Source organism: Marivirga sp., from assembly GCF_051117495.1.
Lineage (GTDB): Bacteria > Bacteroidota > Bacteroidia > Cytophagales > Cyclobacteriaceae > Marivirga.
The window spans coordinates 1-82,594 of record NZ_JBNPEF010000020.1 but is presented as its reverse complement, the minus strand read 5'-3'; the positions used below and the strand labels follow the sequence as shown (position 1 = coordinate 82,594).

The 82,594-nt window shown below is 34.9% G+C and carries 86 protein-coding genes and 2 tRNA genes; 53 read left to right on the top strand and 35 right to left on the bottom strand.

Translation table 11 applies throughout. From position 1 onward, the window contains the following. Positions 1-252: 252 nt before the first annotated feature. The 5 genes from ACFE0M_RS11395 to ACFE0M_RS11375 all read right to left on the bottom strand — a co-directional run bounded on the left by ACFE0M_RS11395 (position 253) and on the right by ACFE0M_RS11375 (position 5,600). Positions 253-1,383 carry an ATP-binding protein gene (locus ACFE0M_RS11395; protein WP_434545887.1) on the bottom strand — a complete coding sequence of 377 codons (1,131 nt, stop codon included), beginning with the start codon at positions 1,381-1,383 and terminating at the stop codon, positions 253-255. Position 1,384: 1 nt separating this feature from the next. Then, positions 1,385-2,236, bottom strand: coding sequence for a twin-arginine translocase subunit TatC (tatC, locus tag ACFE0M_RS11390; RefSeq protein WP_434545886.1), 852 nt, complete (start codon positions 2,234-2,236; stop codon positions 1,385-1,387). A gap of 3 nt (positions 2,237-2,239) precedes the next feature. Beyond that, a complete protein-coding gene (gene glyA, locus ACFE0M_RS11385; protein WP_434545885.1) occupies positions 2,240-3,511 on the bottom strand; it encodes a serine hydroxymethyltransferase in 1,272 nt (423 codons plus the stop codon). A 183-nt stretch (positions 3,512-3,694) separates the two neighbouring features. Then, positions 3,695-4,231 (bottom strand): NUMOD4 domain-containing protein, encoded by a 537-nt coding sequence (locus ACFE0M_RS11380; protein WP_434545884.1) that lies wholly within the window; start codon positions 4,229-4,231, stop codon positions 3,695-3,697. Between the two features lie 91 nt (positions 4,232-4,322). Further along, positions 4,323-5,600 (bottom strand): replication-associated recombination protein A, encoded by a 1,278-nt coding sequence (locus ACFE0M_RS11375; protein ID WP_434545883.1) that lies wholly within the window; start codon positions 5,598-5,600, stop codon positions 4,323-4,325. A 249-nt stretch (positions 5,601-5,849) separates the two neighbouring features. Here ACFE0M_RS11375 and ACFE0M_RS11370 point away from each other — a divergent pair, with 249 nt between their 5' ends. The 8 genes from ACFE0M_RS11370 to rsgA all read left to right on the top strand — a co-directional run bounded on the left by ACFE0M_RS11370 (position 5,850) and on the right by rsgA (position 10,738). Next, on the top strand, positions 5,850-6,755 hold the full coding sequence (locus tag ACFE0M_RS11370; RefSeq protein WP_434545882.1) for a DMT family transporter: 906 nt from the start codon (positions 5,850-5,852) through the stop codon (positions 6,753-6,755). Next, positions 6,736-7,215, top strand: a complete 480-nt coding sequence (locus tag ACFE0M_RS11365) for a DUF4199 domain-containing protein (protein ID WP_434545881.1) — start codon at positions 6,736-6,738, stop codon at positions 7,213-7,215. The genes ACFE0M_RS11370 and ACFE0M_RS11365 overlap by 20 nt, the downstream gene beginning before the upstream one ends. A gap of 23 nt (positions 7,216-7,238) precedes the next feature. Continuing rightward, entirely contained in the window at positions 7,239-7,646 is a 408-nt protein-coding gene (locus tag ACFE0M_RS11360) for a HEPN domain-containing protein (RefSeq protein WP_434545880.1), read from the top strand. Further along, entirely contained in the window at positions 7,619-7,948 is a 330-nt protein-coding gene (locus tag ACFE0M_RS11355) for a nucleotidyltransferase domain-containing protein (RefSeq protein ID WP_434545879.1), read from the top strand. Before ACFE0M_RS11360 ends, ACFE0M_RS11355 begins: the two co-directional genes overlap by 28 nt. Positions 7,949-7,982: 34 nt before the next feature. Further along, positions 7,983-8,192: a hypothetical protein gene (locus ACFE0M_RS11350; RefSeq protein WP_434545878.1), complete on the top strand. Its 210-nt coding sequence runs from the start codon at positions 7,983-7,985 to the stop codon at positions 8,190-8,192. Further along, positions 8,179-8,487 carry a type II toxin-antitoxin system PemK/MazF family toxin gene (locus ACFE0M_RS11345; protein WP_434545877.1) on the top strand — a complete coding sequence of 103 codons (309 nt, stop codon included), beginning with the start codon at positions 8,179-8,181 and terminating at the stop codon, positions 8,485-8,487. The genes ACFE0M_RS11350 and ACFE0M_RS11345 overlap by 14 nt, the downstream gene beginning before the upstream one ends. A gap of 86 nt (positions 8,488-8,573) precedes the next feature. Further along, positions 8,574-9,824 (top strand): 3-deoxy-D-manno-octulosonic acid transferase, encoded by a 1,251-nt coding sequence (locus ACFE0M_RS11340; RefSeq protein ID WP_434545876.1) that lies wholly within the window; start codon positions 8,574-8,576, stop codon positions 9,822-9,824. Then, positions 9,821-10,738 carry a ribosome small subunit-dependent GTPase A gene (gene rsgA, locus ACFE0M_RS11335; RefSeq protein WP_434545875.1) on the top strand — a complete coding sequence of 306 codons (918 nt, stop codon included), beginning with the start codon at positions 9,821-9,823 and terminating at the stop codon, positions 10,736-10,738. Before ACFE0M_RS11340 ends, rsgA begins: the two co-directional genes overlap by 4 nt. Before the next feature lie 269 nt (positions 10,739-11,007). Here rsgA and ACFE0M_RS11330 read toward each other — a convergent pair whose 3' ends face one another. After that, the gene (locus ACFE0M_RS11330) at positions 11,008-11,970 is read right to left on the bottom strand and encodes an L-histidine N(alpha)-methyltransferase (RefSeq protein ID WP_434545874.1); all 963 of its coding nucleotides are present in this window, start codon (positions 11,968-11,970) and stop codon (positions 11,008-11,010) included. After that, positions 11,967-13,124, bottom strand: a complete 1,158-nt coding sequence (egtB, locus tag ACFE0M_RS11325) for an ergothioneine biosynthesis protein EgtB (RefSeq protein WP_434545873.1) — start codon at positions 13,122-13,124, stop codon at positions 11,967-11,969. The genes ACFE0M_RS11330 and egtB overlap by 4 nt, the downstream gene beginning before the upstream one ends. A gap of 248 nt (positions 13,125-13,372) precedes the next feature. Between egtB and ACFE0M_RS11320 the strand changes: the two genes are divergently transcribed. After that, positions 13,373-14,170, top strand: coding sequence for a hypothetical protein (locus ACFE0M_RS11320; protein ID WP_434545872.1), 798 nt, complete (start codon positions 13,373-13,375; stop codon positions 14,168-14,170). Between the two features lie 136 nt (positions 14,171-14,306). On the opposite strand, the gene ggt is transcribed toward ACFE0M_RS11320, so the two are convergent. Further along, the gene (gene ggt / locus ACFE0M_RS11315; protein ID WP_434545871.1) at positions 14,307-15,983 is read right to left on the bottom strand and encodes a gamma-glutamyltransferase; all 1,677 of its coding nucleotides are present in this window, start codon (positions 15,981-15,983) and stop codon (positions 14,307-14,309) included. A gap of 285 nt (positions 15,984-16,268) precedes the next feature. Here ggt and ACFE0M_RS11310 point away from each other — a divergent pair, with 285 nt between their 5' ends. After that, complete coding sequence (locus ACFE0M_RS11310; protein ID WP_434545870.1) at positions 16,269-17,660, top strand: glycoside hydrolase family 16 protein; 1,392 nt, start codon at positions 16,269-16,271, stop codon at positions 17,658-17,660. 419 nt (positions 17,661-18,079) lie between these two features. On the opposite strand, the gene ACFE0M_RS11305 is transcribed toward ACFE0M_RS11310, so the two are convergent. Further along, complete coding sequence (locus ACFE0M_RS11305) at positions 18,080-18,742, bottom strand: metallophosphoesterase family protein (protein WP_434545869.1); 663 nt, start codon at positions 18,740-18,742, stop codon at positions 18,080-18,082. 178 nt (positions 18,743-18,920) lie between these two features. Here ACFE0M_RS11305 and ACFE0M_RS11300 point away from each other — a divergent pair, with 178 nt between their 5' ends. Genes ACFE0M_RS11300 through ACFE0M_RS11290 form a run of 3 tightly spaced genes read left to right on the top strand, consistent with a single transcriptional unit; the run spans position 18,921 to position 21,245 of the window. Next, entirely contained in the window at positions 18,921-19,382 is a 462-nt protein-coding gene (locus ACFE0M_RS11300; protein ID WP_434545868.1) for a YybH family protein, read from the top strand. Beyond that, positions 19,375-20,691 (top strand): hypothetical protein, encoded by a 1,317-nt coding sequence (locus ACFE0M_RS11295; protein ID WP_434545867.1) that lies wholly within the window; start codon positions 19,375-19,377, stop codon positions 20,689-20,691. The genes ACFE0M_RS11300 and ACFE0M_RS11295 overlap by 8 nt, the downstream gene beginning before the upstream one ends. Next, a complete protein-coding gene (locus ACFE0M_RS11290) occupies positions 20,688-21,245 on the top strand; it encodes a hypothetical protein (protein WP_434545866.1) in 558 nt (185 codons plus the stop codon). Before ACFE0M_RS11295 ends, ACFE0M_RS11290 begins: the two co-directional genes overlap by 4 nt. A gap of 14 nt (positions 21,246-21,259) precedes the next feature. On the opposite strand, the gene ACFE0M_RS11285 is transcribed toward ACFE0M_RS11290, so the two are convergent. Further along, a complete protein-coding gene (locus ACFE0M_RS11285) occupies positions 21,260-21,895 on the bottom strand; it encodes a hypothetical protein (protein ID WP_434545865.1) in 636 nt (211 codons plus the stop codon). A 223-nt stretch (positions 21,896-22,118) separates the two neighbouring features. Here ACFE0M_RS11285 and ACFE0M_RS11280 point away from each other — a divergent pair, with 223 nt between their 5' ends. The 3 genes from ACFE0M_RS11280 to ACFE0M_RS11270 all read left to right on the top strand — a co-directional run bounded on the left by ACFE0M_RS11280 (position 22,119) and on the right by ACFE0M_RS11270 (position 24,136). After that, complete coding sequence (locus ACFE0M_RS11280; protein WP_434545864.1) at positions 22,119-22,601, top strand: DUF2306 domain-containing protein; 483 nt, start codon at positions 22,119-22,121, stop codon at positions 22,599-22,601. Between the two features lie 147 nt (positions 22,602-22,748). Continuing rightward, positions 22,749-23,750, top strand: a complete 1,002-nt coding sequence (locus ACFE0M_RS11275) for an NAD(P)/FAD-dependent oxidoreductase (protein WP_434545863.1) — start codon at positions 22,749-22,751, stop codon at positions 23,748-23,750. Positions 23,751-23,809: 59 nt separating this feature from the next. After that, entirely contained in the window at positions 23,810-24,136 is a 327-nt protein-coding gene (locus ACFE0M_RS11270) for a 2Fe-2S iron-sulfur cluster-binding protein (RefSeq protein ID WP_434545862.1), read from the top strand. Positions 24,137-24,355: 219 nt separating this feature from the next. Here the strand turns inward: ACFE0M_RS11270 and ACFE0M_RS11265 are convergent, their stop codons facing one another. Further along, positions 24,356-26,443: an alpha-ketoacid dehydrogenase subunit alpha/beta gene (locus ACFE0M_RS11265; protein WP_434545861.1), complete on the bottom strand. Its 2,088-nt coding sequence runs from the start codon at positions 26,441-26,443 to the stop codon at positions 24,356-24,358. A gap of 378 nt (positions 26,444-26,821) precedes the next feature. On the opposite strand from ACFE0M_RS11265, the gene ACFE0M_RS11260 reads away from it, so the two are divergent. From ACFE0M_RS11260 to ACFE0M_RS11250, 3 genes are all read left to right on the top strand, one after another. Continuing rightward, on the top strand, positions 26,822-27,961 hold the full coding sequence (locus ACFE0M_RS11260) for a hypothetical protein (protein WP_434545860.1): 1,140 nt from the start codon (positions 26,822-26,824) through the stop codon (positions 27,959-27,961). 233 nt (positions 27,962-28,194) lie between these two features. Next, positions 28,195-29,532 (top strand): PhoH family protein, encoded by a 1,338-nt coding sequence (locus ACFE0M_RS11255; protein WP_434545859.1) that lies wholly within the window; start codon positions 28,195-28,197, stop codon positions 29,530-29,532. Positions 29,533-29,581: 49 nt separating this feature from the next. Further along, entirely contained in the window at positions 29,582-30,202 is a 621-nt protein-coding gene (locus ACFE0M_RS11250; RefSeq protein ID WP_434545858.1) for a transposase, read from the top strand. A gap of 43 nt (positions 30,203-30,245) precedes the next feature. On the opposite strand, the gene ACFE0M_RS11245 is transcribed toward ACFE0M_RS11250, so the two are convergent. From ACFE0M_RS11245 to ACFE0M_RS11220, 6 genes are all read right to left on the bottom strand, one after another. Continuing rightward, entirely contained in the window at positions 30,246-31,133 is an 888-nt protein-coding gene (locus ACFE0M_RS11245; RefSeq protein ID WP_434545857.1) for a transglutaminase-like domain-containing protein, read from the bottom strand. A 75-nt stretch (positions 31,134-31,208) separates the two neighbouring features. Then, positions 31,209-32,015: a metallophosphoesterase family protein gene (locus ACFE0M_RS11240; RefSeq protein WP_434545856.1), complete on the bottom strand. Its 807-nt coding sequence runs from the start codon at positions 32,013-32,015 to the stop codon at positions 31,209-31,211. Beyond that, the gene (locus ACFE0M_RS11235) at positions 32,012-33,364 is read right to left on the bottom strand and encodes a sodium:solute symporter family transporter (RefSeq protein WP_434545855.1); all 1,353 of its coding nucleotides are present in this window, start codon (positions 33,362-33,364) and stop codon (positions 32,012-32,014) included. Before ACFE0M_RS11235 ends, ACFE0M_RS11240 begins: the two co-directional genes overlap by 4 nt. Positions 33,365-33,411: 47 nt before the next feature. Then, positions 33,412-34,851, bottom strand: a complete 1,440-nt coding sequence (locus ACFE0M_RS11230) for a SusD/RagB family nutrient-binding outer membrane lipoprotein (protein ID WP_434545854.1) — start codon at positions 34,849-34,851, stop codon at positions 33,412-33,414. A gap of 11 nt (positions 34,852-34,862) precedes the next feature. Then, positions 34,863-38,069: a SusC/RagA family TonB-linked outer membrane protein gene (locus ACFE0M_RS11225; RefSeq protein ID WP_434545853.1), complete on the bottom strand. Its 3,207-nt coding sequence runs from the start codon at positions 38,067-38,069 to the stop codon at positions 34,863-34,865. An 80-nt stretch (positions 38,070-38,149) separates the two neighbouring features. Further along, positions 38,150-38,839: a TIGR04282 family arsenosugar biosynthesis glycosyltransferase gene (locus ACFE0M_RS11220; protein ID WP_434545852.1), complete on the bottom strand. Its 690-nt coding sequence runs from the start codon at positions 38,837-38,839 to the stop codon at positions 38,150-38,152. Between the two features lie 304 nt (positions 38,840-39,143). On the opposite strand from ACFE0M_RS11220, the gene ACFE0M_RS11215 reads away from it, so the two are divergent. The 5 genes from ACFE0M_RS11215 to ACFE0M_RS11195 all read left to right on the top strand — a co-directional run bounded on the left by ACFE0M_RS11215 (position 39,144) and on the right by ACFE0M_RS11195 (position 43,659). Then, positions 39,144-39,482, top strand: coding sequence for an arsenosugar biosynthesis-associated peroxidase-like protein (locus ACFE0M_RS11215; RefSeq protein WP_296621101.1), 339 nt, complete (start codon positions 39,144-39,146; stop codon positions 39,480-39,482). A gap of 4 nt (positions 39,483-39,486) precedes the next feature. Continuing rightward, positions 39,487-40,542, top strand: a complete 1,056-nt coding sequence (gene arsS, locus ACFE0M_RS11210) for an arsenosugar biosynthesis radical SAM (seleno)protein ArsS (RefSeq protein ID WP_434545851.1) — start codon at positions 39,487-39,489, stop codon at positions 40,540-40,542. Positions 40,543-40,967: 425 nt separating this feature from the next. Further along, the gene (locus ACFE0M_RS11205) at positions 40,968-42,044 is read left to right on the top strand and encodes a fatty acid desaturase family protein (protein ID WP_434545850.1); all 1,077 of its coding nucleotides are present in this window, start codon (positions 40,968-40,970) and stop codon (positions 42,042-42,044) included. A gap of 118 nt (positions 42,045-42,162) precedes the next feature. After that, positions 42,163-42,537: a carboxypeptidase regulatory-like domain-containing protein gene (locus ACFE0M_RS11200; protein ID WP_434545849.1), complete on the top strand. Its 375-nt coding sequence runs from the start codon at positions 42,163-42,165 to the stop codon at positions 42,535-42,537. 240 nt (positions 42,538-42,777) lie between these two features. Next, positions 42,778-43,659 carry an alpha/beta hydrolase family protein gene (locus ACFE0M_RS11195; RefSeq protein ID WP_434545848.1) on the top strand — a complete coding sequence of 294 codons (882 nt, stop codon included), beginning with the start codon at positions 42,778-42,780 and terminating at the stop codon, positions 43,657-43,659. Between the two features lie 440 nt (positions 43,660-44,099). Here the strand turns inward: ACFE0M_RS11195 and ACFE0M_RS11190 are convergent, their stop codons facing one another. From ACFE0M_RS11190 to ACFE0M_RS11175, 4 genes are all read right to left on the bottom strand, one after another. Beyond that, positions 44,100-45,083, bottom strand: a complete 984-nt coding sequence (locus ACFE0M_RS11190; protein WP_434545847.1) for a type II toxin-antitoxin system HipA family toxin — start codon at positions 45,081-45,083, stop codon at positions 44,100-44,102. Next, positions 45,080-45,409 (bottom strand): HipA N-terminal domain-containing protein, encoded by a 330-nt coding sequence (locus ACFE0M_RS11185; RefSeq protein WP_434545846.1) that lies wholly within the window; start codon positions 45,407-45,409, stop codon positions 45,080-45,082. The genes ACFE0M_RS11190 and ACFE0M_RS11185 overlap by 4 nt, the downstream gene beginning before the upstream one ends. Continuing rightward, a complete protein-coding gene (locus ACFE0M_RS11180) occupies positions 45,406-45,627 on the bottom strand; it encodes a helix-turn-helix domain-containing protein (RefSeq protein WP_434545845.1) in 222 nt (73 codons plus the stop codon). Before ACFE0M_RS11180 ends, ACFE0M_RS11185 begins: the two co-directional genes overlap by 4 nt. A gap of 471 nt (positions 45,628-46,098) precedes the next feature. Beyond that, on the bottom strand, positions 46,099-46,482 hold the full coding sequence (locus ACFE0M_RS11175) for a VOC family protein (protein ID WP_434545844.1): 384 nt from the start codon (positions 46,480-46,482) through the stop codon (positions 46,099-46,101). A gap of 343 nt (positions 46,483-46,825) precedes the next feature. Here ACFE0M_RS11175 and ACFE0M_RS11170 point away from each other — a divergent pair, with 343 nt between their 5' ends. The 3 genes from ACFE0M_RS11170 to ACFE0M_RS11160 all read left to right on the top strand — a co-directional run bounded on the left by ACFE0M_RS11170 (position 46,826) and on the right by ACFE0M_RS11160 (position 48,843). Beyond that, complete coding sequence (locus ACFE0M_RS11170) at positions 46,826-47,026, top strand: hypothetical protein (RefSeq protein ID WP_434545843.1); 201 nt, start codon at positions 46,826-46,828, stop codon at positions 47,024-47,026. A 125-nt stretch (positions 47,027-47,151) separates the two neighbouring features. Beyond that, the gene (locus ACFE0M_RS11165) at positions 47,152-47,505 is read left to right on the top strand and encodes a SnoaL-like domain-containing protein (protein WP_434545842.1); all 354 of its coding nucleotides are present in this window, start codon (positions 47,152-47,154) and stop codon (positions 47,503-47,505) included. Positions 47,506-47,592: 87 nt separating this feature from the next. Continuing rightward, positions 47,593-48,843, top strand: a complete 1,251-nt coding sequence (locus ACFE0M_RS11160; RefSeq protein WP_434545841.1) for a class I SAM-dependent methyltransferase — start codon at positions 47,593-47,595, stop codon at positions 48,841-48,843. A gap of 169 nt (positions 48,844-49,012) precedes the next feature. Here the strand turns inward: ACFE0M_RS11160 and ACFE0M_RS11155 are convergent, their stop codons facing one another. Next, positions 49,013-49,390 carry a hypothetical protein gene (locus ACFE0M_RS11155; RefSeq protein WP_434545840.1) on the bottom strand — a complete coding sequence of 126 codons (378 nt, stop codon included), beginning with the start codon at positions 49,388-49,390 and terminating at the stop codon, positions 49,013-49,015. Beyond that, positions 49,387-49,959 (bottom strand): RNA polymerase sigma factor, encoded by a 573-nt coding sequence (locus tag ACFE0M_RS11150; protein WP_434545839.1) that lies wholly within the window; start codon positions 49,957-49,959, stop codon positions 49,387-49,389. Before ACFE0M_RS11150 ends, ACFE0M_RS11155 begins: the two co-directional genes overlap by 4 nt. A 280-nt stretch (positions 49,960-50,239) precedes the next feature. On the opposite strand from ACFE0M_RS11150, the gene ACFE0M_RS11145 reads away from it, so the two are divergent. From ACFE0M_RS11145 to ACFE0M_RS11135, 3 genes are all read left to right on the top strand, one after another. Beyond that, on the top strand, positions 50,240-50,617 hold the full coding sequence (locus ACFE0M_RS11145; RefSeq protein ID WP_434545838.1) for a DUF6249 domain-containing protein: 378 nt from the start codon (positions 50,240-50,242) through the stop codon (positions 50,615-50,617). A gap of 221 nt (positions 50,618-50,838) precedes the next feature. Beyond that, positions 50,839-53,262, top strand: coding sequence for a penicillin acylase family protein (locus ACFE0M_RS11140; RefSeq protein ID WP_434545837.1), 2,424 nt, complete (start codon positions 50,839-50,841; stop codon positions 53,260-53,262). Beyond that, a complete protein-coding gene (locus tag ACFE0M_RS11135; protein WP_434545836.1) occupies positions 53,259-53,630 on the top strand; it encodes a hypothetical protein in 372 nt (123 codons plus the stop codon). Before ACFE0M_RS11140 ends, ACFE0M_RS11135 begins: the two co-directional genes overlap by 4 nt. A gap of 103 nt (positions 53,631-53,733) precedes the next feature. Here the strand turns inward: ACFE0M_RS11135 and ACFE0M_RS11130 are convergent, their stop codons facing one another. Continuing rightward, positions 53,734-54,240, bottom strand: a complete 507-nt coding sequence (locus tag ACFE0M_RS11130) for a DUF4920 domain-containing protein (RefSeq protein ID WP_434545835.1) — start codon at positions 54,238-54,240, stop codon at positions 53,734-53,736. 120 nt (positions 54,241-54,360) lie between these two features. Here ACFE0M_RS11130 and ACFE0M_RS11125 point away from each other — a divergent pair, with 120 nt between their 5' ends. The 4 genes from ACFE0M_RS11125 to ACFE0M_RS11110 all read left to right on the top strand — a co-directional run bounded on the left by ACFE0M_RS11125 (position 54,361) and on the right by ACFE0M_RS11110 (position 58,214). Beyond that, a complete protein-coding gene (locus ACFE0M_RS11125; RefSeq protein WP_434545834.1) occupies positions 54,361-54,540 on the top strand; it encodes a hypothetical protein in 180 nt (59 codons plus the stop codon). Between the two features lie 169 nt (positions 54,541-54,709). Beyond that, positions 54,710-57,442 (top strand): leucine--tRNA ligase, encoded by a 2,733-nt coding sequence (gene leuS / locus ACFE0M_RS11120; protein WP_434545833.1) that lies wholly within the window; start codon positions 54,710-54,712, stop codon positions 57,440-57,442. 236 nt (positions 57,443-57,678) lie between these two features. Then, complete coding sequence (locus ACFE0M_RS11115; protein ID WP_434545832.1) at positions 57,679-57,915, top strand: hypothetical protein; 237 nt, start codon at positions 57,679-57,681, stop codon at positions 57,913-57,915. Between the two features lie 110 nt (positions 57,916-58,025). Then, positions 58,026-58,214, top strand: coding sequence for a DUF433 domain-containing protein (locus ACFE0M_RS11110; RefSeq protein ID WP_434545831.1), 189 nt, complete (start codon positions 58,026-58,028; stop codon positions 58,212-58,214). Between the two features lie 262 nt (positions 58,215-58,476). On the opposite strand, the gene ACFE0M_RS11105 is transcribed toward ACFE0M_RS11110, so the two are convergent. Then, the gene (locus tag ACFE0M_RS11105; RefSeq protein ID WP_434545830.1) at positions 58,477-59,070 is read right to left on the bottom strand and encodes a DUF6992 family protein; all 594 of its coding nucleotides are present in this window, start codon (positions 59,068-59,070) and stop codon (positions 58,477-58,479) included. A 75-nt stretch (positions 59,071-59,145) separates the two neighbouring features. Then, the gene (locus ACFE0M_RS11100; protein WP_434545829.1) at positions 59,146-59,730 is read right to left on the bottom strand and encodes an ACP phosphodiesterase; all 585 of its coding nucleotides are present in this window, start codon (positions 59,728-59,730) and stop codon (positions 59,146-59,148) included. A gap of 79 nt (positions 59,731-59,809) precedes the next feature. Between ACFE0M_RS11100 and ACFE0M_RS11095 the strand changes: the two genes are divergently transcribed. The 7 genes from ACFE0M_RS11095 (at position 59,810) to ACFE0M_RS11065 (ending at position 65,425) form a co-directional block, all read left to right on the top strand. Beyond that, on the top strand, positions 59,810-60,250 hold the full coding sequence (locus ACFE0M_RS11095) for a hypothetical protein (RefSeq protein ID WP_434545828.1): 441 nt from the start codon (positions 59,810-59,812) through the stop codon (positions 60,248-60,250). 35 nt (positions 60,251-60,285) lie between these two features. Then, entirely contained in the window at positions 60,286-61,566 is a 1,281-nt protein-coding gene (locus tag ACFE0M_RS11090; RefSeq protein WP_434545827.1) for an amidohydrolase family protein, read from the top strand. Between the two features lie 273 nt (positions 61,567-61,839). Further along, positions 61,840-62,031 carry a hypothetical protein gene (locus ACFE0M_RS11085; RefSeq protein ID WP_434545826.1) on the top strand — a complete coding sequence of 64 codons (192 nt, stop codon included), beginning with the start codon at positions 61,840-61,842 and terminating at the stop codon, positions 62,029-62,031. Between the two features lie 90 nt (positions 62,032-62,121). Further along, positions 62,122-63,198, top strand: coding sequence for a M42 family metallopeptidase (locus tag ACFE0M_RS11080; RefSeq protein ID WP_434545825.1), 1,077 nt, complete (start codon positions 62,122-62,124; stop codon positions 63,196-63,198). Positions 63,199-63,298: 100 nt separating this feature from the next. Then, positions 63,299-63,817, top strand: coding sequence for a YfiR family protein (locus ACFE0M_RS11075; protein WP_434545824.1), 519 nt, complete (start codon positions 63,299-63,301; stop codon positions 63,815-63,817). A 213-nt stretch (positions 63,818-64,030) separates the two neighbouring features. Beyond that, a complete protein-coding gene (locus ACFE0M_RS11070; RefSeq protein ID WP_434545823.1) occupies positions 64,031-64,555 on the top strand; it encodes a YfiR family protein in 525 nt (174 codons plus the stop codon). Between the two features lie 81 nt (positions 64,556-64,636). Next, the gene (locus ACFE0M_RS11065; protein WP_434545822.1) at positions 64,637-65,425 is read left to right on the top strand and encodes an ABC transporter substrate-binding protein; all 789 of its coding nucleotides are present in this window, start codon (positions 64,637-64,639) and stop codon (positions 65,423-65,425) included. Here ACFE0M_RS11065 and ACFE0M_RS11060 read toward each other — a convergent pair. Next, positions 65,396-66,586, bottom strand: coding sequence for a 3-phosphoshikimate 1-carboxyvinyltransferase (locus ACFE0M_RS11060; protein ID WP_434545888.1), 1,191 nt, complete (start codon positions 66,584-66,586; stop codon positions 65,396-65,398). The two genes, ACFE0M_RS11065 and ACFE0M_RS11060, sit on opposite strands and share 30 nt — an antisense overlap. A 134-nt stretch (positions 66,587-66,720) precedes the next feature. Between ACFE0M_RS11060 and ACFE0M_RS11055 the strand changes: the two genes are divergently transcribed. Further along, positions 66,721-66,954, top strand: a complete 234-nt coding sequence (locus ACFE0M_RS11055; protein ID WP_434545821.1) for a hypothetical protein — start codon at positions 66,721-66,723, stop codon at positions 66,952-66,954. Here ACFE0M_RS11055 and aroB read toward each other — a convergent pair. Beyond that, positions 66,949-67,965 carry a 3-dehydroquinate synthase gene (gene aroB, locus ACFE0M_RS11050; RefSeq protein ID WP_434545820.1) on the bottom strand — a complete coding sequence of 339 codons (1,017 nt, stop codon included), beginning with the start codon at positions 67,963-67,965 and terminating at the stop codon, positions 66,949-66,951. The genes ACFE0M_RS11055 and aroB overlap by 6 nt on opposite strands. Next, positions 67,962-69,065, bottom strand: a complete 1,104-nt coding sequence (locus ACFE0M_RS11045) for a chorismate mutase (protein WP_434545819.1) — start codon at positions 69,063-69,065, stop codon at positions 67,962-67,964. Before ACFE0M_RS11045 ends, aroB begins: the two co-directional genes overlap by 4 nt. A gap of 447 nt (positions 69,066-69,512) precedes the next feature. On the opposite strand from ACFE0M_RS11045, the gene ACFE0M_RS11040 reads away from it, so the two are divergent. The 5 genes from ACFE0M_RS11040 to ACFE0M_RS11020 all read left to right on the top strand — a co-directional run bounded on the left by ACFE0M_RS11040 (position 69,513) and on the right by ACFE0M_RS11020 (position 72,024). After that, positions 69,513-70,049, top strand: coding sequence for an SRPBCC family protein (locus ACFE0M_RS11040; RefSeq protein ID WP_434545818.1), 537 nt, complete (start codon positions 69,513-69,515; stop codon positions 70,047-70,049). A gap of 46 nt (positions 70,050-70,095) precedes the next feature. After that, positions 70,096-70,962, top strand: coding sequence for a helix-turn-helix transcriptional regulator (locus tag ACFE0M_RS11035; RefSeq protein WP_434545817.1), 867 nt, complete (start codon positions 70,096-70,098; stop codon positions 70,960-70,962). A gap of 119 nt (positions 70,963-71,081) precedes the next feature. Then, positions 71,082-71,441, top strand: a complete 360-nt coding sequence (locus tag ACFE0M_RS11030; RefSeq protein WP_434545816.1) for a hypothetical protein — start codon at positions 71,082-71,084, stop codon at positions 71,439-71,441. A gap of 190 nt (positions 71,442-71,631) precedes the next feature. Beyond that, positions 71,632-71,790, top strand: coding sequence for a hypothetical protein (locus ACFE0M_RS11025; protein WP_434545815.1), 159 nt, complete (start codon positions 71,632-71,634; stop codon positions 71,788-71,790). Beyond that, complete coding sequence (locus ACFE0M_RS11020; protein WP_434545814.1) at positions 71,791-72,024, top strand: VOC family protein; 234 nt, start codon at positions 71,791-71,793, stop codon at positions 72,022-72,024. An 830-nt stretch (positions 72,025-72,854) separates the two neighbouring features. Here the strand turns inward: ACFE0M_RS11020 and ACFE0M_RS11015 are convergent. Both ACFE0M_RS11015 and ACFE0M_RS11010 read right to left on the bottom strand, forming a co-directional pair. Next, positions 72,855-73,397 (bottom strand): prephenate dehydratase, encoded by a 543-nt coding sequence (locus ACFE0M_RS11015; protein ID WP_434545813.1) that lies wholly within the window; start codon positions 73,395-73,397, stop codon positions 72,855-72,857. After that, positions 73,387-74,460, bottom strand: coding sequence for a chorismate mutase (locus ACFE0M_RS11010; RefSeq protein WP_434545812.1), 1,074 nt, complete (start codon positions 74,458-74,460; stop codon positions 73,387-73,389). Before ACFE0M_RS11010 ends, ACFE0M_RS11015 begins: the two co-directional genes overlap by 11 nt. A 90-nt stretch (positions 74,461-74,550) precedes the next feature. Here ACFE0M_RS11010 and ACFE0M_RS11005 point away from each other — a divergent pair, with 90 nt between their 5' ends. The 4 genes from ACFE0M_RS11005 (at position 74,551) to ACFE0M_RS10990 (ending at position 76,894) form a co-directional block, all read left to right on the top strand. Then, the gene (locus ACFE0M_RS11005) at positions 74,551-75,744 is read left to right on the top strand and encodes a proline dehydrogenase family protein (RefSeq protein ID WP_434545811.1); all 1,194 of its coding nucleotides are present in this window, start codon (positions 74,551-74,553) and stop codon (positions 75,742-75,744) included. Between the two features lie 61 nt (positions 75,745-75,805). Then, positions 75,806-76,186: a DUF423 domain-containing protein gene (locus ACFE0M_RS11000; RefSeq protein ID WP_434545810.1), complete on the top strand. Its 381-nt coding sequence runs from the start codon at positions 75,806-75,808 to the stop codon at positions 76,184-76,186. 19 nt (positions 76,187-76,205) lie between these two features. Then, a complete protein-coding gene (locus ACFE0M_RS10995; RefSeq protein WP_434545809.1) occupies positions 76,206-76,493 on the top strand; it encodes a hypothetical protein in 288 nt (95 codons plus the stop codon). A 2-nt stretch (positions 76,494-76,495) separates the two neighbouring features. Next, the gene (locus tag ACFE0M_RS10990) at positions 76,496-76,894 is read left to right on the top strand and encodes a magnesium citrate secondary transporter (protein ID WP_434545808.1); all 399 of its coding nucleotides are present in this window, start codon (positions 76,496-76,498) and stop codon (positions 76,892-76,894) included. Between the two features lie 17 nt (positions 76,895-76,911). Here the strand turns inward: ACFE0M_RS10990 and ACFE0M_RS10985 are convergent, their stop codons facing one another. The 4 genes from ACFE0M_RS10985 to ACFE0M_RS10970 form a co-directional block, all read right to left on the bottom strand. Next, entirely contained in the window at positions 76,912-78,243 is a 1,332-nt protein-coding gene (locus ACFE0M_RS10985) for a toxin-antitoxin system YwqK family antitoxin (RefSeq protein WP_434545807.1), read from the bottom strand. Between the two features lie 136 nt (positions 78,244-78,379). Next, the gene (locus tag ACFE0M_RS10980; RefSeq protein WP_434545806.1) at positions 78,380-79,558 is read right to left on the bottom strand and encodes an acetyl-CoA C-acyltransferase; all 1,179 of its coding nucleotides are present in this window, start codon (positions 79,556-79,558) and stop codon (positions 78,380-78,382) included. Between the two features lie 70 nt (positions 79,559-79,628). Beyond that, positions 79,629-80,537 (bottom strand): tetratricopeptide repeat protein, encoded by a 909-nt coding sequence (locus tag ACFE0M_RS10975; protein ID WP_434545805.1) that lies wholly within the window; start codon positions 80,535-80,537, stop codon positions 79,629-79,631. Beyond that, positions 80,534-81,502 carry a vWA domain-containing protein gene (locus ACFE0M_RS10970; RefSeq protein WP_434545804.1) on the bottom strand — a complete coding sequence of 323 codons (969 nt, stop codon included), beginning with the start codon at positions 81,500-81,502 and terminating at the stop codon, positions 80,534-80,536. Before ACFE0M_RS10970 ends, ACFE0M_RS10975 begins: the two co-directional genes overlap by 4 nt. A 516-nt stretch (positions 81,503-82,018) precedes the next feature. Here ACFE0M_RS10970 and ACFE0M_RS10965 point away from each other — a divergent pair. After that, positions 82,019-82,107 (top strand) — tRNA-Ser (locus tag ACFE0M_RS10965). Between the two features lie 189 nt (positions 82,108-82,296). Beyond that, positions 82,297-82,370: transfer RNA gene (locus tag ACFE0M_RS10960), tRNA-Pro, on the top strand. Positions 82,371-82,594 lie beyond the last annotated feature (224 nt).

Sequence of the window (82,594 nt, the reverse complement as noted above, 5' to 3'; positions counted from 1 at the left end):
CCCGCTCTAGATAGACTCCGGTGCAAAGAATCGACTGAAGCCTTCTTTTGGTCAGTTCAAAGTTAATAAATGGATTAAAAGTATAAAACTAATTAGGAATTTAACATAGTATCTTTTGTGGTTAAAAAGTAATGTTTGTTGATTTGTACTATCGGTTGCCCATTCCCACCACAAAGAATCAAAAGAACACAAAAGAAAATAACCAAGGTTATTTTTCAGGATTGCAGTAATGGCATTTTATAGAATTAAATTTTACTTCCGTCTTAAAATAGCCGATAATTGAAGCGAAACATTTAGCAAAGTCATTTTAGCACTAGCGTTTCTTTCCAAGTAGTAAATGGCTTTATTGAGGATTTCATTCATCTGGGCAATTTTTTCCAAGCTTAAGGTTTTGCTGAATTTCATTACAAATTGCTCATGTTCATCAGGAACTCTCATCAATTCAGTGCTTTGCATCAGAGCGATCAATGATTCTCTCAAAATATTCTCAGCATGAACTAGCCATTGTTGTTGGTTCATTTTGCCCCATTTATGGAAATCTTCGGAACGCTTAATCAATTTGGTGTAATCATTTGCCCAGCATTCTCTCATCCATTGTTCAAATTCTTGTTGTGCGTCATCAGAGACATCATCAATCAGTTCTACTGCTTTATGTAAATCGCCTTGCGCAATATGGGCTAATTGCTTGGCTTGGATATCAGCTACTTCATATTTGGAAACTAAAATATCCTTTATTTCCTCATCAGAATAATTGGGAATATGAACAGCTTGAGTTCTGGAAGTGATTGTACCTATCAGTTTTTCTCTGTTATTGGAAACTAAAAGAAAAACGGTTTTATCCGAAGGCTCCTCTATAATTTTTAAAAGTGCATTAGCTGCAGAGGGATGTAAATATTCTGGAAGCCAAATCAGCATGATTTTATACTTGCCTTCAAAAGCTTTTAAAGAAAGATTACGAATAATATTTTTACTTTCATCTTTTGCTAAATTCAATTGCCTGTTTCCTGTTCCTATATGGTCAATCCAATTCGACACAGAAGCAAATGGGTCTTTCAAAAGAAATGATCTCCAGTACTTCATGAAATTATTACTTAGTTTGGAGTCATCCCCTTTTATGCTGTCGTTTGCTGCAGTAGGAAAGGAAAATTGAAAATCCGGATGGATAAACTTAGCATTTTTGTGGCATGAATTACAAGCTCCACAAGCATCATCTTCTCCAGGATTTTCACAATTTAAATAAGTAGCATAAGCCAAAGCCATAGGAAGATTAGCCGCACCTAAATTTCCCCAAAATAATTGGGCATGAGCAATTTTGCCGGTTTTCACCCCTTTTATCAATTGTTCTTTTAAATCAGTAAGTCCAGGTATATTGGCAAATAGCATACTAATTGTTTTTGCTTTCTTCTAATTTCTTTAATTCAGCTTCTTTTTTGTCTTTCCTTTTGTGGATTATGGATGAAATATAAATGCTTATCTCATATAAAATCAATAATGGAAAGGAAATCAATAATTGGCTAATGGGATCAGGAGGTGTAATGAAAGCACTAATCACTAAAATTACCACTATCGCAATCTTTCTATATTGTCTCAAAATTTGCGGATTGATAATGCCCGCTTTACTCATGAACAGAATTACCATCGGCAACTGAAACATCAAGCCACATGCTAAAACTAGCATGGTTAAAGTCGAAACATAAGATGTAATATCAAACTCATTCAATACGGAAGCATCTACTTGGTAATTAGCCAAAAAATTTATGGAAATTGGCGATACAATATAATAACCAAAAAGAACTCCTGACATAAATAGTAGGCTCACAAAGAAAGTAGCGCCTCTGCTGGTTTTCTTTTCGTTATCATAAAGTGCAGGACTTACAAATCGCCACATTTCCCAAAAGAAATAAGGGAAAGCCACTATGATTCCCAAAACAATTGATGAAGTAATGTGCATACTAAACTGTCCTGTCATTTTTCTACTTTGAATAATGAAAGGCAGTTCATCTATACAAAATGCAGTTGAATTGGCTAAAGTTTGCCCCAGATTACAAGCCATTTGGTAAAACCAAAAATCAGGTCTAGATGGCCCCAATATCAAAGTGCCAAATACAAATTCTTTTGAAGCAAAAGCTATAATTGAAAATATTACAACTGCGGATAAAGCCCTTACGATATGCCATCGAAAGGCTTCCAGATGATCTAAAAAGCTCATCTCCGCTTGTGGTTGATCTGCTGGCATAGGTTATTTAAACAAAGGAAATTCTACCATCCACTCATTAATCTCATTTTTCACTGAAGCAATTTTTTGCTTATCCTCATTTTGAGTAATTACCGTATCAATGAAATCCACAATTTTTTCCATGTCAGATTCAACTAAACCTCTTGATGTTACCGCTGCAGTGCCAATACGCATTCCAGAGGTTACAAATGGTGATTTGTCATCAAATGGCACCATGTTTTTGTTGATGGTAATATCTGCTTCACCTAATACAGCTTCAGCTATTTTTCCTGTTATTCCTTTAGAGCGTAAATCAATCAGCATTAAGTGATTATCCGTTCCTCCTGATATGATTTTGTAGTCCCTTTCCATAAATGCCTTAGCCATAACTTCAGCATTTTTCTTTACTTGAAGGATATAATTAAAATAATCATCTGTTAAACACTGTCCAAATGCAACTGCTTTAGCTGCAATCACATGCTCGAGTGGCCCACCTTGTGTCCCTGGAAATACACCAGAATCTAACAATTGTGTCATTTTGCGCAATTCTCCTTTCGGATTTTTATATCCAAATGGATTCTCAAAATCATCACGCATCATAATTAATCCACCTCTAGGGCCACGTAAAGTTTTATGAGTAGTGGTGGTCACAATATGACAATAATCTAATGGATCATCTAATAACCCTCTAGCAATTAGTCCACTAGGGTGAGAAATATCAGCTAATAAAATAGCACCTACCTCATCGGCAACCTCTCTTAATTTTTTATAATTCCATTCACGGCTATAGGCAGAAGCACCACATATAATCATTTTTGGTTTTTCTTTTTTGGCAGTTACTTCCACTTTGTCCCAATCTATCAAACCAGTTTCTTCTTCTACCCCATAAAATGAAGGTTGATATAGTTTTCCTGAAAAATTAACGGGAGAACCATGCGTTAAATGACCACCATGCGATAAGTCAAAACCCAATATTTTATCTCCAGGATTTAAGCAAGCCAACATAACGGCTGCATTGGCTTGGGCACCAGAATGTGGCTGAACGTTGGCCCAAGTGGCACCAAATAATTCTTTTACTCTATCTATTGCTAAGTTTTCAACTTCGTCAACTACTTCACATCCACCGTAATATCTTTTTCCCGGCAAGCCTTCCGCATATTTATTAGTTAATACGCTTCCCATAGCTTCCATCACTTCTGGTGAGGTGAAATTTTCAGATGCGATTAACTCAATTCCAATTTCCTGTCTTTTTTGTTCCTTCTTGATAAGGTCGAATAAAATATTATCTCTTTGCATTTTGTAAACCAATTTGAGCCTAAAATTAGCGCAGAATTACGGGATAAACAATTGAATGGCTTGAAGCTTTTGCATTTGTGATGATAATTTTTGTATTGATTTGAAAAAGTAAATTTTTTTATAAAAAAAGCATGCTATTTTTGAATGATAGCATGCTTGAAAATTAAAATGATGTTTTATAGATTAATCATCTATAGTAACATGTCCCCAATTGTGTCCTTTTCTTATTCTGTTTAATTGTGTATGTGTGATTCCAAACTGTCTTGCAATTTGGCTGTATCTTGTCTTTTCGTTTTTCAACATCTTTTTGATCACTTTTACATCGGATTCAGTTAGTTTATAACCTGTAACCCTTTTCTTTAAAACTTTAGGGTTTTTATTGTTGTGATCTGCCAATTCTCTTTCAGAGACCCATTTCAAATTGCTAACATGATTATTTGACTTGTCGTAATCCAAGTGGGTTACATACACCTGATTATCATTATCCTTCGGAATAAATGATTCGGCAACCAGACGGTGCACATAATAACTTTGTGTTATTCTTTTGTCAAATCGGACCATGATGGCTTGGTAGCCATTCACATTGGAGCCTTTGATGATTTTTCCGGTTTCACGTGTCGAATAGCTTTTAATCCGACCGTAATTTGAGACTTCATATTTTGCATGCGGTAGATCCACATTGAACTCAATCTCTTTCCACTTTTCCAGTTTTGGATCCATGTTCTTTCTTAGTTATAGTTTATGCTTAGTTTTTTTATTAAAATTAAAGGTAGGTAATTAAATTAATAAAAAAAATACCATAATTCTTAGATTAGTCATAATTATACTTTTTTCGCCATAGATTTTGCAATGTTTGTCGAAAATCTTTTTCCCTAATATTGTCCTGAGGCTCATAGAGGGTGTTTTTGCTAATTTCTTCAGGCATAAACTCTTGAAAGGCAAAATTTCCCGGAAAATCGTGAGAATACTTATATCCACTACCGTAATTCATATCTTTCATCAATTTTGTTGGGGCGTTTCGCAAATGTAGCGGAACAGATAAGTCCCCAGTATCACGCACTAATTGTCTTGCTTTTTTAATAGCTAAATAGGAAGCATTACTTTTTGGAGAGCAGGCTAGGTAGGTAACACACTGAGCTAATACGATCTCTGCCTCTGGATAACCAATCATTGATACCGCTTGAAAAGTATTGGTGGCAATTAATAAGGCATTTGGATTTGCTAATCCGATATCTTCAGAAGCAGAAATTAACAATCTGCGAGCAATGAATTTCACATCCTCTCCACCTTCAATCATTCTTGCTAGCCAATAAATTGCAGCATTCGGGTCACTTCCTCTTATGCTTTTGATAAATGCTGAAATAATATCATAATGCTGTTCGCCAGACTTATCATAAATCGCCATTCTATTTTGAGCGATTTCTTTGACTTGCTCATTGGTGATTTTGATTTTTTCATCTTTTCCATAAGCATCAATTACTAATTCGAATAAATTCAAAAGCTTTCTGGCATCTCCACCTGAAAGCTGAATCAAAGCTTCGTATTCTTTAATTTCAATATTGAGCTCTTTTAATTTTTCATCATTTGCTAAAGCGGTATTCAGCAATCCTTTTAAATCTTCTAATTCCAATGCTTTGAGTGTGTAAACCTGACAGCGAGAAAGCAAAGCAGAATTAACTTCAAAAGATGGGTTTTCTGTAGTGGCGCCAATCAGGGTAATGACTCCTTTTTCTACAGCTCCCAATAAAGCATCTTGCTGCGATTTATTAAAACGGTGAATTTCATCTATAAATAAAATAATTTTTCCAGAGCGTGAGGCTCTTTGGATAACTTCCCTCACATCTTTCACCCCTGCACTGATGGCACTTAAGGTCTGAAAAGGAGCTTTCACCTGATTGGCTATGATATTGGCAATGGTGGTTTTGCCAACACCGGGAGGTCCCCAGAAAATCATAGAAGGCACTTTCCCTTGGGCAATTGTCAATCTTAAAACTCCTTTTTCACCTACCAAATGCTGTTGTCCGACTAATTCTTCCAGTTTGGTTGGACGCATTCTTTCTGCCAGGGGTTTATCTTCTCCGAATATCATAATTTTTAATTTTAAAAAGCTTTATTCTGTGCTACCAAAAACCTGTCAGGTTTACTTAAATCATTAATCATGGTTTCCAGTCGGTGTGCCACCGACCGGGGTAGTATCCATGGTTGGTGGCACACCAACCATTTTAACCTCAATTGAAAACCTGACAGGTTTTTTTAGCCAATTTCATCTTGTGCGCGAGTTTAATATTAGCTTTGGTATTTAACCTGCAATATCCACATAATCCCTTACTTTTGCCAAATGAATAAGACATGGCAAATTCATGGAGCACTGGCACTAGTCGGTTTAATTTATGGCGCAAATTATGTCATCGCCAAAGGTGTGATGCCTAATTATATGAGCCCCAATGCTTTTATATTATTAAGAGCAACGGTGGCGACTATTCTTTTTTGGATTTATCATGCGCTTACTTCCTCAGAAAAAGTAATTAGAAAAAAAGACTATTGGCTTTTTGCCAAATGTGCCGTCTTTGGAGTAATGGGAAATCAGCTGATTTTCTTTAATGGATTAAGCTTGACTAGCCCGGTAAATGCCAGCATCATCATGACGGCTAATCCAATTATAGTGTTGGCAATTTCCTTTTGGTTGCTGAACGAGAAGATCACTTGGCGTAAAGTTATCGGAATCCTCATAGGAGCATTTGGAGTGATTTTATTAGTGCTGAATAAAGAAGTCAGCTTTGAAAATGATGCCTTTTTAGGGGATATTTTTATTTTCCTCAACGCTACTTTCTATGCGATCTATTTGGTGATGGTAAAACCCTTAATGCAAAGATATGAACCTATCACGGTAGTGAAATGGGTATTTCTTTTCGGGACTTTGATGATTGTTCCTTTTGGAATAGTCCCGATTTTTGATGTGGAATTTCAAGCTTTTCCAGCAGGAATATGGTGGAGTATTGTTTATGTGATTATAGGAACCACATTTTTGGCTTATTTATTAAATGCGATGGCATTAAAGCATGTGAATTCTACTATAGTGGGCTACTATATTTATTTGCAACCCGTATTTGCCACTTTCATCACTATTTTAATCGGACAAGAAGTTTTCAAATGGGAGAAAGCGCTATTTGCATTGATGATATTTTTTGGAGTATATTTAGTAAGTCAACAACGGAGAACTAAAAATGAAGAAGCGACTAATTGAAATTAAATGGGGATTAATCTTTGTGATTATGATGCTCCTTTGGATGTATTTTGAGAAAATGATGGGCTGGCATGATGAAAAGATTGCAGAGCATGCGACTTATACCAATTTTGTTGCCATCCCAGCTATATTGGTTTATGTATTAGCCTTATTGGAAAAGCGAAAGAAGCATTATAAAAATGTAATGAGCTGGAAGCAAGGATTCGTTTCAGGCTTGATCATTACAGCAGTAGTCGTGATTTTAACACCTTTCAGCCAAATGGTAATCCATGATTTGATTTCTCCTGAATATTTTGAGAATGCATCAACATACGCTGTAAATCAAGGACTAAGAACACAAGAGGAGGCAGATGCTTATTTTAATTTGAAAAGTTACCTATGGCAAAGTGCTGTTTTTGCTCTTGTAATAGGGGCTGTTACTTCGGCTTTGGTGGCTGTTTTTGTGAGGAGGAAAGAATAAATCATTGTTAAAAATCATCTAAATTGAATAAACCGAGTTTTAATAAAGAAAAGATAATCAATTACTGGATTGAAAGTGCTGATGAAGATTATGAGACTATGTTAGCGATGTACGATTCAAAAAGACTAAGTTGGACATTGTTTGTAGGGCATTTGGTAATTGAAAAATTGCTGAAAGCGTATTATATTAAAGTAAATAATGATTATCCGCCTTTTATTCATAACCTATTGAGGTTGGCAGAGAAATGCAAAATTGAACTAAATGAAGAGGATAAATTGTTTTTCACTACAGTTACTGCATTTAACATTAATGCAAGGTATGATGATTATAAGATGAGTTTTCATAAGAAATGTACTCCTGAATATACAAAGTATTGGATGGAAAGAATAAAGGACAAAAAGAAATGGATAAAGCGACAAATAAAAAGTTAATAGATTTTATAGCCGAAGTAGCTAAAAAATATTCTAATTTTTCTACTGCCTATTTGTTTGGTTCTTACGCTAAAGGAACTGAAAATAAAGATAGTGATATTGATGTTGCATTGTTATTTGATCATTTGAAGTCAGAAGATAAATTTGATTTACAAGTTCAATTGATGTTAACAGGAGCTAATTATGATTCACGTATTGAACCACATCCAATTTCAAAAGAAGATTATGAATTAGGCTCTCCCTATATTTCAGAAATAGCTAAAGATGGAATAGAGATTTTACCTTCTTCTCTTGAAGTGTAAAACCAGTTAGAAATTCAGATAAAAAATCTAAATCATGAACAAGGAAGAAATTTTAAATGAGATATCACTTATGTCTTTAGATGACAGAAAAGAGATTATTCAATTTGCAATGAAATCTTTAGAAAGAGATAGTAAAGCTGAAATGAAAGATGCAGTTGAAGAGATGTTGGTGGAGTACAAAACTAATAAGGAGTTAACAGCATTTACTTCAATTGATTTTGATAGATTTTATGAAGCAAAATGAAATTTGGTTAATAAACCTTGATCCTACGATAGGAGCAGAAATTAAAAAGACAAGACCTGCATTGATTGTAAATGATGATGCTTTAGGGAAATTGCCGTTAAAGGTTGTAGTTCCTTTAAATGATTGGAAATCCAAATATGATGTAGCCCCTTGGATGGTTAAAGTAACTCCAAATAATAGAAACAATTTGTCAAAACCTTCTTCAGCTGATTGCTTTCAGGTTCGTTCTGTTTCTGAAGAAAGATTTGTAATAAAAAAATTGGTGAAATTGATTTTGAAATTTCAGAGTCAATAAAAGTAGCACTATCCAAAGTATTCTCAATTCACATTTAAATCACTAAATATTTCTTATTCGTAAATATTTCCCATTAATTTTACCGCATGGGTGAATTCTTTTATCGATTGGGTATTTCATTATTAGGTGTAGGGGTGAAAATCCATGCGCTGATAAATGCCAAATCCAAAAAGTTTGTAGAAGGTCGAAAAGATTTGTTTCCTCAGTTAGAGGAAAGGTTTAAATCTGTTGACCAGCCAGTAGTTTGGTTTCATTGTGCTTCTTTGGGTGAATTTGAACAAGGGAGACCTTTAATTGAAGCTTTCAAGCAAGAACATCCTAACTTCTTTATCCTTTTGACTTTCTTTTCGCCTTCGGGTTATGAAGTCCGCAAAAACTATGAACTCGCAGATTACATTTGCTATATGCCTTTGGATACTTCTCACAATGCGGAGCAATTTGTAAAAATTATCCAACCCAAACTGGCATTTTTTGTTAAATATGAGTTCTGGCATTATCATTTGAAAGCATTATCAGAGGCAGATTGCTGGGTATATTCTGTTTCGGCTATTTTCCGTTCCAATCAGCGATTCTTTAAATTTCATGGTGGATTCTATCGAAAAATTTTAAAGCAGTTCGATCATATTTTTGTACAAAATAAAACGGTTGCGGCTTTGCTAAAAGGCATTCATATTCATAATGTGAGCGTAAGTGGAGATACGCGATTTGATAGGGTGAAATCCATTACGGATAGTGTAAAGCCTCATGAAATGTTTGCTGAATTTTCCAAAGACCAGCCCGTTTTAATAGGAGGAAGTACGTGGGAGAAAGACATAAAAGTAATAGCTCCTTTTTTACAGCAAAATCCTGAATGGAAAGCCATTATTGCCCCGCACGATATTAGTGAAACTAATTTGAAACTGCATGAAGAGGTTTTGAAAATTCCAACGAGCAGATTTAGTGAAATTAAGTCTGTTGCCCAAGCAGAGACTAGAGTAATTTTAATTGATAATATTGGAATGCTTTCTTCTTTATATCAATATGGAAAAATAGCTTTTATAGGCGGGGCTTTTGGAGATGGCTTGCATAATACTTTGGAAGCCGCTTGTTTTGGCTTGCCCGTATTTTTCGGAAATAAAAATTACCGTAAATTTCAGGAGGCAATCGATTTATTGGAAGCCAAAGCTGCTTTTAAAGTGACAAATGCTCAGGAATTTTTATCTATTATGAATTCAGATGAATTTAAAATTGAGAAATCCTCCCAAAGGGCTTTGGAATATGTAAATCAAAATATTGGCGCAACAGATAAGATTATGAAACATATTGCACCCATCATCCAAAAAATGGAGCTGTCATGATAAAAGGACGAGTTTTCAAATCGACCGGAAGTTGGTACACTGTTTTGGCAGAAGGAAAATTCTATGAATGCCGATTGAGAGGTAAGCTCCGTTTGGATGATGAAAAAGTCACCAATCCTGTAGCGGTGGGCGATTGGGTAAATATTGCACCTGAAAATGACAAGGAAGCCATTATTAAAGATGTATTGCCCAGGGAAAATTATATCATTAGAAAATCAACTCGGAAAAAGAAACACAGTCATCGTCTGGCAGCTAATATTGATCAAGCTATTTTAATAGTGACTTTGGCATTCCCAAGAACGAGTTTGGGTTTTATTGACCGATTTTTAGTGAGTTGTGAGTCCTTCAGAATTCCTGCTGTTTTGGTATTTAACAAAGCAGATTTATTGGATGAGGAGGGATTAGAATATTATGAAGCGCTCAAATTTGATTATCAGGAATTAGGCTATAAAGTGTTGCTAGTTTCTGCTGAGGAAAATATTGGGATGGAAGAATTGAAAGCCGTTTTGGAAGGAAAGACCTCTCTTTTTGCCGGACATTCAGGAGTAGGAAAATCTACTTTACTGAATTTGATTTCGCCTCATATTGAGCAAAGAATAGGAGAGGTGTCTGAATCAGTGGGAAAGGGAGTGCATACGACTACTTTTGCTGAAATGTTTGAAGCCTGGGAAGGGTCTTTCGTGATTGATACGCCCGGTATAAAAGAATTAGGTCTTTGGGATATAGGTAATGAAGAGCTAAGCCATTATTTCCCTGAAATGCGGGAATATATAGGAGAATGCAAGTTTCATAATTGCACTCATACCCATGAGCCAGGATGTGCTTTTCGCGAAGCCATGGAAGAGGGGAAGATTGCGCCTAGCCGATATGAAAGTTATTTGAGTATTTTGGAAGATGAAGATAGTCATCGATAATTAAACGCTCCCACCCTTAAAGGTGTTTTCACCTTTAAGTTTCTGTGAGGGGAGATGAGCCTTCATCACTGAAGAGTTTCGGTGAAAACACCGAAACGGGGGAGTGTGTAGTAAAATTTAAACTTTTCATTTTCTCATCACCACATCAGCAAAGTACTCCTTTTCATCATAAAAATACCTACCTAGTCTTAGCGTCTCGCTAAGACTTAAAGGGACTGGGGCAAGATCTTAGCGAGACGCTAAGACCAGTGAAGCTTTGAGGGGTTTAACTATTTTCTCATCACCACATCAGCAAAGTATTCCTTTTCATCATAAAAATACTTTTCAACTTTCAAGCCAGCCTCTGTTGCGATGTTTTCAATCATATCCTCGTCAAATTTTTGGGATACTTCTACATGGATGTGCTCCCAAGCTTTGAAATGGATGGTGGTATCTATGGCTTTTAAATGAACTGTTTGCTTTTTTTGAGAAATTAGAAAGCTCTTAGTGGTGCCTGTTTGCGGATCATATGATGGGTAATGTTTGAATTGCTCCAAATCAAAATTGGCATCTAATTCATTATTTAATCTTGTAAGCAAATTCATGTTGAATTGGCGAGTGATACCTTGAGCATCATTGTACGCACTTCTAATCATCTCAGGGTCTTTTTTCATATCGAACCCCATGATAATTCGGTCTCCTGTTCTAAGTTTTTCAGCTATTTGGTTTACAAAGGAATGTGCATTTTTCAGCTCAAAATTCCCAATATTACCCCCCATAAAAAGCACTACCATAGGGTTTTTTCGTGCCTCATTTAATGCATCTAAAGCAGAGAAATATTCTTTATTGATGGGTTCTATATCCAAATCAGGTATGGATTTTTGCATTCTTTGCTGCAATAAATTCAATACATTTTTAGAAATATCTACCGGTTTATAATTGAAAGTAGCTTTTTGATCCACAAAATGTTTTAGAAGAATTTCTGTTTTTAACCCATCTCCTGCTCCAAATTCGATTAAATTAAATCCTTCAACATCTGCAGAAATCAGAGATAATATTTCATTTTTATATTTTTGAAAAATATCATATTCACAATTGGTCAAATAATATTCCGGCATCTTCATGATTTCCTGAAAGAGCCGGTCTCCTTCTTTATTATAAAATAACCAGCTGGGTAATGATTTTTCTTTTTGTGTAAGTCCTTCTTTTACAGCATCCGCTACTGAGAAGTTGATTTTTTCGGTTGTTGTCATAAATCTTTGGCTAATCTTATCCCGCTGAAATGCCACTGCAAATGCGGATGAAAGAAGTTTCTATATGTTTTTCTTGAATGATTTAATGAAGTGGCACGTGACGAACCTCGCATCACCATTTGATTCACCATGAACTTGCCATTATATTCTCCTATAGCTCCTGCTGGTTTTTTATAACCCGGATAGGGGAGATAGGCACTTCCGGTATGTTCCCATCTTTTACCCCAATCAAATAAATTGGAAGCAGTTTCCCATTCAAATTCTGTGGGAAGTCTCAATCCTTTCCATTCTGCAAAAGCATAGGCTTCATAAAAACTGATATGCATCAAGGGGGCATTTTCATTGATGGGTTTTAATCCTGACAAGGTATAATAATGCCATTTTTCATCCATTTTATGCCAGTATAATGGAGCGGAAATTCCAGTTTCTTCCAACCAAGCTCTGGCATCTGAATGCCAAAATTCATGATTTTCGTAGCCTTTGGCTTCTATAAATTCTGCATATTCACCATTGGTGACCAAGCGGTTACTAATTTTGGCTCCTTCCAAATGCACTTCATGGTAGTTGTGTTCATTGTCAAAGGAAAATCCTTTTCCTTCAAAGCCAATTTTATAATTTCCCTTATTGATTTGTACCCAATTTTGCTCCCAATCTTCGGTGAAATATTCCTCAAATCCTTTGTCATAAGCAGGGAAAAGTGGATTATGTCCTAAAATATATTTTATGTCATAGAACAATAATTCTTGATGCTGTTGTTCATGATTGAAGCCAATCTCAAGAATGTTTTTCATCTCATCGGTAATAATATGCGAAAGCAATTCACCTACGGCTATATCCACATATCTCCTATATTTATAAATTTCTTCAACAGTTGGACGGGTCATGTTTCCTCTGTTGGGGCGCAACATCCTTTCACCGGCACTCACATAATAACTATTAAAAAGAAATGGGAATTGAGGATGGAATTCTTTGTAGTCTTTTGAAAATTTCTTCAATAAAAAAGTCTCGAAAAACCAGGTTGTATGTGCTAAATGCCATTTGGGTGGGCTTACATCAGCAATAGGTTGGGCTACATAATCTTCTATCTCCAAAGGTTCACAAATCCCTTCAGTTGTTTTCCTGATTTCTTGGTAGCGATTAAGGTAGTTTTCCATAGAAACATTAAACTAATAAATTATGCTCCAAAAAGGGAGAATTTTTTTATTTTCCTTGATTGAATTTGATGAATTGACATTTTGATGACATATAATACTAACTCTTAGAAGGAATGAAAGTTTTAATCTTTCATAATTTTATCATAAGTATAAAATTTAAAAACTTTTGTAACGTTTAGGATACGAGATTCCAACTTTTATAATTAAGAGTGTATCTTTATAGTGTACAGAATAAAATTTATGTAATTATGAAAAAGTTTTTGAGTTTATTTTTGATCCTAACTGTAATATTATGGTCTTGTGATTCTGATAATGAAAATGATCAAGATCCTCAACCAGTTATGCCACCAGAATATAGTATGGCACCTAACTTTGATGATTTTCAAACAGAAGTAAATCAAAGGAATCAAACTATTGAAAATTGGTTCTATTCAGCGGTTAATGTCAGTGTTTATTCAGCATTATTAACGGGTGGTTTGGCAATCCCGGTAACGGCTTTCAAAGCTACTATTAGTCAAGAACCATTTTACGATACGGATGCAGGCGTTTGGACTTGGGAAAGTAATTTTTCAGCTAATTCTAATGATTTTTCTATTCGTTTAACAGCCGATGTGGTAGATGGCAATGTAGATTGGAAAGGTTATATCTCTTCAAGTTCCAACAATGTAGATGATTTTATATGGTTTGAGGGACAATCCAATGTAGATGGAAATAGTGGAAGTTGGACGCTATATGAAAGTCCACAAAATCCTTCTGCTTGGATCAGCACAGAATGGTCTAGAAATGAAGACAGAACAGTAGCAAATGCTGATTTCACCATAGAAAAAGAAGGTGAATTACTAGGAAGTTATATTTATTACAGTCGAGATGAAAATAGCGATCTCGATCGCTCAGTGGAAATTTCCAATACTCAATCTGGGGATTTAATTGAAATATATTGGAACAGTGAGTTGAAGTTTGGCAGGGTGAAAAGTGAAAATTATTTTAATGATACAGATTTTCATTGCTGGGATGAAGATTTACAGGATGTAGCCTGTGAAGGTTAATATTACTGATAAAAGACTATTTATATGACTTCAATATTCTAATTCATTTAAAATTTATAAGAAGCAGATACACTTTATTATCTGCTTCTTTTGTTTTCTTATTTGCTAAACTTATATTCTTAAATTTTTATTGATATCAATAAAAAGCCACACCTCCATCAGGACTTCCGCTATCCGCTGCGCCTTCCATATATCCTGTTTCAGCAATAAATTTTATACCCATTAGCCTACCTAAAAAACTGCGCATTTGAAGTTCATGCCCCATGTACTCTAAAGATTCTAAAATTTCCGGAGCCATTTTATATTCTTCGTAAACGATTCTGTCCGGCAGCCATTGATGATGAATTTTGGGTGCTTCTATTGCTTGATTCATTGGGTAATCGTAAACCGTGGTCGCAAGAATAGTTTGAAAAACTGTATTGATAATCGTTCTTCCTCCAGGACTTCCGATTACCAAAAAGGGTTGATTGTTTTTCATTACTATGAATGGACTCATACTGGAGAGCATTCTTTTGCCGGGTTCAATGGTATTGGCAGGCGTTCCAATTTGTCCTGAGTTATTGGTTTCGCCAGGGACAGCATTAAAATCTCCCATTTCATTATTCAAGAGAAAGCCCAATTCCGAAGATTGCATCTTAACACCATAACCTTGTTCAAGAGTAGTTGTCATCGATACGGCCATTCCTGTCTCGTCCATCACAGATAAGTGGGTTGTTTCTCGACCTTCCGAAAATAATTGAATATCCGTGCTATCGCTTTTGCCAGCTTGCTCAAAATCAATTTCTTTTAACAGATCACTAGCATAATTCTTAGAAAGCAATCTTTCTAAATCTGGAATTTCAACAAAATCAGTATCGCCCAAATATTGTGCTCTATCCCTAAAAGCTTTTCGCATTATTTCAGCCAATGTATGGTAGTATTGAACAGAGCCCATTTTAGGAGTAGCATCCAGCTGTCCCCACATATTCATCATTTGGGTAACTGCTATACCACCAGAACTAGGTAGAGGCATACCGTATAAATCATAATTATTAAAAGTTGAATGAATGGGTTTTCTTTCTATGGCTTCATATTTTTCAAGATCTTCAAGCGTTGTAATCCCACCTTGCGATTGAATATAGTCCACTAAAACCTTGGCCATTTCCCCTTCATAAAAGGCAGATTTACCCTCTTTCTGAATTTTCTTCAAAGTTTCAGCTAGGGCCGGCTGTTTCCAAAATTCTCCGAATCTCACAAGTTTTCCGTCTCTTTTAATGAAGCTTTGTATTTCGGGAAATTGATCTGGATTTTCAGCAAAATAAAAGAAGTCATTTGCTAAAGATTTGGGTAATGGAAAGCCGTATTCTGCTAATTGAACGGCACGTTCCAATAGCTTTTCCCAAGATATTTTACCATATTTTTGATGAGCATCATACAAACCAGCTACAGTTCCAGGTACGCCTATTGCTAATGCAGAATTATGATTGCTTCCTGGTTTTAGGTTTCCTTCTTCATCTAAAAACATATTTTGAGTAGAAGCTAAAGGAGCTTTTTCCCTAAAATCGAAAGTCGTGATGTTACCCTCCCCTGTATGAATGACCATAAATCCACCACCTCCAATATTTCCTGCAAATGGCCATGTAACAGCCAATGTGAAAGCTGTAGCTATGGAAGCATCTACTGCATTTCCTCCATCTTTCATTATTTCCAAGCCAGCTTGAGAAGCATAGGTAGAAGCGCTGGCTACCATCCCTTTTTTTCCATAGTGGTTTTGGGAAAATGCTATGGGAATATTAATTAATAAAATAAGGATAAAGCATGAAATACTTTTCATTTTCGCATTAGTTTAATTTTGACTGGAAGTTAATCAAATATTTTTGAAGGCGATTATTGATTTAGCGAAGAAAAGGAAGCTTTGTCCTGTCATTTGGATGAATAAATAGATTAAACTAACTGATGTTATTATTAAGTGCTATTGATGAAATAACCGTGATTACCCGATTTATTGTAGTAGTAATGATGTAGTATTTTATATGGGGTGTAGTAGTAGTGATGCATCTTTAAAATTGTTAAGCTAATGAAATGGAGTTTAATTTAAATAATTTAAATTTTTACAGGAATGAATATAAAATCACTTAAAGGGATAATCGCAGTAATGATCTTTATTGCTTTTTCATGCAATGACAATGATATAGTAACAGAAGAAATGGAAGTTCCTGTTCCAGAAGGGTACTCCCTCATTTGGAATGATGAATTTAATGATGGGATGATAAATCCTGAAAATTGGACTTATGAAACGGGTGATGGCACTGACTTCGGTTTACCCAAAGGCTGGGGAAATAGTGAGTTACAAATCTATACAAATAGTGAAGAAAATTCATCAATAGTAGAAGATGAAGATGTTTCGGCATTAGCCATAACCGCTATAAAAAATGGAACAGATGATTACACTTCCGCAAAACTCACTACACAAAATTTATTCAGCATGCGTTTTGGTAGGATTGAAGTGAAAGCTAAAATGCCTGAAGGGCAAGGGATATGGCCGGCTATTTGGATGTTGGGAGATAATCGCGATCAGGTAAATTGGCCTGGATGTGGAGAGATTGATATTATGGAGATGTTGGGAAATGAGCCTGGTAAAATGTACTCAACTTTGCATTATACGAATAGTGAAAATCGAAAGGGCGAGAATCAGGGAATGAAGCAGGCTGCGGCCGCAGATTTTAGCGAATCTTACCATGTGTTTTCCTTGGAATGGACGCCTGATGCGTTATCATTTGAAGTAGATGGAGAGCAATTTCATGAGGTTGCAATAGATGAAGGCATGAAGGAATTCCAAAGATCTTTTTATTTGATCCTGAATGTTGCAGTAGGTGGATTTTGGCCCGGTTATCCGGATGAAACCACTACTTTCCCTCAAACTATGCTGGTTGATTATGTGAGGGTTTATTCAAAAAATGGGCTTGATTTGCCTGCTGAACCGACACTGGATGTAGAAGAAGAAACAATTGGACAAATTTTAGAGCCTAATATTGCGGAAAATGCGATTAAAGATGGTTTTGATAATCTAGGCAATATTGAAATTATTGCATACGGTGGTGGCGGTGAGCCTTTAATTGATACATCAGAATCTGCAGTGGACGGTGATTTAAGTTTAAAATTAGATTATCAAGGAGGAAATTGGGGTGGTGCATACATAGAAATGGAACAACCCGCAGACATAAGTGAATTTACTCATTTAACATTTAGTTTGAATAAGCCAGAATCCTTAGTCGATGCTGAAATTAAGCTGGAAAGCACTGATAGTGATGCAACAGTTTACTTGAAAGATTATTCAAGCACAACTTTAGAAAGCGGATTTGAAGAATATGTTATTCCACTCAGCGATTTTGAAGGATTAAATTTGAATAATTTGAATATTCCATTTGCATTATGGAATCCGGTAAATGATAATGCTGAATTTGTTGAGGCAACAGTATTGGTAGATAATGTTCACTTTTCAAATAATTAGAATAGTTTAATTTGTTTTAAAGATCAATTATATGTTTTAGGTTAGAAACAAATAATTTCAGGGCTGTCTCATTCTTAATATTGGTTTATGTTTAGTTTTGAGATAGCCCTTTTTGTTTTTTTTATATTGCTACAGCAAAATCTCACATCTTTTTTAAAACAAGGTGTTTTTTCTATCTGATTTGAATAATGAAATATTATGCTTTTGCTGGCTTTCTGCTTCTAGTTTATCTGCAAACCAGTCGTTTTGAATATAAAGATTCCAAATCATATAGCGTATTTTTTGAAAGGAAAACAGATCAACTTTAAGGAGTTTTGGAAGTAGAGAAAAATAATCTAAAATCAGGACTAAATTCTTTTTAAGAAGTTTCATTATTTGATTAAGTCAAATTTAAGGAGAAGAATTTCAAGGACAATACCTCAATCTTTATTTACTTCAAAATAGAGCTCTTTAGTATCCAAATTAAAGCAGCAAAGCCTTCCTAAACCAGCTTGGTCAGTTTTATAGCAGCCATTATCGATCCCTAGCACCTGACTTTCTTCAAGGTCATCTCGCATTTTGATTATGTCATTTTTGGTGATGGACTGATGTCCATGTATGATTTTTTTATTCCCCAGGCGATTATAGTCGATGTCTTTATACCAATCTCTTATCCAATACATGTTCCTGTTCTCCTGCAAATGGGATTCTTTGCTGAAATCTAAGCCTGCATGCACTAGAATATAATTACTTGAGATGTGGTAAGGCTTGACTTTAAGAAACCAATTAATATACTTTTTCGGCATTTCTTTTAAGTTTGTTATTCCAAAACTTTTTAAAGTAACATCCTCACTATTGACTTTGTCATTATAAATAATGGAATCAAATATCATCTCCTCATGATTTCCCTTTAAACAGTGAATATTATATTTTTCACTTTCCAATTGCATAATGAAATCAACAACCTCTTTACTATAACTCCCCCGATTTATGTAATCACCCAGAAGAATTAATTCATCACTTTTGTTCAGCCCGATGGTGTTTAATAGCTCTTTGAAGGTATGATAACATCCATGTATATCACTGATTGCATATCTTGCCATAATCGTAGTCGTTTTTCCTTGTATTATAGTCACAACTGATAATCTTTTAGAGTGTTGTTGAGCGTGTATTCTACCTTAAGTGTTTGATTTAAAGATTTTTTTCAACAGTCTAAAAAAACACTGGCTAGCTTGTGATTCCTTATCATTCAATTTATTTTTAGATTTAGATTCTTTCGATATGGAAAAGCTATCAAATTTTAAGGGCTTATTGCTCATTGGATTATTAAATCTATTCTTGGTGTTGAGCAATTCAGCTGCACAAGAAAACCCTAAAGCAATCGATTTACCGGAAGAATTAGACCGAGTACTTCGCGATTATGAGACACATTGGGAAAATTCAAATGCAGCTCAGCTAGCTAGCCTTTTTACTGAGGATGCTTACATTTTAAGGCCCAATAAACCCATCACCAAAGGCAGATCCAATATTGAAGAAGCCTACCAATATGCAGGAGGCAGATTGGTATTAGAAGCGTATGACTATGCGATAAATGGTGATACTGGCTATATCATTGGTGGTTATAAAGGGTATGAGAGCTGGCCTGCTATCGGTAAATTTATTTTGACTTTAAGAAAAGAAGCTGGCAAATGGATGATCACAGCTGATATGGATAATAGAAACGAACCTGGGAAAAATGAGTAAGAAAGATAGTGATAAAGACAAAGGTGCATATAGAACACCTGCTTGGCTAAAGAGAATACAGGAAGGAAGTTGGGAGCCCGAGATTTTGATTTCTGGTATTGTCTTGTTTGGACTATTTAAAATTTACCCGCTAATAGGCGAATTCAATTACTTTTTAGATAATAATTCATATTCTATCTTCTCTGGTACATCCGTGAATGAAAGTATAAGTAGTATTTTAAAATACGCTAATATTGTTTTAATCTTTGGATTCGTTACACACTTATTATTTAGAAGTGTTTGGGCAGCATTCGTAGGATTAAGTTATGTTTATCCCAAAGGAATAAATTTTGAGAATTTAAAATACCCCTATTTATACAAGCAGCATATTAAAAAAGGTAGTGATTATCAGCTTCATATTATTAAGCTTGAAAAAGTATGCAGCACCTTATTCGCTATTAGTTTTCTAATATTCATGTGGCTCTTAGGGCTTGTTTTCTTTTTAGGATTGGTGACTCTTTTCATTGAAGTAGCAAGCCAAATTATAGGAAGCAGCAACTTTGAAATAGGCTTTGTTGATGACATTATATATGTATTAACTGTAGTTATGATTTTAGACCTGGTAAGTATGGGAGGGTTTAAAAGAATACCTTATGTGAACAAAGTCTTTTACCCGTTATATAGGTTTAGTGGTTGGATAACCCTCTCCTTTTTATATCGGAATATTTATTATGGGCTAATCAGTAATCATAAGAAATGGAAAATAAGCTTAGTCCTAATTTTTTTCTTTATCCTGTCTTTTTTTATGGTTATTTTTCTCCAATTCCGTGATTTTGCTTCTGTTAGGTCGATTGCTCTGGCACCATACGAAAGTCCCGAGTATGGACTGAAGGAAGATATGTACAGAAGTAAAGTCCAAAATGGTTTTTATTCTAAATACATGCATATCGAAGATTATATTATAGATAAAGCTTATTTGGAATTATTTATTGTTCATTCTACCCGTTTTGAAAAAGATTGGATAATGCCCGCTTGTAATTACGAAATTCAAAAAGAACAAGAAGGTATTGCTTATGATTCCTTGAAGATGAGCTGCCTTGAAAAATTTTATGGTGTTGTACTTGATGGGAATTTATTGGAAGACGATTTTATCTATCAACGTAATTCGCAAACTGGTCAGGATGGATTATTATCGATAATAGACATTTCTCATTTGAAAAAGGGGAAACATCATATTGATTTGTACTATGACTTTTATAATCAGGAAGAGGATTCTACCTATCATCAAAATTCCAGTCGGCTAACCTTTTATAAAGTAAATTCAAAATGAAAAAAAGATTAAACGCAGATAGGATTGTAAGTGTGAGTGCCATAATCGTCAGTCTCGCTACATTGCTGATGATATTGTATCAGACAATGTTAACGAGGAAAGAGCAGCATGTATCTGTTATGCCTAGCCTCATGATTGGCTATGGAAAAAGTATTGATTCTCTAGGAATTGTTGATGAAAGAATATGGTTAGAAAATAAAGGCTTAGGGCCAGCTTTTATTGAAAATATGTTTGTTATTGACAGTACTGGACGATACAATGTTGACTTATTTGACTATTTTGAGAGGATTAATGGCAATAGTGGAACCGATGGTGTAGTTCACATTTTTCCAGGAATTATTGTACCAGAAAATTCAGGAAGACCACTCCATGTCAAAAAAAGTAGTGAAAGTTCCTCTGTTATCCTAGCAAATTATTTTGAGTTTCCATACGAAGTAGATTGGTCAAAAAGGCATAATCCAAAAAAGGCAGTCATCGAAATATATTATAAAAGTATTTATGATGATCACTGGAAAATTCGCTCAGATTCTCCAATTCCAGTTGAATTAGATTAACGCTTGGTGACAATTTAATCGATTATGATTCCTTTATCTGGATTTATGATAAAACCATATTTTTTCATGATCTCTGATACTTTTTCTACTTTATTCATGACGATATCATTATACCAAACATAATTTTTTGACAACAAGGATTTTCGATTGCCCTTTATATAATATTCAATTTTCCTCTCCATAATTGCATTGGCTTCTTTAGCATCAAATAGCTCTAGCATAGCATCATATTCTACCCATACAACCATAATATGATGGTATAGATTTTTTTGTTTAGGGGCTGGTGGATTGGGAAATAATTCTTTCAGTTCTGCTATAGCTGCATTTTCTGCGGTATCTTTTGCATCATCGCCCACAAACCAATGTGCATTTTCGTGTAGAAAGACGGAAAGTTGCACTTCATCATCATCTAAATGATTGGTATTCATGGTTAAAACAGGATGGCTATGCGCATCTTCTCCATGCGCCATTTGAATGGTATTGGTAAACATCCAGTCGTCAATTTCATATTCTGATACAATTCTTTTCAGCTGTTTCCTGCCTTCTTGTTTGAGTTCCTCTACGAAAACGATCTCATTCTGTGATTGCGCTAATCCGTTTAAGGAGCTAATAATAAATACTATTATTAAGTAGTTCTTAAAATAGGTCATATTTTGAAATTTAGTAATTGTAAATATTATATAAAATCTAACCGTTAATTTATCTATGTTTTGGAAAATAATCAAATCAGATTTCTCCATGGATGAGGGGATAGAGAATTTGTCGATCAGTTTATTAGAAGTGTTGAGTTCTTATTTCTGCTATTCATTAAAATAGATGCTGTTGAATTTTCTTCAAATCTTTTCTATTTTAATAATTCTAAATATTATTGATATGCCAGACATGATTCAAAGTACTGAAGGTCTTATTCATTTCATTGCAGGAGTACTTGCGCTTATTACTGGTACATTAGTGCTGTCCATGAAGAAAGGCACTAAGTTACATATTAGGATAGGCTATATCTACGTAATCAGTATGCTAGTTTTATTAATCAGCAGTTTTATGATATACCGGCTTTTTAACGGCTGGGGAATCTTCCATTATGCATCTATTATCAGCGCTTTTTCACTTCTTGTAGGTATAATTCCAGCTATTTTTCTCAGACACAAATCTTTTTGGTTGAGGCTTCATTTCACAGGAATGTTCTGGTCAGTCATTGGCTTATGGGCTGCTTTTGTAGCCGAGATGAGCGTACGAGTACCGGAAAGTAGTTTTATGTGGATGGTGGGAGTTGCCTTTGGTGTTGTGATGTTAATTGGTGTCATCATTTTTAGTTTTTATAAACCGAAGTGGATTTCTTGGACTAAGTATTATTGAAAAGGAAGGATTGTGATTTTTATTTACAATTTTTCAATGAGTATTCTCTTATTAAAGATATTTTCCAATTTAGTTAGTAAAACAACTATTTTTATACGAACTTTGTCAGCGAAATGAAGTTATACCTATAATAACTTACGAAAAACAATGATACAAACTGACATTTGCATTATCGGAGCAGGCCCAGTAGGTCTATTTGCAGTATTTGAAGCAGGATTATTGAAGTTGCGTTGCCATTTGGTGGATGCCCTTCCTCAAGTGGGCGGACAGCTTTCTGAGATTTATCCGCAAAAACCTATCTATGATATTCCCGGTTTTCCAGAAGTGAAAGCACAGGAATTAGTAGATAATTTGATGGATCAAATCAAGCCTTTTAATCCTACTTTTACTTTAGGGGAGAGATTGGATAAGGTAGAAAAAACTGCTACAGGATTCGAGTTAAGAACCTCAGACGGTACTGAAATAGATTGTAAGGCGGTAGTGATCGCAGGTGGATTAGGTTGTTTCGAACCTCGTAAACCGCCTTTGAAAGAAATTGCTGATTTTGAAGGAAAGGGTGTTTCTTATATGGTGAAAGATCCGGAGCAATTCAGGGATAAAAATGTGATCTTAGCAGGTGGGGGAGACTCCGCTTTGGATTGGACTATTGAACTTTCTAAAATTGCTAAGAAAATTACTTTAGTTCACAGAAATGAAACTTTCCGTGGAGCACCTGATTCAGCAGATAAAGTTTTTGAATTAGCGAAAGAAGGAAAGATCAATCTTTTATTGAAAAGTAATTTGGCTTCACTTTCCGGAAACGGTAAATTGAATTCTGTTAAAGTTACAGGCGCGGACAAAACCGAAATGGAATTAGAGGCTGATTATTTAGTGCCTCTATTCGGCTTAAGCCCTAAGTTAGGCCCTATTGCTGATTGGGGGTTAAGTATCCATAAAAATCAGATTGAGGTAAATACTGAGGATTATTCTACTAATGTTCCAGGTATTTATGCTATTGGAGATATTAATACTTACAAAGGTAAATTGAAATTAATTTTATGTGGTTTCCATGAGGCGGCTTTAATGGCACAATCTGCTTTTAAACATATATACCCAGATAAGCATTTAAGTTTCAAATACACCACCGTAAATGGTATTGAATCATTTTAAAATAAAGCCACGAGTCCTGTCAGGTTTTTAAAACCTGACAGGACTTGTTAATAGGAAGTATGAGTGATATAAAAATAAAAGTACAAGATTATTCAGGTGATGTTCAAGAGCTTGAAGCTCCGACCGATATGGGCTTAAGTCTAATGGAGTTTTTAAAGGCCAATGAATATCCAATCCTAGCTACCTGTGGAGGAATGGCACTATGCGCCACTTGCCATGTGAAAGTGGAGGAAGGCTTTGATAATTTAAATGAGCCGGGAGATCAAGAAATGGATCAATTGGATATATTACCCAATGCGGAACATAATAGTCGTTTAGCTTGCCAATTGAGACTACATCCAGATATGGATGGCATTATGGTTCGACTTGCGGCAGATGAAGAATAGATAAGTTTAGATTTCTTTTATAGAGAGCACCCACTGCCATGTGAGTGCTTTTTTTATGAGATCAAGAATTATCTTAACCAGTAAATCTCTGGGTATATCAACTATCAATTGTCAAATGAAGCACGGTCTATTTAATTGTAATAGCCAACATCAATCATTACACGTCCAAGACCCTTCTATAACAGACTTCGAACTTCCATATTCCTACTTCCAACTTTTTTAATACCCCAACAAATCCCTAATCTCTTGCTCCACCTTCTCTGCATTCGGCAACATCGCTTTTTCCCATTCTACATTCAAGCCGATAGCTGGTAAATTAAGTGCTCCATACGATTTAACAGGTGCATCTAAATATTCAAAACAGTGCTGGTTTAATCTTCCGGCCAAAGATTCAGCAAATGAATTCATCAGAGGCTCTTCCGTCAGCACCAATGCTCTACCATGCTTCTCTGTTCTTTCTTTTACCAGTTCCCAATCCAATGGGTTTAATGTTCTTAAATCAATAATCTCAACGTGACCTTTAAATTTTTTCGAAGCCGCTTTTGCCCAATAAATGCCCATTCCATAGGTTATAATGGTCATGCTTTCTCCATTTTCAATTTTTTCTGGATCCGCTTCTTGTTCTATTCTTCCTTTTCCTAGTGGGATGATGTAATCTTCATCCGGCTCATGGTTTTTTGCTCCATCTGTCCCAGGTACCTTTGACCAATACAAGCCTTTATGCTCCAGCATCACCACAGGATTTGGATCATAAAAAGCGGCCTTCATCAATCCTTTCATATCAGCCGCATTAGATGGATATACAACTTTTATTCCTCTAATGGTTAATAGAGTTGATTCAACCGAACCAGAATGATAAGGACCACCGCCTCCATAAGCTCCAATTGGAACTCTGATCAGGGATTGAATAGGGAATTTACCATAAGATAGGTAGCATGATTTTGACAGCTCTTCAACCAATTGGTTCATACCCGGCCAAATGTAATCTGCAAATTGGATTTCTACTATTGGTTTTGCACCAGCAACAGACATTCCAGCGGTACTTCCAATAATGTAAGCTTCTTGAATAGGCGTATTAAATACTCGCCCATCTCCGTATTTCTTGGCTAAGTTGGCGGCTTCACGGAATACACCTCCTAAAGTACCCCCAACATCTTGTCCGTAGAATAGTGCTTCCGGATTATTTTTTAAAATATCATCTACTGCATGTAAAGCAGCATCTACCATCACCGATTTTTCAGCCCCCTTTGGTTTGCGCTGTCCTTTTTCTTCGGTTATTGGCGTTTCTGCAAATTCGTGTAATAGAACTTCACTAGGATCAACATCATCTGCATCTAAAGCTTTTTCATAAGCTTCGTTTGCAGTTTTAATAGCGTCATTTTCTAATTTATTTAATTCCTCTTCTGAAAAATTATTCTTCAATAAATATTGATGGAATTTCAGGATAGGATCGCCTAAAGTATGTAATTCGAGGTCATCTGCACTTCTATACCACTCTTTTCTTACCCCTGAAGTATGGTGACCTAAAAGTGGGCAATTAGCATGCAATAAAACGGGTCCTTTTCGGTTTCTGACATGCTTTATGGCTTCTCCCATTTTGGTATAAGAATCCTCAAAATCAGTCCCATTGGCCTGCATTCTTTTCAAGCCTTTAAATCCAGCTGCATATTCATAAGCGTCCATGGCACGCATTTCTTTACCTGTTGCTGAAATACCCCAGTCGTTATCTTGAACCAAATAGATAATAGGTAAATTCTTTAATACTGCCATTTGAAAAGCTTCAGCAACTTCTCCTTCTGTTACAGATCCGTCACCAAGGGAACAAACTACCACCGGTTTTTCTCCCTCATTTCCTAAACCGTGCTCTTCTTTAAATTTTAAACCATGCGCCATTCCTGTGGCAGGAATTACTTGCATTCCAGTTGCAGAACTTTGATGAGGAATCGTTGGCATTCCTTTTCTTTTTAAAGAAGGGTGATTGTAATAGGAGCGGCCACCTGAAAAAGGATCATCTTTTTTTGCCATCAGTTGAAGCATTAATTCATATGGTTCCATTCCGATGCCCAACAAAATGCTTTCATCTCGATAATAAGGCGCTAGGTAATCGATAGGTTTTAATTGCATAGATGCGGCAAGCTGAATAGCTTCATGTCCGCGTGAAGTACTATGCACATATTTTGAGGCAATGGCTTTGTTTTCATCGTAAATTTCAGCCATTCTTTTGGCAGTATGCATTAAGCGATATGCCTTTTCTAAAATTTCGTTTGATATAGTGGTTTTATTTTTCTTAGCCGTCTTGACACTCATGCTTTAATCTCTTTTTCGTTTCCTGAATTCAAAAATAAGGAATTCTTTGTTTTTCCTACCGATTGTTAGGCAGTTATTTTGATATACGGTTATCATTTCATTTTAGGTACTGATTTTGGGCTCTATTTCATTTTCGATAAATATTTAGTTGGTTTTTTCTTTCAAACCGCCTATTTTCAAATCGTGTTTGTGTTTGTATGCATTTCAAAAGGTGAGTGCATTTTATGGGTGTATGGATATTGAGCTTTCCACAATTATTAATTAACGAGACCAATTCCATTATTAAATTTCGGACTAGAACCGAGCTGAAATTTCTTTGCCTTTACCAAAATAGGTAGAAGCACAGGCGCATTATGTTTAACTATCAACAAACAAATTATGCGTTATTATTTACTATTAAGTTTTCTGATTTTACCATTTTTCAAACTCCATTCCCAAGTCAAAAAATTAGTCCGCCACAAGGTACAGTTAGGTATCAGTTCTGGTGCGGATAATTCGCAGCATAGTCATTATATACTATCCAATTTGTCCTTGCATCTACTATCAGGTTACACTGGTGCTATTCAAGGGTTTCAAATAAGCGGGATCAGTAATCGCTCTTTTCTCTATACAAATGGATTACAACTATCGGCTTTTTCTAATGTTACAGGAAATTTGGCATTTAGACCTGAAAAGCATGTCGATTTTGAATTTCGTGGTGCACAAATAGGAACTTTGATCAATAAAGTAGAAGGTGATGGAAAAGGTTTACAACTTGGTGTTTTTAATAGAGTCAGCAAAACTTTTGAAGGCATTCAAATGGGGATGTTTAATGCCATTCAACGTGGGGCATTGGGATTGCAATTAGGAGGAATATTCAATTATGCACCCAAAAGAAATTCCATGGCACAAATTGGCTTGTTTAATTATTCATTTGACGCAGGCTTAATGTATGAAAAAGGCTTTTTCTTTATGCGCGATCATTTTCAACTGGGCTTCATGAACATTACCAATAAAAACCATGGCTGGCAAATTGGATTAATCAATTTAAGTAAAGATAATAAAGGGATTCCTGTGGGGTTGATCAATACCAGTACTAGTCATGGAGAAGGAAATTTGGCTGCAAATGAGATTATGAATACTTACCTTACCTTTTCAAATGGAAGTAAATATTTACTCAATCGTTTGATTGTGGGCTATAACTATAGTTGGAATAAAAACATCAATTGGACGGCTGGGTACGGTTTGGAATTAAAATATTATAAAATTAATAATCATAATGCTATTTCAATATCTCATGATATATTATATATGATGCAGAGAAATAAGAAATGGAACAATGGCCTACCTGTAAGTAGGATTTCTTTAAATTTCAGTAATGATATCTTTGATAAATATGTCCCACCAATATTGATAGGAATTTCCTACAATATCGGCTATTTCTCCAATGAAGAAGCCCAATTGGATTTGCCATTAATTATGAAGGCAACTGAAAATACAACGCACTGGATAGGCTTTGATTTTGGGTTTAAGTTGTAATTTTCATTTCAAAAAAAATACACAAGTATTTATTACTTAAAGTACGTTACGTAATTTACGGAATATTTGAAGGCTCTCTTATTTATACATTACCAAATCATTAATTTTATCTTTATAGCCAATTGATTATCTGTTATTTATATATTTTTTAAATATTTACCTCCTAACTTTTAGTTGACAATGCCGAATATTTTTTAAATTGATTTCAAAATCATATCAACTTACATATATATATGGCGAAGGCTAAGAAAGAAAAGAAAGTATTTGTACTCGACACTTCAGTTATAATTTATTCCCACGACTCCATTATGAACTTTGCAGAGCATGATGTAGCCATTCCTATCACGGTTTTGGAAGAATTGGACCAGTTCAAAAAAGGGAATGATACCAAAAATTTTGAGGCTCGTGAATTTATCAGAATGATAGATAAACTAGCGGATGGACGATCACTAAGTGAATGGATTCCACTGAATGGGAAATCAAAAGGTGTTTTTAAGGTCTTAATGCCAAGTACAAAATCAATTGATACGGATCATATATTTTTAGAGGATATTCCCGATCATAAAATTTTGGGAAGTGCAGTTCAGCTCCAAAAAGAACTAAAGGATAAAACCGTAATCTTAGTCACAAAGGATATTAATCTAAGATTAAAAGCTAAGAGCTGTGGCTTACGTTCAGAAGATTATCAAACCGGCAAGGTTAAGAATGTTAGTGATTTACATTCCGGTAAACTACAGTTGGAAACGGTTACCACGGAAACCATCAATAAACTTTATGATACTTATCATTGTGAAGTTTCGGATATTATGGGTAAGAAAAAGCCCATGAACAATACTTTCTATATCCTTAAAAGCAATAAAAATTCGGCTTTGGGCTTTTATAATGCCATTACTAATCAAATTGATAAAGTAGAGAAGAAATCTGCTTATGGTATTATGCCCAAAAATGCAGAACAAGCTTTTGCTATTCATGCCCTACTAAATCCTGAAATAAAATTGATGACTTTACAAGGAGTAGCTGGAACAGGGAAGACCTTGATCGCGCTGGCCTCTGCTTTGGAACAGCGTAAAGATTTTAAACAGATATTTTTAGCCAGACCGATTGTTCCTTTATCTAATAAAGATATTGGCTATCTTCCAGGAGATATAAAATCAAAATTGAATCCTTATATGGAACCATTGTGGGATAATTTGAAATACATTCAACATCAATTCCAAGAACATGAAAGGGAATTTTTGAACATTACTGATATGGTCAATAAGGAAAAATTAACCATTCAGCCCTTGGCCTATATTAGAGGAAGAAGTTTATCCAATATATATTTCATCGTGGATGAAGCGCAAAACCTAACGCCACATGAGGTGAAAACCATTATCACCAGGGCAGGGGAGAACACCAAAATTGTTTTCACCGGAGATGTCAATCAAATTGATACGCCATATTTAGATTCTCAATCCAATGGACTCAGTTATCTGATCGACAGGGTAAAAGGCCATGAATTATATGCACATGTTACGCTGGAAAAAGGAGAGAGGTCTGAATTGGCTAATTTGGCGAATGATGTGTTATAGAAGATTTTAGATTGCAGATTTTAGATTTAAAGAAGATGTCTCTTGTGACATGGATAATAAATTTAAAGGAAAATACAGGATAGAATCAGCTCGAAGGCAGAAATGGGATTACAGATGGGATGCAGGATATTTTATTACCATTTGTACCAAAAATAGACAACATTTTTTCGGTGAAATTAATGATGGTAAAATGCAATTGTCTCATTGTGGTATTTTGGCGGACGTATTTTGGTATGAAATAACAAATCACGCAAAATCCGTAATTTTAGATGAATTTGTGGTAATGCCCAACCATATTCATGGAATATTGGTTTTGCAAAATGGTTTTCCACCACCTGTTTATTTTGACGTTTTTGATTTTAATTCAATAGGAAAAAATGGGTTTGGTGCGGGTAGAGACAGGGCATGCCCTGTCTCTACCATGCCCGAAAATAATGAATTATTAGGCAAAAACAGATTCCAAAATCCCGGCAAAAATTCGGTTTCATCCATTATCGGTTCATACAAATCATCGGTGACCAAACACGCCAATCGGTTAAATTTAGAAAATGGTTGGCAGACCCGTTTTCATGACCATATCATCAGGACAAAAGAAGAATATTTTAGGATAAAATATTATATCCGCAATAATCCTAAAAATTGGGAAGAGGATAGGTTTAGAAAGGATTGAAATGTAAAATCATTTAATTCTTAAGAAGAAATAATCTGTACTACTATAATTCTGGATAAAAATCTTTTAATGAATGCGTATAATATGATGTGTTCAGCCTGAATATTTTTTGGAAGTAAGCAGGCTTTTCAGCATCTATAGGATAAAGCGTCAAACTTTTCTTATTGCCAATTATTCTGTCCCAGATACCAATTCCTCCTTGGTTTAGGCTGGTTGTGAAATAGTATAAGTAGGGGCCAATCCACTCTACGTAATCTTCTTTAGTAGTAGTTTCATTTGGGTTTATCAGTGTGAAATCAAGATTATTCTTAATTCTATATTGAAGTTCAACCGCATTTAATGGATTTCCTTCTAAGGTAGGTATTACTCCAAATTGAGGGTCAAAATACATCCACTTTTTAATATCTTCAATGTAAACCTCATTAACTACATGACCGCCCCCAGATTTCACCTCGCTGATATCTTTTGTCATTAGGCCAAGTGTTCGGACTGTGAAACCTAATGAAGATAGACATTGTTTTGCCACGGTGCTATACTCTACACATCGAAATCTTTCTCCCTTTTCAGCTTGCTCTAAAATATATAGTGCGTTATTGTGTTTAGGTGTATTGCAGCAGTCATGCTCCCATCTGCTTTGCACCCAGCTTTGGATGGTCAATATTTTGTCGAAATCAGTATCAATATCTTTTACTAAACTGTCAAGCTGATACTTTAGCCTTAATTTAGTGTAGAAAGAATCATTAGCATAATTAGAATAAGTGATTTCATAATTATCAGTATGAACAGAGTCAAAAGTTAAGTGATGAATGCTTTGATCTCTCGATTCCTTTCCCAATGGTATGAGACCACCTAGTCTTGGAGACATATAAAATGAAAAACCAACAAAGAAAATAAAAAGAATTAAAAATGTCCGAAGTATATATTTAAGCATTGCTTTGATTAGATGGTTTATTGAGATTTACACTTGTAAATTAGTTGATATGATTAAAAATAGCAATTAACCGAGTTAGAAAGCTATAGATTTCCCTTGCTGATTAGTCTCTGCTTCCGGCAATATCTCACAATTATCCCAAATTCCTGTTAGCAAGGTTTTAGCATAGGCTTCCGGTAATTTATTTTCATCCATTAATCTAATGGCTGTTTTATGATCATATTCTAATTGATGATGTTTAACATCTAGGTTTTCATTCATTTCCATAAACCAAACGGCCGTTTCGCCATCATTTGCCGGCATGCCAATTACACCTGCATTAAGCCATTGAAATCCCTCTTGCTCATCTTTGAAAGGCAGTCCGCAATGTCCAGCTAGTATGATATCAGCTCTTGTGGCTTCAAAGTGCTTCAGCTTTTCTTCCCAAGGAGTGGATTTGAAAATAAAATCCGAAGTTCCGGAATAAGAGCCATGCAACATCACCACCTTTTTGCCATAATAATTAAAGGTTAAATGCTCTGGCAAAGATTTCATCCATTGGATGGAATCTACAGATAATTTTGATTGTGCATAAGGATACCACTGTCTGGAAAAAACATCACATCTACTACCTTCATCAAAATCGCAACCACAGTCATCTTCTCCCGAGGCAAGTTGCAACTCAACATTTCCTGCAATACAGTTTATACCCCAAGATTTTACTAATTGAACACATTCTTCTGGTTGTGCGCAATAGCCTGCGACATCTCCGGTACAAAATATATTATGAGGAGGAATTCCAGTTTTATTTGCATAAGCTTTTAGGCTTTCCAATGCTTGGAAATTGCTATACACACCGCCAAAAACTAAAATCTTTCCCTTTATATCTCCAAGTAATTTCATTTTTTCTTAATTAATATAATCGGTATAAAATAAGCTGAAAAGCATAGTGCTGTTCCCCAAACATTGGCAGCTAATAAGCCAGCATATTTCCCTTCTGTGAAAACCAGACTGTCAGGAAACCATCCTACAGTATGAATAATTCCAATAAATATTCCGGCAAATATGGCTAAATGAAAAGACAATTTTGGGGCTTTTATATTCCAAAATATGAATATGGGAGCCAATCCCAACACCATAGTACCACTAATGGTAGTAGCTGATAAAATTTCTGGCTTTACGAAAATAGGGATTGTACCGACTATGGCTAACAAAATCATCATAATCCTGCCCATTTTAACCGTGGGGATTTTCTGAAAGCCTAAATCTATGATGCTCAATTTTGAAAATGAGGAGAATGCTGAATCCAGGGTGGAAGCTGCTGAGGTGACCATAATGAAATTGAGCATTAGCATGCTTCCTAAACCTAGTAATTTCCCAACTTCCACGGCCGCTTGTCCTTCTAAGCCATTGAGTTTGGCAAAAACTCCGATTAGAGAAAATAATGTGATACAAATAAAGCCAATAATTGCGGCTGCTATAAAGCTCTTTAAAGTCTTTTTTGCAGGACTGATAAATCCTCTGTCCGTCATTACTGAATCATGAAATGGATAGCTGAATATTTGAAGGAAAGCAACCAACAATAAGTCAAGACCACCAGCCAAACTCCATTCGCCTGTCTCAACAAAATTTCCAATCGGCTGTGTTTCATCTGATAAAATCAGCTTTAACAATACAAAAAGTAAGACACCAAAAAATACCATTTGAATGGCATCGGTAAGCATGGAACTTCTTAATCCACCTTTTAATGTATAGGCTAAAGTTAGTGCAGTAAACACCAAAATAGAAAAGTAATAGGAGCTACTACCCATCTCACCAAAATAGCTTCCAATCACCATGGTGTTTGACCAAACCTCATTAAATAGTCGAATAGCTACTACTATTGAGAAAATCAAGACTGCTTTCCTACCAAATTTGGAGCTGAGAAAATCATGTATGCTTTTAAATCCTCCTTTGATTCTTAGTCTGTAAATAATAATGCCTGCCACTACAAAAGATAAGTAATAGACCGCATAAGCAATACCACCTACAAAACCGAACTCCAAGCCTAAATTGGCGGCATTGGTAATGGATTTGGCAAAGATCCAGGAGATTACCAAGCTACTGGTTAGCAAGATTACATTAGGTTGCTTTCCTTTTAGCGACAAGGCATTAAAGAATTCTGCCGGTTTTTTGGAAAGCGGTGCTAAAAAGAAAAAAAGGAGGCTGCTTATGATAATCAGCCCCCATTGATACATTAAAATATCTTGCATATTCGCAAAACTATTGATTTTAAATGATTGAATGCAGTGAAATTAGTTTAATCAATATCCCACCAAACGCTCTGATTAATACTATTCTCGGGATTTCCACTGGTCGCAATTAATTGCTCTTGATTCAGTGTGACTTCACCGCTAGGATAAGGCATTCTCACTGGAATTAGCCCATTATTCAAGCTGGCAGTAACCGATTTCAATTCTGGGAAACCTGTTCTTTTCCACTCAATCCAACCTTCATAGCCATTGATGATATTAGCTATCCATTTCTGTTCAATAATTTGTTGAAGTGGATCGTTTCCATTTTCTCCGAAAGCCGCATTGCCCTCGCTTAAGAAATCAGCTGGGATTTCAGTATGCCAATAATCAAAAGCCTGCATAACGGCAGTTTCATATAAGGTTTTTGGATCAGCAGATATATAACCTTTATGCGCAGCTTCTGCTAATAGGAAATTTGTTTCCCATGCGGTCATGAAATTAGCATCCAGTAAGCCAGTATTGCTTCTAAAAATACTGCCACTCAATGAATAATCAGCAACAGAAATAGATATTTGAGAAGCATCGGGACCATTTCGCAATCCTACAAACTCTCCAGAATTAGCTGCAGGGCGAAATAAAACAGTGGCTTTTGGATCATCATATTTCTCCAGAATCTCCTGCATGGTTTCTGACATAATAAAAAGATTGTAATCTCCTTCTCTCAAAGTGGCCATTCTGAAATTATTGGGTCTTCCATCTGTGAAATCAAAAGTAGCATTCTCAGCATTTGTTTTGATGTAATTACTCTCGGCATAAATAGACTGCAATTCATCTTGAATATCCACTCTTTCTGAAATTCTCATCAGTGCTTTTATCCTAAGGGAATTGGCAAATTGAATCCAAAAATTGAGGTTTCCTTCAAATAGGATATCACCGGAAAGCGCAAGATTTCCCTCATAGTTTTCTATAGCAGCAATGCCATTTTCCAGATTATCTAAAATGCCATTTTCTCCTAAATAAATGGTTTCTTGCTCATCAAATTTGGGCGTTACATTGCCTTCTAAACCACTTAAAGCTTCCGAATAGGGCACATTCCCAAAAATATCCGTTAAGGCAGCAGTCATATAAGCTTTTAGAATCAAAGCAGGACCTTCATAAACGGCAAAGGTTTCAGAGTTTTGAGCGATTTTAAGCAATTGCTCATTATCCAAAAGATTTTTATAAACAATGGACCACGGATTTCCTCCCAACTGAGGATTTTTCAAAGCATGGCGGTCAAATAAGTTAAAATCTATGGCAGTCATATATTGCCCCAATAAATTCCCGGCAACAAATCCTTCATAGGACATTTGCTCTCCATAATCGTAAATCACCTGCCGCAAGACAAGTTCTGGCTGAATATCTACTGGAGCATTGGGATTGGTATTGATTTCCTGAAAATCATCCGTACATGCAATTACAGTTAAAAAAGTAATTATAATGAAGTATATATTTAATTTTTTCATATCATTTCAAATTAAAAGTTGAGTGAAATTTTGATACCATAACTTCTACTACTGGCATAGGACATATCTTCCACACCACTTACAAATTGATCTCCTTGTACGGCAAGTTGCTCAGGATCAAAATGCGGAATTTCACTCCATGCCCACAAATTTCTCCCTATTAAAGCAATACTTAGCTGAGCTTCGGAATTTATAAACTTTGGAAAATCATAGCCAATGGAAAACTGTCGTAATTTTAAATAGCTCGCATTATAAATATTGTTTTCCTCATGGTTTCGATCATAATATTGTCGGTAGTAGCTTTCCGGACTAATAGCGGTAGTGTTCGGTTCATAAATTGGATTTTCATCACTGCCTACATTTACCACTCCTTGTGCAATTATATCATCTTCACGATTGGCAGTCTCAATTAACTGTCCGCCTACTCCTCCTAAGGCTAATGTTCTGGAAACCAATATCCCTCCTTGTCTCCAATCCAGTAAAAAGCTTCCGTTAAAGTTTTTGTAGCGGAAATTATTGGAGATTCCTAGAATAAAATCAGGATTATAGTTGCCGAGTTTTTGCAATTCATTGTCGGCTATAAAATTTCCATTTTCATCTAAAATAAACTGTCCGTCATCGGTTTTTTGATATCCGGTTCCATACATATCGCCAATCCTTCCGCCTTTTTCTACCTGATACCAAACAGTTTGGTTATCACTATCGTAAATTCTAGAATAAGCTAAGGTCAATCGATCAACCTGCTCTGGTAATTCTTCCACGGTTGATACATTTCGACTGAAATTAAATAAAGTATTCCAGTTGAAATTAGTAGTTTTGATTGCTTGAATGCCTGCAATGACCTCTACGCCTTCTGTGCGAACCTTACTTCCATTTACAATCTGTTGATCAAATCCGGAGCTGAGCGGTACTGGTAAAGCAATAATTTGATTTTCAGTAAGGGTATTATAATAGGTGAAATCAAAATTCAATTTATCATCCCAGAAGCGAATATCTGCCCCCAATTCTATAGAAGTATTTCTTTCAGGCAATAAATTGGCATTTGGAATAGTGCTTTGATTAGTAAATGCTGGTTGTCCCATATAGGGAGTGCTTGCCCTGTAAATTCCAGCCGTTTGGTATGGATTGGTGTCATTCCCTACTTGCGCCCAGCTAGCCCTAACTTTCGCAAACGAAATTACTTGTGGCAATTCAAAAAGATAGGATGGAATAAAGCTGGTGGATACAGATGGATAAAAGAAAGAAGTATTTTCTACCAATTCGATTGTGGCTAAAGCACTTGACCAGTCATTTCTTCCTGTAACTTCAGCAAACAAATAATTCCTCCAACTGAATTTGGCTACACCAAAAACACTATTAATTCTCTTCTGCGCTTCAAAATCTTCAATTTCCACAGGAATAGCTGAATTTGATAATTTGAAAATACCAGCTTGCGCCAATGCTAGGGCTTGTGATTGTTGGGTATTGGCAAATTGATCTAGCCGATTGGCACCTACAGAAATATCCATTCCAAAAGATCCCATTTGATCTTTAAAATTGATGATCGCATCTGTATTGATTTCTCTGTAAAATACATCATGCTCAGCATAAGCACCATTTTTAAATCTGTTTGTGCTAAATGCTCTTTTAAATTGTCTCAATTCATCAGCATAATCCATTCCGCTTCTCACCATTAAGCTTAATTTGTCATTGAATTCATAATTCCCTGAAATATTTCCGAATAATCGATCCCTTCTAAAGGAATTAGTATTTTCATACATGGTGAAAAAGGGATTATCGAAATAGGTATAATTGAATGAATATTGTTGGATGTTTTCCAATCCAGGCTGCCAATAATCTCTCAAAGCATTTACATCCAAAGAACGTGGGCCCCAAGCCACAATTGAATAATTTACATTTTCAGAACCATAACCATTTGAAGGCCGGTTGTCGCTGCCAGTGTTTGTATATTGAATATTACTATTGATTTTTAAGTTTTCGATGGGCTGAAATCCTAAATTTGCTCGAACTGTTTTTCTGTCCAAATTAACACCTGGAATAATCGACTTACTTCTTAAATCCGTGAAAGATAGTCTGTAATGTCCATTGTCATTCGAATTACCAATTGCTATGTTTTGAATTGAAGTGTATCCTGTTTCATAAAAATCTTTCAGATTATCAGGATATGCCACCATTTCGGTAGGCGTAATGGGAGCCCCACCATGAACCTCAACATCTCCGCCTCTTACCTTTTGTCCATTTGGCAAAGTTACCGGGCTATCAAATTGAGGAGTCATATAACCATTATTTAATTTTGGTCCCCAGCTGTAGGAAATTACATCATTAACACCACCGCCTAAACCATCTACAAAAGCAAATTCACCAGAATTTCCTTGTCCATATTGATTTTGAAACTGCGGTAATTGAAATGCCTCTTCGATAAAAAAAGTATTATTGATGCTGATGCCTAAACCGCTAGCATTTTTACCGGATTTAGTAGTAATGATAATGACTCCGTTAGAAGCCCTTGTTCCGTAAAGTGCAGCAGCCGCAGGTCCTTTTAAAACATTAACACTTTCTATATCATCTGGATTGATATCCATAGCTCCATTTCCGAAATCAATTTCCTGAAATCCTTCTGCTAAATCGGTTGTGTTGTTGACAATGGTGTTATTATTAATCGGAGTTCCGTCCACTATAAAAAGCGGGTTATTATTGGTGAAAGAAGCTTCTCCTCTGATGTTGATTTTGGAAGTTGAACCAACTCCAGTCACACCATTACTAACGGTAACTCCCGCCAATCTACCGGCCAAATTATCCGTGAAATTGGTGGTGTTCACATTGGAGATTTCTCTGGAATTCAATTTCTGTACGGGATAGCCCAAATCTTTTGTTTGGCGTTCAAATCCAAGGGCAGTTACAACGACTTCTGATAATTCTACCGCATTTTCTTCCAAATATATAGTAACAGGACTCTTTACTTCATTCACTTTTATTTCTTGCTCTAAATAACCAATAAAGCTGAATATTAGAGTCTCGGCCTCACTAGAGATGGATAATGAAAATGTCCCATCTAGTTGAGAAGTAGTGCCTTCTTTACTATTCTTTTCATAAATATTAACTCCGGGAATTGGCTCCTTTGTGTTTTGATCGAGTACGCTGCCTTTTATGATTTTATTTTGAGCTATAACCACAAAAGTCATCACACTCATTATTAATGTGAGTAAAAATCTTTTCATTTTCGTTTTGGTAAGTTGAAATTTGAATTATTTGGGGAATGTATAGTTCCTGTTCCCTTCAGGATCTTCCTAAGAATTGATTAGAATAGGGAAGGAGGGGCTCTGAATCCAAATGATGGAGATAAAGTTTGCTTTCGAACTTTAATTTTAAGGGGTAAAAACTTCTTTTGATAAATTTGAAGCATTAACAATACCAGATGGTGAAACTGTTGAAGAGTATTGAAAATAGATTTAGCAAAAGCCCATAAATCTGCCGCTTCATCAAGGTCTTGAAGAGCATTAAGCCAAACAATTTCATTTTGAGTTAGCGACCAACTTTCCTGTAAATTTTCAGATTGCCAGGCTAATTCAATAAATTCCTGAGGATTGAAGTTGCTTTTATTGATACCAATTAAATAGACTCCGCCATCAAGAGAAGGACCTAAAACAGTAGATTGTGTACCCTCTAAAATTTGCCAAGCCCTTTTAATATGTCTATAATTTAGTCCGGGACTATCAATACCAATTACAATTAAATTTTCATATCCTTCTTGGAATGACGCTTGAATAGCATGGGTTATTTTTTTTCCAAAATTTGCCCCTTTTTGTAATTTGCTATTGAAATTGATAATAGGTAATCCACTTTGCTTGCAGATTTTGAGACTGTTATTTCTTAATTCTCGGCTTAGTTGAATAGCTTTTTTCTCCTTTACTTGGGAGAAATATTCCTTTGCTTCAGCTTCTTCATAAGCTGACCTGTTAAAGAGTAATATGGCAGTTTTGCTATTCATTATTTTAATCTCTGCAAGCAACGTAATAAGTAATAATATTGGATTTAAATTTTTCAGATAAATTCATTATTTTAGAATATAAAGTATCTGAAATTATCAGAGATTAAATGTCAGCATGCTGTCATTTTTCGCTTTTTGTTCTTTTCATTTCTTATCCTAAATTAATTATAGTGATATTAGTCACTAATTATTTGGAATGTTAATGCATTGCTCGTTGTTTTGATGGAATCTAAAAACTAGAGATTACCGTATCTCAACCTTTAGATTTAAACAATTAGCATTAAAATTTAATTAACTAATCACTATGAGCAATAAAAGCTATTACAATTCTGATGATTTAAGAAAATTTGGAGATATCAGTGAGTTTTCTCCTGAATTAGGTAAGAAATTCTTTGACTACTATAATGAAGTTTTTAAAGAAGGAGAACTTACCGAAAGAGAAAAAGCATTGATTGCATTGGCGGTTTCACACACTGTTCAATGTCCTTATTGTATAGATGCTTACACATCTGGTTCTTTAGAGAAAGGGGCAACAGAAGGGCAAATGATGGAAGCAGTTCATATTGCGGCTGCAATCCGAGGTGGAGCATCTCTCGTACATGGAGTACAAATGATGAATAAAACCAAAGAACTTTTAATGTAATTTTATGACTTTAGCTACCCTTAAGAGAAGACAACATTTATTATCTTATGCTAAAAAACAACTTGATTTCCTTAATCAACCAAAGGAAAATGGAGAGCAGTTTACTTCATTCGAAAGCAAGTTAAATGAAACAGGTTTAGATCCGCTAAAACCCACAAAAATTGATACTTTTCAGATTAATGTGGGCTATATGTGCAATCTCACTTGTGGGCATTGCCATGTAGATGCTGGTCCGGATAGAAAGGAAATCATGACTCGAGAGACTATGCAAGACTGCATTGATTCTATTAAAGATACTGATATTTCTACAGTAGATTTAACAGGTGGTGCGCCCGAAATGAATCCTGATTTCCGTTGGTTTGTGGAGGAATTAAGCAAAATAAATAAGAAAGTAATTGTTCGATCTAATCTGACCATTATTCTAGCCAATCCGAAATACAATGATTTGCCAGAATTCTTTGCTAAGCATAATGTAGAGGTAGTTTGTTCTATGCCACACTTTACTCGTTTGAGAACTGATTCTCAAAGAGGGGATGGAGTTTTTGATAAGTCCATAACGGCATTGCAGATGTTGAATGAAGTCGGCTATGGAAAAGAAGGTACAGGTTTAATGTTGCATTTGGTTCATAATCCAAGTGGTGCCTTTATGCCAGGTAGTCAGGAGTCATTACAGAAAGAATTTAAAAAGAAATTATTTGATGCTTTCGGTATAGTTTTCAATGATTTATTTGCAATCACAAATTTACCAATTAGCCGATACCTTGATTACCTCATCAATAGTGGTAATTATGAGAATTATATGCAGAAATTAATTGACAGCTATAATCCTGATGCTGCAAAAAATGTGATGTGTAGGAATACGATTTCAATAAGTTGGGATGGCTATTTATATGACTGTGATTTTAATCAAATGCTGGAGATGAAATTGAAAGATGAGAATCTTCAGCATATTAAAAATTTCGATTTAGAAGCCTTGGAAGCTAGAGAAATTTTGGTGGATCAGCACTGCTATGGCTGTACAGCCGGAAGTGGTTCAAGCTGTGGTGGAGCTACTTCCTAAATTATTAAAAAACTAATTGATAAATGCCTTGATTCACCTTTTCGAATCAGGGTTTTTTTATTTAATCCTACTTTATTCAAAACCTGACAGATTTAATCATCCGGTAGCACATTGACCAGAATTTGAATTGAGTAATCTGAAGTCTTTTATTTCTTCAATTAATTACACAAAAAAGTAGGGTTTATAAAAATAAGAATTTTATCAGCACTCCTTATATTATGTAATTTGAATTTATTATTAATTACAAATGTTTGGTATTTGTTTAATTATTGTGGAGGATTCAAAAGAAAATACTTAACAAACGCATTTATTTTTCCACATTCATCGATTTAAGTGTAAATTTTTATGAGTATAAATGAATTACTTTTAAATTTATGAACCATTAACAATATTTGCTCGTTGAGCAGGTCAATAGTAAAATACTTATGCAAGAATTATCAGGAACAAAAATCACTGACAACAACTTTTTCCCTACATTGAAGAAGAAAGTTGATGCCTATTTCAAACAAAACGATTTGAAAACATGGGGTAATAAAAAATTATACACCAAAGCCACTATTTTATTGGTTTCATTTGCTACCCTTTACAGTCTAATTGTATTTGTTAGTATGCCAGCTTGGCTTTCTTTGACCTTATGCGGAATTTTCGGATTGAATTTAGCCGCTATCGGTTTTAATGTCATGCACGATGGAGCTCACGGAAGCTTCTCTAATAACAAGCACGTAAATTATATGATGGGACTGACCTTAAATCTTATGGGTGGGGTAGTTTTCATCTGGAAGAATAAACACAATAAAAATCACCACTCTTTCACTAATATTGAAGGTATGGATGATGATATTAATATTGGGCCTTTTATCAGAGTTTCAACTCACCAAAAGAAAAGATGGTATCATAAATTCCAACATATTTATGCCTATCCATTGTATGCGACTTCTTATGCATTTTGGGTTTTCTTCCAAGACTTCAAAAAATATTTCACCAGAAAAGTAGCGAATACTGAATTAGCAAAAATGAGTGTGAAGGAGCATATCATTTTTTGGGCAACAAAATTTGCCTATATCGCAACGTTTTTCATACTACCTATATTAATGAAAGGTGTATTAGCTACTATTTTAGGATATTTAGTAGTTTCAGTTGTTACAGGCTGGACAATCGGAGTAGTGTTCCAATTAGCTCATGTAGTAGAATCTACAGACTTCCACGATGCGCCTGTAGAAGGTGAAAAAATCATTCCAACGGAATGGGCAATTCACCAAATCAGAACTACTGCTAACTTTGGGACTAAAAACAAAGTTTTAAACTGGTACACTGGAGGATTGAACTTCCAAGTTGAGCATCACCTATTCCCTAGAATTAGTCATGTTCATTATCCGGCTATCAACAAATTGGTAAAAGAAACATGTGAGCAGTTCAATATTGCTTATAATGAATTCCCATCAATGATATCTGCAATGGGATCACACACAAGACATTTAAAATTAATCGGGCAAACTGCTTAATCATTAAAATATATTTAAATTGAAAGCAACAAATCTAAGGGTTTGTTGCTTTTTTTGTTTTACAGATTGATAACAATTCTATTTAGATAAACGTAGAACCATCCAAACATTAATAACTATGAAAAAATTAACAATTGCTTTAAGCCTACTAGTTTTATCAGCTTTTATGTTCTTTCAGTTTACTCCTAAAACTGAAAGTAATCAATTTTTAAAAACTAATTTAAGAATTGTGATTCAAGATGATTTAGGCAACATTCAAGAAGGAGCAACAGTCACACTTTATGGTAGCAACGAGGATTACAGAAAAAGTGAAAATCCTGTAGCAGAGTCTCAGGTTACTGATAAAAAGGGGAGAGTCACTTTTAAAGATTTAGAGCCTAAAGTATATCATATCCATGCTGAAAAGGGTAAAATGAACAATAATAATTTAGGGGTTCAAACGGATACATTAGAAGGTGGGAAATTAAATAAAGTTGCTATTGTAATTCAGTAAGTTATTTACAATTAATAAGCCTTAGGTAATATTCTTTTTTAAACAAATCTGTATTGTTATCTGAAGAAACTTTGTAGCCTGTCAGTATTTAGACAGCTTGCAATAGTTTCCGGGCATGCTGACTTTTCTTTAGATTCTTTTCAGATTATCTATTTTTGAACCAGATCATTTTGGTGAAACATATGCTAAATTTCCTACTTTTTATTATGCATGCCTAATACTTTTTCTCTAATTTCAAGCATGCAATCAGAAAGTCTATTTATTGAAAAAGAAAACTACCAACTTCATCTCAAGCGATTTTATATCACTGAGAATACCCCATCCGTATTTTTAGTCCACGGAAGCATAGAAGACGGCAAAATATTCTATTCCAAATCGGGTAAAGGATTCGCCCCTTTCCTAGCTGAAAATGGATTTGATGTATTTGTGGCTGACCTAAGGGGTAGAGGCAAAAGCAAGCCCCATCCAAGCCGAGATAACAACTTTGGAATGGCCTCGGCCTTTGAGGAAGACATTCCTGATTTCATAGCAAAAATCAAATCTATTAAGGGCAAGGAACCCGATCATTGGGTTTCTCACAGTTGGGGCGGTGTCCATTTGATGGCTTATTTGGCTAAAAATGAAGCGCCCAATTTAAAATCAATGGTCTTTTTTGGTAGCAAAAGAGATATAAGAGTCCGGAACTTTAAAAAGTTTTTGATAGTAGATTTATTATGGTTTGGCTACTGCACTTTCCTAGCTAAAATTAAAGGCTATTTACCCGCCAGAAAATATAAAATAGGCAGTGCCGATGAAGCCAAAGACTATTTCTTAGAAGTAAATAAATGGGTGCGCTCCAGAGACTGGAAAGACCTTCGAGACGGCTTTGATTATGCTGCTGCCCTGCAACAAAAAACGTTACCGCCCATTCTCTCCATAACAGGTGCCAACGATAAGCAAATCGGTCACCCAGTAGACTGCAGACGATTACTAAAAGAAATAGGTGATCAAGATAACTTTACCTTTAAAGTAATCGGCAAAAAACAGGGTTATAAACATGATTATGATCATATCAATTTACTTACACATAGGGATGCAAAAGATGATCATTTTCGGGAGGTTTTGGAGTGGTTGAGGGATTGAAACTTAGCATGCTTTTAGCTTCGCAACTCGCGCAATTTATTCCCACCACAACCTGTCCCGCATTTATCGGGAAAAGAACAAGAGAACACATAAGAAAATAACCAAGGTTATTTTTTAGGTTGAAGTAGAGGATTCAGGCTCCGTAGGTGCCTACTTATGGTAACTGAAAACTGATGCCAATCCTTAGCTCCGTAGGAGCGACCTTACGGCTAAGGTGCCTGCTTCCAAATATAAGGTCGTTCCTACGGAACTGTGGAGATTGACTTTGATTGTTTTTACCATATGGTCGTTCCGCTGGAACTTAGGTAAGCAGGGATGGAAGGAAAACACTTTGGTCTGACGGTTGGAACCGTCTGACCGATAAATGAAACCGCCATTTTTGTAGATTAGCGATTAGACGGTTCCAACCGTCAAACTGCAACGCAATTACGCTTCTTTTATCACTCCCTTTCTAATTTCTTCAATCGGGTTAAATAAGCCTGTTCGTAATTTCGCTTCATTTTTTCAGACAAATAGGAGTTATGGATCAAACGAAGTACTTCTTCCTTTTTGGAGGTGAGTAAAGAGAAAATACCATTAATAACATTTGAACTAATACCCGCTAGTTCGCCTAATATGTAAAACTGCTCATGAATTTTTCCCTTTGTTAAAGCTGGAGGCAACAAACCCTCATCCAAGGCAAAATCTTTATCTTTAATATGCATACGACTATTCAGTAAATCATAAGCCGGACTCAATTTATGATCTCCTAATTCAGTTTGGATAAGCGAGAAGTTTTTAAAGTGTGCATCTCCATTGGAAAACAAATAGTTGAACAGAATGAGTTGAAAAAGCTTTGGCGCTTCCACACTATAAGCCGGAATATATTTTTTCAGCAATTCAAATAGCTCATAATAATTACCTAAATACTTATAATGTTCTCCATGGGTTTGTGGCGTTCGTTTCGCTAAGGCTGAAAAATCTTCTTGTGCGCGTTTAGAACCGTCTTCTTTCACATCAAATCGCTTGGTGATATATGCCGGATCTCCATTACTAAAGAAAATAAGGGCATTTTCAGCAGTTTCTATATTAAAAACCTGCCTTGCAATTTGCATGGTTAAATGTTCATTGGCTGGCATTTGTTCCCGGTTTTTGCCCGCATTCGGTATGGGTTTAAGAATGTATTGTCCCTGTTCCCCTTCCTTGATGAGGCGCAATTTGTTTTTATCCAACAAAACCGAAAACTTTTCTTGCACACCAGAAATAGACATTCTTTTTCGATTATCCTCAAAAAGTTCATCGCTATTTTCATTTGAAGCTGGTGATTGATAAGGAAGTACATGACTTACTTTTTTGCCCTTAAAAACACGCTTCAAAGCCGTTGAAGAATAGCTTTGATGACCTTCTTTTAATGTTCCAGGGCAATATTGGATATCGGGCATCATGCTTGATCAATTTTTATGATTTGAACGGCTCCAATAGTGTCATTTGCAGCAGTAGTGAGCAATAAGCCAAAATCATCTTTTTGATCAATTCGCATGGCATGACAGACCACCTGCTTATTACTGCCTTCTGGTAACATATTGTAGAAAAATGGGAATAAATGCTCTGAACTATATTCCTGCTGATTTTTAGGTAAGGTTAGACTAATAGCCGGTTTATCTGCTGCATTAAACCAAGCATCATGGTAACGAAACACATAGGCTCCATTATCTAACTGGCTAAGCAAGCCTGCTTCTTCATTTTTGTAAAGTACTTTAGCCTGTCTCATTTGTTAGCGTTTAATGTTTTGACTTTTAAAGTCAATTCTAAACCTAGTGCATCAGCTAATTTGCTAATGGTTTTTAAAGTGGGATTGCCTTTACCACTTTCAAATTGCTTTAAAGCCCTCAGGCTTACACCTGATAGCTCTGCCAGCATTTCTTGGTTGACTTGCAGCATTTCCCTCCGCGCTTTAATGGTTTCAATTAGTTCTGAAAAGTGCAACATAATGCTCTATTTGTATCAAAAGTAAAGAATGTTTGTGATAAAAACAATGTAAGTGTATTTTAATGCACTTAATAGCAATTTTTAGTTAAGACAGAGTTGTTTTTAGGTAAATAGTGCGTTAAAATGCACTAATTCTATTATCTAAGGAAGCTAACAAGCAACATAAATGCCTTTTTAAATAGCTAGATTTGTTAATGAAATGAGCTTTAGAATGTAGAACATGGCAGGAACGGGGAATATTTGGTCTGACGGTTGGAACCGTCTGACCGATGCATGAAGTCGCCAATTTTGCAGATTAACGATTAGACGGTTCCAACCGTCAAACCGTAGTGCCAATACTCTACTTTTATCACTCCCTTTCTAATTTCTTCAAGTGGGTTAAATAAGTTTATTCGTAATTTTGATTCATGCGATCGGACAAATTGCCACCATGCAGAGCATGGCGAGAACAGGGGATGGGCCTTTTGTCCTTCATTTCGCTTCTTGATCATATTGCATAGCACACAGTAAATTCCCTTCTGTATCGAGGAATTTAGCGATCCATCCCACATAAGGAATAGCGGTTTTATCCATTAAGATTTTACCACCACTGTCCTTAATTTTCTCAATGGTGAGGTCAATATTTTCAACACTAATGGAACATTCCAATCCGATAATCTTTTCAGGCAATGGAGAATATTTTCTAGACTGTAAAGCCCCTATAAGTTCTCCATCTTCTGATTTGTGATCCTGGATTTGAAGAAAATCCGACTGACCATAGGAATTAAAACCCCAATCAAAAACCTTATCGTAGAATTTCTTTGCTCTGTCTATATCATCTGTGTATATAGCAAAATGTGTCAATCGATTTTTCATATCCTTCAATTTACATGATTACGCAATGAATATAATCAAAAAAATCAGGATGGCGTTTGATTATATCTCAGGAAATTACAGTGATTTTGAATTGCGGTTCTTAGTTAATACCTCTTACTCCTACTATCTCACCTTCATCCTCAACTACAAAGTAATCTTCGGTTTCATTCTCAAGGTAATGAACTAATCCCGCTCTTTCCGTTTTATCAAAATATTTCACTGGTTTAGAAATCTTAAAACTACTACGAAGCTAGTTTGAATTGTACTTTTAATTGGATTTGCAGCTTTAATCTATTTCCAAATAGAAGGCGCCTTATGGCAAATCATTTGGTTCCTGGCAACCGTGATTTTGATTCCAGGAGGCACCTATTTCATCATGACTTCTTTAAGACAAGCCAATGCAAAAATGGTCGCTCCGCAGGAAATGAGTGAGTTTATCTGGTACAGCATCATTTTCAAAAATCGCTTGAACTTGATCGTGGCCAGTGCGCTTTGTTTACTTTATGGAATGTTTAATTTACAGTTTAGAGAGAAGTTTGTGTAAAAAACTAACTGTGATGATTTGTCATAATAATCTAGATTAACATTACGTTAAATTTCCATTTTTTTTAAACCTTTTTTAAATTTTAATGTATATACATATATTGTATCGACATTAAATAAAATATTATGACTTTAAGAGAAAAAACACAAGACATTTACAACCTAATAGGTGAAGGAAAATTATTAGATGCATTTGATAAATACTACGGTGAAAACGTAGTAATTACAGAACCAAGAGGAACTTGGAAAGGAAAAGCAGAATGCAGAAAGCACGAGGAAGAATTCTTAGGCATGATCAAAGAATTTCATGGAATGAAAGTAAGCGCTATTACTTCAGACGAAGAAGGTGGTGTAGTAATGCACGAAACTTCTATGGATGTTACTTTTCAAGATGGTAACAGAGTGAATATGGAGCAAGTAGGCGTTCAGAAATGGGAAGATGGTAAAATCGTTCATGAACGTTTTTACTACCAAGGATAATACATTCTTCCGAAAAAAATGAAAGCAGGCTATTCGGTCTGCTTTTTTTATTTTTACCATTTTGAGTAAATAAATAGGAATTACTTCTTGCCTAATAACACCCAACCTTACCTTAATATTAATTTCAATGCGGATAATTTAGCAAGCTTCCGTAGCTTTGCATTTAATATGAATGAAACGCAACAATTTTTTCAGGAACTCAAAAAATCTCTTCAAGAAGATTCTTTTGTAAAGCTTACCTTAAGTAAACCAATAAGTAAATCAGCAGACTTGCAAAATGTTTATTTGAGAGAAGTGGAGCTCAAAAATGAGAAATTGATCTCTTTTACCTATCGCTTTAAAACAAATGATCAGGTGAAAAATTATAGTTTTGAGGAGACCATAACGGAATTGGAGAATCTATTGCAAACTTCTTTTCGTATTGCCACCCTATTCACTTTGGAGAAAGATACTGCCATTCGATTCAATAAAAAGGGGAAAGCTACTATTACAAATAACCCTGCTACCTTCAGTGATAAGCTGCCTGCAGATCATGATAAGCAGAAAGTAAAGCGGGCATCAGACAGCGAGTTTTTAATTCATTTAGGAATAAAAAATCAGCAGGGAAAAGTGATTCCAAAAATGGCTGATAAGTATAAGCAAATTAATAAATACCTAGAAATCATTGACGGATTGCTCAAATCTACCACACTTCCAAAGAAAATCAATATTGTGGACATGGGATCTGGCAAAGGCTATTTAACCTTTGCACTTTATGATTTTTTGAAGAATACTCGAAAGCTGGATGTTAAGGTGACCGGTATAGAACTAAGGGAAGAGCTTGTAACTTACTGCAATGAGGTAGCCAAAAAATGTGGATACACCAATCTATCATTTATTTCAGAACGCATAGAAAATTATGACAAGGATAAAATTGATATATTAATAGCACTTCATGCCTGTGATACCGCTACGGACGATGCCATTTATAAAGGCTTAGTTTCTAAATCATCTCTCATTATATGTGCTCCATGCTGTCATAAGCAGGTTCGTCAAAGTGTTAAAGGTACTGCTCAGGAAAATCCTATGCTAAAATATGGCATTTTTCAAGAGCGTCAGTTTGAGATGGTAACCGATACGATCCGGGCACTTCTATTGGAGAGGAACCAGTACAAAACCAAAGTCTTCGAATTTATTTCAAATGAACATACGAGAAAGAATGTAATGTTGGTGGGGTCAAAGGCTAGTAAAGCGCCTAATATTGAAGCCATTGATGCCAAACTAGCGGGTTTAAAGAATGATTATGGAGTAACCGAACATTATTTGGAGACCCAATTAGACAAGCTTGGGAAATATTAATTCCAATATTGGACGCTAGAAACAATAGAAAGCTATAATCAAGACTGCCTCCATTCTCTATCTATTATGCATTAAAAAAAACTGTGGTTACATTGAATTAAATCAACAGAGAGGATATCCCTCAATTTGTTTGTGCTCAAATCATCTGTATGAGACGTAATTAGTATTTCTATCTAATTTTAAAATTCCATTTCTCCCACCAGATCCATGCCCAAAAGCCAAAAGCCAAAACAGCAGAAGCAATGAACCAACTAAAATGAATATGAATTGTATTTAGGCTAAATATATCCCAATTAAAATTTAATGATGGTAAAGCCATATCAAAAGAGGTGAACTGGGGATTAGCCTGAAAAAGTGAATACCCAACTAATGCCAGAAAAATGATGGGAATAATATAAACTATTACAGATTTATTCTCCTCCAATGATAAAGATTTTTTATCAAATTCCATTGCTTCGATTTTACGCATGGTTTTACTAGAAAAATCATAGGATGGATGTTCTGCATTTTGCTGCAATAAATTTCTAATTTCCTTTTCTTCCATCATCTTAAACTTTCAATTTCACTTTTCAATAACATCTTGAGATTTAATTCCAAACGTTTTCTGGCTCTATGCAGTTGCACCTTTGCAGTATTTCTATTAATACCCGTGATCTCTTCAATTTCCTTAAGGTCACATTCATTTTGATAGTATAAAGTAATTAAAGTACTTTCTTGACTACTCATTTTTGCCAATGCCTTTTTTATAAAGCCTTTTCTTTCTTCCAACAGCAAGTCCTTCATTCCATCATCTAATAGTGACCCACCAATTTTTTCATCTGCTAGCTCTTCAGAAAAGCCCAGCCGTTTATTTGAAGTAATTTTATTGAGGCTATTATTATAGGTAATTCTGTAAAGCCAGGTGCTAAATTTGGAATTACCCTTAAATGACTTAATTCTTTTATAAGCTTTTACAAAACTATCCTGAGCTACTTCCTCGGCATCCTCTCTATTCTTAATAATCCTCAATGCCAAATTGAAAACCTGCTTTTCATAAAGCACTATAATCTCATTAAAAGCATGGATTTCTCCTTGCTTAACTTTTAGAATGATATTGAGAATTCTTTTTTCTTCCACTTATTAGTTGTTCCATCCATTTGACAAGTTAAAAATGCCGCTGGTTACACGAAATTAAGTTTTATTATTAAAAAAAATTATAATGCTTACTATTCCTCAACTAAGATGGAAAAAAGACCTTCAATTTAAAACAGCTAAAACTATTGACACTACTACTAAAACTCAAATAATTCGAGTAAAAAAACAATTGTGAAAGAAATATGAAAGAAGTTGTAACCATCGCACCATTTCATTTGTCCAAAGAGCGATTTCAAAATTTAAACTTTAAAAACAATTTCTTATGGAAGCAGTCATAACATTTATTGCATTATTTGCCACTATTTTTGGTATTTCTTATTACTTCCTTTACACCAGGAACAAGGAAAGATTAGCGATGATAGAATCTGGAGCAGATGCTTCACTATTTCAAACCCAAAAAAAGAATAAAAGGATACATCCTGCCTACAGTATCACAATGGTCATCGGTATGTTAGGAATAGGGATCGGAATAGGATTAATTTTAGCATTAACTATTGTTCATTCAATTGACATGAAGTACAGTAATGAACCAATATTTTTATCATGTATATTTACATTTGGTGGGTTAGGATTAATAAGCTCATATTTTATCTTGAGGTCACTTGATAAGAAAGATGAAAAATCAGATAAACTAGCATAAAAAGTTTCAATATCTATAAAAAGCCAAAATTGATCGCCAATTAGCAAATATTCAATCTTGGCTTTTATTTATTGTCTTATTTCAGGAATTATTTAGCTAATTCCTGAATTTTTAATATCCCTACATAAGTTTAAATCTGTCATCATAAATTTTATAGAAATTGATTATATTAATAATCCAATTTTTTATACATTAGGCGATGATTTAATGCTTCTATCCCTATGAATTTTATAAAATTTATTTTCCCCTTTCTCATTTCATTAGCTCTAGTTGTGGGCTTAAATAATAAATGGGGTCAAATACCACCGTTAGGAAAGTTTTTGGATCCCTACAATGGCTTTTGGGCCAATTCAGAAAATCAAAATATCCCATTTGAGGAAAAACCAGTTATAGAAGGGCTTAATGAAACCGTCAGTATTTACTACGATTCCATTTTGGTACCTCATGTTTATGCTAATAACGACCATGATTTGTATATGGCTCAAGGATTTGTCACCGCACAAAATCGATTATGGCAAATGGAGTTCCAAACACATGCATCAGGGGGTAGGGTTTCTGAAATTATAGGTAAAGATGCTTTGGATTTTGACCGATATCAAAGAAGAAATGGATTACTGTATGGAGCTGAGAAAGCCGTGAAGTTGATGGCAGAAGATCCAATCATTGGACCAATGCTAAACGCATATACTGAAGGTATAAATGAATATATAGCTTCTTTAGAATACAAAGATCTTCCTATTGAATATAAATTATTGGACTATAAACCTGAGCCATGGACTAATTTAAAATCAGGTTTACTCTTAAAATACATGGCAAATGATTTAGCCGGTGGCGATAGTGATGCAGAAAATACACAGTTAGTTAAAATGCTTGGGAAAGAAAGATTTGATTTTTTGTTTCCAGATAGATATAAAGATTTCGATCCTGTAATTCCTAAGAAAAGGAACTGGGATTTCGAAGCAAAAAAAGTAGAAAGGCCTGATTCTATCAATTTCCCACTTGTTTTCCCGGATGATAAAGCTCCACAACCAAATCCGCAAAATGGCAGCAACAATTGGACTGTTCATGGTAGTAAAACCTCAACCGGAAAACCAATGCTTGCCAATGATCCGCATCTTGGACTCAACTTACCGTCAATATGGTATGTAATGCATTTGAACTCACCATCTGTAAATGTTTATGGTTCCACTTTACCCGGTGCTTTAGGAGTTATAATTGGTTTTAATGATAGTGTTACTTGGGGCGTAACCAATGCCACTAGGGATGTTCGTGATTGGTATCACATCACTTTCAAAGATGATGATAAGCAAGAATATTTTTACAACGGAAAATGGCTTAAGACTCAAAAAATCATACAGGAATTTAAAATCCGCGGTGAGGAAAGCTTTCATGATACCATTTACTATACTCACCATGGCCCCATCGTCTATGATGAAAACTTTAGATCGGAAAATAGTAAGACAAATTTTGCATTAAGATGGACAGCACATGATCCTTCCAACGAACAATTGACGTTCCATTTGCTCAATAGGGCTAAGAATTACGATGATTATGAAGAAGCACTGACTCATTATGATTGCCCAGCTCAAAACTTTGCTTATGCAGATGTTCATGGCGATATAGCTTTGTGGATTAATGGCAAATTTCCATTAAGGTGGGAAGAACAAGGGAAGTTCATCATGGATGGCTCCAGAGCAGATATGGATTGGGCAGGATTCATTCCTAGAGAGCACAATGCATATATGAAAAATCCTGAACAGGGATTTTTAAGTTCGGCCAACCAAATTCCAGTGGACAGCACTTATCCTTATTATCATTATGACAGAGGGTTTGAACATTATAGAAACAGAAGGTTAAACCAAAAATTAGAAACGCTGGAAAATATTACTGTTGAGGATATGATGCGCCTGCAAAACGACAATTTCTGGTTGATGGCTTCTGAAATTTTACCAATTATATTAGACAGCCTAAATCGAAATAATATGAATGAGGCTGAAAAAATCGCATTTGAGTCTTTATCCAATTGGAATTATATGGCGAATCAAGACTTGACGGCCCCAGCCTATTTTGAAGTTCTGTGGAATAAATTATATCGAAACTTATGGGATGAATTCTATGGCTTGGAAGTTCCAGTTAGAAGACCTGAATTGCCTGTTACCATTCAAGTTTTAAAGGAACATCCTGATGATCCTTACATAGATAATCGAAAAACCGACAAAATTGAAAGTATTACCGATTTATATCAAATGAGTTTTCAATCTGCAGTTGATTCAGTGGAAAATTGGAAATCTGTTAATGAAAAAGAGTTGACTTGGAGTAATTTCAAGAACACCACCGTTCAACATTTGGCAAGATTGGCACCATTCAGCTCAGATAATTTACAGATAGGAGGGAACAAGCATATTTTAAATGCAACCTCAGGAAGGCATGGTCCTTCATGGAGAATGATTGTTTCTATGGAAAATCCTATTAAAGCTTATGGTGTTTATCCGGGAGGACAATCCGGTAATCCGGGTAGTTATTATTACGACAATTTGATTGGAAGCTGGGCCAATGGAGAATATTATGAATTGGAGAATAAGGCTAATGCTTCCGATCTGAAAAATGTTATTTTCACTCAAACTTTAACCCCACAAGCAAAATGAAATTTATCATCAGAACTATAATCATTGTAGTAGCGGCTCATTTCTCATTGCTGTATTTTCCGTGGTGGTCAATGGCGATATGTGCATTTTTTGCAGGGGCAATTATAGCAGGAAAAAATCTTAGTACTTTTTTTAGTGGATTTGTCGGTTTAGGCTTTTTATGGTTGATCCAAGCATTTATTACCCACAATGATTCAAATGGAATACTATCCAATAAAATCGCAGAATTATTCGGTTTGAGTGACGGTATTTATATGGTTATAATTTCAGGAATAGTAGCTGGCTTAGTTGGTGGTTTCAGTTCTTTGAGTGGATTCCGATTCCGCAGATTATTCAGCAGGGATAAAAGCAGAGGATTATACCGGTAGTATTGACAATTTAGATTTGAAAGACAAAAAGCAGTCAAATTTTATAATCTGACTGCTTTTTTTTGACAACTCTGCATTTTAGGACTTGTACAATTACCTGCTTTTATTCTATCAGTTTAACTCCAGAAGCCACAAATTTATAATCCATTTTTGGTTGGGTGATTTGGGCAATTTCTTCCTTGGATTTTCCTCCATCCTCAGCAAAATGCTTTAAAGTTTCCACATCAGTCTCTTCAATTTTAGCTGTTCCATTCATCTTTACAGACTTCCCTGCCAAATCCTTCGGCATAAAGAAGCCATAATCTTTGAAAGTAACTCGCATAGATTCTCCATTTGGTAAGTCAACTTTCATCCAGCAACCTTTTGCTTGACAAACCTCGGTCACTTTAGCTTCCACTACTGCCATAACAGAATCACTTGAATTCATGTCACTTACTAAAATATCCAATGGGGTTACATTTTCAACATTAAAAGATTCACCTAAAAAAGTCTCCTCTTTTTCAATTACTACTTTTTCTTCTACTTCTGAAGTTTGTTCAGAACTTTCTTTTTGATTACATGCAGAGAATCCTACTGCCATTACTAGAACTGATAAAAATATTTTCTTCATGATTTTTTGATTTTGGATACGAAGGTAATTTTTATCTCGTTAAGAAAAAAGAAAAAAATCAATGCAACTTTTTAAGGTTTGGCATAATCATTGTAAATGAAGATCATAAATAGGATAAAGATGGAAAAGTCTAAAAATTTAAGCCGAAACGTTTTCCTAGCTATTGGAATAATAGTCGGTATTCTAATTTTCCTTTTAGGCTCACAGCTTAATGCTAATTTAGGACATGCTCAAAAGCAAGAGTTCAAAAACGAACAGCTTAAAGATCCAAATCCTATTGTTAAGAAATTTTTTAGTTAGTTTTAGTTTAGTGATTAGTTGGTTAATGATTAAAGGTGCTTATGGGCACCTTTTTTTATGTCTTTTTCAAAATCTTATATCAAATTAATTCCTTACCAAGTCAAAAGCCTTAATTTTGCACTTTCGATCATTTAATTAGAATCTAGAATAGATTAATATATAAAGCAATATGTCAGAATATCAGTTCAGAGAAACCGAAAAGAAATGGCAAGCCTACTGGGAGAAAAACCAAGTATTCAAAGCAGAAGACAATTTTAACAAACCAAAATATTACACCTTAGACATGTTTCCTTATCCTTCGGGTGCAGGCCTTCATGTTGGGCACCCTCTAGGGTATATAGCTTCGGATATTGTGGCTAGATACAAAAAGCAACAGGGTTTTAATGTTTTGCATCCTATGGGATTTGATTCATTCGGTCTTCCTGCCGAGCAATATGCAATTCAAACTGGACAACACCCTGCTATTACTACTGAGCAAAACATCAATCGGTATATTGAGCAATTAAAGAATATTGGTTTTGCTTATGATTGGCAAAGAGAAGTCCGCACCAGTGATCCATCATTCTATAAATGGACACAATGGATATTCATGCAGTTATTCAATAGCTGGTATGATTTGGTAGATGATAGAGCTCGACATATCTTAGTTTTAGAAGAGCACTTTGAGAAAACTGGGAATCAGTTAGTAAAGGCTGCTTGTGATGAAGATGTTGAGCCTTTTTCTGCTGAAGACTGGTTTAATTTCTCTGAAGAAGAAAAACAAAAGATTCTTTTAAAGTATAGAATCGCATATCTATCAGAAGCAGTAGTAAACTGGTGTCCGGCATTGGGCACGGTACTGTCCAATGATGAAGTAAAAGATGGCTACAGCGAAAGAGGGGGTCATCCTGTTGAGCGCAAAAAAATGATGCAGTGGAGCATGAGGATTTCTGCATTTGCCGATCGCCTATTGAGAGGATTGGAAGATTTGGATTGGCCCGAGCCAATTAAAGAAATGCAGCGTAACTGGATTGGAAAATCGGTTGGAGCTCAATTATCCTTCCCTTTAGCTGAAAAAGATGAGAATATTGAGGTTTTTACTACTCGAATAGACACCATTTATGGAGTTACTTTTATGGTATTAGCTCCTGAGCATGAGTTAGTAGAAAAAATTACAACTGATGCTCAAAGACAAGATGTTGAAGAATATGTAAGCATTGCAAAAAACCGTTCTGAACGTGAAAGAATGACGGAAGTGAAACGAGTGTCAGGAGTTTTTACCGGTGCTTATGCTATCCATCCTTTCACTGAAGAAAAAATACCTGTTTGGATTGGGGATTATGTATTAGCAGGATATGGAACCGGGGCAGTTATGGCCGTTCCTTCTGATGACGATAGAGACAAAGCCTTTGCTGAGCATTTTGATTTACCAATAGTAGAAGTGGTTGATAATGATAAAATCATTAATTCTGACTTTCTAACTGGCTTAAGTATTAAAGATGCTCAAATGAAAGCTATTGACTTTATGAAGGATAAGGGGATCGGCTATGCTAAAATCAACTACCGAATGCGAGATGCTATTTTTAGCCGTCAGCGCTATTGGGGTGAGCCCGTTCCAGTTTATTTCAAAAATGGAATTCCTTATCTATTAGAAGAAGATCAATTGCCATTGGAATTACCTGAAGTAGATAAATATTTACCAACTGAAGACGGTGAACCACCTTTAGCCAGAGCAAAAAACTGGAAAACGGAAGATGGTTTTGAGTTGGAGAAAAGCACTATGCCGGGCTGGGCAGGCTCAAGTTGGTATATGTTCCGCTATATGGATGCCCACAATAAAGATGCTTTTGTTGATGAAGAAAAGCAACAATATTGGCAAAATGTTGATCTATACATTGGCGGATCTGAACACGCAACCGGTCACCTACTTTACTCAAGATTCTGGACAAAATTCCTTTACGATTTAGGATACTTAAGCGTAGATGAACCATTCCAAAAGATGATCAATCAGGGGATGATTCAGGGAAGGAGTAATTTTGTTTACAGGGTAGAAGGCGAAAATAAATTTGTATCACATGGATTAAAGGATCAATATAAAACCCAAAGCCTGCATGTTGATGTCAATATTGTACATAATGATGTTTTAGATTTAGAAGCTTTCAAAAAATGGCGTCCAGAACATGCTGATGCTGAATTCATTTTAGAAGACGGAAAGTATTTATGCGGAGCTGAAGTAGAAAAAATGTCCAAATCAAAGTACAATGTGGTAAATCCTGATGACGTGATTGAAAAATACGGTGCGGATACATTGAGACTGTATGAAATGTTCCTGGGGCCATTGGAGCAATTCAAACCTTGGAATACTAATGGAATTGACGGAACTGCAAAATTCTTGAAGAAATTATGGAGATTATTCCATGATGCGGAGGGAAACTTCAAAGTGGAAGAAGGCGAACCAAATAAAAAAGCTTTAAAAGCTCTGCATCAGGCCATCCAAAAGGCGGAATATGATATTGAGCATTTTTCTTTCAATACTTCAGTTTCCACGTTCATGATTTGCGTGAATACCTTAACTGATTTGAAGTGCAATAACAAAGAAGTTTTAAGTGATTTAATAAGAATTATAGCACCTTACGCTCCTCATATTTGTGAGGAATTATGGTCATTATTGGGCAATGAAGGAAGTATTTCAGAAGCTGGTTGGCCAATATTCAATCCTGATTTTGTAAAAGAGGATGAGCATACATACCCTGTATCCGTAAATGGAAAGCATAGAGATAATATGACCTTTGCTTTGGATGCAACTAAAGAGGAAATAGAAAAGGCTGTACTAGCTAACCCTAAAGTGCAAAAGTGGGTTGAAGATAAGCCGATTAAGAAAATGATTATTGTACCTAAGAAAATTGTGAATATTGTAGTTTAAATTATCCAAGCGAGACGCTTGAACCAGTATAAGCTTTGTTCGGTCTGACGCATAGCGCGTCAGACCGATTACTTTTGTTGGTACATTTGAGTTGGCACACTTGAGCCGGCACACCCAACTATGGTAGCTGGCGCAAGCGTCCGCTTGGACTTTATAGCTTAAAATCACTTAGCTGGCGCAAGCGTCTCGCTTGTGTCTTTTCAACATAAATCAGTTCAATTTTTACTAAAGAAGTTATGAAAAGCAGCGCAGTAGTTCACGAATATTTCAAAAGAGTTTTTGATGACTATATTGTATTAGTACAACTCAATCCAATTGATTATAGTGGATTGGAACTTATCGTTCATCCTGATAAAAAATTGGAAAAGACTAAAATGCAATTTGATGAGGACATCAAAGAGGACTTGGAAGTAGATGAATTTAAACCCATCACCGCTTTAGAATTTAATTTGTATTTGAAGGGTTTGGTTTAGTTCCTAACATCTTTTCAATATCAATTATTTAAAGATGGTTTTATCAAATTGCAACTTAATTAAATTTCAATTAGTTTTATTAAAGTAATTTGAATGCTATTTTCATAATCATGAAAGAACTATTGAAAAGGATTACTATCAATCAAGAAATTTGTCACGGAAAGCCTTGTATTAGAGGAATGAGATGGCCACTAGAGGTTATTATAGATATGCTTGGTTCCGGAATGACAAATGAGGAGATATTGGAAGATCATCCTGAGCTAGAGAAAGCAGATATTTTGGCTTGTCTGAATTTTTAAAAGCAATTCCTTTCGTATCAAACTATTTTAGCCAAATTCCAACTAGCAATAGCCACCCCTGTAATCCCCTCAAGGGGATATTTCGCACAGATTTGCATCAACAGATAATATTAAGTTTTACCAATATTTTTTTACAATTATTAATCAAATAATGTATTTAAAACTATTGTAGGTATATGTGTCTTGTACCTTAGTTACAAACTTACTAAATAGTTATCACCCACTAGGCGCGTGTGCTCAGGTCTCTTTTAAAACCAAATACTTATAACCCAAAAACAACCCCAACCTGATTCGGACCTATTTGCACATGAGTTAAAAAATCAGAAATCTGACTGCTTTGTTTGCTATGGATGGTATGCAGAATGATATCAAAAACAAAGAGAAAGCTACCTTGTAAAATCACAGATTTGCCATATCCTTTTAATCTCTCAGGTCTTTTAGTAGTGTTTTTAGCTCTTTCCATTAAATAAAATCCACCAGCTATATAGGCCAAATCCAAACCCGCATTAAAAAGTAAGGTTTTTTGAAAGCTAACTTGATCATTCAACATGGTAGAAGCATTTTCTGGCATTTCACCAGTTGCGGTGAAATAATATCCAGCTCCGGCTATTCCTAAATTCACCACATTCCAAATCAGATTCATTTCATGGAAATAAGCTGTTTGTCCACTAGATTGACTTCTTCCTATAGCTCCTGTAATCATATTACCTACAGCCCAAGTACCCAAAATAGCCATCCCAGTTTTTCTGATTTTTACATCTTTTTCATATTCGTTTGTAATTGAGCTGTTTTGAGAAAAGCCATCAAATGTAAAAAATAGGAATGTAAAAGTGAGTATGAACAAATAGGTTTTCATAGCAATTTATTTTTTAAGAGAACGGCATAGGTTTTAATGAATATAAAGCATCTAAAGTTAGCGTTTGTTTAAATTTCAGTTCTTTTTCAAAAAATTATAGCAATAAGCCCTAAGCTCAGGGAAAAAAGACTCAAAATCTTCCTCAAACTCTTGATGATACTTCTTTAATTCCACAATAGACTCATCCATCTTGGAATTAAAATTCGATCTATTGGCCATTCCTCTCATTACTCTTTCAATTCCTTCAAAATATTGATAATTATACAACCAATCATGTTTTATCATGAAAGGAAGTATATGCACAACTTTTTTAGGCAATATACTGATATGGCTTTCCAACATTTTATATTGTTGATTCACATATACCCGTAAATCCTGATCATGATAATTTGCCCAATTTCTGGCTAAATAATGATCATAATAAATATCTACAATCACACCCGCATAATGACCATATTTAGGTCTCAACCTATCTTTACTTTTTTGCACAATAGAATGATGGTCTGTGAATTCATCTATTGCCCAGTGCATCCGTATTCCTTTATTAATGGTTTTATTATAATTTTCCATATCGGAAGCCTTTACAAAATCACCAATAAAATTGCCAATTTTCACTTCATCTACTTCACCTGACAGATATAAATGTGCTAAGAAATTCATGACTTTCAATATAAGGTAATTCAATCAAATATTCCCTAACATTTTGTATATTGCTCATTGATGTGAAGTTTTTTAAACCATGAAATTTGAGCTGGAATTGACTACAGATAAAATACACTCCCATTTAATCCATTTATATCAACTGGCAAAAATTGATAATCGCTTTGTAAAAGAAGAAAAAAGATACTTATATGCTTTAGGTAGAAAGAATAATGTAAGTGAAAAAGAAGTAGATGAAATTATTCAAGATGCCGTAAATATGGAATTTCATGAGCCGGAAACAATTAAAGAGAAAATCATCTTTCTCTATGAATATATTCAAATGATGTTGGTTGATAATAAGCTGGACGAGAGAGAAGCTCAAATGTGCGCAATTATAGCTGAACGAATGGGTTTGGACAGAGGATTGGTGGGAAGTATGACCAATTCAATTGTTACGGCTAAGGATGAAGATAAAAGGCCTGAGTTAAGTGATGAAGAGCTTTCACTCTATATCAGCAATCCTGATGAATTACTTTAAAAAGAGAATAGAACAATACGTAAATTAAACACTATATGAAAAAGCTAATACTAGTTGTAATAATGGGTTTTTTGAGTGCTAGTTTAATGGCTCAAACCATTTATCTGCATTGTGGAAAATTAATTGATGTGGAGAAATCCAAAATATTGAATGAAATGACCATAGTTGTAGAGGGTAATAAAATTCAATCAATTGAAAAGGGGTATGTAGATGTACCTGACGGTGCTCAAGCCATAGATTTGAAATCTAAAACTGTTATGCCAGGACTATTTGATATGCACGTGCACTTGGAAAGCGAAACATCAAAAGATGGTTATATCAAAAGATTTACATTAAATGATGCCGATATTGCTTTCCAATCAACTGTTTATGCTAAAAAGACCTTGATGGCAGGCTTTACTTCAGTTCGTGATTTGGGTGGAAGCGGAGTTAATAGTAGCTTAAGAGATGCTATTAATAAAGGATTTGTGGATGGGCCTACCATTTATTCAGCAGGAAAATCAATCGCCACAACGGGTGGCCATGCAGATCCCACAAATGGTTATAAAGATGATTTAATGGGAAATCCAGGTCCTGCAGAAGGTGTGGTAAACAGTCCTGAAGAAGCTAGAAAAGCGGTAAGGCAACGCTATAAAAACGGAGCAGATGTAATCAAAATTACTGCAACAGGTGGTGTGTTAAGCATGGCAAAAAGCGGTCAGAACCCACAATTTTTTGAAGATGAATTGAAAGCCATAGTTGAAACAGCCAATGATTATGGAATGCTTACTGCAGCGCACGCTCATGGTGATGAAGGAATGCAACGTGCTATTAAAGCCGGTATTAAAACTATTGAGCATGGGACTTTAATGTCAGAAGAAACCATGAAATTGATGAAGGAATATGATGCTTATTATGTACCAACTATTACGGCAGGCAAAAGTGTTGCGGAATTAGCTGAAATAGAAGGCTATTATCCTGAAGTAGTGGTTCCTAAAGCAAAAGCTATTGGTCCAAAAATTCAAGATACATTTGGGAAAGCCTATAAATATGGAGTAAACATTGCTTTCGGAACCGATGCGGGAGTATTTAAACATGGAGATAATGGCAAAGAATTTGGCTATATGGTAGAGGCCGGAATGAAGCCTATGGAATCTATCATTTCTGCAACGGTTATCCCAGCAAAATTGCTTAACGTATTTGATCAATATGGATCCATCTCAGAAGGAAAAATGGCAGATATAATTGCAGTGAGTGAAGAACCAACTGAAAATATCAATACAATGGAATCTGTTGATTTCGTAATGAAAAAAGGAAAGATTTATAAAAATCAATAAATGTAATTTTAATAAACATGTTTAAGCCCGGAAATATTTTAGATGTTTTTGGGCTTTTTTTATGATCTCAGGAATTAGAATTGCAGTTTATCAATCTTTAATAAATTGCGTTTCTAAAATATAGGATATTTAATTATGACTGTACATAAACGAACAGAGTAGTGTCCATTTTTAAGACTATTATGTGCTTTGAATTTACTTAAATAATATCAAACGGACTTTTTAGCTATTGGCACAGCAATTGAATCATGACTTTAAAAACAAAATACAGTCATGATAAAATTCTTACTTTGGTGTATCCTTTTAGTAATCTGTTGGCCTTTGGCCATTTTGGCAATATTTTTATATCCATTGATATGGTTGATATTGCTACCCTTTAGATTGCTGGGCTTTGCAGTTGGTCTTTCTTTTTCCGTAATAGCCGGTATTTTCCTGTTTCCGTTTTTGGTGGCTGGCAGAAGTTAATACAGGGGTTTTAAGATATTATGCTTTTTGGGTAACATTTTGCCACTTACAACGCTTATCTTAGCATTAGATAATTAATAAAAATCAATTATGGATAAGATAGCAGAAGACTTTCTTTTTAAATATTTAAATAACGCATCACCTACAGGATTTGAGACCAGTGGCCAAAAGCTTTGGTTAGATTACATAAAGCCCTATACTGATGACTTTATCCAGGATAATTACGGAACTGTTGCGGCAGTTATCAACAAAGATGCGCCATATAAGGTGGTGATAGAAGCACATGCTGACGAAATTTCTTGGTTTGTAAACTATATTTCAGATGACGGATACATATATGTTGTTAGAAATGGAGGTTCAGACCATCATATAGCACCTTCCAAAAGAGTAAATATCCATACAGATAAAGGAATTGTAAAAGGTATTTTTGGCTGGCCTGCTATTCATGTGCGAAATAAGGAAAATGATATTAAGCCTGAATTAAAAAATATTTTCATAGATGTTGGAGCTGATGATAAAGCTGATGTCGAGAAGATGGGAATACATGTTGGATGTGTCATTACTTTCGATGATGAGGTGATGTATCTAAAGGATAAAGATTATATAGTTGGCCGCGCATTGGATAATAGAATAGGCGGATTTATGATTGCTGAAGTCGCTCGTAAAATCCATGAAAATAAAGAAAAATTACCTTTTGCTTTATATATAGTAAATGCGGTACAAGAAGAAGTGGGTTTAAAAGGAGCCCAAATGATAGCACAACATATCAAACCAGATGTGGCAGTTATCACTGATGTTTGTCATGATACACATTCACCTTTATATAACAAAATTGAAAGCGGAGATCAAAAGTCGGGAAAAGGACCTGTTTTAACTTATGGGCCAGCTGTTCAAAATAACCTGTTGAAAATGTTAATAGAATTGGCTGAAAAAGGAAATATTCCATTCCAAAGATCGGCCGCAAGCAGAGCTACTGGTACTGATACTGATGCATTTGCATACAGCAACGAGGGCGTTCCTTCTGCTTTAGTATCACTTCCGCTAAAGTACATGCATACGACTGTAGAAATGGTACATAGCAAGGATGTACAATCGGTTATTGATTTATTACATTCATTCATTGTAAACCTTAAGGACAAGCATAATTTTAGATACGATTTGTCTTAATTTAATAAAATATTACTTCTGAAAGCTATTGATGCTTTTTCGATTTACTGATAAAAATCATCCGCTTACCTTTGTAGCGTAAATTATCAATAAACACAAAATGAAAAGAATCAGTAGAGTATTTATCTTAATCGCATTGATGGCTTTTGGTTTCTCCTTAAAATCAGGTGAAAGACCAATCCATGAAATCCATTCTATGTTAATGTTTAATTTTATTAAATATGTAGAATGGCCAGCAGATGCCAAATCCGGTAATTTTGTTATTGCAGTAGTGGGTGATGAAAATGTTGCTTCTACAATTCAAAATTTTTACACAAACAGAACCGTAAAAGGACAGACTGTTAAAGTGGTAAATGTAGATAACGTGAGTGAAGTGAACAATGCACACGTGCTATATTTATCAAGCAATAGAAGCAAGGAGTTTGAAACAGCGATAGAGAAATTCACCGGAAAATCTACCTTAATGATTACAGACAAAAATGGTTTAGGTAAGAAAGGAAGTTGTATCAATTTTCAAGAAATTAATGGAAAATTAAAATTTGAAATTAATCAAGAATCCATCAAAGGAAACAACTTGAAAGTTTCAAATCAATTGTCCAGTATGGGAATATTGATTTAATAAAATATAGTGATTTAGTTTAGTTTTTTACCCTAGCTGGAGATTTGTCTAAATCTATTCGCTAGGGTTTTTTCATTAAAATTAAAATATTAGAATTATTTATATAATAATTCTAATTCGTTTTTATTAATTGATGCTTTATTCCTGATAGAAATATAATTTTCTAAAGAATAGTATTAATTTTGTTAGTGTAGGAATTGAAATACCTAAGATATGAAAAGTACTTTTAAAATATTCATTATTGCATTTTTTGTTTCAATTGGCTTTAACTCATTTAATGTCAATGCGCAAAGACCAATGCATGAAATTCACACTATGTTAATATTTAATTTTATTAAATACATAGAGTGGCCTGCGGAAACCAAATCAGGAGATTTCGTAATTGCAGTTTATGGAGATGATGACGTTTATAATCAATTATCCAAGTTATACGGACAAAGAGAAATTAAAGGTCAAAACACCAATATTATAAACATATCGGATGTGTCTGAGATGGGAGCGGCTCATGTATTATATGTTGCATCCAATAAGAGTAGAGACTTTGATGCTATATTAGAAAAATATGACACCAAACCTACTTTAATCATTACCGACAAATCCGGATTAGGTAAAAAGGGTTCTTCCATTAATTTTAGAGAAGCAGGCGGAAAATTAAAGTTTGAAATTAATCAAGCAACATTTGATAATAGTAATCTAAAAGTATCAAGTCAATTGGTAAACATGGGAATAGCTATTTAAACAAATTTAAAACTATATTACTTTAGCTTCGTCCAAAAAGATGAAGCTTTTTTTGTGTCTAAACATTTATATCAAAAAACTATGGTCGAAATTATTGACCAAATCGGTAAGCATGTTAGGTTAAATGCAAAGCCAAAAAGAATCATAAGTCTTGTTCCATCAATAACAGAGTTTCTATGCGATTTAGGTTTAGGAGAGCAAGTCGTTGGCATCACAAAATTTTGTGTTCATCCTAAAGACTGGAGAAATGAAAAGGAAATAATTGGTGGAACCAAACAGCAACATCTCAAAAAAATAAAAGATTTAAATCCTGACTTGATAATTGCTAGCAAGGAAGAAAATGTAAAAACTTATGTTGAAAAGCTTTTAAAATTTTGTCCGGTATATGTTTCCGATGTATCGGATTTTGATTCGGCTATCCAAATGATGAATGATATCGGTTTTTTAATAAAGAAACAGGACAAAGCAATTGAAATCATTCAAAATATTAAACAAAGATTCGAATTATTGCATAAGCCAACACAAAATGTAAAAGTGGTGTATTGTATTTGGAAAAATCCTTGGATGTGGGCTGGATCAGATACTTTCATTTCAAAAATGCTTAATTATGCGGGTTTCGAAAATATTATTTCCGATGAGCGTTATCCTGAACTTGAAATGAAAGAAATCATAAAGGAAAATCCAGATTACATTTTTCTTTCCTCTGAACCATATCCCTTTAAGGAAAAGCATATTGAAGAATTAAATACTGAATTTCCCAATTCGAGATTTAAAATAGTAGATGGAGAAATGTTCAGTTGGTATGGTAGCAGAATGTTGCAGGCACCTGAATATTTTAATTCACTCTTCCAAGATATCAAATCCGAATGATTTTAAATCTTCCCAAAAAGTAGGATATGATTTATTAACAACATCGATATCATTAATTTTAATATCCTGATTAATTGCTAAAGGGGCAAATCCCATTGCCATTCTATGGTCTTCATAGGTTTCGATAATAATTTCGTTATGTGAAGAAAAATTAGCATTTTCCAGTTTCCAAACCCCTTTATTGGGTTCAATTAAATGACAATTGAATTTTGAGAGTTCATTTTGTAAGGCTAAAATCCTATCCGTTTCTTTTATTCGCAAGCTTTCTAATCCCTTCATTTCCAAATCAATACGTAAAGCAGCTGCACAAGGCAAAACTGTTTGAGCCAAATCAGGGCACTTTTTAAAGTCTAGCTTCAATTGTTTTTTTGTAGGGAACTCAGCTTTTCGAAGCAAGACACCATCTTTTCTGAATTGAAAAATGACTCCAAATTCTTTGGCTATATCTTTTATTACTTGGTCACCTTGAAAACTTTCGGACTTTAATCCTTTTAAAAATACTTCTTTACCAATTTCCGATTGAGCAATTATGGAAAACCAATAACTTGAGGCTGACCAGTCAGATTCTACTGTTTGTTTACTTTCTTGATATTTTTGATGGGGGATTTTAATCAAGTTGTCTTTTTGAGTATATCGGATTCCTGATATTTGCATCAAACCCAAGGTCATATCAATATAAGGTTTACTGAAAACCGGAGGTTCTATTTTGATTTCCAAACCCATAGGAAGGGAAGGGGCTACCATTAGTAAAGCAGAAATGTATTGGCTACTTATATTTCCTGGTATGGATATTTTTGAGCTAATCTGTTTTTTGAAAGCTTTTATTCTTAAGGGGGGGTAGCCTTCTACATTTTCATAACTTATTATTGCTCCAATGGAATTAAGAGCATCCACTAATGTGCCAATCGGACGATTTTGCATGCGGTCCGTACCCGTTAAAATGATATCTTTTTTGGTAGAGACTGCAAAATATGCTGTTAGGAATCGCATGGCTGTTCCTGCATCCAATACATTAAAAATATTCAGATCAGATTCTGTTTTCAACAACTTAATCAAGGTCTGGGTGTCTCTTGCACTTGAAAGGTTTTTGATAGTAATTTTATCTGATGAAAGGGCATTCATTATCAATAACCTATTAGACTCACTTTTAGAGCTGGGCAAATTGATAGAACATAATTGCCCATTGGTAGAATGTTTATATTGTTTTATAAAATAATTCAAAATTTTCTTTATTGGTTTAAACTGTTTTTATAAGTTGAACGTTATAAAAATGTCAACTTTAAAATTTAAATAAAATGAGTGCAACAAGTAAATCAATTTTTTCATTTCTAGCAGGTGCAGCCACTGTAGTTGCCGCTGGAGCTTTTTTGAGCAGTAAAAATGGTAAAAAAGTTACAAGAACCGTAACAGATCGATTGAGAAATATCAAAAGACATACTGAAGACGGTTTGAATTCAGATTGGATAAACGAGCTTAGTGATTCAGCAATTCATAGTGCTAAAACTTTCCGTGAAAAAATGAAATTATAATATTTCAGCTAATGCATGGTCAATCAGTTCCTCTTCGACAGAAATATCATAAACTGCTTGGCCAATATTTTTCAATAGGCTCATATTGATTTCACCATTCTGATTTTTTTTATCTTGTTTACAAAGCCTCTTTATTTCCATATAGGAGGTTTTTTCTATTTTAGGACTTTTGAAAAAGTTTCTCAATTCACCCACTATTAAAATATATTCATCTTTGGCCAAAAATCCTTTAGATTTACTGATATAAGCTTCCGCTATCATCCCCAAAGCAATTGCTTCTCCATGTAATAACTCATTTTCAGTATTCAATAAGTGAGATTCAATGGCATGTCCTATTGTATGTCCAAAATTCAAAACCTTTCTTAATCCTTTTTCCGTAGGGTCTGCATCAACAATTTTCTCCTTTATTTTCACCGATTGCTGAATCAATTCATTACTTATTTTCATAAAACCATTTTCGATACAATTTTCCCAATGTTTTTTATCGGCTATTAATCCGTGTTTCAACATTTCGGCAAAGCCTGATTTTAATTGCCTTTCGGGTAAAGTGGAATGGAAAACGGGATTAATCAAAACAGCCTCTGCTTCACAGAACAAGCCAATATGGTTTTTGTAGCCATTAAAATCAATTCCTGTTTTGGCTCCTACACTTGCATCAACCTGAGAAAGCAAAGTGGTAGGTATATTGATAAATCGAATACCTCTTTTATAAGTACCGGCACAAAAACCACCCATATCAGTAATCACACCACCTCCTAAATTTATCAATAGTGCCTTTCTATCCGCAGTTGCCATAGTCAAAGCATTCCATATTAGGTTGCAACTGTCTAGCGTTTTATGCTTTTCACCGGAAGCAATTTCAATTACTTGATGATATTCCAAATAATCTTTTATTAGCGGATAGCAGTGTTTCTTACTGTTTTCATCGGTTAAAACAAACAGTTGTGAATATTCAATGGAAGCCAAAAGCTCTTTTAACTCACTTAATTCCTGAAAATGTACTTTGCTCATATAATGGTTAAAGGTTCTACATCTTTGTTGGCAATCTGTCTTTCTTGTCTCTTGATAGATTCATCGTGAATGGCCACCAATAAACTTTTCATGAATTTTTCACTCATGTCTTTTTCAGTACCTAACTGAACTCTGCTTGCCAATACATCCTTCCATCTTCCTCCTTGGTAAACTGATAGATCATGTGCTTTTTTATACGCCCCTACTTTGTCTATCAAATGGAATCTATCAGAAAGTAAATCTATTAGTTTTTGGTCAATATGATCAATTGATTCACGCATTTCTTTCAAATTTTCAGGAATATGATTTTCAAAATCTATGCGTTCTCGGAAAGAAATTTCTTTTAGCAATGTCAATAATTGCTCAGGATTTAACTGCTGTCGTGCATCAGACCAGGCTTCAACAGGATTTGGATGAGTTTCTATCATGAGTCCGTCCATTCCGAAATTCAAGGCTCTTTGTGCGACTGATTGCACCATTTCCCATTTTCCTGCAATATGGCTGGGGTCATTAATGATTTCAATTTCAGGCAATTCTAATTTCAACTGCATAGCTAAATTCCAGTTAGGCTTATTTCTGTAAATTTTATCATAAGGATCTGCAAATCCTCTGTGAATGGCCGCTAATTTATTGATACCCACATCATACATTCTTTCCAAAGCTCCAACCCACAAAGCTAGGTCTGGATTGATAGGGTTTTTCACCATTACCGGGATATCAACCCCTCTTAAAGAATCTGCAATTTCCTGTACGGAGAAAGGATTAACAGTTGTTCTAGCTCCAATCCACAAAACATCAATACCGTGTTTTAAGGCAGATTCAACATGGTTGGCATTGGCAACTTCCACACAAACTGGAATATGTAAACGATTTTTCACTTTTTGAAGCCAAGGCAATGCTTCCTCTCCCAAACCTTCGAAATTTCCTGGTCGGGTTCTGGGTTTCCAAACACCCCCTCTGAACATCCCAATCTGGGGTTCACGCTCAAAGCTGTTACATAGCTCATCGATTTGCTTTTCTGTTTCTACCGAACATGGCCCTGCGATGACCACATGTTTTCCAAGGCCTAAGCCCCAATCTTTCATTTTTAAAGTATTCATAACTATACTGTTTTTAAATTTTGGACAAAAAAAAAGCCCGACTCTTGCGAATCGGGCTTGTAGTATGATTTAGTTTAGTAATTACATAGCATAACAAGGACCGATTCGCCTGAACGGGATAAAATAAAAGTAAAAATAAAATCGTCCTTGTGTGTATCTCATGCCTCAAATGTAGAGCACTGATTTTTTAAAACAAAATAAAATTCTAAAATAATTTCATTAAATCGTAAAAAAGACCTTATCTAACGTTCGTTAGCTTTTATTATTTGGTTTAAGTAAACTAAACAAAATAATATGAATAAACGCCCTTTATTTAAATATAAAGCGAATTTATTTCATGTTTTAGGTATTAAATTCTTGAATTTTTGACAAATTAAATTACTCAATACTTACAAGCCGTTCAATTAAAATATTTATTTTCGATAGGACTTTTTAAACTCAATCATTATGAAAATTCTCAAAATTATTGGATTAGCCATCCTAGGAATTATTGTTTTGGCTTTAATTGTAGCCTCGGTAGCCGATAAGGATTACGCATTGGAAAGGGAAATTACCATTGATGCGACCCATCAGGAAGTATTTGATTATGTCAAATATTTAAAGAACCAAGATAACTTTAGTAAGTGGAGTTCTATGGATCCTTATATGAAAAAAGAATATAAAGGAGAGGACGGTACGGTAGGATTTATCTCTTCTTGGGAAAGTGATAGCAGCGATGTTGGGGTAGGAGAACAGGAGATATTGGCGATTGATAAAAACCGAATTGAATATGCTTTAAGATTCAAAGAACCTTTTGAAGCTAATGACAAAGCTTTTATGCAATTTGAACCGATCGGGGATAATCAAACTAAAGTAACCTGGGGATTCGAAGGAACTATGGATTTCCCGATGAATTTGATGTTGGTGGTAATGGATTTTGATGAAATGCTGGGTGCTGACTTGGAATATGGATTAGAAAAATTAAAGGAGATTATAGAGAGTTGATAAGAATAATATTTATAACTTTATAGTATTTGAATAAGCTAAGAGCATGAATATTTATGAAATACATAAGGCAAATCCTGATGTTTTCACCCATTTAACCTTAAAAGATCAGCTTTTTCTATATTATAAATGTCCACAAACGGATAAGATTCTCCGGTTATATTCCAACTATAATCAATTAGCCTTTACAATAAGTGGTAAAAGAATTATACATCATGGTGATAAAAAGTGGACCACCAGTAGGGATAAAGGGTTGCTACTAAAGCGATGTGCTTTTTTACAAGAATTGCCTTCGGATTATTCAGGATGGGAAGTTTTAGTGCTTTACTTAAAAGACGATTATTTAAAAAATATTTTTGAAGAGTTCAGACAATATTTAAGATTGGACAACTTACCAAATGTGGAAGTAGATATGATCCAAGAATTTGAAATCAATAATCAAATTCGAAATTGTTATGAAAGTTTGCTTCCTTATTTTTCTAAACCTCAGTTATTGCCGGATACCATCTTTGAGGGGAAGTTCAGGGAATTACTTTTTAGTATATTGGTTCACCCATCTAATAAGCACATCCTTGCCTATGTAAATCAATTAATTAACGAATATACAATTCCTATTTGGGAAGTTATGGAAGCAAATTATTACTATGATTTAAAAATTTCAGAATTTGCTGAAATAGCCAATCGAAGTACAGCCACTTTCAGGCGGGAGTTTATTAATCATTATCAAACGACCCCAGGAAAATGGTTGACTAAAAGAAGGCTTGAAAAAGCTAAGCTACTTTTACAAACATCAGATAAAATGATAAGTGATATAACATTTGAGTGTGGCTTTAAAAATGTTTCTCATTTCAGTCGAATATTTAAGGAGGGCTTTAAAATGGCACCTAGCCAATTTCGAATCTTAAAAAGATAATCAAAGAAAAATATCTGAGCAGGAAAACAAAATTATTTGATTTTTAAGAAAAACTGTTAACTGTTGGCTGAGCTATATTTGTGATGTATTCAATTATTTATCACTTAAAAATTATAGCTATGAAGTATTACTTAATTTTACCAATGCTGTTTTTGTGTTCTGTACTAATAGCTCAAGATCAGCTTTCTAGCGAGTCCAGTGAAAAGCTTGTTATTGAAAATGAAAAATTAAAGGTTGTTGAACATTTTAGTATGTCGCAAGGCGATGTCTGTGGTGAAGGTTTACATCATCATGAGCCGCATTTAACTATAGTTATAAATGATGCAAAAGTTCAAATAACAACGGAAGAAGGAGAAGCTCAAGTAATTAAAGTTAATTCGGGGACTTCAATTTGGTCTGAATCTGAGAAACATTCTGTTATTAATATAGGAGAGAACCCAACTAAGATGTTACTAATTTATTTAAAGGAACAGGATTGAAAACTATTCACAGTACAGATATCACTATGATCCGTATTGCTTTTAAGGAAAAAGAAATATTAATTCTTTTTCCTATCTTTATTTAAGGTAAGCAAGAATATGCAATTGAATCAATGCATTTTAAGACCAAATTTAGTTTTCAACTTTTATTATAGAAGATATATAACTATCACCTTAAATAAATTGAAATATGACAACACAAGCAAAAAAACCATTTACTTGGGTAGAAATTTATGTAGAAGATATGAGCAGGGCTCAAAAGTTCTACGAAGAAGTATTGCAAATCGAAATGATACCGATGCAAACACCCGGAGGATTGGGTGATTTAGAGATGTTCAGTTTTCCCTAGATGGAAGGTGGAGCCAATATTAGCGGGGCACTTTGCAAAACCAAAGAGATAAAACCAGAGGCTGGAGGTACATTAGTGTATTTTACCAGTGAAGATTGTGGAACGGAAGCTTCAAGAGTTGTAGGTGCTGGAGGAAAAGTATTGCAAAAAAAGGAACCCATTGGCGAGCACGGATTTTGCAGCATTTGTATGGATACTGAGGGCAATACTATTGGGTTTCATTCGAATAAGTAGTATGGGGAAGTTATTTTATATACCACCTATGCTAGATATAAATCAGCTAAATATCTATTACTATTGAATTGAAGGAGGATGCTTAGATTATATTGCAAACAATCTATTTATCATTTAGTGGAGGTTTATAGTTGTTTAAAGCTATTTTATTGATAGGTAATAAACCATTATTAATATGTCAACAGCGGAATATTACTTAGCATTTGAATCAATTCTATATGGCTTGATTATTAGTAAGATTCTAATAAAATGGGCCGAAATGATTAAGTATAAAGGAGTGAAATCTTATCATTGGGCTTATATCTTGTTGACAATTAATGTATTCTGTTTGATAGTTTATATTTTCTGGGTAAACAGGAGTGCAGAGCATTATGAAGATATTGCAGGACCTTTAATGTTTCTTATACATGTTGTTGTCCCTCCCTCAATTTTCACCTTTATGACTTTTCAAATGTTTCCCAATGAATTTTCTGAGATGATCCAGAAAGATTATTTAATAAAATACAGGAGAAATATATTTATACCATGGGTAGTTTATCTGGTTTATAATTTATATGTCCTTACTGAAAATTTATTTATTATAAGACCTTATACCTTAGGGACATTCATATTGATTATTCTAACCGGTTTTATTATTAAATTTCCTAAGATTATTTTTATAAATATTTTTATCTTAATTCAAACTATTATATTGATTTTTGGGTATTTGCGTTATTATATGTTTTAACAGAATAGGTTATATTCTTATATTTATTATTAACTAAAGATTCTATAATAAATCAAAATATCTAAGCTACTGATTGGAAAGTTTTTAATTGAAAAGATTTGCACTAACTCGCAAACAACCCAAAACTAGTCTCATTTTTTCGTTTATTAGGAATATTAGCTAGAATATCCAAACCATAAAATTTAGCGGTTTCTGCATGGCAGATGGCTGCTGAGTTCTGCATTTTTTCTTTGGCTACTTTTTCAGCTGCGTGGGAAGTACTTGGGCAATTTATCAATTCGGCTTTTGATAATTTTTCATTAATAAATCTTTTGCTCTCACCAAAGGCTTTTTCGTGGGAATAAATTTTTTCTAAATCCTTTAATTTTGTTCCGTGAGCTGCAGATACACATAATTTTACTTCATAATCCATTTCATCCAGCAAGGTAAAGTTTTTGTTGATTTCATTTTCATGATTTTCCACTATCCCAGCTAAACTATTGTATAATGCAATCCAACCCAGATGTCCCGCTCTTACGGCTTCAAAAATTCCGCCAAAACTTTCACAGAATTCAATTTCCTGTTGTCCGCCCAAATATTCAACACAAGAAAGATGATGAAATGAACCCTTGGGGCCCAGCGTGTAAATTTTCTTTTTATTTTTCATTGTTGTAGATGTCGGTTTGTATTCTGATGGACTCATCATGGATGTTTTGATAGATTGATTTCACAAAATCAGCATCCAAATATAATTTTTTACCCCATAAAGGACGGTTTTCTAATATTTTATTCCAACGCTCCAGCTGAAATATAGCCACATTTTTATCTTTTTTATATTGTCCTACTTTTTTTACCAACTCCAATCTTCTTGATAATACCTCCAATAATTCTTTATCAGTTTCATCAATCTGATCTCTTATTCCTTCCAACTCATTTTTAAAATCTTTATTGGGGAAGGTCTTTTCTCTGATTTTAAGCTGACTTAGCATTTCCTTCAAGGCATCAGGCGTCAACTGTTGGGCGGCATCACTCCAAGCCTCATCAGGAGATCGGTGTGATTCGATGATCAAGCCATCATATTGTAAATCCATGGCTTTTTGTGCGATTTCAAAAAGTAAATCTCTTTTTCCTGCAATATGGCTTGGGTCATTGATCAATAGTAATTCTGGATAACGGGACTTCAGTTCTATCGGAATTTGCCATAGAGGAATATTTCTGTAAATGCTTTCTTGATAAGTAGAAAATCCTCTATGGATTGCCCCAAGCTTTTCAATACCAACTGCATCAAATCTTTCCAGTGCTCCTAGCCATAAAGCTAAATCCGGATTGATTGGATTTTTAACAAAAACCGGCTTGTCTTTTACGCCTCTAACTGCTTCAGCGATCTCTTGCACATTAAAGGGGTTTACGGTGGTTCTTGCGCCTACCCATAAAACATCAATATCATTTTTTAATGCTAATTCAACATGATCAGCTGAGGCCACTTCTATGGCAAATTGAATATGTGGATGAAGAGCTTTTGCTTTTTTAATCCAAGGAAATGCAATTTTCCCTACGCCCTCAAAGCTGTTGGGGCGGGTTCTTGGTTTCCATACGCCTGCTCGGATAGTGTCAAATCCATTTTTCACCAATCCGTCAACTGTTTCCAATAACTGTTCTTCTGTTTCCGCACTGCAAGGCCCCGCTATTATCAAAGGCTTTTCACCAGAATACCAATTTTTAATCTTCATAAAATTTTTAATAAAAAGATGCAATTTAATCAATTTAACAAAAAGGACGTGACTTCGTTTTCCTTATATTTACGGACTTAAATTAATTTTATGGAAGTAACAACAAACCCCATTTTTGACGATGTATCCATTGCATTTACCAGTAAGTCAAACAGACAATTAAGGAAAGCGTATTGGCTTTTCACCTTAATGGGTAAAGGATGGTTAGTGGCTATCGGTAAATTTTTTGTAAAATTAGGATTTGCATTGCATTTACCGATTAGTAAAATTATTTATTGGACGGTTTATGATCAGTTTTGCGGAGGTGTAACCATTAAAGACAGCCAAGGAACCATTGATGAATTAGCCTCACATGGTATAGGAAGTATTTTAGATTATTCCGTGGAAGGAGCCAAAAATGAAAAAGGGTTTGATAAAACGATGGCTGAAATCCTGAAAACTATCGATAGGGCAGCCGATGATGATAATATCCCATTTTGTGTATTTAAACCCTCTGGAGTAGCGCTTGGGAAAATATTTACGAAAATTCAGGCGGGCAAAGCGCTAACTGAGAAAGAGCAGGCTATCCATCAAAGAAATAAAGAACGGATAGAGAAAATCTGTAAAGTAGCTTATGAAAAGAATGTTAGGGTTTTAATTGATGCTGAGGAAAGCTGGCTTCAAGATCCCATAGATGAGCTGGTTTATCAAATGATGGAAAAATATAACAAAGAAACCGCAATCGTTTACAATACTTACCAAATGTATCGAGCAGATATGTTCGAAAACCTTAAAAAAGCTCACAAAAGGGCAAAGGAAAAGGGGTATTACATCGGAGCCAAATTAGTGAGGGGCGCTTACATGGAAAAAGAAGCGGAAAGAGCAGAAGAAATGGGATATCCTAATCCAATCCAAATATCAAAAGAGAGAACTGATATAGATTATAATTCTGCACTGGAGTATTGTGTTGAAAATCTTGATAATATTTTTGTTTTTAACGGAACCCATAATCAGTATAGTAATTATTTCTTGGCTTATATGATGGATAAGCATGGTATAAAACCAAATGATGAGCGAGTACATTTTGCTCAACTTTATGGAATGAGTGATAACATTTCTTTTAACCTAGCGCATAAAGGTTATAATGTGGCAAAATATGTTCCTTATGGACCCGTAAAAGCCGTTATGCCTTATTTATTTAGAAGAGCAGAGGAAAACACAGCCGTAGCTGGACAAAGTAGTAGAGAGTTTTCCTTGATTAAGGAGGAGTTACAGAGAAGGAGGGAAGAAAGAAAGAAAAGTTAGGGGAATGGAAGTCCTGATTTGGAAGTAGAAAGAGTTGAAGTTTGAATTAAATAATTGAAAAATGACTCATAAATTAATTATAATCATAGGGAGTATATCAGGAGCAATATCAGTGATGTTGGGAGCTTTTGGTGCCCATGCTTTGAAAGATAGTTTAACTGCTTCAGGGAGACTAGAGACCTATGAGACTGCTGTTAAATACCAGATGTACCACAGTCTAGCTATGATTTTGTTAGGGGTTTTAATGCTAAATTTTCAACACCGTTTTTTGAATTATGCTTCTTACTCCTTTTTACTGGGAATTATTATTTTCTCTGGGAGCCTTTATGCTCTGTGTGCAACTGGTATAACTAAATTGGGAGCCATTACCCCAATTGGAGGATTATTTCTGATTGCAGGCTGGGTTTTATTAGCAGTTGGGATTTATAAAACTGCCTCATAATCTTATCGTATAGCCTTATATGGCAAATTCAGTAAAGTGCAAAAATTGTGGGGAATGGAATACTATTGATGGTTCTGGGAAAAAGAAATGTTCCAATTGTGGAGCAATTGTGCAAAATCCAACAAAGGAAAGGCTTGAAAAAATAAAAAAATACAAGCAAGAACAACTCGATAAATGGATGTTTACCATCAAAAAAGATGATAGTAAATTTGTCAAGTTTGCTAAAAAGGCCGGGAATATTTCATACATCGTCATAATGTCTATAGTCGGTTTTTTTGCTTGGTTAGCAGCGGTTTTACCACTATGAAGATGGCCTTAAAGACTTTAAAACATCCATTAGTTTACATCAGTACGATATTGTTCGTGATCCATCAAATCATTGAAAAAGTAGGGGGTTTTTCCATTCCTATATTCCATGCATACTTAGATGATTTACTTTGTATGCCTATCATATTAGGTTTTTCCACCCAAATTATACAATGGATTCATCCTGTGAGGGGACTTTATTTTTTGGATAAAAATGCAATCCTCATAACCTTACTATTTTACAGTATATTGTTCGAAGTAATTTTACCATTTCTAAATCCTTCGATTTATACTGCTGATTGGGTTGACATTATCATGTATTCGACTGGGGCAATACTTTTTTATAATTTGGTAAGCAGAAAAGTGAAAGCTAAGTATTTGGCTATTTTGAAGGAGTTGTAAATTCTAATTTAATTTTCTTATTCTGGCAGTTTGGTTTCTTGTAGTTTGTCGTTGAAATAAACTTCTGTTTTTAGCAATTCACCTTCTTGGTTATAATATTTCCATTCATCTACTTTCTTATTGCCGGCATATTTTGCATTCAAGGCCACTTCCCCATTTTTATGGTACTTAAAATGTTCTCCATGGGCTTTCCCAAATTTATAAATGGTGGTTTCCTTTTCTTGTCCACTTTGGTAATAAAAAACCTCTAAGCCCGATTTTTTACCTGCTTGATAATTCACTTCATATTTAAGATCCCCTCCTTTATAATATTCAGTAAACATGCCATGTAATTGGCCATTACTATAATTCTCAACTCTTATTAATTCCTCATTCTCATTATAGAATTTCCATTCGCCAAAGGGTTCATCACTTTTGAAATATTGATTTGACTTAATATTCCCATTTTCCCAGTATAATTCAACCTCTCTATCTTTACTTTCATTCGAATATATTGTTTTTACTTTCAAATTCCCTTCTTTATCGTATTCCAATACTTCTCCGGAAAGAAAGCCATTATTGTAGTTACGTCTAGTTTTTACTGAGCCATCAGGGTAATATGAAATATTTTCACCTGCTAATTTCCCTTCTTTAAAATAGCCAATCAAAAGCAGATTACCTTCTCGGTCATAAGTTTTGAACTCCCCAGATCTTACTCCTTTTTGATTTTCAAAAATAGTCTCCAGCTGACCATTATTAAAGAACGTTTTAAATTCACCACTTAGTTTCCCATTTACGTAGTGTTCTTCGGTTTTCATTTCCCCATTAGGGTAATAGCGCTCGGTTATGCCATTTGGCTCCCCATTTTTGTAATTAATTCTTTGGGCAATAGTGCCATCCTGAAAATATTCCAGCACTTCACCATCAGGCTTACCATCTTTAAAATCGCTTTCGCTCTTGAGTTGTCCATCAGGATAAAAAAGTTTTAATTTACCATTCAAAGTATCATTTTTAAAATTGGCTTCTTGTAAAATATTACCCTCTTTACCATAAACCACAGTCTTACCTTTTCTTTTCCCTTCTGAATACTCAGTAGTTCTCATTAATGTCCCATCAGGATAGAACATTTCAAAAACACCATCCTCATTCCCCTCCTTAAACACGCCTTGCGCCATCAATTCGCCACTTTCATAATATTTTTTATAATCCCCTTCAATTTGACTGCTGTCTCCGTCAACAATAAAATAAACTTCCTTGGTCTTTTTTTGCTCAGCACTATCATAATAATTGGAAATTTTTTGTAATTCCTGAGCGCTCAAGACTTGAATTGAAAAGAAAAATAAAGAAATCGAAAGGAAATATACCTGCATGAATGTTTTAAAATATGGTTAATGAAAAACAGCTTGTAAAGATAACTTACAAGCTGTTAAAATATTATAGAATGACATAAAAGTCGATTAAGTTTCCAGTATTTTAGATAATTAAATCTTCAAAAAAGAAACTGTATTACATTTTCTCAATTACGATAGCAGAAGCACCGCCACCGCCATTGCAAATACCAGCTACTCCAATTTTGCCATTTTTCTGACTTAAGACAGAATGTAAAGTAGTCATGATTCTAGCACCGGAAGCGCCTAATGGGTGACCTAAAGCCACAGCTCCACCGTAAACATTCACTTTTTCAGGATCTAACCCCAATTCCATATTATTGGCAATGGCTACAGCAGAGAATGCTTCATTAATTTCATAGAAATCAACTTCTTCTTTGCTTACCCCTGCTCTTTTCATAGCAATAGGAATAGCTAAAGAAGGCGCAGTAGTAAACCAAAGTGGGTCTTGGGCTGCATCACCAAAGCCTCTGATTTTAGCAATTGGTTTTATGCCCAAAGCATCTGCTTTTTCTTTGCTCATCAATACCAATGCAGATGCACCATCATTGATAGTGGACGCATTGGCGGCCGTCACAGTACCATCTTTTGCAAATACAGGTCTTAAGGATGGTATTTTTTCAAATCTTACATTTTTGAATTCCTCATCTTCGGTAATCACTAATGGGTCACCTTTTCTTTGAGGAACCTCTACAGGAACAATTTCTTCTTTAAAGCTTCCATCCTCAGTTGCTTTTGCAACTCTTTTATAAGAATTGATGGCATATTCATCCTGTTGTTCACGGGTGATTTTCATCTCTTTAGCAGTATTGTCAGCACAATTTCCCATTGGGAATTTATTGTAAACCTCCCAGAGACCATCATTTAATAGCCCATCAACTAATTCACCATTGCCATATTTATAGCCATACCTCGCTTTTGGAATATAATAAGGGATATTGGACATGCTCTCCATTCCACCGGCAACAATGGTATCGGCATGACCTAACATGATACTTTGAGCACCGAACATTACTGATTTCATTCCTGATGAACAAACTTTATTCACGGTTGTACATGGAACATTAAAACCAATACCAGCTCCAATAGCTGCTTGTCTGGCTGGAGCCTGACCAAGATTAGCAGATACCACATTGCCCATGAAGACTTCGTTTACTTCCTTAGCATCTACATTGGCTTTGGATAAAGCACCCTTTATAGCGGCAGAACCAAGTTGAACTGCGCTTAAACTAGCTAAACTTCCTCCAAAACTTCCGATTGGTGTCCTTACAGCGGACACAATATATACTTCTTGCATTATTATTTTATTTTAGTCGTTTCAATGTAAAATTAATTAAAATAAGCTTGGGATGAAACCAGAATCCTTTTTACCAATCAGGTTTTCCTGAATCTTGTTTTTTGGTCGCTTTTTTCCTCAATTGCTGAAAATATTGAGACTCTTTGTTTTTCAGTGCTTCCAAAATCATCTGGGCTTTTTCTTCAGAAATATTCATCTCTTGAAGCTTTTGTTTAGTACTAGGTTTCATTTCTTGCTCTTCTCCCTCTTTTTTTTCTTCCCCCTCTTTTTGCTCTTGTTGCTTTTGCTCTTCTTGTTCTTTTCCTTTATCCTTTTCGCTTTGCTCACCATCCTGTTGCTCAGCATCATCTTTTTGTTGCTGTTCTTCAGATTCTTTATCTTCTTGGCTCTTCTCTTGATTTTCGTCCTTTTGTTGGTTTTCAGAATCTTTATTTTCCTTATTTTGCTGGTCTTTATTTTCTTGATCTTGTTCTTGTTGATCTTTATTGTCTTGATTTTGATCCTGGTTCTGATCCTGATTTTGTTTTTCCTGCTCCTTCATTTTCTTTTTGAGCAGTTCATAATTATAGCGAGCCTTATTATTGGTAGGATCTGCTTTTAAAGCTTCTTTAAAAAAGGAAAGTGCACTTTCATATTCCTTCTGCATTTCAGAAAGATTCCCCATCTGAAGCATCGCCTTGGATTTTAATTGGTTATTATTTACATCCGAAACCCTTCTGTAGGCATCAAATGCATTTACGGTATCTTTTAATTGAAAATAGGCATGAGCCCTGTTTAATTCTGCTTGAGGGCTTTCGTATCCCAACGAATCTAAAAGATAAGTGTAGTGCTCCACTACCTTTTCAAAATCGCCATTTCTCAATGCCTCTTCAGCCCTTTCTTTTGCCGCATTCGCTTTGGCTATTTTACCAACAGGATCAATAGCTAGTAGCTGAAATGAAGTGATAATCCCAAAGAATATGAATACAAAATATTTCATATTTTAATGATTTTAAGTGTAGTTATTAAATCCAAAAACAGCAAAATAATAGCTACCATCAGAAAATAAAAATATTTGTTAGCTGATACATCAACAGTTTTGGCATCTTTTAATTCCCCTTCAATATTATTAATTGTGGCGATTAATCTACCTACTTCATTTTGATTATCATTGATTTCAAAATAATCACCATCAGTATTATCAGCTAAATTCTTTAATGAACGTGAGTCCAATTTGGTAATGATGTCATTGCCACTTTTATCTTTACGAAATCCGCGCCTTGTCCTAATTTTGCTCCCTTCTTCTGTTCCGACACCCAAAGAGAAAAGCCGGATACCTGAATCATTAATTTTAGATATGGCACTGCCAGTATCATCTCCAAAATCTTCTCCGTCACTTATTAAAATGATAATCTTTGATTTCTGTTGGCTTGATGGGGCATCTTCCGAAGTAAGTTTTTCATGCGCCATAGACAAAGCACTTCCAAAATCTGTACTGCTTCCGGGTACTAAGCCTGTATTTAGCGTTTCAATGAATAAATTCAAAGCGTTTTGATCGTAAGTCAAGGGGCATTGAACAAATGACTCAGAAGAAAATATCAAAAGCCCAATACGATCAGAATTAAATGCATCTACTATGTTTTTCAATTCGAATTTTATTTTTTCAAGTCTTGTAGGAGCAATATCAAAGGCATCCATAGAAGCGGATAAATCCACAGCAATCATAATATCTTTTCCAACTGCCTTTATTTCCTTTTTATCATCACCAAATGAAGGACCTAATAGTGAAATGATTAACAATGCGAATATGGATGATCTTAATAAGAATTTTGGTAAGATATTGGAATAGGCTTGACCGACTCTTTTAGCTACCGAAAAAACCCTATAGGTATAAGCCAAATAGAGTACCAAAAAAATAATAATAAAAATAATCTCTTCCGCCCCGAGGGAGTGAATCCAAGTCATAGATTTTAATTTTTACAAAAATATAAAAGCAAATGTAAAGGGCAACATTGATTTACTGCTAAGATTTTTTAAACGGAATAAAGCTTGGCTTGTTATAATCTTTTGTGGATTTATATGCGTCAGACGGTTCCAACCGTCAGACGCTAAACAAATGGTCTGTAATTCACGGTCTGACGGGTGTCACATATCATTTTAGATGTATAAACTTACCTAATCCAAAACAATATCAGAATGCTCTAATCCCGTCTGACCGTTTTGTTGCCAAAGAATTTAAAAGGACTGGTTTGTATTATAGGCGTTAGACGGTGAAAACCTTCAGACATAGGGAGAGTGTTCCTAGATTTAAAATATATTAACGAATATCGAAATATTAATTTTCTGGTTGACAGTAAGTTGAAAACTAATCCAAAAAAAAGTTAGATTTATTTTGATTGGGATTTGGTAGAGACGGAAAACTTCCTTTATATTTGCATCACTTTTCGGAAACGAGGAGGGGATTTGAGTTAAACAAAGCCCGGAGAGGTGGGTGAGTGGCTGAAACCACATGTTTGCTAAACATGCGTACGTGTTAAAGCGTACCGGGGGTTCGAATCCCCCTCTCTCCGCAGAAAGTTCTTATAAAAACTGTTATTTCGGAGAAGCTAAAAAACCTTAAGCATTTAATGTTTTGGGGGATGAGAACCAACAGGGTTCGAAAGTAAAGCTTCACGAGGGGAATGGCGCATGAATTGCGCGTATGAGTAATCCCCTCACTCCGCAAAAGTTCTTAAAAAAAGAGATTAACAATAAAATCTCGGGGTGTAGCGTAGCCCGGTATCGCGCCTCGTTTGGGACGAGGAGGTCGTAGGTTCGAATCCTGCCACCCCGACAATAACTAAAGTAGCATTCGGTGAATGCTGCTTTTTTTTATGTATAGTGGGTTTTAGTGTTCAAATGAATACATCCAAAACTAAAGAAAATTAAAAGGGATCAATCTGAAAACCTGGGGAGAAGTATTTTTTAAGCATAGATTTTTGAGAGTCTGAAAAGGAAAAAGGATACATTTTTCACACCTCTGAATTGGGAGCGAAAAGCTTTGATCTTAGCATTGAA

Bases quoted from the DNA above. Each gene is read 5' to 3' on its own strand.
- ACFE0M_RS11395 (WP_434545887.1), bottom strand. From the start codon at position 1,383: ATGCTATTTGCCAATATACCTGGACTTACTGATTTAAAAGAACAATTG.
- tatC (WP_434545886.1), bottom strand. From the start codon at position 2,236: ATGCCAGCAGATCAACCACAAGCGGAGATGAGCTTTTTAGATCATCTG.
- glyA (WP_434545885.1), bottom strand. From the start codon at position 3,511: ATGCAAAGAGATAATATTTTATTCGACCTTATCAAGAAGGAACAAAAA.
- ACFE0M_RS11380 (WP_434545884.1), bottom strand. From the start codon at position 4,231: ATGGATCCAAAACTGGAAAAGTGGAAAGAGATTGAGTTCAATGTGGAT.
- ACFE0M_RS11375 (WP_434545883.1), bottom strand. From the start codon at position 5,600: ATGATATTCGGAGAAGATAAACCCCTGGCAGAAAGAATGCGTCCAACC.
- ACFE0M_RS11370 (WP_434545882.1), top strand. From the start codon at position 5,850: ATGAATAAGACATGGCAAATTCATGGAGCACTGGCACTAGTCGGTTTA.
- ACFE0M_RS11365 (WP_434545881.1), top strand. From the start codon at position 6,736: ATGAAGAAGCGACTAATTGAAATTAAATGGGGATTAATCTTTGTGATT.
- ACFE0M_RS11355 (WP_434545879.1), top strand. From the start codon at position 7,619: ATGGATAAAGCGACAAATAAAAAGTTAATAGATTTTATAGCCGAAGTA.
- ACFE0M_RS11350 (WP_434545878.1), top strand. From the start codon at position 7,983: ATGAACAAGGAAGAAATTTTAAATGAGATATCACTTATGTCTTTAGAT.
- ACFE0M_RS11345 (WP_434545877.1), top strand. From the start codon at position 8,179: ATGAAGCAAAATGAAATTTGGTTAATAAACCTTGATCCTACGATAGGA.
- ACFE0M_RS11340 (WP_434545876.1), top strand. From the start codon at position 8,574: ATGGGTGAATTCTTTTATCGATTGGGTATTTCATTATTAGGTGTAGGG.
- rsgA (WP_434545875.1), top strand. From the start codon at position 9,821: ATGATAAAAGGACGAGTTTTCAAATCGACCGGAAGTTGGTACACTGTT.
- ACFE0M_RS11330 (WP_434545874.1), bottom strand. From the start codon at position 11,970: ATGACAACAACCGAAAAAATCAACTTCTCAGTAGCGGATGCTGTAAAA.
- egtB (WP_434545873.1), bottom strand. From the start codon at position 13,124: ATGGAAAACTACCTTAATCGCTACCAAGAAATCAGGAAAACAACTGAA.
- ACFE0M_RS11320 (WP_434545872.1), top strand. From the start codon at position 13,373: ATGAAAAAGTTTTTGAGTTTATTTTTGATCCTAACTGTAATATTATGG.
- ggt (WP_434545871.1), bottom strand. From the start codon at position 15,983: ATGAAAAGTATTTCATGCTTTATCCTTATTTTATTAATTAATATTCCC.
- ACFE0M_RS11310 (WP_434545870.1), top strand. From the start codon at position 16,269: ATGAATATAAAATCACTTAAAGGGATAATCGCAGTAATGATCTTTATT.
- ACFE0M_RS11305 (WP_434545869.1), bottom strand. From the start codon at position 18,742: ATGGCAAGATATGCAATCAGTGATATACATGGATGTTATCATACCTTC.
- ACFE0M_RS11300 (WP_434545868.1), top strand. From the start codon at position 18,921: ATGGAAAAGCTATCAAATTTTAAGGGCTTATTGCTCATTGGATTATTA.
- ACFE0M_RS11295 (WP_434545867.1), top strand. From the start codon at position 19,375: ATGAGTAAGAAAGATAGTGATAAAGACAAAGGTGCATATAGAACACCT.
- ACFE0M_RS11290 (WP_434545866.1), top strand. From the start codon at position 20,688: ATGAAAAAAAGATTAAACGCAGATAGGATTGTAAGTGTGAGTGCCATA.
- ACFE0M_RS11285 (WP_434545865.1), bottom strand. From the start codon at position 21,895: ATGACCTATTTTAAGAACTACTTAATAATAGTATTTATTATTAGCTCC.
- ACFE0M_RS11280 (WP_434545864.1), top strand. From the start codon at position 22,119: ATGCCAGACATGATTCAAAGTACTGAAGGTCTTATTCATTTCATTGCA.
- ACFE0M_RS11275 (WP_434545863.1), top strand. From the start codon at position 22,749: ATGATACAAACTGACATTTGCATTATCGGAGCAGGCCCAGTAGGTCTA.
- ACFE0M_RS11270 (WP_434545862.1), top strand. From the start codon at position 23,810: ATGAGTGATATAAAAATAAAAGTACAAGATTATTCAGGTGATGTTCAA.
- ACFE0M_RS11265 (WP_434545861.1), bottom strand. From the start codon at position 26,443: ATGAGTGTCAAGACGGCTAAGAAAAATAAAACCACTATATCAAACGAA.
- ACFE0M_RS11260 (WP_434545860.1), top strand. From the start codon at position 26,822: ATGCGTTATTATTTACTATTAAGTTTTCTGATTTTACCATTTTTCAAA.
- ACFE0M_RS11255 (WP_434545859.1), top strand. From the start codon at position 28,195: ATGGCGAAGGCTAAGAAAGAAAAGAAAGTATTTGTACTCGACACTTCA.
- ACFE0M_RS11250 (WP_434545858.1), top strand. From the start codon at position 29,582: ATGGATAATAAATTTAAAGGAAAATACAGGATAGAATCAGCTCGAAGG.
- ACFE0M_RS11245 (WP_434545857.1), bottom strand. From the start codon at position 31,133: ATGCTTAAATATATACTTCGGACATTTTTAATTCTTTTTATTTTCTTT.
- ACFE0M_RS11240 (WP_434545856.1), bottom strand. From the start codon at position 32,015: ATGAAATTACTTGGAGATATAAAGGGAAAGATTTTAGTTTTTGGCGGT.
- ACFE0M_RS11235 (WP_434545855.1), bottom strand. From the start codon at position 33,364: ATGCAAGATATTTTAATGTATCAATGGGGGCTGATTATCATAAGCAGC.
- ACFE0M_RS11230 (WP_434545854.1), bottom strand. From the start codon at position 34,851: ATGAAAAAATTAAATATATACTTCATTATAATTACTTTTTTAACTGTA.
- ACFE0M_RS11225 (WP_434545853.1), bottom strand. From the start codon at position 38,069: ATGAAAAGATTTTTACTCACATTAATAATGAGTGTGATGACTTTTGTG.
- ACFE0M_RS11220 (WP_434545852.1), bottom strand. From the start codon at position 38,839: ATGAATAGCAAAACTGCCATATTACTCTTTAACAGGTCAGCTTATGAA.
- ACFE0M_RS11215 (WP_296621101.1), top strand. From the start codon at position 39,144: ATGAGCAATAAAAGCTATTACAATTCTGATGATTTAAGAAAATTTGGA.
- arsS (WP_434545851.1), top strand. From the start codon at position 39,487: ATGACTTTAGCTACCCTTAAGAGAAGACAACATTTATTATCTTATGCT.
- ACFE0M_RS11205 (WP_434545850.1), top strand. From the start codon at position 40,968: ATGCAAGAATTATCAGGAACAAAAATCACTGACAACAACTTTTTCCCT.
- ACFE0M_RS11200 (WP_434545849.1), top strand. From the start codon at position 42,163: ATGAAAAAATTAACAATTGCTTTAAGCCTACTAGTTTTATCAGCTTTT.
- ACFE0M_RS11195 (WP_434545848.1), top strand. From the start codon at position 42,778: ATGCAATCAGAAAGTCTATTTATTGAAAAAGAAAACTACCAACTTCAT.
- ACFE0M_RS11190 (WP_434545847.1), bottom strand. From the start codon at position 45,083: ATGATGCCCGATATCCAATATTGCCCTGGAACATTAAAAGAAGGTCAT.
- ACFE0M_RS11185 (WP_434545846.1), bottom strand. From the start codon at position 45,409: ATGAGACAGGCTAAAGTACTTTACAAAAATGAAGAAGCAGGCTTGCTT.
- ACFE0M_RS11180 (WP_434545845.1), bottom strand. From the start codon at position 45,627: ATGTTGCACTTTTCAGAACTAATTGAAACCATTAAAGCGCGGAGGGAA.
- ACFE0M_RS11175 (WP_434545844.1), bottom strand. From the start codon at position 46,482: ATGAAAAATCGATTGACACATTTTGCTATATACACAGATGATATAGAC.
- ACFE0M_RS11165 (WP_434545842.1), top strand. From the start codon at position 47,152: ATGACTTTAAGAGAAAAAACACAAGACATTTACAACCTAATAGGTGAA.
- ACFE0M_RS11155 (WP_434545840.1), bottom strand. From the start codon at position 49,390: ATGATGGAAGAAAAGGAAATTAGAAATTTATTGCAGCAAAATGCAGAA.
- ACFE0M_RS11145 (WP_434545838.1), top strand. From the start codon at position 50,240: ATGGAAGCAGTCATAACATTTATTGCATTATTTGCCACTATTTTTGGT.
- ACFE0M_RS11140 (WP_434545837.1), top strand. From the start codon at position 50,839: ATGAATTTTATAAAATTTATTTTCCCCTTTCTCATTTCATTAGCTCTA.
- ACFE0M_RS11135 (WP_434545836.1), top strand. From the start codon at position 53,259: ATGAAATTTATCATCAGAACTATAATCATTGTAGTAGCGGCTCATTTC.
- ACFE0M_RS11130 (WP_434545835.1), bottom strand. From the start codon at position 54,240: ATGAAGAAAATATTTTTATCAGTTCTAGTAATGGCAGTAGGATTCTCT.
- ACFE0M_RS11125 (WP_434545834.1), top strand. From the start codon at position 54,361: ATGGAAAAGTCTAAAAATTTAAGCCGAAACGTTTTCCTAGCTATTGGA.
- leuS (WP_434545833.1), top strand. From the start codon at position 54,710: ATGTCAGAATATCAGTTCAGAGAAACCGAAAAGAAATGGCAAGCCTAC.
- ACFE0M_RS11115 (WP_434545832.1), top strand. From the start codon at position 57,679: ATGAAAAGCAGCGCAGTAGTTCACGAATATTTCAAAAGAGTTTTTGAT.
- ACFE0M_RS11110 (WP_434545831.1), top strand. From the start codon at position 58,026: ATGAAAGAACTATTGAAAAGGATTACTATCAATCAAGAAATTTGTCAC.
- ACFE0M_RS11105 (WP_434545830.1), bottom strand. From the start codon at position 59,070: ATGAAAACCTATTTGTTCATACTCACTTTTACATTCCTATTTTTTACA.
- ACFE0M_RS11100 (WP_434545829.1), bottom strand. From the start codon at position 59,730: ATGAATTTCTTAGCACATTTATATCTGTCAGGTGAAGTAGATGAAGTG.
- ACFE0M_RS11095 (WP_434545828.1), top strand. From the start codon at position 59,810: ATGAAATTTGAGCTGGAATTGACTACAGATAAAATACACTCCCATTTA.
- ACFE0M_RS11090 (WP_434545827.1), top strand. From the start codon at position 60,286: ATGAAAAAGCTAATACTAGTTGTAATAATGGGTTTTTTGAGTGCTAGT.
- ACFE0M_RS11085 (WP_434545826.1), top strand. From the start codon at position 61,840: ATGATAAAATTCTTACTTTGGTGTATCCTTTTAGTAATCTGTTGGCCT.
- ACFE0M_RS11080 (WP_434545825.1), top strand. From the start codon at position 62,122: ATGGATAAGATAGCAGAAGACTTTCTTTTTAAATATTTAAATAACGCA.
- ACFE0M_RS11075 (WP_434545824.1), top strand. From the start codon at position 63,299: ATGAAAAGAATCAGTAGAGTATTTATCTTAATCGCATTGATGGCTTTT.
- ACFE0M_RS11070 (WP_434545823.1), top strand. From the start codon at position 64,031: ATGAAAAGTACTTTTAAAATATTCATTATTGCATTTTTTGTTTCAATT.
- ACFE0M_RS11065 (WP_434545822.1), top strand. From the start codon at position 64,637: ATGGTCGAAATTATTGACCAAATCGGTAAGCATGTTAGGTTAAATGCA.
- ACFE0M_RS11055 (WP_434545821.1), top strand. From the start codon at position 66,721: ATGAGTGCAACAAGTAAATCAATTTTTTCATTTCTAGCAGGTGCAGCC.
- aroB (WP_434545820.1), bottom strand. From the start codon at position 67,965: ATGAGCAAAGTACATTTTCAGGAATTAAGTGAGTTAAAAGAGCTTTTG.
- ACFE0M_RS11045 (WP_434545819.1), bottom strand. From the start codon at position 69,065: ATGAATACTTTAAAAATGAAAGATTGGGGCTTAGGCCTTGGAAAACAT.
- ACFE0M_RS11040 (WP_434545818.1), top strand. From the start codon at position 69,513: ATGAAAATTCTCAAAATTATTGGATTAGCCATCCTAGGAATTATTGTT.
- ACFE0M_RS11035 (WP_434545817.1), top strand. From the start codon at position 70,096: ATGAATATTTATGAAATACATAAGGCAAATCCTGATGTTTTCACCCAT.
- ACFE0M_RS11030 (WP_434545816.1), top strand. From the start codon at position 71,082: ATGAAGTATTACTTAATTTTACCAATGCTGTTTTTGTGTTCTGTACTA.
- ACFE0M_RS11025 (WP_434545815.1), top strand. From the start codon at position 71,632: ATGACAACACAAGCAAAAAAACCATTTACTTGGGTAGAAATTTATGTA.
- ACFE0M_RS11020 (WP_434545814.1), top strand. From the start codon at position 71,791: ATGGAAGGTGGAGCCAATATTAGCGGGGCACTTTGCAAAACCAAAGAG.
- ACFE0M_RS11015 (WP_434545813.1), bottom strand. From the start codon at position 73,397: ATGAAAAATAAAAAGAAAATTTACACGCTGGGCCCCAAGGGTTCATTT.
- ACFE0M_RS11010 (WP_434545812.1), bottom strand. From the start codon at position 74,460: ATGAAGATTAAAAATTGGTATTCTGGTGAAAAGCCTTTGATAATAGCG.
- ACFE0M_RS11005 (WP_434545811.1), top strand. From the start codon at position 74,551: ATGGAAGTAACAACAAACCCCATTTTTGACGATGTATCCATTGCATTT.
- ACFE0M_RS11000 (WP_434545810.1), top strand. From the start codon at position 75,806: ATGACTCATAAATTAATTATAATCATAGGGAGTATATCAGGAGCAATA.
- ACFE0M_RS10995 (WP_434545809.1), top strand. From the start codon at position 76,206: ATGGCAAATTCAGTAAAGTGCAAAAATTGTGGGGAATGGAATACTATT.
- ACFE0M_RS10990 (WP_434545808.1), top strand. From the start codon at position 76,496: ATGGCCTTAAAGACTTTAAAACATCCATTAGTTTACATCAGTACGATA.
- ACFE0M_RS10985 (WP_434545807.1), bottom strand. From the start codon at position 78,243: ATGCAGGTATATTTCCTTTCGATTTCTTTATTTTTCTTTTCAATTCAA.
- ACFE0M_RS10980 (WP_434545806.1), bottom strand. From the start codon at position 79,558: ATGCAAGAAGTATATATTGTGTCCGCTGTAAGGACACCAATCGGAAGT.
- ACFE0M_RS10975 (WP_434545805.1), bottom strand. From the start codon at position 80,537: ATGAAATATTTTGTATTCATATTCTTTGGGATTATCACTTCATTTCAG.
- ACFE0M_RS10970 (WP_434545804.1), bottom strand. From the start codon at position 81,502: ATGACTTGGATTCACTCCCTCGGGGCGGAAGAGATTATTTTTATTATT.